At 66.7% G+C, this 111423-nt stretch carries 109 protein-coding genes, 2 tRNA genes and 1 riboswitch (1 of these 112 only partly in view); of the genes, 61 read left to right on the top strand and 50 right to left on the bottom strand.

Going from position 1 to position 111423, the window contains the following annotated elements; genetic code table 11:
- Positions 1–241 precede the first annotated feature (241 nt).
- The gene (locus CLI93_RS10410) at positions 242–1150 is read right to left on the bottom strand and encodes a sulfurtransferase (protein ID WP_095543013.1); all 909 of its coding nucleotides are present in this window, start codon (positions 1148–1150) and stop codon (positions 242–244) included.
- A gap of 265 nt (positions 1151–1415) precedes the next feature.
- Here CLI93_RS10410 and CLI93_RS10415 point away from each other — a divergent pair, with 265 nt between their 5' ends.
- The 3 genes from CLI93_RS10415 (at position 1416) to CLI93_RS10425 (ending at position 3880) form a co-directional block, all read left to right on the top strand.
- Positions 1416–2069: a sigma-70 family RNA polymerase sigma factor gene (locus CLI93_RS10415; protein WP_095543014.1), complete on the top strand. Its 654-nt coding sequence runs from the start codon at positions 1416–1418 to the stop codon at positions 2067–2069.
- Between the two features lie 45 nt (positions 2070–2114).
- On the top strand, positions 2115–3125 hold the full coding sequence (locus CLI93_RS10420; protein WP_095543015.1) for a hypothetical protein: 1011 nt from the start codon (positions 2115–2117) through the stop codon (positions 3123–3125).
- A gap of 218 nt (positions 3126–3343) precedes the next feature.
- Positions 3344–3880 carry a YbaN family protein gene (locus CLI93_RS10425; protein ID WP_238945882.1) on the top strand — a complete coding sequence of 179 codons (537 nt, stop codon included), beginning with the start codon at positions 3344–3346 and terminating at the stop codon, positions 3878–3880.
- A 211-nt stretch (positions 3881–4091) separates the two neighbouring features.
- Here CLI93_RS10425 and CLI93_RS10430 read toward each other — a convergent pair whose 3' ends face one another.
- Entirely contained in the window at positions 4092–4463 is a 372-nt protein-coding gene (locus CLI93_RS10430) for a TraR/DksA family transcriptional regulator (RefSeq protein WP_095543016.1), read from the bottom strand.
- A gap of 261 nt (positions 4464–4724) precedes the next feature.
- Here CLI93_RS10430 and CLI93_RS10435 point away from each other — a divergent pair, with 261 nt between their 5' ends.
- From CLI93_RS10435 to CLI93_RS10445, 3 genes are all read left to right on the top strand, one after another.
- Positions 4725–5213: a cupin domain-containing protein gene (locus CLI93_RS10435; RefSeq protein ID WP_095543017.1), complete on the top strand. Its 489-nt coding sequence runs from the start codon at positions 4725–4727 to the stop codon at positions 5211–5213.
- Positions 5214–5413: 200 nt separating this feature from the next.
- Entirely contained in the window at positions 5414–5743 is a 330-nt protein-coding gene (fdxA, locus tag CLI93_RS10440) for a ferredoxin FdxA (protein WP_095540624.1), read from the top strand.
- 41 nt (positions 5744–5784) lie between these two features.
- Positions 5785–6864: an NAD(P)/FAD-dependent oxidoreductase gene (locus CLI93_RS10445; protein ID WP_238946629.1), complete on the top strand. Its 1080-nt coding sequence runs from the start codon at positions 5785–5787 to the stop codon at positions 6862–6864.
- Positions 6865–6978: 114 nt separating this feature from the next.
- Here CLI93_RS10445 and CLI93_RS10450 read toward each other — a convergent pair whose 3' ends face one another.
- The 7 genes from CLI93_RS10450 to CLI93_RS10480 form a co-directional block, all read right to left on the bottom strand.
- Positions 6979–7218 carry a hypothetical protein gene (locus CLI93_RS10450; RefSeq protein WP_095543019.1) on the bottom strand — a complete coding sequence of 80 codons (240 nt, stop codon included), beginning with the start codon at positions 7216–7218 and terminating at the stop codon, positions 6979–6981.
- Positions 7215–7823 carry a sigma-70 family RNA polymerase sigma factor gene (locus CLI93_RS10455; RefSeq protein WP_095543020.1) on the bottom strand — a complete coding sequence of 203 codons (609 nt, stop codon included), beginning with the start codon at positions 7821–7823 and terminating at the stop codon, positions 7215–7217. Before CLI93_RS10455 ends, CLI93_RS10450 begins: the two co-directional genes overlap by 4 nt.
- A 72-nt stretch (positions 7824–7895) precedes the next feature.
- Positions 7896–8432 (bottom strand): DoxX family protein, encoded by a 537-nt coding sequence (locus tag CLI93_RS10460; protein WP_095543021.1) that lies wholly within the window; start codon positions 8430–8432, stop codon positions 7896–7898.
- Entirely contained in the window at positions 8395–8727 is a 333-nt protein-coding gene (locus tag CLI93_RS10465) for an HvfC/BufC family peptide modification chaperone (protein WP_095543022.1), read from the bottom strand. Before CLI93_RS10465 ends, CLI93_RS10460 begins: the two co-directional genes overlap by 38 nt.
- Positions 8724–9605: an MbnB/TglH/ChrH family RiPP precursor modification enzyme gene (locus CLI93_RS10470; protein ID WP_095543023.1), complete on the bottom strand. Its 882-nt coding sequence runs from the start codon at positions 9603–9605 to the stop codon at positions 8724–8726. The genes CLI93_RS10465 and CLI93_RS10470 overlap by 4 nt, the downstream gene beginning before the upstream one ends.
- A gap of 49 nt (positions 9606–9654) precedes the next feature.
- Positions 9655–10065, bottom strand: a complete 411-nt coding sequence (locus CLI93_RS10475; protein WP_143326433.1) for a hypothetical protein — start codon at positions 10063–10065, stop codon at positions 9655–9657.
- 67 nt (positions 10066–10132) lie between these two features.
- On the bottom strand, positions 10133–10825 hold the full coding sequence (locus CLI93_RS10480; RefSeq protein WP_238945883.1) for an HD domain-containing protein: 693 nt from the start codon (positions 10823–10825) through the stop codon (positions 10133–10135).
- Between the two features lie 346 nt (positions 10826–11171).
- Between CLI93_RS10480 and CLI93_RS10485 the strand changes: the two genes are divergently transcribed.
- Entirely contained in the window at positions 11172–12371 is a 1200-nt protein-coding gene (locus tag CLI93_RS10485; protein WP_095543025.1) for a porin, read from the top strand.
- Positions 12372–12600: 229 nt separating this feature from the next.
- Complete coding sequence (locus tag CLI93_RS10490) at positions 12601–13620, top strand: PTS sugar transporter subunit IIC (RefSeq protein ID WP_095543026.1); 1020 nt, start codon at positions 12601–12603, stop codon at positions 13618–13620.
- A gap of 34 nt (positions 13621–13654) precedes the next feature.
- Here CLI93_RS10490 and CLI93_RS10495 read toward each other — a convergent pair whose 3' ends face one another.
- A complete protein-coding gene (locus CLI93_RS10495) occupies positions 13655–14248 on the bottom strand; it encodes an IMPACT family protein (protein WP_095543064.1) in 594 nt (197 codons plus the stop codon).
- 124 nt (positions 14249–14372) lie between these two features.
- On the opposite strand from CLI93_RS10495, the gene cobT reads away from it, so the two are divergent.
- From cobT to CLI93_RS10510, 3 genes are read left to right on the top strand one after another with little or no spacing between them, the layout of a single operon-like run.
- Entirely contained in the window at positions 14373–15440 is a 1068-nt protein-coding gene (gene cobT / locus CLI93_RS10500; protein WP_095543027.1) for a nicotinate-nucleotide--dimethylbenzimidazole phosphoribosyltransferase, read from the top strand.
- A gap of 16 nt (positions 15441–15456) precedes the next feature.
- The gene (locus CLI93_RS10505; protein WP_338066622.1) at positions 15457–16389 is read left to right on the top strand and encodes an adenosylcobinamide-GDP ribazoletransferase; all 933 of its coding nucleotides are present in this window, start codon (positions 15457–15459) and stop codon (positions 16387–16389) included.
- Positions 16386–17000: a histidine phosphatase family protein gene (locus tag CLI93_RS10510; RefSeq protein WP_095543028.1), complete on the top strand. Its 615-nt coding sequence runs from the start codon at positions 16386–16388 to the stop codon at positions 16998–17000. The genes CLI93_RS10505 and CLI93_RS10510 overlap by 4 nt, the downstream gene beginning before the upstream one ends.
- 126 nt (positions 17001–17126) lie before the next feature.
- Here the strand turns inward: CLI93_RS10510 and CLI93_RS10515 are convergent.
- A tRNA-Asn gene (locus CLI93_RS10515) sits at positions 17127–17202 on the bottom strand.
- Between the two features lie 69 nt (positions 17203–17271).
- Positions 17272–17347 (bottom strand) — tRNA-Asn (locus CLI93_RS10520).
- Positions 17348–17521: 174 nt separating this feature from the next.
- On the opposite strand from CLI93_RS10520, the gene CLI93_RS10525 reads away from it, so the two are divergent.
- The 5 genes from CLI93_RS10525 to CLI93_RS10545 all read left to right on the top strand — a co-directional run bounded on the left by CLI93_RS10525 (position 17522) and on the right by CLI93_RS10545 (position 24016).
- Positions 17522–19522, top strand: coding sequence for a DUF294 nucleotidyltransferase-like domain-containing protein (locus CLI93_RS10525; RefSeq protein WP_095543029.1), 2001 nt, complete (start codon positions 17522–17524; stop codon positions 19520–19522).
- An 8-nt stretch (positions 19523–19530) separates the two neighbouring features.
- Positions 19531–20355, top strand: a complete 825-nt coding sequence (locus CLI93_RS10530) for a 3'-5' exonuclease (RefSeq protein ID WP_172424319.1) — start codon at positions 19531–19533, stop codon at positions 20353–20355.
- A gap of 206 nt (positions 20356–20561) precedes the next feature.
- On the top strand, positions 20562–21512 hold the full coding sequence (gene hemC, locus CLI93_RS10535) for a hydroxymethylbilane synthase (RefSeq protein WP_095543066.1): 951 nt from the start codon (positions 20562–20564) through the stop codon (positions 21510–21512).
- A 67-nt stretch (positions 21513–21579) separates the two neighbouring features.
- Positions 21580–21713, top strand: a riboswitch (TPP riboswitch).
- A gap of 111 nt (positions 21714–21824) precedes the next feature.
- Positions 21825–23714: a phosphomethylpyrimidine synthase ThiC gene (gene thiC / locus CLI93_RS10540; protein WP_095543031.1), complete on the top strand. Its 1890-nt coding sequence runs from the start codon at positions 21825–21827 to the stop codon at positions 23712–23714.
- Positions 23715–23764: 50 nt separating this feature from the next.
- Positions 23765–24016, top strand: a complete 252-nt coding sequence (locus tag CLI93_RS10545) for a hypothetical protein (RefSeq protein ID WP_095543032.1) — start codon at positions 23765–23767, stop codon at positions 24014–24016.
- A 386-nt stretch (positions 24017–24402) separates the two neighbouring features.
- Here the strand turns inward: CLI93_RS10545 and CLI93_RS15560 are convergent, their stop codons facing one another.
- Positions 24403–24867, bottom strand: a complete 465-nt coding sequence (locus tag CLI93_RS15560; RefSeq protein WP_172424317.1) for a hypothetical protein — start codon at positions 24865–24867, stop codon at positions 24403–24405.
- Between the two features lie 14 nt (positions 24868–24881).
- On the opposite strand from CLI93_RS15560, the gene CLI93_RS14935 reads away from it, so the two are divergent.
- Both CLI93_RS14935 and CLI93_RS10555 read left to right on the top strand, forming a co-directional pair.
- Positions 24882–26387 carry a hypothetical protein gene (locus CLI93_RS14935; protein ID WP_172424318.1) on the top strand — a complete coding sequence of 502 codons (1506 nt, stop codon included), beginning with the start codon at positions 24882–24884 and terminating at the stop codon, positions 26385–26387.
- Between the two features lie 64 nt (positions 26388–26451).
- Positions 26452–26946 (top strand): hypothetical protein, encoded by a 495-nt coding sequence (locus tag CLI93_RS10555; protein ID WP_143326435.1) that lies wholly within the window; start codon positions 26452–26454, stop codon positions 26944–26946.
- Positions 26947–27089: 143 nt separating this feature from the next.
- On the opposite strand, the gene CLI93_RS10560 is transcribed toward CLI93_RS10555, so the two are convergent.
- Positions 27090–27407 (bottom strand): hypothetical protein, encoded by a 318-nt coding sequence (locus tag CLI93_RS10560; RefSeq protein ID WP_095995876.1) that lies wholly within the window; start codon positions 27405–27407, stop codon positions 27090–27092.
- A gap of 135 nt (positions 27408–27542) precedes the next feature.
- On the opposite strand from CLI93_RS10560, the gene CLI93_RS10565 reads away from it, so the two are divergent.
- Positions 27543–28718 (top strand): trypsin-like peptidase domain-containing protein, encoded by a 1176-nt coding sequence (locus CLI93_RS10565; RefSeq protein ID WP_095543035.1) that lies wholly within the window; start codon positions 27543–27545, stop codon positions 28716–28718.
- A gap of 61 nt (positions 28719–28779) precedes the next feature.
- On the opposite strand, the gene tatC is transcribed toward CLI93_RS10565, so the two are convergent.
- The 6 genes from tatC to CLI93_RS10595 all read right to left on the bottom strand — a co-directional run bounded on the left by tatC (position 28780) and on the right by CLI93_RS10595 (position 32723).
- Positions 28780–29559 carry a twin-arginine translocase subunit TatC gene (gene tatC / locus CLI93_RS10570; RefSeq protein ID WP_095543036.1) on the bottom strand — a complete coding sequence of 260 codons (780 nt, stop codon included), beginning with the start codon at positions 29557–29559 and terminating at the stop codon, positions 28780–28782.
- 70 nt (positions 29560–29629) lie between these two features.
- Positions 29630–30208 carry a Sec-independent protein translocase protein TatB gene (tatB, locus tag CLI93_RS10575; RefSeq protein ID WP_095543037.1) on the bottom strand — a complete coding sequence of 193 codons (579 nt, stop codon included), beginning with the start codon at positions 30206–30208 and terminating at the stop codon, positions 29630–29632.
- Between the two features lie 104 nt (positions 30209–30312).
- Positions 30313–30564: a Sec-independent protein translocase subunit TatA gene (gene tatA, locus CLI93_RS10580; protein ID WP_095540479.1), complete on the bottom strand. Its 252-nt coding sequence runs from the start codon at positions 30562–30564 to the stop codon at positions 30313–30315.
- Positions 30565–30812: 248 nt separating this feature from the next.
- Positions 30813–31193 (bottom strand): histidine triad nucleotide-binding protein, encoded by a 381-nt coding sequence (locus tag CLI93_RS10585; RefSeq protein ID WP_095543038.1) that lies wholly within the window; start codon positions 31191–31193, stop codon positions 30813–30815.
- A 41-nt stretch (positions 31194–31234) separates the two neighbouring features.
- Positions 31235–32278, bottom strand: coding sequence for a patatin-like phospholipase family protein (locus CLI93_RS10590; RefSeq protein ID WP_095543039.1), 1044 nt, complete (start codon positions 32276–32278; stop codon positions 31235–31237).
- A 31-nt stretch (positions 32279–32309) separates the two neighbouring features.
- Entirely contained in the window at positions 32310–32723 is a 414-nt protein-coding gene (locus CLI93_RS10595) for a DUF4870 family protein (RefSeq protein ID WP_095543040.1), read from the bottom strand.
- Positions 32724–32952: 229 nt separating this feature from the next.
- Here CLI93_RS10595 and ribBA point away from each other — a divergent pair, with 229 nt between their 5' ends.
- The 9 genes from ribBA (at position 32953) to argA (ending at position 43304) form a co-directional block, all read left to right on the top strand.
- Positions 32953–34074: a bifunctional 3,4-dihydroxy-2-butanone-4-phosphate synthase/GTP cyclohydrolase II gene (gene ribBA, locus CLI93_RS10600; protein ID WP_095543041.1), complete on the top strand. Its 1122-nt coding sequence runs from the start codon at positions 32953–32955 to the stop codon at positions 34072–34074.
- Between the two features lie 3 nt (positions 34075–34077).
- On the top strand, positions 34078–34560 hold the full coding sequence (ribH, locus tag CLI93_RS10605; RefSeq protein ID WP_095543042.1) for a 6,7-dimethyl-8-ribityllumazine synthase: 483 nt from the start codon (positions 34078–34080) through the stop codon (positions 34558–34560).
- A complete protein-coding gene (gene nusB, locus CLI93_RS10610; RefSeq protein ID WP_095543043.1) occupies positions 34557–35027 on the top strand; it encodes a transcription antitermination factor NusB in 471 nt (156 codons plus the stop codon). Before ribH ends, nusB begins: the two co-directional genes overlap by 4 nt.
- A gap of 98 nt (positions 35028–35125) precedes the next feature.
- Complete coding sequence (locus CLI93_RS10615; RefSeq protein WP_095543044.1) at positions 35126–36025, top strand: DMT family transporter; 900 nt, start codon at positions 35126–35128, stop codon at positions 36023–36025.
- Between the two features lie 484 nt (positions 36026–36509).
- Complete coding sequence (locus tag CLI93_RS10620) at positions 36510–36743, top strand: hypothetical protein (protein WP_143326436.1); 234 nt, start codon at positions 36510–36512, stop codon at positions 36741–36743.
- A gap of 69 nt (positions 36744–36812) precedes the next feature.
- Entirely contained in the window at positions 36813–37820 is a 1008-nt protein-coding gene (locus tag CLI93_RS10625; RefSeq protein WP_338066623.1) for an ATP-binding protein, read from the top strand.
- 107 nt (positions 37821–37927) lie between these two features.
- Positions 37928–39130, top strand: a complete 1203-nt coding sequence (locus CLI93_RS10630; RefSeq protein ID WP_172425734.1) for an ATP-dependent metallopeptidase FtsH/Yme1/Tma family protein — start codon at positions 37928–37930, stop codon at positions 39128–39130.
- 211 nt (positions 39131–39341) lie between these two features.
- A complete protein-coding gene (locus tag CLI93_RS10635) occupies positions 39342–41312 on the top strand; it encodes a tetratricopeptide repeat protein (RefSeq protein WP_095543047.1) in 1971 nt (656 codons plus the stop codon).
- Between the two features lie 645 nt (positions 41313–41957).
- Positions 41958–43304 carry an amino-acid N-acetyltransferase gene (argA, locus tag CLI93_RS10640; RefSeq protein ID WP_095543048.1) on the top strand — a complete coding sequence of 449 codons (1347 nt, stop codon included), beginning with the start codon at positions 41958–41960 and terminating at the stop codon, positions 43302–43304.
- A gap of 96 nt (positions 43305–43400) precedes the next feature.
- Here the strand turns inward: argA and CLI93_RS10645 are convergent, their stop codons facing one another.
- On the bottom strand, positions 43401–44468 hold the full coding sequence (locus CLI93_RS10645; RefSeq protein ID WP_095543049.1) for a quinone-dependent dihydroorotate dehydrogenase: 1068 nt from the start codon (positions 44466–44468) through the stop codon (positions 43401–43403).
- Positions 44469–44624: 156 nt separating this feature from the next.
- On the opposite strand from CLI93_RS10645, the gene rpiA reads away from it, so the two are divergent.
- From rpiA to CLI93_RS10685, 8 genes are all read left to right on the top strand, one after another.
- A complete protein-coding gene (gene rpiA, locus CLI93_RS10650) occupies positions 44625–45302 on the top strand; it encodes a ribose-5-phosphate isomerase RpiA (RefSeq protein ID WP_095543050.1) in 678 nt (225 codons plus the stop codon).
- A 127-nt stretch (positions 45303–45429) separates the two neighbouring features.
- A protein-coding gene (prfB, locus tag CLI93_RS10655; protein WP_124856204.1) for a peptide chain release factor 2 occupies positions 45430–46534 on the top strand; the annotation gives its coding sequence in 2 pieces (ribosomal slippage) (positions 45430–45510 and positions 45512–46534; 1104 coding nt in all).
- A 130-nt stretch (positions 46535–46664) separates the two neighbouring features.
- A complete protein-coding gene (locus CLI93_RS10660) occupies positions 46665–47258 on the top strand; it encodes a YqgE/AlgH family protein (RefSeq protein ID WP_095543051.1) in 594 nt (197 codons plus the stop codon).
- An 89-nt stretch (positions 47259–47347) separates the two neighbouring features.
- On the top strand, positions 47348–47782 hold the full coding sequence (gene ruvX / locus CLI93_RS10665) for a Holliday junction resolvase RuvX (protein WP_095540464.1): 435 nt from the start codon (positions 47348–47350) through the stop codon (positions 47780–47782).
- Complete coding sequence (gene pyrR, locus CLI93_RS10670) at positions 47779–48312, top strand: bifunctional pyr operon transcriptional regulator/uracil phosphoribosyltransferase PyrR (RefSeq protein WP_095540463.1); 534 nt, start codon at positions 47779–47781, stop codon at positions 48310–48312. The genes ruvX and pyrR overlap by 4 nt, the downstream gene beginning before the upstream one ends.
- 4 nt (positions 48313–48316) lie before the next feature.
- Positions 48317–49279, top strand: a complete 963-nt coding sequence (locus CLI93_RS10675) for an aspartate carbamoyltransferase catalytic subunit (RefSeq protein WP_095540462.1) — start codon at positions 48317–48319, stop codon at positions 49277–49279.
- A 30-nt stretch (positions 49280–49309) separates the two neighbouring features.
- Positions 49310–50641, top strand: a complete 1332-nt coding sequence (locus CLI93_RS10680) for a dihydroorotase (RefSeq protein WP_095543052.1) — start codon at positions 49310–49312, stop codon at positions 50639–50641.
- A gap of 234 nt (positions 50642–50875) precedes the next feature.
- Positions 50876–51577 (top strand): YIP1 family protein, encoded by a 702-nt coding sequence (locus CLI93_RS10685; protein ID WP_095543053.1) that lies wholly within the window; start codon positions 50876–50878, stop codon positions 51575–51577.
- An 83-nt stretch (positions 51578–51660) separates the two neighbouring features.
- Here CLI93_RS10685 and CLI93_RS10690 read toward each other — a convergent pair whose 3' ends face one another.
- Complete coding sequence (locus tag CLI93_RS10690; RefSeq protein WP_420823121.1) at positions 51661–52875, bottom strand: DSD1 family PLP-dependent enzyme; 1215 nt, start codon at positions 52873–52875, stop codon at positions 51661–51663.
- 138 nt (positions 52876–53013) lie between these two features.
- Here CLI93_RS10690 and trkA point away from each other — a divergent pair, with 138 nt between their 5' ends.
- The 8 genes from trkA (at position 53014) to CLI93_RS10730 (ending at position 62621) form a co-directional block, all read left to right on the top strand.
- The gene (gene trkA, locus CLI93_RS10695; RefSeq protein ID WP_095543068.1) at positions 53014–54588 is read left to right on the top strand and encodes a Trk system potassium transporter TrkA; all 1575 of its coding nucleotides are present in this window, start codon (positions 53014–53016) and stop codon (positions 54586–54588) included.
- An 89-nt stretch (positions 54589–54677) separates the two neighbouring features.
- Complete coding sequence (locus CLI93_RS10700; RefSeq protein WP_095543054.1) at positions 54678–56144, top strand: TrkH family potassium uptake protein; 1467 nt, start codon at positions 54678–54680, stop codon at positions 56142–56144.
- A 208-nt stretch (positions 56145–56352) separates the two neighbouring features.
- Complete coding sequence (locus tag CLI93_RS10705; protein ID WP_095543055.1) at positions 56353–58197, top strand: acyl-CoA dehydrogenase; 1845 nt, start codon at positions 56353–56355, stop codon at positions 58195–58197.
- Positions 58198–58241: 44 nt separating this feature from the next.
- Positions 58242–59036 (top strand): SDR family oxidoreductase, encoded by a 795-nt coding sequence (locus tag CLI93_RS10710; RefSeq protein WP_095543056.1) that lies wholly within the window; start codon positions 58242–58244, stop codon positions 59034–59036.
- A gap of 27 nt (positions 59037–59063) precedes the next feature.
- Positions 59064–59579, top strand: coding sequence for a PaaI family thioesterase (locus tag CLI93_RS10715; protein WP_095995878.1), 516 nt, complete (start codon positions 59064–59066; stop codon positions 59577–59579).
- A gap of 58 nt (positions 59580–59637) precedes the next feature.
- Positions 59638–60657 (top strand): NADP-dependent oxidoreductase, encoded by a 1020-nt coding sequence (locus CLI93_RS10720; protein ID WP_095543058.1) that lies wholly within the window; start codon positions 59638–59640, stop codon positions 60655–60657.
- Between the two features lie 43 nt (positions 60658–60700).
- Complete coding sequence (locus CLI93_RS10725; protein WP_095995879.1) at positions 60701–61615, top strand: SDR family oxidoreductase; 915 nt, start codon at positions 60701–60703, stop codon at positions 61613–61615.
- Between the two features lie 103 nt (positions 61616–61718).
- Positions 61719–62621, top strand: a complete 903-nt coding sequence (locus CLI93_RS10730; protein WP_095543060.1) for a DMT family transporter — start codon at positions 61719–61721, stop codon at positions 62619–62621.
- A gap of 60 nt (positions 62622–62681) precedes the next feature.
- On the opposite strand, the gene ppc is transcribed toward CLI93_RS10730, so the two are convergent.
- The 3 genes from ppc to CLI93_RS10745 form a co-directional block, all read right to left on the bottom strand.
- On the bottom strand, positions 62682–65615 hold the full coding sequence (gene ppc / locus CLI93_RS10735; RefSeq protein WP_095995896.1) for a phosphoenolpyruvate carboxylase: 2934 nt from the start codon (positions 65613–65615) through the stop codon (positions 62682–62684).
- An 88-nt stretch (positions 65616–65703) separates the two neighbouring features.
- On the bottom strand, positions 65704–66474 hold the full coding sequence (locus CLI93_RS10740; protein WP_095543542.1) for an amino acid ABC transporter permease: 771 nt from the start codon (positions 66472–66474) through the stop codon (positions 65704–65706).
- Between the two features lie 516 nt (positions 66475–66990).
- Entirely contained in the window at positions 66991–67731 is a 741-nt protein-coding gene (locus CLI93_RS10745) for a basic amino acid ABC transporter substrate-binding protein (RefSeq protein WP_095543543.1), read from the bottom strand.
- Positions 67732–67991: 260 nt separating this feature from the next.
- Between CLI93_RS10745 and CLI93_RS10750 the strand changes: the two genes are divergently transcribed.
- Complete coding sequence (locus CLI93_RS10750; RefSeq protein WP_095543530.1) at positions 67992–70286, top strand: heavy metal translocating P-type ATPase; 2295 nt, start codon at positions 67992–67994, stop codon at positions 70284–70286.
- 62 nt (positions 70287–70348) lie between these two features.
- On the opposite strand, the gene CLI93_RS10755 is transcribed toward CLI93_RS10750, so the two are convergent.
- The 3 genes from CLI93_RS10755 to CLI93_RS10765 all read right to left on the bottom strand — a co-directional run bounded on the left by CLI93_RS10755 (position 70349) and on the right by CLI93_RS10765 (position 73056).
- The gene (locus tag CLI93_RS10755) at positions 70349–70948 is read right to left on the bottom strand and encodes a flavin reductase family protein (protein WP_095539674.1); all 600 of its coding nucleotides are present in this window, start codon (positions 70946–70948) and stop codon (positions 70349–70351) included.
- A 74-nt stretch (positions 70949–71022) separates the two neighbouring features.
- Positions 71023–72333 (bottom strand): tryptophan--tRNA ligase, encoded by a 1311-nt coding sequence (locus CLI93_RS10760; protein WP_095995880.1) that lies wholly within the window; start codon positions 72331–72333, stop codon positions 71023–71025.
- Positions 72334–72378: 45 nt separating this feature from the next.
- Positions 72379–73056, bottom strand: coding sequence for a site-2 protease family protein (locus CLI93_RS10765; RefSeq protein ID WP_238944969.1), 678 nt, complete (start codon positions 73054–73056; stop codon positions 72379–72381).
- Between the two features lie 270 nt (positions 73057–73326).
- On the opposite strand from CLI93_RS10765, the gene efp reads away from it, so the two are divergent.
- The 7 genes from efp (at position 73327) to CLI93_RS10800 (ending at position 79192) form a co-directional block, all read left to right on the top strand.
- Entirely contained in the window at positions 73327–73881 is a 555-nt protein-coding gene (gene efp / locus CLI93_RS10770) for an elongation factor P (protein ID WP_095539444.1), read from the top strand.
- 40 nt (positions 73882–73921) lie between these two features.
- A complete protein-coding gene (locus CLI93_RS14945) occupies positions 73922–74107 on the top strand; it encodes a hypothetical protein (RefSeq protein WP_143326470.1) in 186 nt (61 codons plus the stop codon).
- A gap of 135 nt (positions 74108–74242) precedes the next feature.
- Positions 74243–75586, top strand: coding sequence for an NADP-specific glutamate dehydrogenase (gene gdhA / locus CLI93_RS10780; RefSeq protein WP_095543532.1), 1344 nt, complete (start codon positions 74243–74245; stop codon positions 75584–75586).
- A gap of 52 nt (positions 75587–75638) precedes the next feature.
- A complete protein-coding gene (miaA, locus tag CLI93_RS10785; protein ID WP_095543533.1) occupies positions 75639–76646 on the top strand; it encodes a tRNA (adenosine(37)-N6)-dimethylallyltransferase MiaA in 1008 nt (335 codons plus the stop codon).
- Between the two features lie 138 nt (positions 76647–76784).
- The gene (locus CLI93_RS10790) at positions 76785–77564 is read left to right on the top strand and encodes an amino acid ABC transporter substrate-binding protein (RefSeq protein ID WP_238944970.1); all 780 of its coding nucleotides are present in this window, start codon (positions 76785–76787) and stop codon (positions 77562–77564) included.
- A 211-nt stretch (positions 77565–77775) separates the two neighbouring features.
- Entirely contained in the window at positions 77776–78420 is a 645-nt protein-coding gene (locus CLI93_RS10795; RefSeq protein ID WP_095543535.1) for an amino acid ABC transporter permease, read from the top strand.
- Between the two features lie 16 nt (positions 78421–78436).
- Positions 78437–79192 (top strand): amino acid ABC transporter ATP-binding protein, encoded by a 756-nt coding sequence (locus CLI93_RS10800; protein ID WP_095543536.1) that lies wholly within the window; start codon positions 78437–78439, stop codon positions 79190–79192.
- 232 nt (positions 79193–79424) lie between these two features.
- On the opposite strand, the gene CLI93_RS10805 is transcribed toward CLI93_RS10800, so the two are convergent.
- The 3 genes from CLI93_RS10805 to mtrR form a co-directional block, all read right to left on the bottom strand.
- Positions 79425–80354, bottom strand: coding sequence for a M48 family metallopeptidase (locus tag CLI93_RS10805; RefSeq protein ID WP_095543537.1), 930 nt, complete (start codon positions 80352–80354; stop codon positions 79425–79427).
- Complete coding sequence (locus CLI93_RS10810) at positions 80329–81096, bottom strand: lysophospholipid acyltransferase family protein (protein WP_095543545.1); 768 nt, start codon at positions 81094–81096, stop codon at positions 80329–80331. The genes CLI93_RS10805 and CLI93_RS10810 overlap by 26 nt, the downstream gene beginning before the upstream one ends.
- A 152-nt stretch (positions 81097–81248) precedes the next feature.
- Positions 81249–81890 (bottom strand): multidrug efflux system transcriptional repressor MtrR, encoded by a 642-nt coding sequence (mtrR, locus tag CLI93_RS10815; protein WP_095543538.1) that lies wholly within the window; start codon positions 81888–81890, stop codon positions 81249–81251.
- A gap of 396 nt (positions 81891–82286) precedes the next feature.
- Here mtrR and CLI93_RS10820 point away from each other — a divergent pair, with 396 nt between their 5' ends.
- The 3 genes from CLI93_RS10820 to CLI93_RS10830 are packed head-to-tail and all read left to right on the top strand — an operon-like array spanning position 82287 to position 88318.
- Positions 82287–83579: an efflux RND transporter periplasmic adaptor subunit gene (locus tag CLI93_RS10820; RefSeq protein ID WP_095543539.1), complete on the top strand. Its 1293-nt coding sequence runs from the start codon at positions 82287–82289 to the stop codon at positions 83577–83579.
- A 38-nt stretch (positions 83580–83617) separates the two neighbouring features.
- The gene (locus tag CLI93_RS10825) at positions 83618–86842 is read left to right on the top strand and encodes an efflux RND transporter permease subunit (RefSeq protein WP_095543540.1); all 3225 of its coding nucleotides are present in this window, start codon (positions 83618–83620) and stop codon (positions 86840–86842) included.
- A gap of 18 nt (positions 86843–86860) precedes the next feature.
- On the top strand, positions 86861–88318 hold the full coding sequence (locus CLI93_RS10830; protein WP_095543541.1) for an efflux transporter outer membrane subunit: 1458 nt from the start codon (positions 86861–86863) through the stop codon (positions 88316–88318).
- Positions 88319–88769: 451 nt separating this feature from the next.
- Here the strand turns inward: CLI93_RS10830 and CLI93_RS10835 are convergent, their stop codons facing one another.
- The 9 genes from CLI93_RS10835 to CLI93_RS10875 all read right to left on the bottom strand — a co-directional run bounded on the left by CLI93_RS10835 (position 88770) and on the right by CLI93_RS10875 (position 96887).
- A complete protein-coding gene (locus CLI93_RS10835) occupies positions 88770–89969 on the bottom strand; it encodes a pseudouridine synthase (protein ID WP_095995882.1) in 1200 nt (399 codons plus the stop codon).
- An 86-nt stretch (positions 89970–90055) separates the two neighbouring features.
- Positions 90056–90940, bottom strand: coding sequence for an SMC-Scp complex subunit ScpB (gene scpB / locus CLI93_RS10840; RefSeq protein WP_095542618.1), 885 nt, complete (start codon positions 90938–90940; stop codon positions 90056–90058).
- Positions 90941–91003: 63 nt separating this feature from the next.
- Positions 91004–92053 (bottom strand): RluA family pseudouridine synthase, encoded by a 1050-nt coding sequence (locus CLI93_RS10845; RefSeq protein ID WP_095542617.1) that lies wholly within the window; start codon positions 92051–92053, stop codon positions 91004–91006.
- A gap of 69 nt (positions 92054–92122) precedes the next feature.
- Positions 92123–93007: a peptidoglycan DD-metalloendopeptidase family protein gene (locus CLI93_RS10850; RefSeq protein ID WP_095542627.1), complete on the bottom strand. Its 885-nt coding sequence runs from the start codon at positions 93005–93007 to the stop codon at positions 92123–92125.
- Positions 93008–93193: 186 nt separating this feature from the next.
- Positions 93194–94033 carry a protein-L-isoaspartate(D-aspartate) O-methyltransferase gene (locus CLI93_RS10855; RefSeq protein ID WP_095542616.1) on the bottom strand — a complete coding sequence of 280 codons (840 nt, stop codon included), beginning with the start codon at positions 94031–94033 and terminating at the stop codon, positions 93194–93196.
- A complete protein-coding gene (gene surE, locus CLI93_RS10860; protein WP_095542626.1) occupies positions 94033–94827 on the bottom strand; it encodes a 5'/3'-nucleotidase SurE in 795 nt (264 codons plus the stop codon). Before surE ends, CLI93_RS10855 begins: the two co-directional genes overlap by 1 nt.
- 77 nt (positions 94828–94904) lie before the next feature.
- Positions 94905–95540, bottom strand: a complete 636-nt coding sequence (locus CLI93_RS10865) for a hypothetical protein (protein ID WP_143327006.1) — start codon at positions 95538–95540, stop codon at positions 94905–94907.
- Positions 95540–96142, bottom strand: coding sequence for a ClpXP protease specificity-enhancing factor (locus CLI93_RS10870; protein WP_095542614.1), 603 nt, complete (start codon positions 96140–96142; stop codon positions 95540–95542). Before CLI93_RS10870 ends, CLI93_RS10865 begins: the two co-directional genes overlap by 1 nt.
- A 145-nt stretch (positions 96143–96287) precedes the next feature.
- Positions 96288–96887, bottom strand: coding sequence for a glutathione S-transferase N-terminal domain-containing protein (locus CLI93_RS10875; RefSeq protein WP_095539459.1), 600 nt, complete (start codon positions 96885–96887; stop codon positions 96288–96290).
- A gap of 533 nt (positions 96888–97420) precedes the next feature.
- Here CLI93_RS10875 and mscL point away from each other — a divergent pair.
- Entirely contained in the window at positions 97421–97840 is a 420-nt protein-coding gene (gene mscL / locus CLI93_RS10880) for a large conductance mechanosensitive channel protein MscL (RefSeq protein ID WP_095542613.1), read from the top strand.
- 97 nt (positions 97841–97937) lie between these two features.
- Here the strand turns inward: mscL and CLI93_RS10885 are convergent, their stop codons facing one another.
- Entirely contained in the window at positions 97938–98690 is a 753-nt protein-coding gene (locus CLI93_RS10885) for a Nif3-like dinuclear metal center hexameric protein (RefSeq protein ID WP_095995883.1), read from the bottom strand.
- 258 nt (positions 98691–98948) lie between these two features.
- Between CLI93_RS10885 and CLI93_RS10890 the strand changes: the two genes are divergently transcribed.
- Positions 98949–100280, top strand: a complete 1332-nt coding sequence (locus CLI93_RS10890; protein WP_095995897.1) for an O-acetylhomoserine aminocarboxypropyltransferase/cysteine synthase family protein — start codon at positions 98949–98951, stop codon at positions 100278–100280.
- A 151-nt stretch (positions 100281–100431) separates the two neighbouring features.
- Complete coding sequence (locus CLI93_RS10895; RefSeq protein ID WP_095995884.1) at positions 100432–102417, top strand: hypothetical protein; 1986 nt, start codon at positions 100432–100434, stop codon at positions 102415–102417.
- A 75-nt stretch (positions 102418–102492) separates the two neighbouring features.
- Here CLI93_RS10895 and CLI93_RS10900 read toward each other — a convergent pair whose 3' ends face one another.
- On the bottom strand, positions 102493–103314 hold the full coding sequence (locus CLI93_RS10900; protein ID WP_238945827.1) for an HD domain-containing protein: 822 nt from the start codon (positions 103312–103314) through the stop codon (positions 102493–102495).
- A gap of 11 nt (positions 103315–103325) precedes the next feature.
- Between CLI93_RS10900 and CLI93_RS10905 the strand changes: the two genes are divergently transcribed.
- Positions 103326–103982, top strand: coding sequence for a TetR/AcrR family transcriptional regulator (locus CLI93_RS10905; RefSeq protein WP_095542608.1), 657 nt, complete (start codon positions 103326–103328; stop codon positions 103980–103982).
- 48 nt (positions 103983–104030) lie between these two features.
- Here CLI93_RS10905 and CLI93_RS10910 read toward each other — a convergent pair whose 3' ends face one another.
- From CLI93_RS10910 to CLI93_RS10935, 6 genes are all read right to left on the bottom strand, one after another.
- Complete coding sequence (locus CLI93_RS10910) at positions 104031–105089, bottom strand: serine hydrolase domain-containing protein (RefSeq protein ID WP_095542607.1); 1059 nt, start codon at positions 105087–105089, stop codon at positions 104031–104033.
- Positions 105090–105161: 72 nt separating this feature from the next.
- A complete protein-coding gene (locus tag CLI93_RS10915) occupies positions 105162–105590 on the bottom strand; it encodes a type II toxin-antitoxin system VapC family toxin (RefSeq protein ID WP_095542606.1) in 429 nt (142 codons plus the stop codon).
- A complete protein-coding gene (locus CLI93_RS10920) occupies positions 105587–105994 on the bottom strand; it encodes a ribbon-helix-helix domain-containing protein (RefSeq protein ID WP_143326416.1) in 408 nt (135 codons plus the stop codon). Before CLI93_RS10920 ends, CLI93_RS10915 begins: the two co-directional genes overlap by 4 nt.
- A gap of 89 nt (positions 105995–106083) precedes the next feature.
- A complete protein-coding gene (locus CLI93_RS10925; protein WP_095542625.1) occupies positions 106084–107382 on the bottom strand; it encodes an acetyl-CoA hydrolase/transferase family protein in 1299 nt (432 codons plus the stop codon).
- Between the two features lie 92 nt (positions 107383–107474).
- Positions 107475–107876, bottom strand: coding sequence for an RnfH family protein (locus CLI93_RS10930; protein WP_238945826.1), 402 nt, complete (start codon positions 107874–107876; stop codon positions 107475–107477).
- A gap of 27 nt (positions 107877–107903) precedes the next feature.
- Positions 107904–108362, bottom strand: coding sequence for a type II toxin-antitoxin system RatA family toxin (locus tag CLI93_RS10935; RefSeq protein WP_095542624.1), 459 nt, complete (start codon positions 108360–108362; stop codon positions 107904–107906).
- Between the two features lie 179 nt (positions 108363–108541).
- On the opposite strand from CLI93_RS10935, the gene smpB reads away from it, so the two are divergent.
- Both smpB and CLI93_RS10945 read left to right on the top strand, forming a co-directional pair.
- Complete coding sequence (smpB, locus tag CLI93_RS10940; RefSeq protein WP_095542603.1) at positions 108542–109021, top strand: SsrA-binding protein SmpB; 480 nt, start codon at positions 108542–108544, stop codon at positions 109019–109021.
- A gap of 32 nt (positions 109022–109053) precedes the next feature.
- Positions 109054–109740 carry a hypothetical protein gene (locus tag CLI93_RS10945; protein ID WP_095542602.1) on the top strand — a complete coding sequence of 229 codons (687 nt, stop codon included), beginning with the start codon at positions 109054–109056 and terminating at the stop codon, positions 109738–109740.
- Between the two features lie 28 nt (positions 109741–109768).
- On the opposite strand, the gene CLI93_RS10950 is transcribed toward CLI93_RS10945, so the two are convergent.
- Together CLI93_RS10950 and exaC are read right to left on the bottom strand one after the other, a co-directional pair.
- Positions 109769–110311 (bottom strand): pyridoxamine 5'-phosphate oxidase family protein, encoded by a 543-nt coding sequence (locus tag CLI93_RS10950; RefSeq protein ID WP_095995885.1) that lies wholly within the window; start codon positions 110309–110311, stop codon positions 109769–109771.
- 145 nt (positions 110312–110456) lie between these two features.
- Positions 110457–111423: the 3' portion of an acetaldehyde dehydrogenase ExaC gene (gene exaC, locus CLI93_RS10955; RefSeq protein ID WP_095995886.1), read on the bottom strand. The gene runs 560 nt beyond the window's last position; the window shows 967 of its 1527 coding nt (coding positions 561–1527); its start codon lies off the right edge, out of view; it ends in the stop codon at positions 110457–110459.

A 111423-nucleotide genomic window follows, 5' to 3' on the forward strand; every position in this document is an offset into this window, starting at 1 on the left:
AACCAGGCTTTCGAGGAAACTCCACATTGTAGCAGAAATTTTGAGTCAGTCAACTAACCTCAACAGCATCTGCCACCGCAACCACCCAATAGAGCAGCTGCAATCAAGCGAAGGCGTGACTATAACACAACTTTTTCGATCGGCGCAAGCTGCACGATAAAAAAGCTGCGCGCCCCGCATGGCTTGAAGGTTGGCAAGGCTTGGGGTAGCTCTGCATGAGTCGCCATGCTCTCGGCAGACTCTATGTCACGCCTTGCTTGTTCAGGGCAGTGCCGTAGGCAGCCACAGGCCTACTGGGATCACTGACCCATTCGCTCCAGCTTCCAGCGTACAGGCTGCTGCCTGTCAGGCCAGCAATTTCCATTGCCAGCATGTTGACAGCGGCGGACACGCCGCTGCCGCACTGGTGCACCAACTGCGTTGCAGGCCGCCCCTGGAGTAGCGTTTCAAATTCATGCTTGAGCTGCGACGCAGACTTGAATCTGCCGTCGGGCATCAGGTTCTGCATGAAGGGGCGATTCAGTGCACCAGGGATGTGCCCGGCGACTGGGTCCAGCGGCTCAACATCGCCGCGAAACCGCTCTTCTGCGCGGGCATCGAGAAGAATTTGCCCACCCTCCCCCAATGCCTGTAGCACCTGCTGGGCTGAGCGCAGCATTCCTGTCTGCAGTTTCACATCGAGTGGCTCAGCCTCGGATGGGCTCAGCTCCTGCGCCAATGCATGGTCTGACGCGGCAAGCGGCAAGCCTGCGGCCTGCCATGCAGCCAGGCCGCCATCAAGCACCCGCACATTGCCGCAACCGATCCAGCGCAGCATCCACCACAGCCTTGCCGCCATCATGGCCACACCTTGGTCATAAACCACCACCTGACTTGCACTGCCAACGCCAGTACGCGCCAGTGTGGCAGCAAAATCCTCTGGCGAGGGCAAGGGATGGCGGCCGTTGCTGCCAGTCAACGGCGCCGACAAGTCGCTGTCCAGAGATAGGTATATGGCGCCTGACAGATGTTCATGCTGATAGGCTGCATAGCCCCATTCAGGTTGAACCAGGTCAAAGCGACAATCAATCAGCACCAGGCGCCCAGGGGGCTGGGGCTGGGCCAGCAGCGCGCTCAGCTCCGAAACATCGATGAGGTGGCTTTGCGACATGAAAACTCCTGCAAGTCATCGCGTGAACAATGCGTATTGTGCGTGACGCTCACCGAGCAAGGCCTCTTTGATTGCATGCGCTGGCCATCACTTTGCAGCACGCTGCCACGTTGGCGGGTGCGTGGGCGCGTGTTCAAAGCGCATAAACTGCAGAAATTGAGCTTAGAGCGTGTTATGCACTTTGCATCCCCCGCGCTGGCCTGCCAGCTCAATGCCCGCGCACTCCCCGCAGATTCCGATTCGCTTATCAACCATTGTTTTGCGCATGCGTTCTTCCCATCCAGATTCGGACGAGGCCTTGATGCTGGCTTATGCGGCAGGCCATTCGAAAAGCTTCGACGCCTTGTACAGCCGCCACGAAGCGGGCATGCTGCGCTTTATTGCCCGCACCTTGGGCAGGGCGCAAGAGACGCACGTGGAAGAGGTCTTTCAAGAGACTTGGCTGCGCATCATCAGCGGGCGCAACAGCTTTCGCCCGCAAGGGGCGCAGTGGCGCACTTGGGCGTTTGCCATCGCACACCACACGGCTATGGATCATCTGCGTCGCATCCAGCGTCAACCGGCCACCGTGGCTTCGCTGCAGGCACAGGAAGAAGCGGCTTCCCAAGCCAGCGAGGCTGAAACGATCTGCGCCCTGCCCATTCACCCCCATGCCGCGCAACCTGCCAGCCAAATTCCCACCGATGAACAGGTCTTTTGGCGCGCTGCAGGTCAACAGTTGCTGCGCTGCCTTGAAGAGCTGCCGCCCGAGCAGCGCGCCGCTTTCTTACTCAAGCACGAAGAAGATTGCTCCCTGCAAGAGCTGGCAGTCCACCTGGGCATAGGCTTCGAGGCTCTGCGCAGCCGCTTGCGCTACAGCCTGCAAAAGCTGCGCCAATGCATGGGCAGTTATTTGAGTGCCTTGCACAGCCAGTCATGAGTGCCTTTGCCCCCCACATCGCTGCCGTGCGCAAGAGGAAATCCCGTGACTGAATCACCACTACCTGGGCGCGCCGATGAGCGCGCCGATACCCCTCAGGCACAAGAGCCATCCGATGCCGAGCTCCAGGCGTTCTGGAAGCAAGCCCTGGCATCGGCCCCGGCGGCGGGCCTGGCGCCCGGGCGCCTCGCTGCCTTGCGCCAACGCATTCTGGCCGATGCCGCACATGCCTTGATCACACACGCCTTGACCGCACCCGGACATGTGCAGCCTGCTGCATCCCCATCGGCATGGCTGCGGCTGCGCCGTGCCGTGCAGGGCCTGCTCCACCCCCTAGGGCGCCAGCCCCAATGGGCCGCTGGCCTGGCCTCGGTGTGTATGGCCTGTCTGGTGTTGATGATTTGGTACGGGCGCTGGCCCGAAGCAGCCTTGGAGGACCGCCACCCTGCGCGCCAGGCGCCAGCGCCCGACAGCGCCGCCAAGCCTGCACGGGTGGCCAGCCAGCCCGCAGCACGCCCTCCGCAAGCGCCGCCACAGCCCGAGGCCCTGCCTGCCCCGGCCTACGCCCCTGCTCCCCCGGCATCGACTGCGACCCTGCAGTCCGAGGCCGCCATGGCTGCGCAGCAGGCACAGAGCGACGCCATTGCAATCCACACGCAGCCGCATCGGCAGCGCAACTCTTTCAGCGCTTCGCAAACAGCCGCAGCATTGGCACAGCCGCTGGCGCAAGCCACCCATTGGCGCTGGGCTGGCGCCAGCGGGCAAGATCAGGCTGTAGCCATACCGCTTTCAGAAAACGTGCGCACTGCCTTGCAGCAGATACTGCCCGGCGCACAACAGCCCGCCGCCCCTACCGCTGCGCCGCAACAGGCCCAGCGCATATTGCTGTTGCATGAAAGACAGGTTCTGCTGCAGATCTGGGTCGCCCCTGGGCACATGCAATGGCAACCCACCAGCGCCGAGGGGCTGAGCTGGCTCGTCCAGCCCAGCGCCGATGCCTACAATCGGCTCATGCGTGCCTTAGCCACCGATGCGTCGCAGCCAAAGCCACAGTAAGCGCCTGTCCTCAAACCCGCCGTCAATCGCGCCGTCCCCAAGTCCCAATGGGCTGCTGGGCGCAACGCAACACCGCAAAACCTCCCTGGGGGATGAGCGCGGCGTGAGGCCCCCAGGCAATACCATGAACGCGCCGACCTGCTGAAACACCTGCTGGGCAGCGGCCAAGGTTTGCCCGTCTGCAAGATGGCACACTTTCGGCCGCCCAGAGCACCATCATGACCACCGAGCGAAGCGACCCCCCCGGCGTCCTGCCTGCCGATACCGCCCCAACGCCAGCCTGCGCAGGCAAGGCTTGCGCCACCCAAGTCGGCCCGGACGAAACAGCAGCGCCGCCGGGCACCCCATCACCGGCCCCCAAGCCCATGCGCCCGCTGGCGCCGATCGCGCGGGCGCTGCTGTACTTGCTGGCCATGTGCTCGCTGTTGCTGGGCATCATCGGAGCATTCACGCCCGGCATGCCGACGACGGTGTTCATCCTCATTTCGGCCTGGGCCGCAGCTCGCAGCTCGCCGCGCCTGCATCAGTGGCTGCGCATGCACCGCATGTTCGGCCCCATGCTGCGCAACTGGGAGGACGGCGGCTACGTGCATCGCCGCGCCAAGCGCGCCGCCAGCCTGACCATGCTGGCCAGCGCACTGCTGATGCTGCTCGTGGGCGTACCCATGGGCGTGTTCTGGCTCGCCTCGGGCTGCATGGCGGCAGTGGCCGCTTGGCTGTGGCTGCGCCCAGAGCCCCCCGAAGACCGCCAGTGATGGCACAGCCGTGGCTGCGGGCCATGCCAAAGCCTTGCAGCGCTGCAGCCCCCGAAGCCGCAGATGCGTGCGGCGCTGCAATTCGTGCAGCCCTTCCTGTGCAATCAGGAAAACGACTGCGCCACCACGCAGCCTTCCTCAAAGGCTACAGCGGTGGCGCAATCTCCCGGCGGGCTCCGTCAGCACAAAGGCTGCGCGCCCTTTGAGCCAATCAATGCGCGTGCTCTTCAGCCTCCTGCTTGCAGTTGATGCACAGCGTCGATTCGGGCCGTGCCAGCAAACGCTGCTCGGAGATGGACTGACCGCATTGCGCGCACTGGCCGTATTCGCCGGCATCGATGCGTGCCAGCGCACGGCCGATGGAGGCGTGCTCGGCCTGATCGCGCGCCAGCTCAGCCTGGCGCACTTCCTTGGCCTCCAGGCGCTGGGCAGCATCACCAGGCTCTTCGGGGCTGTTTTGCGCGTCCTGCTCAATTTCTGCGCGAGCGGCGCTGATTTCACGTTCAAGCTCCTCCTGGCGCTGCAGCAGCTTGGCCTTGATGGCCTGCCAGCGCTGGGAGTCTTGGGGGGCGGGATGTGTCATGTTCAATTCCTTTTTGATGGGTCAAAACCAATGGCGCGGATGATGCATGAAACCGCGCGGCGCTGGGCAATGTCCTACGAATGGCATCGGATGCCGTAGGGCCGCCGCCTCGGGGCACGCACTTTGCATGGCCTGCCCCATTGCAGACGGCGTGCCCGCACCAAGACACCGAACAGGCTCTAAGATGCAGGGCATCGCACAATCAGCTGCCTGCGGCTGACGCTGCGGTCTTTTTTCATCCCCGCCCTCACGGAGTCATACATGAGCCAAAAACCCGTCGTTCAAGACATCGGCCCTCAACCCAACGCCTTCGATCTTGAAAACGCCACCAAGGACAACAGCAACTACCGCACAGTCGTCTGGAGCGGCAAGTACCTGCAGGTCACGCTGATGTCCATCGAGCCAGGCCAGTCCATCGGCCTGGAGGCCCACCCCGATACCGACCAGTTCCTGCGCCTGGATGCCGGCCAGGGCAAGTGCAAGATGGGCCCGTCCAAGGACAACCTGAATTTCGAGCAGGACGTGGAAGACGGCTGGTGCATTCTCGTGCCCGCTGGCATGTGGCACGACGTCATCAACACTGGCGACAGCCCGATGCGCCTGTACGCCATCTACGCGCCGGTGCACCACGCCGCTGGCAAAGTCCACGCCACTTTCGAAGAATCCGAACACGATGAGGACAGCGGCAATGACGAGCCGCCCAGCTGGTCGGTGCAACCGCCCAGCACCCAGGCGGACAAGCACGCCTGATTCTTGACACTTGGCACAGCACTTGTGCCCGCCAAGCCGCCACATGGTCGCCGCCATGTGGCGGCTTTTGCATCACACGCTCTACACCCGCCAGGCGCCGAGCCCATCCTCATGCCAGTGACTTTGCTGCGGCGATAGAATCGCCCCCCTGAAAATCCCCCACGAACTTTGCTTTTTTGCTTTTTCCTGCGGCCAGCGCCATGACCCACGTCGTCACCGAAAACTGTATTAAGTGCAAGTACACCGATTGCGTGGATGTGTGCCCGGTCGACTGTTTCAAGGAAGGCCCGAACTTTCTGATCATCGACCCTGAGGAGTGCATCGACTGCGCCGTGTGCGTGCCCGAATGCCCGGCAGAGGCCATCTTCGCCGAAGAAGACGTGCCAGCCGATCAGCAGGAGTTCATCCAGATCAACGCCGAGCTGTGCGCCAGCGAGAACTACAAGACCATCACCAAGCGCAAGGCCGCCTTGGAGGACGCTGACGAATGGAACGGCCAGAGCGACAAGCTGCAATACCTGGTGCGCTGAGGCCCGCGCCGCCGCCAGCAGCCCCAGATGATGGCGGGCCGGTGTGCGATGCCGTGGTCGTCGGCGCTGGGCCAGCCGGCCTGTACCAACTGTTCCAGCTGGGCCTGCAAGGGCTGCGCTGCCATGCCGTCGAGGCCCTGCCCCAGCCTGGCGGCCAGTGCGCCCAGCTCTACCCGCAAAAGCCCATTTACGACATTCCGGCGCTGCAACAAGTCAGCGGCGCGGAGCTGAGCGAGCGCCTATGGCAGCAGCTCTCGCCCTTTGCCATCGACTGGCATTGGGGGCAAACCGTCACCGCCATCGAGCCGCATGCGCCCCCCACTGCAGACAGCAGCGCGCCGCTGTGGTGCGTGCGTACCGACGCTGGCGAGCAGATCCTCACCCGTGCCGTTGTGTTGGCCTTGGGGGTAGGCGCCTTCGCGCCCCGCAGCCTGCGCCTGGAAGGGCTGGAAGCCCTGCTGGCCCAAGGAGAGCAGGTGTTTTTGCAAACCCGTGATGGCTCTGCCACCGTGGCAGGCCGGCATGTGGTGCTGCATGGCGGCGGCGAGGATGCCGTGCGCAAAGCCTTGCAGCTGGCCGCCCTGCCAGCTGCGCAGGCCCCAAGCCGGCTGACGCTGCTGCACCGGCGTGACGTGTTCACTGCCGAGGCCGACGAGTTGCAGCAGCTGCGCGCGCTGCAGGCGCAAGGCTGCATCCACATCGCCACTGGCCAGCTGCAGGCATTGACGCTGGCCGAAGCCCCCGGCGCGGCCCCCAGGCTGCAGGCCCTGCAGCTGCTCAATGCACAGGGCCAACGCGAAGAGCTGGCCTTGGATGTTTTGTTGCTCTACCAGGGCATCGCCCCCAAGCTGGGGGCAGCGCTGGAGTGGGACGTAGGCTGGGATGCCAAGCACATCCGCGTCGATCCAGCCACGATGCGCAGCTGCCGCGCCGGCATTTACGCCATTGGCGACATCGCCAGCTACCCCGGCAAGCGCAAGCTCATCGCCTGCAGTTTTCACGAGGCCACGCTGGCGGCCTTTGCCATTGCCGAACAGCACCACCAGCAGGCCCTGCCCACGCCCTACACCACCACCAGCAAGCAGCTGCTGGCTCGCCTGGGGCGGCTGGATGCGGCATAGCGCGCGATTGCACCAACGAAAGCGCCGCGCACACTGTGCGCCAAGGGCGCGCACGGCACGGGGCACGGCGGCGCCAACGGCTGGGGCTTGAAGCAGGATTTCGGGGCCAGGCGCTTACTTCTGCGGCGGCTGTGCTGCCGGCCCAGGGGGCTCGGGCGAGTCGGGTAAATCGGGCGTCTGCAACGCCTGGCGGTAAGCGCCCAGGATGTCGTCCAGCGCCGCATCGTTGCGCGCGAAATCCCGGCAGTGGCGACACACCAGCCGATGCAAAGCGGCCTGCGCCCGCTCGCTGGCCGGGGCATCTTCGCCCAGCTGGCCCGAGGTGAGCTTGAAGATGTACTGCGCGCATTTCATGGCTGGCGGCCCTCTTGTGGTTGTTCGAACCAGTGCTGGCTCAGGCACAGCTGCAATTGCTTGCGAGCACGGCTCATACACTGCCAGTAATCGCTCTTGCTCAGCCCCAGGGTGTCGCACACCTCGGCGGCATCGCATTCGAGCAGCTCTTTCATGCTGAACACGCGGGCAATCTTGGGCGGCAGGCGGTGCACGCAGGCGTCGACCACGGCCAGAAATTGCTGATTTTGCAGCTGGCCCTCTGGGCTGCTCCACAGAGCCGGCGCTACACCATCGTGCCAATGGTCGCGCGCATCGAACAGCGCCTGGTCCAAATCGTCTTCCTCGAAAGCATCCTGATAGGCCACCTCGGGCCGATACTTGGCGCGCAGGCGATCGGTAATCTTGTGCTTGAGGATGCCAAACAGATAATGCCGCGCGTCGCCTTGCGTGAGCGTGGCGGGCTTCGCGCCCAGCAGGGCGAGCAAGGCGTCCTGCACCGCGTCCTCGGCTTCTTCAGGCGGCTGCAGATGCAGCAGCGCAAAGCGCAGCATGGGCTGGCGCCAAGTCTGCGCCAGGGCCTGCACGTCCAGCGCCGCAGGGTTTGAAGGGGAAGGAGCAGTCATAGGGCGGGCATGATAGTCGGCGCGGTCAACACCCTACTGCGCGGCTACGCGACACTACCTGAGCTGCACCGACTATGCGCTGCGGCAATGGCGGCGCAGCAGCAGCCGATCCAGCGCCCAGCGCCCGCCGCCCTGGGTGAGCACGGCAAACAGCATCAGGCCCAGCATCAGCGGCACCTTGAAGCCCTGGCCCTCGTCGGTGTCGATCTGGTTCCAGCCGGCCCAGCCCAGGTCGAAGTGAACGGTGTAGACGGCCACCCAGGTGATGTAGAGCAGGCCCAACGCGGCCAGGCGGCTGCCCAGGCCCAGCGCCAGGGCCGCGCCCAGCAGCAGCTCGCCCCAGCCAGCGGCCAGCCAGTTGAAGTCGGCGCTCAGCAGGCTGTTGGGAAAGGGAAAGTCCAGCCCGGCAAACCATTCGGGCGCACCGCCGCTGCCTTGCAGCTTGGTCAGCCCGGCGCGGATGAATTCCTGCCCGGCCCACAGGCGCAGGCCCAGCAGGCCCGCGTCTTGCAGCAGGCGGCGCAGGCCGCCGAGCACGGCGCAGCTGCGGCCCGCCAGGCAGGCCGGGGCATCACTGGCTGGCGCGGGCGAGAAAGTCGTTGAATGCATCGTTGAGGTCTTCATAGAAATTCGATTGCCAGCGCGAGTCGCGCACGAAGGCTTCGATCAGGGTGCGCCAGTCGCCCTCGCCCAGCTGCTCGCGCAGCGCGGGGTGGTGGGCTTCGATCATCTGGCTGGCGCCCAGATAGACGAGGTAGCGGTACACGCGCAGGCCCGCTTCGGTGTAGCCGGGCGGCACGTCGTCCGTGCGGCCGCGCACGTAGTCGTAGAAGGCAGCGGTGCTGGCTTCGGTCTGGTTTTGTTGGGCCTGGGGCGGCGGCAGCGGCAAGGCGGCGGCGTTCATGCCAGCTCCTTGGCGCGGCGGCGGGCGGGGGCGTTGCGGGCCGTGCTGGGCGCAACGGCGGGGGCAGAAGCCACAGGATCTGCAGAGGCCACAGGGGTCGCAGGCAGCGGCTGGCGCAGGCTGGCCAGCTCGCGGTTGAGCGTAGCGGCGTCAGGAATATCGTTGTCCCACTCCAGCAGGATGGGCAGGCCGTGGGCGGCGTGCAGCGCGCGCGCCTTGCGCGCGGTGTGCGGCTCCACGGGCTGGCTGTGCGTGTCCACATGCATGCCAAAGCGTTCGTCGAACTCGTGCCCGGCCACGTGCATGTAGCTCACGCGCGAGAGGTCCACCTGCGCCACGTAGGCGTCCAGGTCGGGGCCACCGTGGTTCTTGCGGTTGACGTCGATGTTGTTCAGATCGAGCAGGATGCGGCAGTCGGCGCGGCACACCACTTCCATCAGAAATTCCGGCTCGCTCATCTCGCCCACGTTGGTGTACCAACTGCTGTTTTCGATGGCCATGCGCTGGCCCAGCAGGTCTTGCACGCGGCTGATGCGCTCGGCCACGCGCCTCGCCTCGCCCAGCGTGAAGGGGATGGGAAACAGGTCGTAGAGCTGGTGCGCATCGCCGCTGGCGGCCAGGTGGTCCGAATAGCGGTCGGTGCCCAGCTCGGCCAGCAGGTCGCGCACGCCACGCACGAAGTCGGCAGAAATTTCCGAAGTGCCGCCCAGATTGAGCGACACGCCATGCAAAAACACGGGCCGGCCCAGCGCCAGCAATTGGTGCAGCGGCTCGCGCGAGCGGCGCAGCCAGTTCTCCGGCGCCACTTCAAAGAAGTCGGCGTCCAGGGCGGCGATGTCCCAATCGCGCATTTCGCGCCGGTAGCCCAGTCCAATCATGGTGATTCCTGCCTGTGTGACTTGCGTGCGTGGTGATGCGATGCGGCGATTACTTCTTGGAGCAGGCCGCTTCTTTCTTGGAGCAAGCCGCTTCCTTTTTCGAGCAAGCCGCTTCCTTGCCTTCCTTCTTGGAGCAAGCTGCTTCTTTCTTGGAGCAGGCTGCTTCCTTGCCCTCTTCCTTCTTCGCGCAGGCTGCATCCTTGGCGGGGGCCGAGCTTTCCTTCTTGCCGCAGGTGCCAGCGCCGCACTTTTGCTCGGCAGGGGTCGTTGCAGCACAAGCCGAGAGGGCGATCAGGGAAGCAGCCAGGGCAGCGATGTTTTTGATTTGGCTCATGGGTTTCTCCATCAAAAAGTTAAAAACATGCGGCAAACACACCGCACACCTGCCATGTCGGGCCAGGCGGAAAAACCTGACACGGGCGGCGAAAAAAATTTGAAATTTTTTTTGGAACCTGTTCAAAGTCTCGGCGCAAGTGGGCAACAAGTGGTTTGGGGTGGGGCCGTGATCGAGCCCATGGCCGGGGTTGTTACCCGGCCTCGACTCCGTCCAACTCGGCCAAGGACTGTGCCAGATTGGCGCGGGCGCGCGTCTCCAGCCGCGCTTGGAACCAGGACGTGCCATAAATGGCCGCGCGCTGGGCGAAGCCTTGCAGCACGGCGCGGCGGCCCTGGCGGTACTGCGCCTCGGGCACCCAGCCGTATTCCTGCCGCACCTGCCGTTGGTACTGCGCAAAGCGCGCCGGCGCAGCGCCGAGGATGGCCAGGTCAATGTCCACCACCAGCTGCGCATCGCCTGGCGCGGGCTGCGCGGTGTGGCAGGTGGCCATGATCAGCGCCTGAACTTGCTCGGCCATCGCCGCCGGAGCGCCCGCCGCCTGCAAGGCCTGCATTGCCCATTGCGCACTGCGCCGCTCGTTGTCTTTGGCCTGGGGGTCGTACACCGCGTCGTGAAACCACAGGGCCAGCGCCACCAGCGCCGGGCGGTCTGCCAGGTGTTGCACCTGCTGCCAGTGCCACAGGCATTCGTGCAAGTGCTGCAAACCGTGGTAGTGGCGCTGCGGCTGGCCATAGGCGGCCAGCAACTGGGGCAGCAAGTCGGCCTCGGGCTGCAAGCCCAGCCCCGCCCAGCTTTGCTGCCAAAGGGCTTGCCATGGCCCAGGCCCAGTCTGCTGTAGCCATGGCTCTTGGCCTGGGGGGATGGATGTCGATGGGGATGGCATGCTGCGCTCTCTCATCCAAACTGTGCGTGAAGGCTGTGCACGGGAAGTCGCCTGGGCGTCACATCCCGCGCCTGACGGCACCGTGAATTGGGGAAAACCAGAGGAGCCCAATATCGGCATTCGCAGCCGATCTCGCCCAAAATAACTGCCGCTTGGCGCCGCCGTTGTACCACCACCAGCGGCGCGCCGCACACCAGTGCAGCTTGCCCAGTCCTGCTGCCAGCGGTCCATGAGGGTGATGTGCTGCCCCCTGGGCCGCTGAATGTTTCGACCACCATCGCGGTGGCCGGCCCATGCGCACCGCCTGCGCAGCGCCAGGCCGCCCCAGCCCCTAAGGAGACACCCCATGAGCACTTCTCGCCGCCCGCGCCACGCTCTGCGCATCACCGCCCTGGCCGCCGGCCTGCTGGGCCTTGGCAGCCTGCTGCCGGCCCATGCCCAATCGAGCGTGCAGCTCTACGGCATCATCGATGCTGCTGTGCGCTACACCACCAACGAAGGCCCGGCTGGCGATCACAAGCAGTCGCAGACCAAGATGATCGGCGGCGGCATGTCGCAAAGCCGCCTGGGCATCAACGTCACCGAGCAGCTGGGCGATGGCTTCAAAGTGTTGGCCAATCTGGAGCAGCGCATTGACAGCACCAGCGGCAACATTGTCGGCGCAGGCTACCAGCAGGCCTGGGTCGGCCTGCAGCACAAGCGCTTTGGCCGCCTGACAGCCGGGCGCCAGTACAACGCCCTGTTCGATCTGTACACCAGCACTTTTGCCTCCTATCCATACTCGCCCTACATGGAGGCCTTCAAGCCCGAGATTGGCATGTCGCTGGGCGCGCGCAACAACGAGCTGCTCAAATACCTGGCCGAGTTCGGCAAGGTGCGCGTGAGCCTTCAGGCCACGCTCGACGGCGAAGGCAGCACCAGCGTGCCCGGTGTGCCCGGCACCTACTCCACCGGTGGCAAATCGCGCGGCGGCTACGTGCGCTATGCCGATGGCGGCCTGGCCATCGGCGCTGGCTACATGGAGCGCAGCTTCGGCAGCAGCGGCAAGAAGATCAAGGCCTATGCCGTGGGCGGCTCCTACCGCACCGGCCCCTGGTATCTGAATGCAGCCTACGCGCAGAACAAGCACAACCTCGACGGCCAGGCCAACTGCGGCGCCAACATCCAGTGCAACGTTGACTACGCCACGCTCAGCTCGCTGTGGACTGGCACCAGCAACGGCGGCTTCAGCGGCCCAGCCTTCACCGTGGCCAACAAGCGCCAGATGATCACTGCCGGCGTGGGCTATCAGATCACGCCGCAGCTGAATTGGGGCACGCACTACTGGTATGCCAAGCAGTCCGGGCGCAGTGCAGTGGCCGACGGCACGGCACACTTTCTCTCCACCGTGCTGGACTACGCCTTCTCCAAGCGCACCGACGCCTACATCGGGCTCGATCACATCAAGATCAGCAGCGACCACGCCTCGCTCACCGACAGCCGCGGCGCCGTCAATGGCGCCAAGAGCCGCACCGGCTTGACCGTCGGCATCCGCCATCGCTTCTGAGGCAGGCCCCAACACGGCCGTGCACCACAGGGCGCCAGCTGGCGCCCTTTTTCATGCTCGCGCTGAACCCGCAAGAGCAGCCTCGCAGTCCGTGCCTGCAAATTGGGGCAGGTTACAGCCCACCACCCGCCCCAATCCACAGCATTCGCGCCAAGCCCAATTAATACTCAAATTGAGTATTACAATCTCGCAAATTTTCCACCCACTGCCCTGCACACAGCACCTGGCCATGTCACTCAAGTCCTTTCTCCAGTCCCGCAACATCGAGTTCTCGCTGCGCCGCTATGGCATCGAGGCGCTCAACTACATGACCCTGGGCCTGTTCGGCTCGCTGATCATCGGGCTGATCCTCAAGACCGTGGGCGGCTGGACAGGCCAGCCCTGGCTGATCGAGGCCGGCACCATGGCCCAGCAAAGCATGGGCGCGGCCATTGGCGTGGCTGTGGCCTATGGGCTGCAAGGCCCGCCCATCGTCGTCTTTGCCAGCGCCGCCATCGGCGCATTGGGGGCCAAGCTCGGCGGGCCGGTGGGCTGCTTCGTGGCCGTGGCTGCCGCCACCGAGGCCAGCAAACTGGTGAGCAAGACCACCCCCATCGACATCATCGTCACCCCGGCCACAGCGCTGGCTGTGGGCTTTCTGACGGCCAAAGGCCTGGCGCCCTTCATCGGCAACGTGCTGGAGGTCACCGGCAACACCATCCAGTGGGCTATGACGCTGCAACCCCTGCTGATGAGCATCATCCTGGCCGTGGTCATGGGCATGATCCTCACAGGCCCCACCTCCAGCGCCGCGCTGGCCATCTCGCTGAACCTGGGCGGCCTGGCAGGCGGCGCAGCCACAGTCGGCTGCGCTGCGCAAATGATCGGTTTTGCCGCCATGAGCTACCGCGAAAACGGCGTCTCCGGCCTGCTCAGCCAGGGCCTGGGCACCAGCATGCTGCAACTGCCCAACATCGTGCGCAACCCGCGCATCTGGATCCCGCCCATCCTCAGCGCCGCCATCCTCGGGCCTGTGGCCACGCTGGGCTTTGGCATGCAGAACATCCCCACCGGCTCAGGCATGGGCACCAGCGGCTTCGTCGGCCAGGTCGGCACCCTGGCCGCCATGGGCGAGAGCGGTCAAGTCTGGCTGTCCATCGCCTTGCTGCACTTCATCCTGCCGGCCGCGCTGGCCCTGCTGTTTGCCAGCGTGCTGCGCCGCTGGGGCTGGATCCGGCCGGGCGATTTGAAAATCGATCCGCGGATGTAAAAAGCTGCGCAAGGCAGCCGATGGCTGGGGCTTACTACCGCTGCGCATCCAACCACTGCACCGCCCCCTGCGTGGCATCGGCAATGGCCTGGCGCAGATCCTGGGCCTGATTTTCCTGCACCTGGGCGGTGATGGTGACGCGCTCGCCGTGCGCCACTTCCAACTGCTGCACGCCGTGCTGGGCCAGCAGGTGGCGCAACAGGCCTTCCTGTGGGTAGTTCACACTGAAAGCCAGTGTGGCCAGGGCTTGCAGCGGTACGCGCTCGGCCTGCAGCAGGGCCTGGGCCACGGCATCGGTGTAGGCGCGCACCAGGCCGCCAGCGCCCAGCTTGACGCCGCCAAAGTAGCGCACCACGGTGGCCAGCACGCCTTCGAGCTGCTGGTGACGCAGCACTTCCAGCATGGGGCGGCCGGCTGTGCCGCTGGGCTCGCCATCATCCACCGCCGCCGATTGCCCGCCGGCCATCAGCGCCCAACAAACGTGGCGCGCGCCAGGATGCTGCTGCCACAGCTGCGCCACGATGCTCTGCGCCTGGGCGCGGTCGGCCACGGGCTGCACGCAGCCGATGAAGCGGCTTTTCTTGATCAAAAGTTCGCTGTGTACTGGATGTTTGAGCGTCTGGCGCATGCAGAAGATCGGCACTTGCGCCCTGGCACGGCATGAGCGCATTGAAAAGAAATTTTGCAATTAGGATAGCGCACCTGGCCTTGCCCAGGCCCGTGTTGGCCCTGGGCCCTTCCATTGGACCACCATGCATTCTTCCACCCCTTCCGATTTGACCGCCTGCGTTGCAGCCATTGCCGATTTGCACGATGCGCAGCTTGCCAGCCAGCTGCAAACCGTGCTGGACAACAAGACCAAGCCGCTGGGCTCGCTGGGCCGATTGGAGGCCCTGGCCCACCAGATCGGCATGCTGCAAGGCAGCACCACGCCCGTGCTGCGCCAGCCCCATGCACTGATCTTCGCTGGCGATCACGGCCTGGCGCAGCAGGGCGTCTCGGCCTTCCCGCAGGAGGTCACCTGGCAGATGGTGGCCAATATGCTCAGCGGCGGCGCGGCCATCAGCGTGCTCACGCGCCAGCATGGCATCGCGCTGAAGCTGGTGGACTGTGGCGTGGCCCGGCTGTTGCCGCCCCACCCGGATCTGCTCGATTACAAGGTAGCCCCCGGCACAGCCGATGCCAGCGAGCACCCAGCCATGAGCGCCGAGCAATGCCAGGCAGCCATCGCCGCCGGGCGGCGCGCCGTGCAGGCCGTGCCTGGCAACGCCATCCTGTTGGGCGAGATGGGCATTGGCAACACCTCGTCTGCCGCCCTGCTGCTGGCGCGGCTGAGCGGCCAGCCCATCGAGGCCTGCGCCGGTGCAGGCAGCGGCGTGCATGGCGCTGCCATGGCGCACAAGCTCAACGTGCTGCAGCGCACGCTGCAACGCCATGCCGATGCCCAAAGCCCCTTACAGGCGCTCAGCGCCCTGGGCGGGCTGGAGATTGCCGGCATGGTCGGCGCCGTATTGCAAGCCGCGCAGGAGCAGCGCCTGATCGTGGTGGACGGCTTCGTGACCAGCGCCGCCGTGCTGGTGGCGGCGCGGCTGGCGCCGCACGTGTTGCAGCGCTGTGTGTTCTCGCACCGCTCGCATGAGCAAGGCCATCGCCTGATGCTCGAAGAACTGGGGGCCACCCCCTTGCTGCAGCTGGACATGCGCCTGGGCGAGGGCTCGGGCGCGGCGTTGGCTTGGCCGCTGCTGGAGTCGGCCTGCCGCATCCTGCGCGACATGGCCAGCTTCGATTCGGCACAGGTCTCGGGCCAGCTGCCGGGCTGAGTCCAAGCAGCGCCACATGCCACATCAGCCACACCAGCCCCGCGCGCAGCCCAGCGACCACGTCCGGCAGCCCCTATTGCAAGGGCTGCGCCACTTCCTGCTGGCGTTGCAGTATTTCACGCGCATTCCGGTCACAGGCGCGCTGGCGCGCTGGGTTGGCTATCACCCACAGATGCTGCGCCATGCGCTGGGCCACCTGCCTGGCATCGGCCTGCTCATCGGCTTGTTGAGCGCTGCCGTCATGCTGCTGGCGCTGACCCTGCTGCCCAGCCTGCAACAGGCCCCGGCGCTGGCCTGGGTGGCCGCGCTGCTCTCCACCGTGGCCAGCCTGTGGCTGACCGGGGCCTTCCATGAGGACGGCCTGGCCGACCTGGCCGATGGCCTGGGCGGCGGCAGCGACCGCGAGCGCATCCTGCTCATCATGAAGGACTCGCGCATTGGCTCCTTTGCCGCCGTCACGCTGATCGTGGCGCTGCTGCTGAAAACCGCGCTGCTGGCCGCATTGCTGCAACTGGGCCCTGCGCTGCTGGCCGCCAGCGCCCTGCCCGCCGCGCACGTGTGCTCGCGGCTGATGCCGCTGCTGCTCACAGCCTGGCTGCCGCACGTGGGCGACAGCGCGCAATCCAAATCCAAGCCCATTGCCACGGGCCTGCAGGCCAGCGCGCTGCGCACGGCGCTGCTCTGGCTGGCTGTGAGCGCCCTGGCCGTGGGCGCGCTACTGCACAGCGGGCCTGTGGCCGCGCCGGCCAGCGCCTGGTTGTGGGCGGGCCTGGGCGCCTTGCTCTGCGGCGGCCTGGTCGGCTGGCGCCTGCGCGTGCGCCTGGGCGGTTTTACCGGCGATGGCCTGGGCGCCGCCCAGCAAGTGGGCGAGCTGGGCTTTTACCTGGCGCTGCTGATGGCCCTGGCCCCGCACAGCGCAGCCCTTGTGGCCAGCGCCGCCAGCGCATGAGCGCCAGCGCGCCACCGCCGGCCGCGCCGCTGTGGCTGGCGCGCCACCCCCGCGTGCAACTGCCCGAGCCCCTTTGTTATGGCGCCAGCGAGGTGCCCTTGGAGCCGGCACACCTGGCGCAATCGGCCCTGGCGCTGGCGGCGTTGCTGCCCACAGGCTGCCAGCTGCTGACCTCCGAGCGCCAGCGCACCCAGGCCCTGGCGCAGGCCTTGTGCGCACTGCGCCCCGACCTGCCCGCCTGGCAGGTCGAGCCACTGCTCAATGAAATGGATTTCGGCTGCTGGGAACAACAACCCTGGCGCAGCATCCCTCGCGCCTCCATTGACGCCTGGACGCAGGACTTCGCGCAGCACCGCTTCGGCGGCAGGGAGTGCGTGGCCGACGTGCTGGCGCGCGCCCAGGCGCTGCGCCTGCGCTGGGCCCACACGCCTTCGCCCACGGCGCAACTGTGGATCACCCATGCCGGGCTGTTCAATGCCTGGGCCTATCTGCAGCGCGCCTGCGTGCCCTGTACGCCTCAAGCGCCCATCCCCATGCCCCAGGCCGCGCAATGGCCGGCCACGCGCATCGGCTTTGGCCAGTGGCTGCAGGCCCAGGCGCTGGGCTGGTAGCGTCCGCTTGTCACGTCGGGGGGGCACGTCGGGGAACAACGCAAAAAGCACAGGCAAAAGAAAAGGCGCGATTTGCATCGCGCCTTGTTCTGTGCCTGCGGGCATGGCCTGTTGGCCTGTCTTATTTGGCTCCCCGACCTGGGCTCGAACCAGGGACCTGCGGATTAACAGTCCGTCGCTCTACCGACTGAGCTATCGGGGAAAACTGGTGCGCAGCTGCCGCTGCCTATTGTTGTGCGCCAACGGGCACGCCAACTGCGCTTGGAATCGGTGGCTCCCCGACCTGGGCTCGAACCAGGGACCTGCGGATTAACAGTCCGTCGCTCTACCGACTGAGCTATCGGGGAATAAGCGCGAGATTATATAGCGAAAAAACCGCACCAAAAAAACGTCGCACAGTCCAAAGCCGCAAGTCTGCGGGTTCATCTCTATCGACAAGCCCGCCCAGCGGCCCGAAAGTGCCCGCCAGCACTGCCCAGCACGCCCGGCCTGCTGGGCAGGCCCACGCAGAGGAATTTGGCATGACAGAGTCTCCCCCCGCCACAGACGCGGCCGCTGGCCAGCGCGCCGTGGCGCAGAACGTGCAGGCGCTGGCGGCGTTCCTGCAGCAGCACGCGCCCTTTGACGCCATGGAGCCAGCCCATGTGCTGCATTTGCTGCAGCACAGCGCGCTGGTTTTTTTCGCTGCGGGCCAGCAAATCCTGGGCCCCGAGGCGCCGCGCGTGGCGCATTGGTACATCGTGCGCCAGGGCCATGTGGTGGGCCAGCGCGCCGAGCTGGCCCAGCCCGCCGCACCGGCGCAGCAGCAGGAGCCCGACACCCCGGTGCAGCTGCTACCCGGCGACGCCTTTCCGTTTGCCGCCATTCTGGGCGAGCGCCCCACGCGCCGCCGCTATACCGCCGCCGAGGACAGCTTCTGCCTACAGCTGCCGGTGGCGCAGTTCGTGCAATTGCTGGAGATCTCGCCCGTGTTCCGGCAGTTTGCGCTGCGCGGCGTCAGCGGGCTGCTGGCGCGCGTGGGCCAGCACATGCAGCTGGGCGCGCTGCAAACCCTGCACGAGGCCGATGCGCTCAACACTCCGCTGCGCAGCCTGGTCACGCGCGCGCCGCTGACCTGCAGCCCAGCCACCAGCGTGCGCAAAGCCGTCGGCCTGATGCACGGCCAGCGCACCAGCAGTATTGCCATCACCGACGCCGATCTGCACCTGCAGGGCATCTTCACGTTGCGCGACCTGCGCGCGCTGGTCATCGCCTCGGACGCCGACCTGGATGCGCCCATCGGCCAGGTCATGACCGCCGCGCCCATGTCCCTGCACCCGGACGACAGCGCTTTTGACGCCACCATGCTGATGGCGCGCCACCACTTCGGCCACCTGTGCCTGGTCGAAGACGGTGTGCTGCGCGGCGTGATCTCCGAGCGCGACCTGTTCGCGCTGCAGCGCGTCGATCTGGTGCACCTGGCGCGCGCCATTCGCAGCGCTGCCTCGGTGCCTGAACTGGCCACGCTGCGCGCCGACATCGGCCGCCTGGTGGCCAACATGCTGGCGCATGGAGCCAGCGCGGAGCAGGTGCTGCGCATCGTCACCCAGCTCAACGACCACAGCGTCGAGCGCGTCATCGAGCTGATGCTGGCCGAGCATGGCGACCCTGGCTTGCCCTTTGCCTGGCTGGCCTTTGGCAGCGAGGCGCGCGGCGAGCAAACCCTGCTGAGCGACCAGGACAACGGCCTGTTGTTCCTGGCCGACGAGCCGGCCCAGGCGCAACAGGCCCAGGCCCGGCTGCTGCCGCTGGCCAAGGCCATCAACCAGGCGCTGGACGCCTGCGGCCTGCACTGGTGCCCGGGCGAGATCATGGCCAGCAACCCGGCGCTGTGCCTGGCCGACTTCCAGTGGCGCGATTTCTTCGACCGCATGCTGCTGCAGGCCCAGCCGCAGGACGTGCTCAACGCCACCATCTTCTTCGACATGCGGCTGGCCTGGGCCTCGCCCAGCGCCCATGCGCGGCTGGAGCAGGCCGTGCAGCAGCTGCGCGCCTACAGCCTGGAGCGCTTCCAGCAGGAAAGCGCTTTCCAGCGCCTCATGGCCAGCTTCGCGCTGCAGCGCACGCCGCCGGCCATCGGCGGTGCGCAGGGCCTCAAGCACCGCCTGATCCAAGCCCTGGGCGCTGCCCAGGGCGGCACCACGCTGGACATCAAAAAGCAGGCCCTGGCCATCTGCGTCGATGCCGTGCGCATCCTGGCGCTGGCCCAGGGCTGCAGCGCGGCCTCCACCGTACAGCGGCTGCGCTGGCTGGGCGAGCGCGGCCATTTGCGCCCAGAGCGCGTCAAGACCTATGAGGACGCCTTCAACTTCCTGCAGCAGCTGCGCCTGCGCCACCACCAGCGCCAGCAGCAACAAGGCCAGCCGCTGGACAACCTGATCGCGCTGCAGCAGTGCAATACGCTGGAGCTGCGCGTGCTGCGCGCCGCGCTGGCCGAGGCCAGCCGCCTGCAAGACGCGCTGCGCCTGAACTACCGCCTATGAGCTCTTCCATGTGGCAAACCCTGCGCCAATGGCTGGGCGCGCGCCAGGCCGCGCCGCTGCCCCCTCTGCCACCACCGCAGCGCCATGAACTGCAGCAGCGCCTGGCCCAGCTGCAGCCCTTCGCCCAGCCCGGCGCGCAGCCGCTGGCCACGCAGGCGCTGGTGGTATTCGATCTGGAAACCACCGGGCTGGACCGCCAGCGCGACAGCGTGCTGTCCATCGGCGCGGTGCGCATCCAGGCCTGCGGCGCCCAGCCCGGCATCGCCCTGGGCCACAGCTTTGCGCGCGTGCTCAAGGTGCCAGTGCCCATCAGCCCGCTGGGCCAGCTGTTTCACGGCCTGACCCAGGACGACCTGAGCCAGGGCCAGGATCCGCGCCTGGCCCTGCTGGAGCTGCTCGAATGGGGCCAGGACGCGCTGTGGCTGGCCTGGCACGCCTGGTTCGACCAGGCCATGCTGCACCGCGCCGCGCAGCAATGGCTGGGCAAGCACGCACCCAGCAGCCGCACAGGCAAGATGCTGCTGCCCCTGCCTGGCGTGTGCGATCTGGCGCAACTGTTGCCAGCCCTGCTCGGCCCCTGCCCAACGGCGCTGCAAGCCGATATGCCGAACAAGACGCCTGTCATCTCCGGCGATCACGACCTGGACGCCTGGCTGCAAGCCCTGGGCCTGGCGCACAGCGCCCGCCACGACGCCGTGGCCGACGCCATGGCCACGGCCGAGCTGGCCCTGATCGCCCTGGCCCATGCCCAGGCCCAAGGGCTGCAGACCTGGGGCCAGCTGGCCAGCCTGGCCTCGCAACGAGAACGCGAGCGACAGCAGCCGGGGTTTTGAGCGCCCGTTCATACGCTTGCCCCGCTGGCGCGCCGCGCAGCTTGCGTCTGTCTGCATCGCCCTGCCCTGCCTTGCCCTGCCCTGCCTTCTGGGCGCGCTACCATTGCCGCCGCCCGCGCCCTGAGCGCCTGTTCAAAGTGAGCCTGTTCAAAGCGCCACTGCAACGCACGGCACGGGCTTTCGATGGCCACGCACTCACTCCCCTCATGAACGCTTCCACCCGCCCCCCCGCCACCTGCGTCATTGCCACGCGCGAAAGCCGCCTGGCCCTCTGGCAGGCCCAACATATCCAGCAACGCCTGCAGGCCCAGGGGCTGCAGGCCACGCTGCTGGGCATGACCACCCGCGGCGATCAGATCCTCGACCGCAGCCTGAGCAAGGTCGGCGGCAAAGGTCTGTTCGTCAAGGAGCTGGAAGCCGCGCTGGTCGATGGCCGCGCGCACCTGGCCGTGCACTCGCTCAAAGATGTGCCCATGGAACTGCCCGCAGGCTTCGCACTGGCCTGCGTGCCCGAGCGAGGCAATCCGCACGATGCCTTTGTCTCCAACCACTACGCGCGGCTGGAAGACCTGCCCGAAGGCGCCGTGGTCGGCACCTCCAGCCTGCGCCGCCAGGTGCTGCTGCAGCACCTGCGCCCGGATCTGCGCATCGAGCCTTTGCGCGGTAACCTGGACACGCGTCTGCGCAAGCTCGACGAAGGCCAGTTCAGCGCCATCGTACTGGCCGCCGCCGGGCTGGAACGCCTGCAACTGGCCGGGCGCATCCGCATGCAGTTCACGCCCGAACAAATGCTGCCCGCTGCAGGCCAGGGCGCGCTGGGCATCGAAGTGCTGGCCACCCAGCCGCACACGCCCCAGGCCCAGCAGTTGCAGACCGCCTTGCAGGCCTTGTCGCACCTGCCCACTTGGCTGGCCACAGCCGCCGAGCGCGCCGTCAGCCGCGCCCTGGGCGGCAGCTGCTCCGTGCCGCTGGCGGCCCATGCTGTTTGGGCCGAGGCGCCAGACACGCTGTGGCTGCGCGCGGCCTGGGGCGACCCACAAGGCCAGCGCCCCCTGGTGCAGGTGCAGGCCAGCGCAGCCATTGCCACGCTGGCCCAGGCCCAGGCGCTGGGCGAGCAGGTGGCGCAGCTGCTGCGCCAGGCCGGGGCCCAGGTTTAAGAGCCTGCCTCTCAACTGCTGCGGGATTGACCGGAGGCCCGGGCGGCAGCGCCGGCGGTATGATGCGCGCCGCACTCCGGGGTGCGCGCCTTGGGAGTCGGCTCTGAACACCGGCCCCAAAGGCGCGCTGAGATGGCCCAGGCCGAACCCGTCAACTTGATCCGGTTAGTACCGGCGTAAGGATGAGCTGGCAGCCGCCAATGCGGCCCATGCAGCCCAGGCCCTTGGAACACAGCTTCCTGGGCCTGGCGACCGCAGTGGGCCGGGCCTCCGGGGTGAAAAAGCGACTTTCCCCCCTGATTGCGAGGCCCCATGAACGCACCTGAAAAACTTTCTTCCCTCAAGCAACTGCTGGCGCTCACGCGCGAGCCGCTGCCCGCCTCCAGCAAAGCCTATCTGCAAGGCTCGCGCGCGGACATCCGCGTGCCCGTGCGCGACATCCAGCTCACCAACGGCGCGCAGGCCAGCGTGTACGACACCAGCGGCCCCTACACCGACCCGCAGGCTCAGATCGACGTGCGCCGTGGCCTGCCCGCGCTGCGCCAGGCATGGATTGAGGAGCGCGGCGACACCGAAACCTACGCCGGCCGCCTGGCCCACATCCTGGACGACGGCGGTAAGCACGAGGGGCGCGATGCCGAGCGCATCGCCCAACTGCGGCAGGAAGCGGCCGGGCTGCAACGCCAGCCGCGCCGCGCCAAGGCTGGCCGCAACGTCACGCAAATGCACTACGCACGCCAAGGCATCATCACGCCCGAGATGGAATACATCGCCCTGCGCGAGAACGGCCGCATGGAGTGGCTGCGCGAGCACTTGGGCGATGCTGCGCGCGAGGCGCGCCGCCGGGGCAACCCGATGGGTGCGGTGATCCCCGATGTCATCACGCCCGAGTTCGTGCGCGACGAAGTGGCGCGCGGGCGCGCCATCATCCCGGCCAACATCAACCACCCGGAAATCGAGCCAATGATCATCGGCCGCAACTTCCGCGTGAAGATCAACGCCAACATCGGCAACTCGGCCGTGACCAGCAGCATCGAGGAGGAGGTGGAAAAGCTCGTCTGGTCCATCCGCTGGGGCGGCGACACGGTGATGGATCTGTCCACCGGCAAGAACATCCACACCACGCGCGACTGGATCATCCGCAACAGCCCCGTGCCCATCGGCACCGTGCCCATCTACCAGGCGCTGGAAAAAGTGGGTGGCATCGCCGAAGACCTGACCTGGGAAATCTTCCGCGACACGCTGATCGAGCAGGCCGAGCAGGGCGTGGACTACTTCACCATCCACGCCGGCGTGCGCCTGCCCTTCATCCACCTCACGGCCAATCGGGTGACGGGCATCGTCAGCCGCGGCGGCTCCATCATGGCCAAGTGGTGCATCGCGCATCACAAGGAGAGCTTCCTCTACACCCACTTCGAGGAAATCTGCGAAATCATGAAGGCGTATGACGTGAGCTTCAGCCTGGGCGACGGCCTGCGCCCCGGCTGCGCGTCCGATGCCAACGACGAAGCCCAGTTCGCCGAGCTGCGCACCCTGGGCGAGCTGACGCAAATCGCCTGGAAGCACGACGTGCAAACCATGATCGAAGGCCCCGGCCACGTGCCCATGCACATGATCCAGGAGAACATGACCGAGCAGCTCAAACACTGCCACGAAGCGCCGTTCTACACCCTGGGCCCGCTGACCATCGACATCGCCCCCGGCTACGACCACATCGCCTCGGCAATAGGCGCGGCCATGATCGGCTGGATGGGCACGGCCATGCTGTGCTACGTCACGCCCAAGGAGCACCTGGGCCTGCCCGACCGCGATGATGTGAAGCAAGGCATCATCGCCTACAAGATCGCCGCCCACGCCGCCGACGTGGCCAAGGGCCACCCCAGCGCCCGCGCGCGCGACGACGCGATCAGCAGGGCCCGCTTTGAATTCCGCTGGGAAGACCAATTCAACCTGGGGCTGGATCCCGACACCGCACGCGACTTCCACGACGAAACCCTGCCCAAGGACAGCAGCAAGACCGCGCACTTCTGCAGCATGTGCGGCCCCAAGTTCTGCTCCATGAAGATCACGCAGGAAGTGCGCGACTTCGCCGCCGCCAAGGGCTTGAGCGAAGCCGAAGCCTTGAAAGCCGGCATGGATGAAAAGTCCAGGGAATTCGCCGCCGGCGGTGGGGAGGTCTATATCCCGATCCAGAAGGCTTGAGCGGGTCTTGGTCGGGCCTTGATCGAACCTACTGACAAAGCCGCACCCGCATGGTCATCCTCACGACCACCCGACAGGGCTTTGAATCGCTGCGCGCCCTGTTCGACACCGGAGCGCATCCGGTGTGGGTCGGCGCCAGTGTGCTCACGGCGGGCGAAATCCAGACCTGGCGCGCGCGGGGGCTGGATTTGACCGTGTTCGGTCACGACATCGACCCGCGCCACCCCAGCCAACAGGCCGCCGCGCTGGACACCGTGGCCGAGCACCACCCTGGCGAAGTGGTCTGGGTTAATGCCCGGTGAATGACAGCGCCCATCACGCAACAAGCCAGAAAAGCTCAACTTGCCAAGGCGAAACCTTGCCTCTGCACACGGCGTGCCGCCCAGGGCCGTGCAGGCAAGGTCAGTGCCGTGGCGTCAGAGCCTGTTCAAAGTCTCGGCGCGAGCGGGCAAAAAGTGGCTTGGGATGGGCTGCAAGGCGCAAAACGCAGCCATGGCTGGGTCTATGGCGAGGCTTTGCGGGCGCAGTAGACCGCCCCAATCCACTGTCTTGCCAGCCGTGCAGAGACTTTGAACAGGTTCTCTCAGAGTAATCCCCAGGTGGATTGCGCCCCGCCAGCGCTGACAATGCGCGTTTTCGGCTGGAGGCCGTTTTTTGATCTTTGAGGGAGTGACCATGCATACACCGCCTATTGCACCACTGGGCGAGCCCCAGGCAAGCCAAGCATCCGCCCGCCAAGCACCCTGGCACGCCAGCCACCGGCGCTTGCATGCCCTGGCGGCGCTGTTCGCCTCTGCGGCGATGACGGCTTGTGGCGGTGGTGGGGGCGATGAGCCAGCGCCGACGCCCACTCCGGCTCCTGCGCCGAGCCCAGCGCCGGTGCCAACTCCAGGGCCAACGCCAACCCCTGCTCCTGCTCCTGCGCCAACCCCTGCCCCGACACCAGCGCCCACTCCGGCGCCAGCGCCGACGCCACCTGCACCGGCTCCAGCACCAACGCCGGCTCCAGCTCCAGCTCCAGCTCCAGCTCCAGCTCCAGCGCCAACGCCCGCTCCAGCTCCAGCTCCAGCGCCAACACCCGCTCCGGCACCAACGCCCGCACCAGCACCAGCACCAACGCCCGCTCCGGCACCAACGCCTGCGGCCAACCCATGGCGCGCCAGCCAGATGTATGCCCCGGGCGAGGTCCTGGGCGATAACCTGCGGGCGCGCCCCGTGCGGCCTGGCGGGATCGGCGTGGCGGTGGACAACGACAACAACGCCCTGATGCTGGCAGTCAAGCCGCTGCCGCTGCGCGGCCAGACGCCCGTTGCAGGCGAGGCGCAATCGTCCATCCACATCGTGCGCGGCAAGGTGGATGCAACAGGCCAGGTCAGCTGGGGGCCAGCGCAAATACTGGGCAGCAGCACCCTGCCCACGCACGAAGTGCACATTCACGAGCGCGCCGCCTATACCCGCGTGGCCATGTCGCCCGCCAATGGCCATGCCGCCGTGGCCTGGGCCAGCAGCGATGTGTGCAGCGCCACGGCCTACGACAAGGCGCCCAACCGGTGCTACTACCTGTACCTGTCGCAATACGACCCCGCCACCAGCACCTGGAGCGCGCCGCAGGTGGTGACCGACCTGCCGCTCAAGGCCGATATCCGGGCCGCCTACTTGACCGACCCCGTGCAGCTGCGCGTGGACAACGCCGGCAACGTGGCCATCATGCACACCTACTGGATGCAGCGCCGCGGCACCCCGCCCCTGATTGACCCCACCGTGGCGCACACCGCCGTGAGCTGGCGTCTGGCGAGCGCACCCGTCTGGCGGCGCCACATCTTTGCCGAGCACAGCAGAGAGACCTTCAACGTGCGCGCCAGCTTTGATCTGGACAACAACGGCAACATGGTCTGGGCCGGCACCGTGCCGCGCGACAGCAAGCACAGTCAGGTCGTAGTGGCGCGCGGCACGCTCAGCGCAGGCTTTGGAGTGGCGCAGCGCATCGACACGGCGGGCCCCTCCGCCAGCGCCCTCCTGGGCCGCGTGCGCGTGCACCGCGGCCTGGCGGCGGTGGACTGGGCGCAGTCCGTCTCGGACGGCCCGGTGTACCGCTTCGACCGCCACCTGGCCGTCTCCCCCGCCGCTGGCCAGCCCTGGCAGGCCAGTCAGGTCCGGCAGCAAATCCATGGCAAAACCGACTCCGACATCCGCAGCAGCTTCCACCGCGACGCCCTCTACCTGCTGGGCATCACCAACGCGGGCGAAGTGCTGGCCTACGACTTCATTCGGTACGCCCTGGAGCCCAGCCAGACCTGCGGCGTGTACGTGCGCACACCCGACGGCGCCATCAACCGCAAGGATCTGCCACAGCCGCTGTGCAGCGCCACGCGGCTGTCCAGCCTCGACCGCCGCACCATCAACCGACGCGGCGACGTGCTGTACCTGGGCGAAGACGGCTTGTGGCGCCACTACACCGCCGCCACCCACAGCCTCGTCAGCAGCGGCGACCGGGCGCTGACCGGCAGCCACAACCTGCTGGCCCCCACGCTGGTGCATGACGTGCAGGTGGCGCTGAACAACAACGGCGGCGCAGCCGCCATCTACTGGACGCTCTACAGCGAGCTGCCCACCGACGCCAATGACCAGGGTGCGGAAAACGGCCAGCGCAACCTCTGGGGCTTCATCCGTTGAGAATCTCGGCGCCGAGCCTCCGCGTTGGGCGGCAGAGGGTAAGAAGCGAAGAAGTGAGAACGCCATGAGCGTCCTTGGCACGCTGCTTCAGCGATGGCACTGGCTGCCGAGTCGGGCGCGTCGCTTCGTCGTGGCGAACTTCGTATGTGGTCTGGTCATTGCCGTCGGCTACAGCATCTTTCCACTGCGCCCTGATTGCACGGGATGCGCGTTGATACCCGCTGATGAAGGGTGGCGGCGTGGCCTGACCTGGCCTTATATCGGCGGTGGCGTGCTGCTGATGTGGATTGCCCTTGCCGTGCTGTGGGGCTGGACCTGCTTGCGCTGGGCCGTGCTGTTTTGGTATCCCGTGTTTTTTGGGCTGGCCTATCAAAACGGCGTATGGCGAGGCGCGTGGTCAAGCGGGCCCGCGGATTGGATGATGTTGGCGTTCATCAGCGTCATCCTCTTGGCCGCGGTGTTCAAGCCCGTTCGAGATTTCCCAGATACACCTGACTCATCCACGCACGCCCGGCGAAGAAACAAACCTGCAAGCGACAGCGATAGCGCCGAACCGTAAACATCTGCGGTGCCGATTACCCCCGAACGCAGCGATCCGGCTTGGCAAGCAAGGCAGCAGGCTCCCATCCGTATCCACAATACCCCGCCCCCGGCACAGAAAGCCTGAACAGGATGGCATGGCTCGCCTTGGCGCTGCGGCGCTCACTGGCGCTGCAGCCCCTGGCCGCAGGGGCCTGGCTCCACGGCCAGGACGCGGCCTTGCGGCACGCAGACCCAGCAGGCATTGCTGTAAGTCTGCCGGTAGCGGCGCCCGTTGTGTTCGATGCTGGCGCAAACGGGGGCGTACTGCTCGGTGCAGGCGTGTGCGCAAGGCCCCTGGATGGGGTGTTGCGGCGATGCGAGCGGCGCATCCGCCACCGCAGCGGCAGCAGCTGGGGGCGAAGCGCCCGGCCCTGGGCTGCCGCAGGCGGCCACGGCCAAGCCAAGGGCCAGCAAACAGGGATGCCATGAACGAAACATGCGGCGCTCCTTTCTCAAAGCCTGTTCAAAACTACCGGGGGCTTTGCCTGCCATGGGCCGGCGGCGCTGTGGATCGCGCTATGCTGCGGCCTGTTTTCAGGCCCGCCCCACAGGCATTGCATCCATTGTCCTCCCATGCGTCGCTACTGGCTTTTCTTCTCGCAAACCGTCACGGTCATGCTGGCCGGGTATTTCATTGTTGCCACGCTCAGACCACAGTGGCTGGCCGATGCGCCGGCCACTGCGCCGGCGGCCATTCAGGGCACGCGGGTTCCACCCGCGCCCAGCGGGGCATTGGGGCAGGCGCCTGCCCCTAGCCCAGCCCCAGCAGGCAGCCTGCGCCAGGCGGCCGAGCGCGCCGCGCCTTCGGTAGTCAGCATCGATACCCTCACCACGGTGCGCCACCCCTACGCCAACGATCCGTTCTTTCGGTACTTTTTCGGCGAAGTGCCCAACAGCTCGCGCAGCGGGCTGGGCAGCGGCGTGATCGTCAGCGCCGATGGCCATTTGCTCACCAATCACCACGTGGTCGAAGGGGCAGACACGATTTCCGTCACGCTGCACGATGGCCGCGAGTTCAGCGCCAAGGTCATCGGCAGCGATCCCGACTCCGACCTAGCGGTGCTCAAGATTCAGGCCAGCGGCCTGCCCGCCATCCGCATGGGTGACGTCAACGCCATGGCCATTGGCGATACGGTGCTGGCCATTGGCAATCCGTTTGGCGTGGGGCAAACCGTCACCAGCGGCATCATCAGCGCCCTGGGCCGCAACCACCTGGGGCTGAACATCTTCGAGAATTTCATCCAGACCGACGCGGCCATCAACCCCGGCAACTCCGGCGGGGCGCTGGTCAACACCGCTGGCGAGCTGGTGGGCATCAACACAGTGATCTTCTCCAAGTCCGGTGGCAACATGGGCATTGGCTTTGCCATCCCGACCGATTCGGCGCAGTTCGTGCTCGACAGCGTGCTGCGCGACGGGCGCGTGGTGCGCGGCTGGCTGGGCCTGGTGTCCGACCCGCTGACACCGGAGCTGGCCCAGGCCACGGGCGCGCGCAGCACCAGTGGCGTCATCGTCACGGGTGTGTTGCAGCACAGTCCTGCCGCACAAGCGGGCATCCGCCCGGGCGATGTCATCACCGCCGTGGGCGATCAGCCAGTGCACGGCGTGCCGCAGCTGCTGGCCAGCGTGGCCATGCTCCAGCCCCAGGTGCCCACGCACCTGACGGTCGAGCGCGGCGGGCAGTCGCAGCGCATCAGCGTCACCCCCAGCGAGCGCCCGGCCACCACGCGCCAGCAGCGCCGCCGCTGAACGCTGCTCAAGCGCATGCGCGCGTGCAGCGATGGGGCATAAGGGGGCTTAGCCGCCTGACTCAGCCCGGCTCGTCGCCCGCATCCGCGCTGGGTCGCGCGAACCAGCGCGAGGCCCAGATACCGACCTCATAGAGCAAACACATGGGCACGGCCAGGGTGATCTGCGACAGCACATCCGGCGGCGTGACGATGGCGGCGATGACGAAGGCCAGCACTGCGAAGTAGCCCCGGAAGGAGCGCAGCTTGTCCACGGTCACCAGCTCAAAGCGCACCAGCAGCAAAACGACGATGGGCACCTGAAAGGCCAGCGCAAAGGCGATGTACAGCGAGAGGATGACGCTGACGTAGGAGGCCACGTCGGGCGTGGCAGCCACGCTTTCGGGCGAGAAGCGCTGGATGAAGCCAAACATCTTGTCCAGCACGAACAGCTGCACGAAAGCAATGCCCACATAAGCCAGCACGCTGCCCATCAGAATCAGCGGCAGCGCAAAGCGCTTTTCATGGCTGTAAAGGCCGGGGGCCACAAATGCCCAGACCTGATAGACCAGCCAGGGCAGGGTCAGCAGCACGGCCGTCATGAACAGCACCTTCAGCGGCACCAGAAACGGCGTCAGCACCCCCACGGCGATGAGCTTGGCATCGGGCGGCATGTGCGCCCGAATGGGCATGGCGATCAAGTCGATCAGCGCGCTGGGGCCAGGCCAGGCCATCAGCACGGCAATGGCGCCCGCCAAGCCCAGGATGCAGTAGATCAGGCGGTTGCGCAGCTCCATCAAGTGCTGGACAAAGGGCTGCTCGGTGCCTGCGAGTTCGTCGTGGTCGTGGGATGGGGAAGCCATGGGGGAAGAGACGCCGCCGCAGCATGGCCATGGCGCATGGCCTGCGGGCGGCTCTGTCGGTCAGGGGAAACTAGGGCCTGTGCACACTGTGGGAGGATTTGCCGCCACCGGCCTGACCCGCCGAGCCGGCATGGCCGCGCGCGGCGTTGGAGCGCAGGCGGCGGCGCACCTGTTGGCGCGCCTTGTACCACTGCGGCACAGCCTGGCGGCGCAAGCGCCAATTCTTGCGCGCCACGGGCGCCGAAACAGGCGCCACAGCCGTGACGAAAGCGCGTTTGCTGGCATCCTCCAGCCCATCGTCGGGCGCTGGCATGGCGGCATCGCTCTGCTGCATCGAGCCCTCCTCCCAGGATTGCAGATCGTGCAAGTCCTGCGAGATGGTGTCGACTTCTTTCTGGAAGTCGCTGGCGTGCGTACGCACCGAGTGCTCCAGATCGCGTGCAGCCTCTTCGACACTGGTTTTGACCTTGCGCAGCTCATCAAGCTCCATGGCCTGGTTGACCTCGCGCTTGACCTCGTTGACGTAGCGCTGCGCCTTGCCCAGCAAGGCGCCCACTGTACGAGCCACGCGCGGCAGGCGCTCAGGCCCGATCACGATCAGCGCGACCACGCCGATCATCACCATTTTGGAAATACCCAGATCAAACATGCTGTGCCGTCATGGTCGCCGCCGCAGGTCCACACAAGGCAGCGCCCTGGGGCCTCAAGGCTCAGGGCGCGCGCATGAGCATGACTATGCGGCAGGCCGGTGCTTCAGCTCTTTTCCTTGGCCGAGACCTCGATGGTCTCGCGGGCCACCGGATGTTGGCTCTGGTCCTGCACCTGCTGGGCGCCAGCGACCGTGCCATTGGCCGGCGCATCCTGCCCGCCTTCACGCATGCCTTCCTTGAAGCCCTTGACGGCCCCGCCCAGGTCACTGCCGATGTTGCGCAGCTTCTTGGTGCCAAAGACCAGCACCACCACCAGCAACACCACCAGCCAATGCCAAATGGAAAAACTGCCCATGTCGTTTCCTTTCATTCATGAGGTTCATGCGTGCACGGCAGGCTGCGCTTGCTGCGCCTGCCGCCGCTGTGCCGTGGTCACTGCATTGCCCTCGCCACGGCATTGCCGGCCATTGTATGCCGCCATGCCAGGGCCATTGCCGCCACGGGGCATGCATCGCCATGCGGCCTTGTGTGCACAGAGCTCCGAACTCTGCGGCTCGGCCCTGAGCCAAGCCCGCCGGCCTTGCCTGAGCCTGTTCAAGGCGCTTACTTGCGCCAGGGGCGAGCCCCCCCCATGACGTGCACGTGCAGGTGATGCACTTCCTGCCCGCCCTCCTCGCCAGTGTTGATGACCACGCGGAAGCCCCCCTGCGGATAAGGATTGCAGCCGCGCTGCAAGGCCAGCTCTGGCGCCTTGGCCAGTATCTTGCCCAGCAGCGGGGCATCAGCCGGGCTGGCGTGGGCCAGCGATGGCAGGTGGCGCTTGGGGATGATGAGAAAGTGCACCGGCGCGGCCGGGTTGATGTCGTCGAAGGCGACGAGGTCTTCGTCCTCGTACAGCTTCTTCGCAGGGATTTGCCCGGCCGCGATCTTGCAGAAGATGCAGTCCGGCGCGTGGCTCTGGTGGGCATCGGGGGAGGAAGTCATGGGCGCGATTCTGATGGAGTGATGAGTAACCTAGAGCGTGTTCACAAAGTGGCGCGCACGCCAACATCGGCATAGTGCGTTTGCAGCCACTGCTGAGCGGCCGTTCGGCCCAGGGAGAACAAGTCTTGCAGAAAGCGGATGTCGGCACGCAGCTTGCTGTCACTGCCAAAGGGCTCGAGCAGCGAGCCGCCATCAATGCGGTGCATGCGCATGGCCTTGTAGCGGCCAGGCTCAAGTCGGCCTTCTTCCAGCAGGCGTCGCACAAACTCAATGGCGCGCAGCTCAGCCAGCAGGCTGGCATTGAAGGTAACCTCGTTAACGCGCTCTTGAATCTCAGTCATGGTGCGCGGCACGGCGTTGGTTTCGATGGGGTTGATTTGCACCAGCAGCACGTCGTCGGCCTGGGCATGGTAGATCAGCGGGTAAATGGCCGGGTTGCCCGAATAGCCGCCATCCCAGTAATGCTCACCATCGATTTCTACAGCGTTGAACAACTGCGGCAAACAGGCCGAGGCCATCAGCGCATCCAGGCTGACTTGCTCGCCTTCAAACACCTTGCTGCGCCCGGTGCGCACATTGGTTGCGCCAATGAACAAATGCGGCACCAGGCCCTGGCCCTGGTAGCGCCGGATGGCCTCGAAATCAATCAGCCGACGCAGCAGCGTGCGCAGCGGGTTGATGTCCATCGGATTGGTCTGCGCTGGCGAGAGGGGCGGCACCATCAGCGGCTTGAGCCAGGGCATCCACTGCGCGGCCATGCTCGAGGGCGAGGCATTGAGAAACACCCCCATCGTGCCCACGGCTTCCCAGAAAGTGCGCAGCGTCTGACGCGCCAGCTCGCAGCCGCGCGCATGGGCCTCGCGGGCATCGGTCAGGCCCAGCTCGGCGGCCTGGGCAAAGCCTGCGGCCAGCACAGTGGCATTCATGGCCCCGGCGCTGGTGCCGCTGATGCCGTCGAAGCGGCAATTGCCCGCTTCCAGCAACGCATCGAGCACGCCCCAGGTAAAAGCCCCGTGCGAGCCTCCACCCTGCAAGGCCAGGTTGAACACTTTGATGGATCGGTCTTTTTTGGGCACAGGCGTCATGGCGCAGCGTCCGTGAAAAATTAGCCTGCACTCAGGCAGTGGTAATGGCCCGGTTCTGGTTCATGGCCACCATGCCGCGCACGATGCGCACCAAAAACCACAGCGAGATGAAGAACCACGCCACCAAGCCCGGGATGTAGAGCAGCAGGAACAGCGGCCAAGTCAGCACATACCAAAATAGCGACCAGCCCACGCTGCGGATGCGCCACTCGAAGTGGCTTTGCTGCCAGCTGCCCCTGGCATCCGGGCTCTTGACCACATCCAGAATCAGCGCCAGCAGCAGCAACAGCAGGCTGGGCTGCAGCCCCGGCAGCACGGCGCAAATGGCCACCACCAGGTGCATGCCATAGCTGATCCAGCCCAACAGCTTGAGATCACTGAGCTCCTTGGCGTCCAGCTGGCGCGCCTGCACCTCGATCACTTCATTGTCATTGGCGTTCTGCATGCCCGGCTCCTGAAAACAAAACGCAAGGCGCTCTCTACGCCTCGCGGCTGGCTATTGTGCCGCATCCCGGCCGCCGCGCCTGCTGCCGATACAATCGAGGGCTTTTTTCCGCCCTCCCTGGGCAAGGCTTGCACAATTGCAGCAGCCAAAGCGTGCGCTGCGGCTTGTGCAGGCCTTGCCTTAGCCGCAGCGCCTCTACGCAGCGGCGCCAGCCAGCCGTTCTTTTGCCATGCCCAGTGCCGCCCCTGCCCCCATTTCCCCCATCGAGGACATCATCGCCGACATCCGCGCCGGCAAGATGGTGGTGCTGATCGACGAGGAAGACCGCGAAAACGAAGGCGACCTGGTGCTGGCCGCCGAGCACGTCAGCGCTGAGGCCATCAACTTCATGGCCCGCCATGCGCGCGGCCTGGTGTGCCTGACGCTCACGCGCGAGCGCTGCGCGTTGCTGAACCTGCCGCCCATGGCCAAGCGCAATGGCACGCAGTTCGACACTGCCTTCACCGTCTCGATCGAGGCGGCCGAGGGCGTGACCACCGGCATCTCCGCTGCCGACCGCGCCCGCACCATCGCCGTGGCCGTGGCGCCCAATGCCCAGGCCAGTGATCTGGTGCAACCCGGCCACATCTTCCCGGTGCAAGCCGTTGACGGCGGCGTGCTGGTGCGCGCTGGCCACACCGAGGCTGGTTGTGATCTGGCGCGGCTGGCCGGCTTGATGCCCGCCAGCGTGATCTGCGAAATCATGAAGGACGACGGCACCATGGCGCGCCTGCCCGACCTGCAAGTCTTTGCCGCCGAGCACGGACTGAAGATCGGCACCATCGCGGACCTGATCCAATACCGCAGCAGCAACGAATCGCTGATCGAGCGTGTCAGCTCGCGACCGCTGGTGACGCACTGGGGCGAATTCACCGTCCACGCCTACCAAGACCGGCTGGATCGCGCGCTGCACCTGGCGCTGGTCAAGGGCAGCTGGGATGAGCAGGAGGAAATCGCCGTGCGCGTGCACGAGCCGCTGTCCGTGCTGGATGTGCTCGACGCCCAGCGCGGCCTGCACTCCTGGAGCCTGGACGCCAGCCTGCGCTACATCCAGGCGCAGGGCAAGGGCGCGATGGTTTTGCTCAACTGTGGCGAAAGCGGCGCGCAGCTGCTCGATCAGCTCGAAGGCCGCGCCCAACCCAGCCACGCCCCGGCGCGCGGCCGCATGGACTTGCGCACCTACGGCATCGGCGCGCAAATCCTGCGCCACCTGGGCGTGGGCCGCATGCGCCTGATGGGCCAGCCACGGCGCCTGCCCAGCATCGCCGCAGGCTACAAACTCGAAATCACCGGATTCATCAACAAGGACTGACCCATGCTCGGTGCCAACAAAGGCCAAGGCGCTGCCCCATTGCTCGACGGCAGCCAACTGCGCATTGCCATCGTGCAGGCGCGCTTCAACGAAGACATTACCCAGGCGCTGTTCGACGCCGCCCATGCCGAGCTGCTCGCGCTGGGCGTGGCGGCTGAGGACATCACGCACCTGCGCGTGCCAGGCGCGCTGGAAGTGCCGGTGGCGCTGCAAGCCCTGGCCGAGACAGATGGCTACGACGCCATGATCGCGCTGGGCTGCATCATCCGCGGCGAAACCTACCATTTCGAGCTCGTGGCCAATGAATCGGGCGCCGGCGTCACGCGCGTGGGCCTGGATTACGGCATCCCCATCGCCAACGCCATCCTGACCGTGGAGAACATGGCCCAGGCCGTGGCGCGACAAACGGAAAAAGGCGTGGATGCCGCACGCACCGCCGTCGAAATGGCCAACCTGATCGGCCTGGTCGCCATGGGGGACGAATGAACCCCTCCGCCCAGCCCCCCACCCCCAGCAGCAAGAAAAGCGCCCGTAGCCGCGCGCGCGAATTCGCACTGCAGGCCCTGTACCAGCGCCTGGTGGGCAAGAACGAAGCGCGCGACATCGACCAGTTCACACGCGGCCTCAGCGGTTTTCACAAAGCCGACTCGGCGCTGTACGATGCCCTGCTCTACGGCTGCACCGAGCAGGCCGCGGCGCTGGACGCCACCATCACCCCAGTGCTGGATCGCCCACTGAGCGAGCTATCGCCCATTGAGCACGCCATCATGTGGATGGGTGTTTACGAATTCCAGCACGCGCCGGACGTGCCCTGGAAAGTTGTCATCAACGAATATGTGGAGCTGGCCAAGGCCTTTGGCGGCACCGACGGGCATAAATACGTCAACGCCGTGCTGCACGCGCTGGCCGCCCAGCTGCGCCCGTTGGAGCTGGGCCAGCAGCCCAATCGCTGAGGGCTTGCCCCTCCAACCCCGAAATGGGCTGAAAAAGCAACGGCCTGCGGAGATTGTGAACAAGCTCCCCAAAAAGCGCAGGCCGCGCCAGCTGCCCCATGCCACACACTCCCCCGCCACCCGATGCCCGGCCTGCTTGGTTTTCGCGCCAGGAGCTGGCGCTGATCCTCATCACCATGGTCTGGGGCACGACCTTCGTCGTCGTGCATGCGGCCATGCGCCACAGTGGGCCGATGTTCTTCGTCGGCCTGCGCTTCGTCACCGCCGCGCTGCTGGGCGCTCTGGTCTTCTGGCGCGCCATGCGCGGCCTGACGCGCCAAGAGCTGCTCGCTGGCAGCGCCATCGGTAGCAGCATCTTCGTCGGCTACGGCCTGCAAACCTATGGTCTGCAAACCATCAGCAGCAGCCAGTCGGCCTTCATCACTGCCATGTACGTGCCACTGGTGCCGCTGCTGCAATGGCTGGTGCTGCGCCGCCCGCCCCACGCCATGAGCCTGCTGGGCGTGGCCTTTGCCTTCACAGGTCTGGTGCTGCTGGCCGGGCCGGAGGCCGGCCTGGGCCTGCAAATGGAAGTGGGCGAGTGGGCCACCCTGGTGGGCGCGCTGGGCATTGCGGGCGAAGTCATCCTGATTGGCTTTTTTGCCGGCAAGGTGGACGTGCGGCGCGTGACCGTAGTGCAGCTGCTGGTAGCAGGGCTGCTGGCCTGGCTGGCCATGCCATTGGCTGGCGAGGCCGTGCCGGTCTTCTCCTGGGTCTGGCTGCTGGCGGCCGTGGGCATGGCCTGCTCCAGCATCGTCATCCAGCTGGTCATGAACTGGGCGCAAAAAACCGTCTCGCCCACGCGCGCCACGCTGATTTACGCGGGCGAGCCCGTCTGGGGCGGCGTGGCCGGCCGCATCGCTGGCGACCGCCTACCGCCGCTGGCCATTGCCGGCGCGGTGCTGATCGTCATCGGCGTGCTCGTCAGCGAATGGCGCCCGCGCCGGCGGCGGCCGTAGAGCGTGTCGTGCCCCTTGCACTCTCGCCAGGGGTGAAATCACTCGTTATAGGGGGCGTTGAGATTGGGCTTGCGAAGCAGCTTTTCGAGGCAAAAGCCGCAGATGCAAGAAGAAAACGCGCTCAAGACCTGAACACCTTGCAAGCGTTTTCAACACGGCAGTTGCGGTTTTTTGACCGGAAGCACCGCTGCAACCGCCAGTCTCAACGCTCCCTCCCCCCGCTGCGGCGCAAAAGCAACAACCGCCCAGCCTCTCCCGGCCCCTCAGCGCCAGCGGCCCTTGCCCTACTCCCGCAGGGCTTGGCACAATGCGCGCCTTCTTGGCCCCCGCTCCCCCTTCCATCCACAAGAGCTGTCCCCATGCTCTGTTCATCCTTTCACTGACTTGTGCGCTCCACACCGCCCTGGCTGGATGCGCACTGCCGCACCCAGCCCGGGGCAAACCCTGGCCGGCCTGCCAGGGTTTTGACTTTTTGGAGCAGCACATGCGTGCCAAACCCGCTGCGGGCGCCGCCCGCGCCCGAACATCCCGCCCGCCACAGCGCCCCCTGCCTGCAACCAGCCTGCCGGTGCGCAACCCCTACGCCCGGGCTCTGGCTGCCAAGGCCAGCACAGGCGCTGGCGGCAAGCACATGCGCAGCCAGGGCGCACAGCGCCGGGCCGAGCGCATGGCCTTGCAGCGCAGCATCCGCACACGCGACTGGGCCAGCGCCGAGTGACGGCCTCGCCCCAAAGACCAGACTTTCCGGCCAGGTGGCGACAGCCCGCTGGCCTGCCCCTTCACGCCCATGACATCACAGACCCAGCCACCCAAAGGCAAAGACACCGGCAGCGCGGCTGAACAACCCGCGCCACCGACCAAGCACCCCGCCAGCGCGGCGCGGGCAGGCACAACGGCCCTACCCGCCGCAGGCGACGCCGAACACCAGCAGCTGATGCAGCGCCTGATGGCGCGCAGCCACGCATTGCAACAGATCGCCCAGCAGCTCAAGCAGGAGCTGTTCGGCATTGACGCCATCATCGACCGCGTGATCGACACCATCCGCGCCTGGTACGTCATGCCCGAGTTGATCCAGCGCCCGGTGATCGTCTGCCTGTGGGGGTTGACCGGCACCGGCAAAACCCAGCTCACGCGCTCGCTGGCGCGCAAGCTGGGCTTTTACGATCGCTTCGTGGAGGTGCAGATGGACGGCTTCTCCCACGGCACCAGCAGCTGGCATGGCGCAGGCAGCATCTCGCGCATTTTGGAGAGTTCGGGCATCGACGAGGGCGAACCGGGCATTCTGGTGCTGGACGAATTCCAGCGCTACCGCACCCTCAACGAGCAGCGCCAGGAAGTCGAAGTGCAGCGCTACCAGGATGTCTGGGCCTTGCTCTCGGACGGGCGCCTGCCGCCCTCGGTCTCCTTCCTGGGAGAGCTGGAATCGACCCTGGCCGAAGCGCGTTACGACGAGCAGCAACGCAGCCCTGGCGAGCGCCGCGCTCTGACCAAGAAGCCGCTGCGCGTGAGCGCCTACGAGGCCCAGTCGCTCAAGCGTGCGCTCAAACTCAAGGAGCCGTTGCTGGAGATCATGGCCTGGTCTCCCGAGCGCGTTGAGCAGGAGCTGGCGCGCGTGCGCGGCAGCGAACAAAGCTGGGAGACGGACTCAGGGCCTGTTCACCCTGTGCAAGGAGATCGCGTTGGGGCCTGCAGGAGCCGAGCGCAAGGCGGCAACCGCAGCAAGGCTGGATGCCTTGCGAGGATTGCCAACGCTGTGGGCGGCCCCTGCAGGCCCCAACCCTTCGGGAAGGCATGAAAAACCGCCCTGCTCGGCGTTGCCCGTCTTGGGCGTATCGACATACGCCCTGCAACGGGCGCCTTGATCGGAGCGATTTTTCATGTCTTCGCGACTCCTTGCACAGGGTGAACAGGCCCTACGGCCGCCTGCTGATCTTCGTCTGCGGCAACCTGGACGAGATGTACGAATCGCTGGCGCGGCGCGTGGAGGACTGCGACACCGACGCCGACGTGTTTCACAGCCACAGCCTGCGACTCTCGCTCATCGACGTCAAACGCGCCCTGGCGCGGCGCTTCAAGCCCGAGCAGGTCGCGCGCCTGGGCAATCAGCATCTGATCTACCCCTCGCTCAACCGCGCCGCCTACACGCGCATCATCGACGAGCACTGCGCACAGTACACAGAGCAAATGCAGCACAGCACCGGGCTGCGCTTTGTGATCACGCCTGAAGTGCGCCGCGAGATTTACGCCAATGGCGTCTTCCCCGCTCAGGGCACGCGGCCGCTGTTCTCCACCCTGCATGCCGTGCTGGGCACACCGCTGGTCAATGCCGCCGTCTGGGCCCTTGGTCTGGGTGCGCCAGCGGGCAGCACCGTCGAAGTGCGGCTGGGCGCAGACGGCCAGAGCCTGTGCGCACACGCGATGGGCCAGCAACTGCACTGCCCCGTGGCCTTCGAAGTGCGCACGCTGCGCCAGCGCACACTGACCGACTTTCGCGCCCTGCTGGCCGTGCACGAGGCCGGTCATGGCCTGGTGCATGCGCTGCTGTTTGGCAGCGCGCCGCAGGAAATCCGCATCAACGTCGCCAGCTTTGAGGGCGGCTACGCCATGTTCAGCGACCTGCAATCGTGGTCGCGCAGCAACTGGCTTGATCGCATCGCTGTTTGCCTGGCCGGGCGCGCAGCTGAAACCGTGGTCTTCGGCGCCGATGCCTGCTCCAGCGGCGCTGAGCAAGACATCCAGCACGCCACCGAATACGCCAGCCGCTTCGTGCGATTCCTCGGCTACGGCGAGCGCCTGGCGCGCACCGATGTGACCAGCGAAACGAACGAGCACCTCAACACCGACGTGCAACCCAGCAACCTGGCCATTGAAGCCATCCTGCAGGCGCAGATGGAGCGCAGCACGGCGCTCATCGCCGCGCACAGCCAGCAACTGCTGGCCCTGGTGGATGAGCTCATGCGCCACGGCGAGCTTGGCCGCCAACGACTGGCCGAACTGCTGGGCGTGCCCATGGCGCCACAGGACCCGATGGTGCTGACCGACTACGCCCAGCGACTGCAAACCTTTGCTCAGCGCGACCTGGCGCACAACACGCCCAGCTCTTGAGGCGGCACAGGCAAGGCCTGCGCACACCACCGCGCCGTGCTCCCCCTGTGTCGGATTCAGGCAGACCCTCCATGGCGGCGCAGCAACAGCGCCAGGCTGCCAGATCGGGCGCAAACCCAGGCTGGCCTTATGATGCGCCTCGCAGTCATCCCAGCCTCTGGCGCCTGCGCCAAGGCTGCAATACAAGGCAAGAGCCCAAGGAGTGAGGAACATGGTCAGCACTTTCGTGCCACCGCCAATCGCGGCCGTCGACGCCGAGCAGCACGCCCTGCTGGAGCGCAAGCTGCACGCCGTCGAGGCCCTGTGCGCCCAGGCGCCGCAGAACGCCGAGCTGCACTGGCAACGCGCCTGCCTGCTGGAGCAGCTGGGCCGACTCGATGCACTGCGCGACGCGCTGCAGGCCACGCTCAAGCACCGGCCCGACCATGTGCAGGCAGCGCTGCTGCAAGTGCGCGTTGGTCAGCGCGGCGACCGGCTGGACATCGACGCCAGCGCCTTGGACCCCACCGAGGCCGCAGCCCTGCAAGAGCGCCAGCAAGAACTCGACCGCCACGTGGCGCGCCGCAACGAGGCGCTGCTGCGCCGCCTGCGCGCACTGGAGCCCGACAACACCGACGTGCTAGCGCTGCTGGCCCAAACCCTGACGCAGCAGCCCTCGCCGCCAGCGGAAAAGCTGCGCGAGGCCCAGCTGCTGCTCGACCGCGCCATTGACCTCGCGCCTGGGCGCATCGACCTGCTCAAGCAGCGCGCGCACCGCCTGCGCCAGCAGGCCTTGCTCGATCCGGCACAGGCCGCGCAACTGCCGCCCGAGCAAGTGGTGCGCACCTCGCACGGGCACTACTATGAGCGCGCGGGCCTGGAGCACGCCTGCGCCGACTGGCAGCGCTGCCTGGCGCTGAGCGCGCAGCCCAGCATCACCACCCGCGTGGGCATGTGCCTGCACGAGCTGGGCCATTTCGAGCAAGCCGTGGCCGCTTACGACCGCGTACTGGCCCGGATGGACCCCCGCCACCCTGGCTACGCCCACGTGCAAAGGCTGCGCCGCCGCTCACAAGAAGGCGGCTGCGGCGGCAGCAGTGACGCCTGCTCCTGCGAGGGTATGAGCACGGCTCTGGCCGACAGCCTGGACGAAGGACCGCACAGCCAAGCTCAACAGGCCCGCCCCGCCCCGGTGGCGGCTCAGGCCAACGCTGCCCAGGCTGAGCTGACGCAGAACGCCAATGCAGCGCACCATGCCAGTACAGCCGACGCGGCCAGTGCGACCATCGCCCCGGCGCAGCCCCAGCCAGACGCCCCCACGCCCCAGCAAGCGATCGTGCAGCATGTCCAACTGCCCACGGAAAAGGAAAAAAAGCGCCGCGGCAGCCGCAAACGCAGCGAAGCTGCACCCGCCAACCAAAGCGCGGCCAGCACCGAGGCCGGCGATGCCCGCACGCAGCAGGCCATCTCCATCGCCCAGCTGTTCCTCAACGAGGCCTACAAGGACGCCTCCGGCCTGCGCGCCGTACAGCCCGGCGACTATCCGGCCGGGCAGCGCCGCCTCATCGACAAGATCAGCGCGGGCCTGAGCGCCACAGGCTTGCGCCACCTGGCCGATGCCGAAGCCAGCGGCCTGTCCAAGCTGCTCGGCCAGCCAACCTTGGTACGCATCTACACCGATGCGCGCGGTGAAACCGGCGTGGCCACCTTCGTCATCAGGCCCCAATGGCCGGGCCTGCTGGGCTTTGCACTGCGTGCCTTGCGCGGGCAATGGAAAGCCCAGGCCATGCTCAGTTGTGAAACCCTGCTCGAATCGGGCAGCGTCATCATCACGCAGTGGGACAGCCCTTCGCCCTTCCAGTACGAGCCGCCGCTCTATCTGGAACGCCTGCCCGCCCGCACCCCAGTGCACAAAGTGCTGCAGCGCCACCAGCAAAAGATTGCCGCACACATGCTGATGCACCCGGAAGACGCCATCGTTTGCGCCCAGGATCTGGCCACCGTCGAGGCCCGTTGGCATCGCAGCCAGCACATCCGCCGCGCCCAGCGCAAGGCCGTGGGCTACGCAACGCAGGCTGAGCTCAAGCAGCTACTGGGCCCCAAGCATTACTTGTCCATGGCCGCCAGCGTGCGCCTGCAACTGCAGCGTCTGGCGCGCGATTATGAGGCCGGCTGGGACAGTGCACCGCAGACCCAGCTGTAAGAGCCTGTTCAAAATCTCGGCGCGAGTGGGCAAGAAGCGGTTTGGGGTGGGCTGCAAGGCGCAAAACGCAGCCATAGCTGCTGGGGCTATGGCGAGGCTTTGCAACGCAGCAGAGCGCCAAAATCCGCTCTCTTGACCGCCGTGCAAAGATTTTGAACAGGCTCTAAGAAGAGCCCCTGCCCTTGCAGGCCCAATCCAGGCCTTGGGAAGACGGCTCACATTGCTGCACCATGGAGAGCATCCACAGCGCGAGGGTGCGGAAACTGCACCACAATGGCGGCCCACTGATTTGTTAGAGCGTGTTATGCGCTTTTCGCCCCCCGCGAGAGCGCCCCGGCGCGTGCAGTGCAAGGCGCCGTTTGCGCCGCAGCCTGACGGGCTGCAAGGAAACGGCAACGCCGCAATGCGCATGCCGGGGCGCTCTCCCTTCGGGCTGGCCCAAAAACCACGCACTCGCCGCGTTGGCACGCTTGCCAAGGCAGTCAGCCTTGGCGGCGCGCGCCGCCTTGCGATTACACGGTTTTTGGGCCAGCGCGAGGGGTGCAAAGTGCATAACACGCTCTAGAGCATCTCATGCGCTTTGCGCCTGCCACGCAAAGCGCATGACAACCCCTGGCGCCGCCATCACCTGCTGTTCGTAGCCCCATGTCCAACGTCTTCAACTTCACCTTTGTTCCCTGGTTCCGCTCGGTCGCGCCCTACATCCACAAGTTCCGGCACCAGACCTTCGTCGTCGGCATCTGCGGCGAGGCCATCGCCGCGGGCAAGCTGCAGAACCTGGTGCAGGATCTGGCGCTGGTGCACAGCATGGGGGTGAAGATCGTGCTGGTGCATGGCTTTCGCCCGCAGGTCAACGAGCAGCTGCTGGCCAAGGGCCACCAGCCGCAGTACTACAAGGGCCATCGCATCACCGATCCGGTGACGCTGGACTGCGCGCAGGAGGCCGCCGGGCAGCTGCGCTTTGAGATCGAGGCCTGCTTCAGCCAAGGCCTGCCCAATACGCCGATGGCCGGCTCCAAGGTGCGCGTGATCTCGGGCAACTTCATCACTGCGCGGCCCATGGGCATTCTGGACGGGGTGGATTTTCAGCACACGGGCAAGGTGCGCAAGGTCGACGCCGACGGCATCCGCCACGCGCTGGAGATGGACTCCATCGTGCTGCTCTCGCCGTTTGGCTCCTCGCCCACGGGCGAGGCCTTCAACCTGGGCATGGAGGAGGTGGCCAGCTCCATCGCCATTGCGCTCAAGGCCGACAAGCTGCTGTACGTCTGCGAGCTGCCAGGCATCCGCCAGCAGCCCGACCAGCCGCCTGCCGAGGCCAACCCCATCGTCACCGAAATGACGCTGGCCGATGCGCGCGCGCTGCTGCAGCGCTCGCCACAGGCCGAGCAGCCCACGGATACGGGCTTTTACCTCAGCTACTGCATCAAGGCCTGCGAAGGCGGCGTGGAACGCAGCCACATCATCCCTTATGCGGTCGATGGCTCGATGCTGTTGGAAATCTACGTGCACGACGGCATTGGCACCATGGTGGTGGACGAGCGCCTGGAGGAAGTGCGCCAGGCCACAGCCGACGACGTGGCCGGCATCCTGCAGCTGATCGAACCATTCGAGAACGACGGCACGCTGGTCAAGCGCAGCCGCACCGACATCGAGCGCGACATCAACAACTACACCATCGTCGAGCACGACGGCGTGATCTTCGGCTGCGCGGCGCTCTACCCTTACCCCGAGGAGCGCACCGGCGAAATGGCCTCGGTCACCGTCTCACCGCACGCCCAGGGCCAGGGCGATGGCGAGAAGCTGCTCAAGCGCATCGAGCAGCGCGCCCGTGCGCAAGGCCTCAAAAGCATCTTTGTGCTGACCACGCGCACCATGCACTGGTTCATCAAGCGCGGCTTCGAAACCGTGGATCCGGACTGGCTGCCGCAGGCGCGCAAGGAAAAGTACAACTGGAGTCGCAAAAGCCGCGTGCTGGTCAAGCATTTGTGATGCGGCAAGCGGCGCGGAGAACAAGCCGCCGCTGCGCCTGCGGGCCGCAGACATGCGGCCTTGGGCTTTGCGCAGGCAACCCCGTCAGGACGCTGGCTAGGGCTGGCGGGCGTGGTAATCCTTGATGGCCTGTGCCACCTGCGGCACCAGCGCCGGGCCCTGGTAGATCAGGCCGCTGTAGATCTGCACCAAGTCGGCTCCGGCCTTGACTTTTTCCAGGGCGTCCTCGGCGTCCATGATGCCGCCTACGCCAATGATGGGCACCTGCGGGCCCAGCGCCTGGCGCAGCTGGCCAATCACCGCCGTGCTGGCCTGGCGCACCGGCGCGCCGCTGACGCCGCCGACCTCGCTGCCGTGGGTGAAGGCTTGCACCTCATCGTGGTTGACGGTGGTGTTGGTGGCGATCAACCCATCGACCTGGTGGCGCTGCACAATGGCGGCGATCAGGGCCACCTGCTCCTCGCTCAAATCCGGCGCGATCTTCAGGAACATTGGCTTGTGCGGCTGCGACTGCTTGAGCTGCTCGCGCCGCTCGGTCAGCGCGTGCAGCAGCGCATCGAGCGAGGCGTTGGACTGCAGATCGCGCAGATTCTTGGTATTGGGCGAGCTGATGTTGATGGTGACGTAGTCCGCATGGGGGTAAACCGCCTCCAGACAGGCCAGGTAATCATCGGCCGCACGCTCAATCGGCGTGGCCGCGTTCTTGCCGATGTTCAGCCCCAGACGCAGCGCCGGCTGGCCTTCAGGTTGCACCTGGCGACGCACCACCGAGCGCTGCACGTTGCGCAGGAACGCCTCCAGCCCCTGGTTGTTGAAGCCCATGCGATTGATGATGGCGCCGGCTTCGCGCACGCGGAACATGCGCGGCTTGGAATTGCCCTTTTGCCCCAGCGGCGTGACGGTGCCGACCTCGACAAAGCCAAAGCCCATGGCCGCCAGGCCATCGATGCAGCGGGCATTCTTGTCCAGCCCGGCTGCCAGCCCCACTCGATTGGGGAACTCCAGGCCGGCAACAGTGACCGGGTCAAGCACGGTCTTCTGGGCATATAAGCGCCGCAGCAGCGGGCGCGACTGGGTTTTCTTGATCCAGTCCAGGGCAAAGTCATGGGCCTTTTCTGCATCCAGCGCAAACAGAAAAGGCCGAATCAGCGGGTACAAATCCATGCCGGCGAGTGTAAATGAAGGCAGGGCCCACTTTGCCGCTGGGCTCGTACAGGACATCCCCAGGAAAAGGCCGCAAGGCGGCCTGCGAAAAGTAATAATGCGCCCCCGCGCACGGCCGGGCAGGCTGGCGCTTTTTGCAGCAAACCCGCACACCCCATGGATCAAGACACCCTCAAGGCCCGCGTGGCCCAGGCCGCGCTGGATTACGTGCCCGCGCACGGCATCCTCGGCGTCGGCACCGGCTCGACCGTCAACCACTTCATTGCTGCGCTGGCGCAGGCAGCCATCCCCTTGCGGGGCGCAGTCTCCAGCTCCGAGGCCAGCACTGCACTGCTGCGCCAGGCGGGCATCCCCGTGCTCGAAGCCAGCGCCGTCGAGCGCCTGCAGTGCTACATCGACGGCGCCGACGAGATCGACCCGCAAGGCTGCATGATCAAGGGCGGCGGCGCGGCGCTCACGCGCGAGAAAATCGTCGCCGATCTGGCCGAGCGCTTCATCTGCATTGCCGATGCCAGCAAGCAAGTGCCGGTGCTGGGGCGCTTTCCGCTGCCGGTCGAAGTCGTGCCCATGGCCAGCGCCCAGCTGGCGCGCCGCTTTACCCCACTGGGCGGCCAGGCCAGCCTGCGCCTGCGCGCGGACGGCCAGCCGCTGGTGACCGACAACGGCATGCACATCCTGGACGTGCGCGGCCTGCAAATCCACCAGCCACTGGCGCTGGAGCAGGAAATCTCGGCCTGGCCGGGCGTGGTCACCGTCGGCATCTTCGCGCGCCACAAGGCCAGCATTTGCCTGCTGGGCAGCGCCGACGGCGTGCAGACGCTGCGCTTTGACTAGAGCGTGTTATGCACGACAAGGCCCATGGCCGCACCCGTGCGAAAATCCCCCCCCCCCCTTTTTGCGTGGCAGGCTTGGCCAGCCCGCCTGCCCGCGCCGTCTTTTTGAATGAGAGAGAGCAAGCACCATGGAAGCAGAACGCATCAACCAAATCAAGGCCAGCCTGGAAGACCTGAGCGCGCGCACCCAGGACTTACGGAGGTATCTTTGACTTCGATGCCAAGTTTGAACGTCTGAGGACGGTCAACGCCGGCCTGGAAGACCCGGCCGTCTGGAACGACCCGAAAAAGGCCCAGGAGCTGGGCAAGGAGAAAAAGCTGCTCGACGGCGTGGTGCTCACGCTCGAGCGCCTGACGCAGGAGCTGAGCGACAACAGCGAGCTGTTCGACATGGCCCGCGAGGAAGGCGATGACGCCAGCCTGGAGGCCATAGAGGCGCTGGTCGAAGAGCTGCGCCCGGACGTTGAAGAGCTGGAGTTCCGCCGCATGTTCAGCCAGGAGGCCGACCCGCTGAACTGCTTCATCGACATCCAGGCCGGCGCCGGCGGCACCGAGGCCTGCGACTGGGCCAGCATGTTGCTGCGCCAGTACCTCAAGTACGCCGAGCGCAAGGGCTTCAAGACCAGCATGGAGGACGAAACCCCAGGCGACGTGGCCGGCATCAAAGGCGCGACCATCAAGGTCGAGGGCGAGTACGCCTACGGCCTGCTGCGCACCGAAAGCGGCGTGCACCGGCTGGTGCGCAAGTCGCCATTCGACTCCTCGGGCGGGCGCCACACCAGCTTTGCCTCGATCTTCGTCTACCCGGAAATCGACGACTCCATCGAGATCGAGATCAACCCGGCCGACGTGCGCGTGGACACCTACCGCGCCAGCGGCGCCGGTGGCCAGCACATCAACAAGACCGACTCGGCCGTGCGCCTGACGCACATCCCCACCGGCATCGTCGTGCAATCGCAGGACAGCCGCAGCCAGCACAGCAACCGCGACATGGCCTGGCAGCGCCTGCGCTCCAAGCTCTACGACTTCGAGATGCGCAAGCGCCTGGAAGACCAGCAAAAGCTCGAAGACAGCAAGACCGACGTGGGCTGGGGCCACCAGATCCGCAGCTACGTGCTGGACAACAGCCGCATCAAGGACCTGCGCACCGGCGTGGAAATCTCCAACACGCAAAAAGTGCTCGACGGCGACCTGGACGCCTTCATCGAAGCCTCGCTCAAGCAAGGCGTGTAAAGCGCCGGCCGTGCGGGCATCCTGCCCCGGCTGCGCCCCATCTTTTCGGTTGTGTTTTTGGGGCGTTTTGGGGCATTTCCGGGGTGCGCGCACTCCGGAAGACGGCTGAACAGACCATAAAATCAAGTCCATGTCTTCCCCTCCTGCCATGGATTTGACCGGCCACTTCCTCATCGCCATGCCTGGCCTTGAGGATGAGCTGTTCGGCGGCAGCGTGGTGTATGTCTGTGAGCACAACGACAAGGGCGCGCTGGGGCTGATCGTCAACAAAACCACGGACATCAGCGTGCGCCACCTGTTCTCGCGCCTGGAGCTGGCGCTGGCGCGCGATGACCTGGCCGACATGCCGGTGCTGCTCGGCGGCCCACTGCACCAGGATCGCGGCTTCGTGCTGCACGACGCCGCCCCCGGCGCCCAGGGGCAGGATGCCTGGCCCTATGCCTCCACCCTGCCGGTGGGCGATGGCCTGGCCATGACCTCCTCGCGCGATGTGATGGATGCGCTCAGCCAAGGCGGCGGCCCGCGCAAGGCGCTGCTGGCACTGGGCTGCGCCTCGTGGGACGAGGGCCAGCTCGAAAGCGAGCTGGCCGCCAACGCCTGGCTGACCGTCAAGGCCGATCGGCAACTGCTGTTCGAGCTCGCGCCGCAGCAGCGCTATGCCAGGGCCTTCGAGCTGCTGGGCATCGACCCGCAGCGCATCGTGCCCATGGTGGGCCATGCCTGAAGGTTTTGATGGCTTGCTCAAAGCTCTAACGCGCTCTGCGCAACGCCCCCGGCGACATGCTAGGCCTTGCACATCGCGCTGACCGGCCCATGGAATCGCTGCCCCCCAATTACCCCGCCCCGGCCGGCCAGGCCGCACTGCAAACCTTTCTGGCCTTTGACTACGGCACCCGGCGCACCGGCGTGGCCGTGGGCACGCGCCTGCTGGGCACGGCCCGGCCGCTGACGGCGCTGCAGGCGCAGGGCAAGGCCGTCTTTGCGCTGGTCGAGCCGCTGCTGGCCCAGTGGCAGCCCGATGCGCTGGTCGTTGGCCTGCCTTTTCATCCCGATGGCGCGCCCCATGCCAACACCGAGCTGGCGCGCCGCTTCATGCGCGGGCTGCACGGGCGCTTTGGCCTGCCGGTGTTCGGCGTCGATGAGCGCTACAGCACCACCGAGGCGCTGTCGCAAGGCGCCGATCAGGCCCATGTCGACGCCGTATCTGCCGCTATCATCCTGACCCAATTTCTGAGGAACCTGGAATGAACCACACCGCATCGCCAGGGCTGCTGGCCCTGGATGCCGAAAGCCTGTATGCCGACCTGCGCCAGGGGGTGCGGGCGCTGCTGGAGCCGCAGACGCGGCTGGCGGGCATCACCTCCGGCGGCGTCTGGCTGCTCGAGCGCCTGATCGACGACTTGCAGCTGCGCCAGGGCCTGAACAGCCTGTCCTCGGCGCTGCACCGCGACGACTTTGCCCAGCGCGGCATGGCCAGCGCCGCCTCCAGCGCCCAGACTGCGCTGGATTTCGACGTCAACGGCGCCGACATCCTGGTGCTCGACGACGTGCTCTACACCGGCCGCACCATCCGCGCCGTGCTCAATGAGCTGTTCGACTATGGCCGCCCGGCGCGCGTGCGCCTGGCGGTGCTGGTCGATCGCGGCGGGCGCCAGCTGCCCATCGAGGCCACCTACGCCGCCGCGCGTCTGTCGCTGCCGGCCAGCCAGAAGCTGGCGCTGGCGCGCCAGGACGCGCAGGGCCAGCGGCGCCTGCACTTTGCGATTGAGGAGGTCTGAGGCCATGCGTGCGTCCCGCAACCCGCAACTGAACCAGCACGGCGAGCTCATCCACCTGCTCTCCACCGAGGGCCTGCCGCGCGAGATCCTCACGCACATCCTCGACACGGCCAGCAACTTCGTCTCCGTCAGCGACCGCGAGGTCAAGAAGGTGCCGCTGCTGCGCGGCAAGAGCGTCTTCAACCTGTTCTTCGAGAACAGCACGCGCACGCGCACCACCTTCGACATTGCCGCCAAGCGGCTCTCGGCCGACGTGTTCACGCTGGACATTGGCCGCTCCTCCACCGCCAAGGGCGAGACCTTGCTGGACACCATCGCCAACCTCTCGGCCATGGCCGCGGACATCTTCGTGGTGCGCCACAGCGAATCGGGCGCGCCCTACCTCATCGCCCAGCACGTGGCGCCGCACGTGCACGTGGTCAACGCCGGCGATGGCCGCCATGCCCACCCCACGCAGGGCCTGCTGGACATGTACACCATCCGCCACTACAAGAAGGACTTCAGCCAGCTGTCGGTGGCCATCGTGGGCGACGTGCTGCACTCGCGCGTGGCGCGCTCGGACATCCACGCGCTGACCACGCTGGGCTGCCCGGACGTGCGCGTGGTCGGCCCGCGCACGCTGGTGCCCGAGCACTTCTCGGCCATGGGCGCGCGCGTCTTTCACCGCCTCGAAGACGGCATCCGCGATGCCGACGTGGTCATCATGCTGCGCCTGCAAAACGAGCGCATGAGCGGCGCGCTGCTGCCCAGCAGCCAAGAGTATTTCAAGAACTTCGGCCTGACGCCGGCCAAGCTGCGCCTGGCCAAGCCCGACGCCATCGTCATGCACCCCGGCCCGATCAACCGCGGCGTGGAGATCGACTCCGACGTTGCCGATGGCGCGCACAGCGTGATCCTGCCGCAGGTGAGCTTCGGCATCGCCGTGCGCATGGCCGTCATGTCCATCGTCGCCGGCAACGAAGCCTGATCCCCCCTTCAGACCCTTGTCATTGCACGCATGAAAACACTCATCCAAGGCGGCCGCCTGCTGGACCCGGCCAGCGGGCTGGATGCCACCGGCGACATCGCCATTGCCTCCGGGCGCATCGTCGCCATCGGCCAGGCGCCGGCCGAGTTCCAGCCCGAGCGCCGCATCGACGCCAGCGGCCTGTGGGTTCTGCCCGGGCTGGTCGATCTGTGCGCGCGCATGCGCGAGCCGGGCTTCGAGCACGCCGGCATGCTCGAATCGGAAATGCACGCGGCCGTGGCCGGCGGCGTGAGCAGCCTGGTCTGCCCGCCCGACACCGACCCGGTGCTCGATGAATCCGGCCTGGTCGAAATGCTCAAGCTGCGCGCGGGCAACCTGCGCCAGGCGCGGCTGTTCCCGCTGGGCGCGCTCACGCGCGGCCTGCATGGCGAGGTGTTGACCGAGATGTCGCACCTGACCCAGGCCGGCTGCGTCGGCTTCGGCCAGGCCGAGGCGCCGCTGAAAAACAACCTGGTGCTGCAGCGCGCGCTGCAGTACGCCGCCACCTTCGGCTACACCGTCTGGCTGCGCCCGCAGGACGCGGCGCTGGGCGGCGGCGTGGCCGCCAGCGGCCCGCTGGCGCAGCGCATGGGCCTGTCGGGCGTGCCCGTGGCCGCCGAGACCATTGCCCTGCACACTCTGTTCGAGCTGCTGCGCAGCACCCCCTGCCGCGTGCACCTGTGTCGTCTCAGCAGCGCCCAGGGCGTGGCGCTGGTGCGCCAGGCCAAGGCCGAGGGCCTGCCCGTGAGCTGCGACATCAGCATCAACTCCCTGCTGCTGACAGATGCCGACATCGGCTTCTTCGACAGCAATGCGCGTTTGCAGCCGCCGCTGCGCCAGCAGCGCGACCGCGACGCGCTGGCCCAGGCGCTGGCCGATGGCACCATCGACGCGCTGGTCTCCGACCACACGCCCGTGGCCGATGACGCCAAGGAAATGCCCTTTGCCGAAGCCGAGCCCGGCGCCACCGGCCTGGAGCTGCTGCTGCCGCTGACCCAGCATTGGGCCCAGCAGCAAGGCGTGCCCCTGCTGACGGCGCTCTCGCGCGTGAGCAGCGCCAGCGCCCAGGTGCTGGGCGATGCGCTGGGCACACTGCAGGCCAGCGTTGGCAAGCTGGTGGTCGGCGGCGTGGCCGACCTCTGCCTTTACGATCCGAAAGCGCCCTGGCGCGTCACGCCCCAGGCGCTGCACAGCCAGGGCAAACACACGCCTTTTCTTGGCGAGACTCTGCCCGGCCAGGTGCGCTGCACCATCGTGGCCGGCGACATTGCCTTCGAGCGCCGCGCAGCCAGCGCCGCATCGCCCCTGGCCCAATCAAGCTAGGGCTTGTTGAGATTGAGTATTGCGGCGGTGTTTTCGGTCAACAATCCACAGCTGCAGCGTTGAAAATGCTTGCAAGGTGTTCAACCTTGCGCACGTTTTCGCCTTGCATCTGCGGCTTTTGCCTCGAAAAACCGCTTCGCAAACCCAATCTCAACAACCTCCAGCCCCGCACAAAACTCCAGCACCCGGCGCGGGCCGCTGCTCTTGAGCCTCCCGCGCCCGGCCCACGCCCCGATGTCCCAGACCTCCCCTGCCCCACTTTTCAGCCTGCAACGCATGGCGCAACTGGCCCTGTACGTCATCGTGCGTCCGGCCGAGTATTTCCGCACCATGCCGCGCCAAGGCCCGCTGGCCGAGCCCATGCTGTTCGTGATGGTGATGGCCATTGCCGCAGCGCTGCTGGCCTCGCTGCCCCTGCTGTTGCTGCACGGACAGGCGCCTGCCTTGCTGGACATTCTGGTGCTCACGCCAGGGCTGAGCCTGGGGGCCGTGTTCATCGCTTCGGCCATCGTCATGCTGCTGTGGAAAGCCCTGGGCTCGCCGCACGGCTACCAGGTGGCCTTTCGCTGCGTGGCCGCCACCATGGCGCTGGCCCCGGTGACGGCGCTGCTGGCCTTTGTTCCTTACGTGGGCGCAGTGCTCAACATCGCCTGGACCATGTACCTGTGGACCATCGCCAGCGTCGAAGTGCATGGCATCTCCCAGCGCAAGGCCGCCGTGGCCTTTACGCTGCTGGGCCTGCTGATGGCCGGCGGCATCTGGCAAATGCAAAGCATGCAGGCCCAGATACTGGCCGAGCGGCTGGAGCCGCTGGGCATCACGCTGGAGCAGTTCGAGGCCATGAGCCCGCAGGAGCAAAACCGCGTGCTGCAGCAAATCCTGCAGGTCCCGCCGGGCGGCGCAGGCGGAGCAACCAGCGGCCCTGCGGCGCAATAAGCCGCCTGGCCTGGCCTGGCCCGGCTTGGCCTGGGCGTTGCGGCGCTGCCTGCCGCAGGCGGCCGCAACAACTGCAGCGGCCTCTACCACAGCGCGCCGCGCGCGTCGATGGGGATGATCTCCTGCACCACGCCGTGCTCCAGCCCGCCCCGGATGCCGACGAAGGCATCGTGCAGATTCACGGTCGGATCGCAATGGCCGGGCACCAGCCACAGCGTTTGCCCCAACGCCGGCACCGGGGCGTGCAGCGCGCCGTGCAGCACGCGCGGCGCCACGATGCCGTGTTCATCGCCGCCATTGCGGAACTCATACAACGGCGGCAGGCCCTGGTTCCAGACCATGGGCAGGCCCGAGTCAATGGCATGGCTTTTGTGGCCGGCATCGACCACGGCGTGCGTGGCGCAGCTGGAGAGCACCTGGGTCTTGATGAACAAGGCATGCTCGAAATGCGTGGGCCCCGGCAGCGGCGATTGCGGCACCGGCTGCACGCGCGCGTAGTGCGCATCCATGCACAGGAAGGAGCCCGGCTGCAACTCGGTGTACAGGCCACTGGCAGCCTCCAGCGCGAAGGTGCCCGTGCCCGCACCCGTCACGGCCAAGTCGGCAAAGCCAGCCGCATGCAGCTGCTCCAAGGTTTGGCGCACCAGCGCATAGGCGGCCTGCATGGCAGCGGCGCGCTGGCTGCCATCCTCGATGTGCTGGGCGCCGCCTTGGTAGGCGTGCAGCCCGGCCAGGCGCAGCTGGCGCTGGCGGACGATGTTCTGCGCCAGCGCCACCGCCGGCGCGCCCGGCGCCACGCCAGCGCGGTGCTGGCCGATGTCAATCTCAATGAACACCTCCACGGCCTGCGGCACGCCTGCGCCCTGCAGCGCCTGGGCCAGCGCGGCCACGCCCTGGGCACTGTCCACAGCCAGGGCCAGCCGCCCGCCCTGTTGCTGCAAATGGCGCGCCAAGGCCGCCACACGCTGCAGCTTTTGCGGCGCCAGCACCTGATTGCTGATGTAGATGTCGCGCACTCCGCCAGCGGCCAGGGCCTGTGCCTCAGCCACCTTTTGCACACAGCAGCCGCTGGCGCCAGCGGCCACCAGGCGCTGGGCGATGCGCGCGCTTTTGTGCAGCTTGGCATGGGGCCGCCATTGCACACCATGGGCGGCGGCAAACTCGGCCATGCGCTGGATGTTGCGCTCCATCGCGTCCAGATCCAGCACCAGCGTGGGCGTATCCAGCTCGGTCAGCGGCATGCCTGGCGCCACGCCAACGGCACCATCAAAGCCCTGTTCATGCATGCTTGTTGTCATCCGTCTTCCTCGATCTTTTGCCTGGCGTCCCTCTTGCAGCAAAGCAGCGCACGCGCTGGCAAACAGTATGATGCCGCCCAATGCCACCAGCAACGCGCCGGGCGCCTGAGGCAATGCCCAGCGCCCGCGATTATTGCCATGAAAATCATCATTCTCGGCGCAGGCAGAATCGGCCAGGCCGTGGCCGACAGCCTGGTGCTCGAACGCAACGACATCACCGTCATCGATACCAACCGCGCCTTGCTGCAGGAGCTGGAGTCGCGCTACGACCTGCGCGGCGTGGTGGGTGACGGCATCGACCCCTCGGTGCTGGCCGAGGCCGGCGCCGACGACACGGACCTGCTCATCGCCTGCGCCTCGGCCGACGAGACCAACCTGGCCTGCTGCAAGATCGCGCACATGGTGTTTCGCATTCCTGTGCGCATTGCCCGCGTGCGCTCCAACGCCTGGGCCGAGGGCTCGGCCATGCTGGGGCCGGAGGGTTTTGCCGTGGACCAGTGCCTGCGACCGGAGGATTCGCTCACCCGCTATCTGAGCAAGCTGGTGGAGTTCCCACAGGCCATGCAGGTGCGCGAGTTCGCTGGCGGGCGGGCTGTGCTCACTGCTGCGCGCGCGCGCGCAGCGGCGCCCATGTGCAGCCGCACCATCGCCGAGATCCGTGCACTGCACCCGGAGGTGCCCATGCGCGTGGTGGCCATCTACCGGCGTTTTGCCGATCAGCCCGACCGTTTCGTGCCCAGCGAGGGCAACACCCGCATCGAGCCCGACGACGAGGTGTTCGTGCTGACCACGCGCGAGCGCGCAGCCGAGGTGCTGACGCTACTGACCAAGCCCGTCGAGGCGCCCACGGCCACCGTGCGCCGCATCATGATCGTCGATGGCGGCGTGGTGGCGCAAAAGCTGGCCCTGCAGCTGACGCAGCAGCGCAAGGGCTACTACCGCATCAAGGTCGTCGAAAGCCAGCGCGAGGCCAGCATGGAGCTCTCGGCCAAACTGCCCGAAGACGTGCTGGTGTTCCACGCCGAGGCCACCGATGAGGACTTTCTCGACCAAGAGAACATCGAAGAGGTCGATCTGCTGCTGGCGCTGTCGGACGACGACGAGCGCAACATCATGACCAGCCTGCTGGCCAAGCGCATGGGCGCCAAGCGCGTGCTGGCGCTGATCAACCAGCGCAGCTATGCCGACCTGATGCACGGCACACAGATCGACATCGCCCTGACCCCGGCACAGGCCATGCTTGGTGATTTGCTGACCTACGTGCGCCATGGCGACGTGCAGGCCGTGCACAGCCTGCGCCGCGGCGTGGCAGAGGCGCTGGAGATCGTCGCGCGCGGCGACAAGAAGACCTCCCAGGTCGTGGGCCGCACCGTGGGCGAGCTGCGCCTGCCGCGCGACGTGCACATCGGCCTGATCGTGCGCGGCCTGGAGCCGCCTGTGCTGGCCCAGCGCAGCCCTGCCGCGCCGCAGCCAGAGGCCGAGCGCGACACGTCCGCGCGCAGCGCGCCCGAGCACGAGGCTGCCGCCATGCAGGCTGACGCCGCCGCCGAGCCGCCCGAACCCGAAGCGCTTGCCCCGCGCCTGCCCGAGGTGATCTTCCCGCACCGCGACACGGTGATCGAATCGGGCGACCACTTCGTTTTCTTCCTGCCGCACAAGCGGCTGGTGCGCGAAGTGGAAAAAGCCTTCAGCGTCAAACCCACCTTCTTCTGAGCCCTCTCTCGCATGACTGCCCACACAATGCGCGCCATGCGCTGGCCTGCGCCGCAGCGCCCGGCCACCGATGAGCAAGCCTTTTTGCCATGAGCGACTACCTGCCCGTACTGCGTGTGCTGTGTGGCCTGCTGCTGCTGTTTTCGGCCTGTCTGGCCGTGCCGCTGGCCACCTCGCTGCTGATGCACGAACCCCTGTGGCTGGACTACGCCCTGCCCGCGCTGGCTGGCATGGTGCTGGGCGCCGTGGGCTTTTACCGCCTGCGCCGCTGCCGCCAGGAACTGCAGCCGCGCGATGGCGTGCTGCTGGTGGGTGCCGTCTGGGGCCTGCTGCCGCTGCTGGGCAGCGTGCCCATCTGGCTGGTCACGCGCCAGGTTGGCCAGCCGCTGAGCTTTGCCCAGGCCTACTTCGAGGCCGTCTCCGGCCTGACCACCACCGGCGCCACCGTGCTGGCCGGGCTGGAGTATCTGCCGCTGTCGCTCAACATCTGGCGCTGCTTCATGCAGTGGCTGGGCGGCATGGGCATTCTGATTCTGGCCGTGGCCGTGCTGCCCATGCTGGGCGTGGGCGGCAGCCAGGTGTTCAAGTCCGAAGTGGCCGGCCCGCTCAAGGACACCAAGCTCACGCCGCGCATCACGCAAACGGCCAAGGGGCTGTGGTCGGTCTATCTGGGCTTGTCGGTGCTGTGCTTTTGCGCCTACTGGGCCGGCGGCATGCCGCCAGTGGATGCGCTGCTGCACTGCTTCACCACCGTCAGCCTGGGCGGCCTGTCTTCATACGACAACAGCTTCGGGCACTTCAACTCGCCCGTGCTGGAGGGCATCGCCATTGCCATCATGCTGGTGGCCAGCTGCAACTTCGCGCTGTACTTCGTGGCCCTGCGCCGCCGCAGCCTGACTGGCTTTTGGCGCGAGGCCGAAGTGCGCGCCACGTTGGCCACGCTGCTCATCGGCGGGCTGGTCATCAGCCTGTTCCTGTGGTCGCGCAACGTCTATGAACTCGGCGACGCCGTGCGCTTTGGCATGTTCAACACCATCTCGCTGGCGACCACCACCGGCTATGCCACCACGGACTACCTGCGCTGGCCCGCCTTTGCGCCGCTGGCCATGCTGCTGCTGTCCTCGGTGGCCTCCAGCGCCGGTTCCACCGGCGGCGGCATCAAGATGATCCGCGCGCTGATCCTGGTGCAGCAAGCCAGGCGCGAGCTCACCCGCCTGGTGCATCCGCGCGTGGTCAACCCGGTACGCCTGGGCCAAAGCCCGGTGGACAACAAGATCATCTTCTCCGTGCTGGCCTTCATCCTGTTCTACATCATGGCCATTCTGGTGCTCAGCCTGGCGCTGGTCATCACCGACATGGATCTGGTGACGGCCTTCTCGGCCGTGCTGGCCAGCATCAACTGCGCCGGCCCGGCGCTGGGCAGCGTCGGCCCGGCCTCCAACTTCGGCGGCTTGAGCGACTTCCAGCTCTGCGTCTGCAGCCTGGGCATGCTGCTGGGCCGACTGGAGATCCTCAGCCTGATGGTGCTGCTGCTGCCCTCGTTCTGGCGCCGTTGATCGCCGGCCCAGGGCCTGCCTGCTCAGCCTCACCCACGCGCCGAGGTTGCATAAGTGACTGGAGCGGCCAGGCCCACGCGGTAGGATGCGCGGCATTTTTTGGGGCCTGTTCACGCTCTGTGCTTGAGGATTTTTGAGGACAGCCCCTTCAAGAAGCGCTACGGCCAAGCCGCAGCGATTGCCGCATCCCCTACGCAATTTGCACATCATGAGCCTGCGCGACACCCTGGACTTTCTGCTCTACGACTGGATCGACGTTCAATCCCTGAACCAGCGCCCGCGCCATGCCGATCACTCGCGCGAGACCTATGACGCCGTGCTGCAGACCTGCGAGCGCATTGCGCGCGAGAAATACGCGCCTTTCAACCGGCTGGTCGATACCGAGGAGCCGCACTTCGACGGCGAAAAAGTCATCCTGCCGCGCGCCACCTACGAGGCGCGCCAGGCCTATGCCGAATCGGGCATGCTCAGCGCCGCGCAGGATTACGACATCGGCGGCATGCAGCTGCCCTTCGTGGTCGAGTCGGCGGCCAACACTTTTTTTGCCAAGGCCTCGATCAGCATCGGCTCGAACATGCTCACCAGCGGCAACGCCAATTTGCTGATGGCGCACGGCAGCGCCATGCAGCAGCGGGTGTTCGCGCACAACGAGTTCAACGGCCGCTTCACCGGCACCATGTGCCTGTCCGAGCCGCAGGCCGGCTCCTCGCTGAGCGACGTGGCCACGCGCGCCGTGCCCGATGGCGCGGATTTCGAGGCCGACCCGCTGGGCCCGCGCTACCGCCTCAGCGGCAACAAGATGTGGATTTCCTCGGGCGATCACGAGCTGGCCGAGAACATCGTGCACCTGGTGCTGGCCAAGGTGCCAGGCCCGGACGGCAAGCTGGTGCCCGGCGTCAAGGGCATCTCGCTGTTCATCGTGCCCAAGCACCTGGTGGATAGCGACGGCCAGTGCACCGGCGAGCGCAACGACGTGGCGCTGGCCGGGCTGAACCACAAGCTCGGCTGGCGCGGCACCACCAATACCTTGCTCAATTTCGGCGAGGGCAAATACCCGGTGCGCGGCAGCGCCGGGGCCATTGGCTACCGCGTCGGCGCCGTGGGCGATGGCCTGCGCTGCATGTTCCACATGATGAACGAGGCGCGCATTGCCATCGGCATGGCCGCCACCATGCTGGGCTATGCCGGCTACGAGGCCAGCCTGGAATACGCCAAGGCCCGCCCGCAGGGCCGGCCGCTGGGCGCAGCCGGCAAGGATGCGGCCAGCCCGCAGGTGCCCATCATCGAGCACGCCGACGTGCGCCGCATGCTGCTGGCGCAAAAGGCCTATTGCGAAGGCGCGCTGGCGCTGAACCTGATGGCCGCGCGGCTGGTGGACGAGCAACACACCGGCGCGCCCGAAAGCGCCGCGCAGGCGCGGCTGTTGCTGGAGGTGCTGACCCCGATCGCCAAGAGCTGGCCCAGCGAATGGTGCCTGGAGGCCAACTCTCTGGCCATCCAGATCCACGGCGGCTATGGCTACACGCGCGACTTCCCCGTCGAGCAGTACTGGCGCGACAACCGCCTGAACATGATCCACGAGGGCACGCACGGCATCCAGGCCAACGACCTGCTCGGGCGCAAGGTGCGCATGGAAGGCGGCGCCGGGCTGGCGCTGCTGGGCCAACGCATTGAAGCCACAGCCGCCGCCGCCCAGGGCCACGAGGCGCTGGCGCCGCTGGCCGCGCAGCTGCGCGCGGCCTGGCAGCAGGTGCTGGACACCACCGAGGCCGCCTGGCAATGGGCGCAGCGCACCGGCGATGCCAGGCGCACGCTGGCCAACGCCGTGCCCTACATGCAGGGCTTTGGCCACACCGTGCTGGCCTGGGTCTGGCTGGACCTGGCGCTGGCCACGCTGCGCGCCGATGCGGCCCTGCACAGCCCAGCCGCGCAGGGCCGCGTGGCCTGCGCGCGCTACTTCTTCGCTTACGAGCTGCCCAAGATCGGCGCCTGGCTGGGCGTGGCCGCCGCCGGCGACATGACCTGCGCCGAGCTGGACGCCGCCGCGTTCTGAACCACGCCAGCGTCCGCCGAATATCACCCCAAGGAGACCCCGACATGACCCGCACCATCCAACAACTGTTCGACCTCAGCGGCAAGACCGCGCTCGTCACCGGCGGCTCGCGCGGCCTGGGCCTGCAAATGGCCCAGGCGCTGGGCGAGGCTGGCGCCAAGGTGCTCATCAGCTCGCGCAAGGCCGCCGACCTGGAAGAAGCCGCCGCCGCGCTGCGCGCCCAGGGCATCGATGCGCAGTGGCTGGCCGCCGATGCTTCCAACCCCGAAGACCTGGGCCGCCTGGCCGCCCACGCCCAGCAGCAGCTGGGCCAGGTGGACATCCTGGTCAACAACGCCGGCGCCACCTGGGGCGCGCCCGCGCAGGAGCACCCGCTCGAAGCCTGGGACAAGGTCATGAACCTGAACGTGCGCGGCTACTTCCTGCTCAGCCAGCTCATCGCGCGCCAGAGCATGATCGCGCGGCGCAGCGGCAGCATCATCAATGTTGCCTCCATCGCCGGCCTGGGCGGCAACCCGGCGCAGATGACCACCATTGCCTACAACACCTCCAAGGGCGCGGTCATCAACTTCACGCGCGCGCTGGCCACCGAATGGGGCGGCCTGGGCATTCGCGTCAACGCCATCTGCCCAGGCTTCTTCCCAAGCAAGATGACGGCCGGCACGCTCAAGGCCATGGGCGGGGCCGATGCCGTGGCCCGCCACGCACCGCTGCAGCGTCTGGGCGACGACGAAGACCTCAAGGGCATCACACTGCTGTTTGCCTCCGACGCGGGCAAGCACATCACCGGCCAGCTGATGGCCGTGGACGGCGGCGTCAGCGCACAGATCGGCGCTTGAGAGCCACACACGCAAAAGGCCATCCCCATGAGCACCGCATACGACCTGGCCCACGCCAGCCCTGCCCAACAGGGCGCGGCCCAGAAGGCGCTGGACAAGCTGGGCTTTACCGTGCCCTTCATCGAGCACCTGGGCATCGAGTTCCTCAGCTACGGCGAAGGCGCCTCGCACCTGCGCATCGCGCCGCTGCCCGAGCACATGAACGCCTACGGCATGGCGCACGGCGGCGTGGTCATGACGCTGCTGGACGTGACCATGGCCTTTGCCGCGCTGGAGCCCGATCGCCCCGGCCTGGGCGCCATCACGGTGGAGATGAAAAGCACCTTTTTGCGCCCCTCCACCGGCGTGCTCACGGCGCGCGGCCGGTTGATCCATCGCACCCGCACGCTGGTGTTCCTGGAGGCCACCGTCTTCAACGGCGATGGCCAGCCCAGCGCCCAGGCCAGCGGCACCTTCGTGCTGAAGGAGCGCCCTGCCACCGAACCGAGCCCAAACGCTGGCGGCGCAGACCACGCCAGCAATCCCAGTGCCACCAGCGGCTGAAGCCGTGCGGCACTGCCTTTTCTGATCCCCCCATTCCATACCGCAAGGAGACCCCGCCATGCCAAGCAACCGCCAAATTCTGCTGGACAACCGCCCCCAGGGCGAGGCCACGGCCAGCAACTTCAAGCTGGTGACCAGCCAAACCCCTGAGCTGCAAGACGGCCAGGTGCTGGTGCGCCACCACTACCTGAGCCTGGATCCATACATGCGCGGGCGCATGAACGACTCCAAAAGCTACGCGGCCTCGCAGCCGCTGGGCGAAGTGATGATCGGCGGCACCGTCGGCGAGATCGTGCAAAGCCGCAGCGACAAGTACGCCGAGGGCGATCTGGTCGTGGGCATGGGCGGCTGGCAGGAGTACAGCGTCGTCGATGCCAGCCAGAGCGGCATGCTGCGCAAGGTGCCGGCCGGGCCGGTGCCGCTGTCCGCTTACTTGGGCGCAGTGGGCATGCCCGGCGTGACGGCCTACTACGGCCTGGTGCACATCATCGACCCCAAGCCCGGCCAGACCGTGACCGTCACCGCCGCCTCCGGCGCCGTGGGCAGCGCCTACGCCGCGCTGGCCAAGGCGCGCGGCTGCCGCGTCGTGGGCATTGCCGGCGGGCCCGATAAATGCCGCTATGCCGAGCAGGAACTGGGCTTTGACGTCTGCATCGACTACCGCGCCCACAACCAGGACGTGCGCTCGCTGGCCAAGGCCCTCAAGGACGCCTGCCCCGACGGCATCGACGGCCACTTCGAAAACGTCGGCGGCTGGATCCTCGACGCCGTGATGCTGCGCACCAACGCCTTCGCGCGCATTGCGCTGTGCGGCATGATCGCCGGCTACGATGGCCAGCCACTGCCCATGCTCAACCCCGCGCTGATCCTGGTCAACCGCATGCGCGTCGAAGGCTTCATCGTCAGCGAGCACATGCACGTCTGGCCCGCCGCCCTCAAGGAGCTTGGCGAGCTGGTGGCCAGCGGCAAACTGCGCCCGCGCGAATCCATCGCCCAAGGCATCGAGGCCGCCCCGGAAGCCTTCCTGGGCATGCTGCGCGGCAAGAACTTCGGCAAGCAGCTGGTCAAGCTGATCTGAGCGCGCTCCCCAAGCCGCTACGCACGTAAAAAGGAGGACCGCCATGATCCGCGACTTCGATGGCAAGACCGCCGTGCTCACCGGCGCAGGCTCGGGCTTCGGGCTGGAATGCGCGCGCATTGCCGCCGCGCGCGGCATGCACCTGGTGCTGGTGGACGTGCAGCAGGACGCGCTGGCGCGCGCCGCCGCCGAGCTGCAACCGCAGCTGGCCGCGCGCGGCCGCCAACTGCTGGCCCAACGCGTGGACGTCAGCGACGCCGCCGCCATGCAGGCCCTGGCCCAGCAGGTGCAGCAGGCGCTGGGCGCGCCGCACTTCGTGTTCAACAACGCCGGCGTCTCCGCCGCCGGCCTGGTGTGGGAGAACACGCCCCAGGAATGGGCCTGGGTCATGGGCGTGAACCTGATGGGCGTGGTGCACGGCGTACACAGCTTCACCCCCATGATGCTGCAGGCCGCACGCCAGGATCCAGCCTGGCGGGGCCACATCGTCAACACCGCCAGCATGGCTGGCCTGCTCACGCCGCCCAACATGGGGCTGTACAACGTCAGCAAGCACGCCGTCGTGGCCCTGACCGAAACGCTCTACCAGGACCTGCGCCTGGTCACCGAGCAAATCGGCGCCAGCGTGCTGTGCCCCTACTTCGTGCCCACCGGCATCGCCGACAGTGGCCGCAACCGCCCACAGGCGCTGGCCGGGCAAGCGCTGACTGCCAGCCAGCGCGTGGGCGAAGCCATGGGCAAAAAGGCCGTGCAATCGGGCAAGGTCAGCGCCGCCGACGTGGCGCACATGGTCTTTGACGCCATCGCCCAGGATCGCTTCTACATCTACAGCCATCCCCAGGCCCTGGGCCCGGTGCAGACCCGGCTCGAAGACATCATGCAGCAGCGCAATCCCAGCGACCCCTTTGCCCACAAGCCTGAAGTGGGCGAGCAGCTGCGCCAGCAGCTGCGGCAGTGAAAGCCTGCTCCAATCTCGGCGCAAGCGGGCCTGAAAGCCTGTGCCCACGGCTGCCGCCCACCGGGCGGCAGCGCCGCTACCTCACGCCCACACGAGACACGCCATGCCTGCCTTCGCCCTCACGCCCGCCACCGCTGCCCTGCTGACCATCCCGCCGCTGCTGTGGGCCGGCAATGCCGTGGCCGGGCGCATGCTGGCGCCGCTGGTGCCGCCCATCACGCTGAACCTGCTGCGCTGGGTGCTGGTGGCGCTGCTGCTGTTGCCGCTGGGCTGGCGGCTGTGGTCATTGCGACATCAGGCGCTGGCCAGCCTGCGGCCGCTGTTGCTGATGGGGCTGCTGGGCATTGGCTGCTACAACGCCTTGCAGTACATGGCGCTGCGCAGCTCCAGCCCCATCAACATCACGCTGGTGGCCGCCAGCTCGCCCATCTGGATGATGCTGGTGGGCGCGCTGTTCTTTGCCGAGCGCCCCAGCTGGCGCCAGGGCCTGGCCACGTTGTTCTCGCTGGCGGGCGTGCTGCTGGTGCTCACGCGCGGCAGCTGGCAGCAGCTGGCGGCGCTGTCGCTGGTGCCCGGCGATTTGCTGATGCTGCTGGCCGCGCTGTGCTGGGCGGGCTACAGCTGGCTGCTGCTGCGCGCCCCAGTGGCCTCTGCATTGCGCAGCGACTGGGCGGCTTTTTTGCTGGTGCAGGTGCTGCTGGGCATCGGCTGGTGCGCGCTGGCCGCCGGGTTGGAATGGAGCAGCGGCGCGCAACCCATCCGCTGGGGCCTACCGTTGGCCGCAGGGCTGCTGTTCATCGCCCTGGGGCCGGGGTTGATTGCTTACCGCTGCTGGGGCATGGGCGTGCAGCGCGCCGGGCCGACGCTGGCGGCGCTGTTCTCCAACCTCACGCCGCTGTTTGCCGCGCTGATGTCGGCCCTGCTGCTGGGCGAGGCGCCCCAGCCCTACCACGCCGCCGCGTTTGCGCTGATCGTCACCGGCATCGTGATCTCGGCGCGGCGCTGACAGCGCCTGTCAGGGCCGGGCGCACCCCTTGCCCTGGATGCGTCGTGCAGATCGTCGCCGTCAACCCGTGTTGCGCAGCGCGGCGGCGATGCCGTTGATGCTGATGTGGATGGCCGTTTGCACGCGCTCGTCGGCCCCGCCGGCGCGCCAGCGTTCGAGCAGTTCGACCTGGATGTGGTGCAGCGGGTCAATGTAGGGGAAGCGGTGGCGGATGGAGCGCGCCAAGCCAGGGTTGCCCGCCAGCCGCTGGCGCTGGCCGGTCAGCAGCTCCAGCGCGGCCACGGTGCGCTGCCATTCGGCGCTGATCTGGGCAAACACCGCCTGCGCCAGCGCGGCGTCGGGCACCAGGCGGCTGTAGCGCTCGGCCAGCACCAGATCGCTCTTGGCCAGCACCATGTCCATGTTCGAGAGCAGGGTCTGCAGGAAGGGCCACTGGCTGGCCATCTCTTGCAGCAGGGCCTGGCGTTGGGCGGGCGTGGCCAGCGGCGGCAGGGGCTGGCCGCCGGCCGCCGCAGCCGGCTGGGCCTGGCCTTCTACAAAAGCCTGCACGGCGCTGCCAAAGCCATACCAGCCCGGCAGCGTCAGGCGGCTTTGGCCCCAGCCAAAGCTCCAGGGAATGGCGCGCAAATCCTGCAGGCGCTGGCCGGGCTTGCGCGAGGCCGGGCGCGAGCCGATGTGCAGCTCGGCGATTTCGCGCACCGGCGTGGCGTTGAAGAAGTAGCGCGCGAAGTCGGGCGTCTCGAACACCAGCGCGCGATAGGCGCGCATGCTGGCTTCGGACAGCGCCTGCGCCACGGCCAGATAGTGCGCAGGCACAGGCTGGCGTTGCGGCAGCAGCGTGGCCTCCAGGGTGGCGGCCACCAGGGTTTCCAGGTTGCGGCGGCCAATTTCGGCGTTGGCGTATTTGGAGGCGATGACCTCGCCCTGCTCGGTCAGGCGGATCTGGCCGCGCACGGTGCCCGGCGGCTGCGCCAGGATGGCGTCGTAGCTGGGGCCGCCGCCGCGCCCGACGGCGCCGCCGCGGCCGTGGAACATGCGCAGCCGGATTTGCCCGCCATGGCGCTCGCCAATGTCGGCAAAGCACTGCACCAATGCAGTGCCAGCCATGTACAGCTCCCAGTGGCTGGTGAAGATGCCGCCGTCCTTGTTGCTGTCGGAGTAGCCCAGCATGATGTCCTGCTCACCGCCCGAGCGCAGCATCATGGGCGCAATGCCGGGGCAGTCGTAGTAGCCCTGCATGATGGCCGGGGCCTGGCGCAAATCGGCAATGGTCTCGAACAGCGGCACGACGATCAGGCTGGCCTGCGCCTGCTCGCTCAGGCGGCCTTGCACCAGGCCGGCTTCCTTGAGCAGCAGCAGGGCTTCGAGCAGGTCGCTGACGCTCTCGGTGTGGCTGATGATGCAGTGGCCAATGGCCTGCGGGCCGTAGGCCTGCAGCATCTCGCGTGCGGTGTCGAAGATTTCCAGCTCGCTGCGCGCCAGGGGCGAGTAGGCGTGCTCGGGCACGCGCAGCGAGCGCGGCTCATCCAGCAGTTGCAGCAACAGCGCCTGGCGCTGGGCTTCGTCCAGCGCACCGTAGTCGGGCGCCAGCCGCGCCACGCGCAGCAGCTCGGTCAGCACGGCCTCGTGCTGGTCGGAGCTTTGGCGCAAATCCAGCGTGCTCAGGCAAAAGCCGAATACGTCCACCTTGCGCATCAGCGGCAGCAGGCGCTCGGGCATCAGGGCCTGGCCATGGTGGGCGTGCAGCGAGTCGGCAATCACCTGCAAGTCGGCCAGCAGCTCGCCCGCATGCGCGTAGGCCGGGCGCGGCATTTGCATGGGCCGGGGCGCGGGCAGTGGCGCGCTGCCAGGCCCGGCATCGCCCAGTTGCGCCAGGGTGGCGGCCAGGCGCGCATAGATGCCGCTGAGGGCGCGGCGGTAGGGCTCATCAGCGCGGTGCGGGCTGTCGTCGCCCGAGGCGTCCGCCAGGGCCTGCAAGGCGGCGCTGACAGGCACGCGCCGCTCGGACATGGACAGCTCCGCGCCCAGCGCATGCACCTGGGCCAGGTAGTGGCGCAGCGCCACGCCGCTTTGGCGCGCCAGCGCGTAGCGCAGCGTGTGCGCGGTGACGTTGGGGTTGCCGTCGCGGTCGCCGCCAATCCATTGGCCCATGCGGAAAAAGCTCGGCAACGCAAGGCGCGGCGATGCGGGCTGGCCAGGCAGCAGCAGGGCCTGCAACTGGGCGTACAGCTGCGGGATTTCCTCCAGAAAGGTGGCCTCGTAATAGCTCAGCGCGTTGTCGATCTCGTCGTGCACCGTCAGGCGTGAGTAACGGTTCAACCGCGTTTGCCACAGCTGGGTGATGCGCGCGCGCAGCGCCGCTTCGTTGGCCGCCAGCCGCGCTGGCAGGCGCGCGTCGGGCTGGCCCAGCGCCGCGTCGCGCTGCGCCTGCTGCTGCAGGCGGCCGCGCTCGGCCAGCAGCTGGGCGATGCGCTTTTCCGTATCCAGAATGCTTTTGCGCTGTACTTCGGTAGGGTGGGCGGTGAGCACCGGCGAGACATAGGCCTGTGCCAGCGTCGCCAGCACCTGCGGCGCATCGACGCCGGCCGCGCGCAGCCGCGCCAGCGCATCGGCCAGGCTGCCGCGCGGATGCTCGCCGCGGCGCTCGTGCACCTCGCGCCGACGCAGGAAGTGCTGGTCCTCGGCCAGGTTGGCCAGGTGGCTGAAGTAGGTGAAGGCGCGCGCCACCGTGACGGTGTCGTCGTTGCTCAGGCTTTGCAACAGCGGCTGCAGGCCGCTGCTGGCCTGGCCTGCCTCAGCCTGGCTCGCCCGGCGGTCGGCCACGGCCAGCTGGCGGATGCGCTCGATCATCTCGAAGGCGGCATCGCCATCCTGCTCGCGGATCACCTCGCCCAGCAAACGCCCGAGCAGGCGGATGTCCTCGCGCAGCGGCTGCTCCTTGTCCTGCTCGTGCGTGTGCTGCAGGGCTGCGTCTGTGGGCTCTTTGGTGTGCATGGCGCTCAATCTCCCAGTCGAAAAGCAAAGTGCATATGGTAGGGCCCGGCTGGCAAACCGCGCGTCACACACTCCGGCGCGCTGTGCGCTATGCGTCAGCGCGCGCCAGGTGCCGCTCCAGCCTGCGCAGCCCCAGGGTGAGCAAGAAGGTCATCAGCCAATAGGCCAGGGCGATGGCCAGATAAGGCTCCCAATAGCGGCTGTAGGCGCCGGCCACGGTGCGCGCGGCGTAGGCCATCTCGGCCAGGCCGATGGCCGAGACCAGCGAGGTGTCCTTGAGCAAGGCAATCATGTTGTTGCCCAGCGGCGGCAGCATGCGTCTGAAGGCCTGCGGCAGCACGATGTAGCGCATGCTTTGGGCGGGCGTCATGCCCAACGACAGCGCAGCCTGGCGCTGGCCGCGCGAGATCGACTGGATGCCGGCGCGAAACACTTCGGAGATGTAGGCGCCGGAGTTCAGCGTCAGCGCCACCACGCCCGAGAGCAGCGCGCCGTAGTCCTGCTTGAGCTGGCGCGCCAGCTCGCCGCTGACCAGCAGGCCGTCCTGCGGATGGATGAACACCGGCATCACGGCAAAGTGCATCAGCATGATTTGCACGAACAGCGGCGTGCCGCGAAAAAAGCTGACGTAGGCGGTGGACGGCCAGCGCAACAGATAGCGGCACAGGCCGCGCCAGGGCGCATGGCGCGCCTGGGCCAGCCTGGCCAGCGCCAGCAGCAGGCCCAGCATGCAGCCCATGAGCACGCATGCCAGCGTCATGCCCACGGTGATCAGGGCGCCGTGCCAGAACAGGGATTGGTATTCGACCAGGATGTCGGCGCGGAACCAGCCGAACCAGGCCGTGGCGTTGTCATTCATGGCGGATGGGGCCCGGCGAGCCTGTGGCGGCCGGACGGCAAGCAAGATTGGTTGTTTTTGGTAGGTGCGGCGCAGGCCGAAAAACAGGCACCAGCCCAAGGCCGAGCGCAGCGATGGCCCGGGCAAAGCCCCCTTCTGCCAGCGCCTGTGACGGTGGCCTGACAGGGCGGGCAGGCCCACACACAGTGGGCCTGCTTCGTTCATCAAATTTCGCTGCGGCTGTTTGAGCGCAGCGGCAAAGCCGCGCAGCGAGTTTCCGCAGCATCCGCCCTGGCAGGCCATCGGCACAGGTCGCCCCGGCGCGCAGCGCCGGGGTCGCGGGCAGTGGGGTCGCCTTCTTTTGCCTCCTTTTCTTGGCGAGACAAGAAAAGGAGGTGCGCCGCCGGGCGCACATCCCGGCCTCTGCACTCAACACCGGCGCAGGCGGCAGCTACTGGGTGCCCCTGCGCAGGTTGGCGCTGCACGGCCGCAGCGCGAAACTGGCAGAGCGGCGGCTCACGCCCCGCCCTCACGGCATCACTGCGCAACGTAATCCTTGTCGAACCACTTCTTGTAGAGGCGGTTGTAAGTGCCATCGGCGCGGATGGCGGCCAGGCCGGCGTCGATCTTGGCGCGCAATTCGTCATCGCCCTTGCGCACCACGATGCCGAAATACTCTTGGGGGAAGTTGGGGTCGTCCACCGTCTTCAGCCCTGGCGTCTGCGACACGCGGTAGGCGATCACGCCGTTGTCGCCAATGGCCGCATCCACGCCGCCAGCGGCCAGCTCGGCAATGATCAGTGGCGTGCTCTCGAAGCGGCGCACGTTCGGGCTGGTCTTGCCCAGCTCGCGGCTGGCCACGTCGTCGCCAGTGGAGCCGCTGACCACCGCCACCTTCTTGCCGGCGATGTCCTTGAGCGAGGCGATGGCGCTGTCCTGCGGCACGGCAATGAGCTGCTTGGCATCGAAGTACGGGGCCGAGAAATCGAAGCTTTGCTTGCGCTTGTCGTTGATGGTCACGCCAGAGATCACCAAATCCACATCGCCGTTGTTGAGCGCGGCAAAGATGCTGGAAAACGGCGTGTTGACCAGGCGGACCTTGAGCTGCTGCTGCTGCGCAATGGCGTTGATAATGTCGATGTCGAAGCCGACGATTTGCTTTTCCTTGTTCTCAAAGGCAAACGGCGCGTAGGTCGCGCTGGAGCCCACCACCAGCTGGCGGGTCTGCTCGGCCTGGGCCGGCGCCTGAGCAGCAAACAGTGCCGAGACAGTGAACATCAGTGCAGTGAAAGTACGTTGAAAGCGCATGATCTGTAAGCTTTGTTTGACAAATAAAGAGGGCGGCGAGTATGACACGAAGCAGGCCTTGCAACCGCGACCTGGCCGCCCTTGCGCAAGTTGCGCGAAGGCCTGCGTGCCCAGCGCATCGCGCGCCCATGCGGATTCGTACAGCCCTCCCCTTGAGCAAGATGGGCAAGTTCTGCGGCCTACACTTGCGCCTACCTTGAGAATCTGACCCAAGCCTTTACTTTGTTGCCATGAAGCCTGCCAGCACTGCCCCTTCGGCCCATGATGCCGCCCCCACCGCCACCATCGAACTGGCCGTCAGCGGCATGAGCTGCGCGGCCTGTGTCGGGCGCGTCGAGCGTGCGCTGGGCGCCGTGCCCGGTGTGGAGCAAGCCTCGGTCAACCTGGCCACGCAACGCGCCACGGTGCGCGGCGCCGCCAGTGGCCAGGCGCTGCTGGCGGCCATCGAGCGGGCCGGCTATGCCGCGCGGCAATTGGACGGCCCGGCCGGGCTGGAGGATGCGCAGGCCCAGGCCGAGCAGGAGGCCGAGCGTGCGCAGCTGCAGCGCGACTGGCTGCTGGCCACGCTGCTGGCACTGCCAGTGTTCGTGCTGGAGATGGGCGCGCACATGGTGCCGGGCATGCACCACTGGATTGCGCAGCACATCGGCGAGCGCAACAGCTGGCTGCTGCAATGCGTGCTGACTACGCTGGTGCTGCTGGGGCCGGGGCGGCGCTTTTACCGCCAGGGCATCCCGGCGCTGCTGCGCGGCGCGCCGGACATGAACTCCCTGGTGGCCGTGGGCACGCTGGCGGCCTATGGCTATTCGCTGGTGGCCACCTTTGCGCCACACTGGCTGCCACAGGGCGCGAGCCATGTGTATTTCGAGGCGGCGGCGGTGATCGTGGCGCTGATTCTGCTGGGGCGGCTGCTGGAGGCGCGCGCCAAGGGCCGCACCTCGGCGGCGATTGCGCGACTGCTGCGCCTGCAGGCCAAGACGGCGCGCGTGCGCCGTGGCGAGCAATTCGTCGATCTGCCCATTGACCAGGTGCTCGCTGGCGACGTACTGCAGGTGCACCCGGGCGAGCGCATTCCGGTCGATGGTCAATTGCTCGAAGGCCAAAGCTTTGTGGATGAGTCGATGATCTCGGGCGAGCCGGTGCCCGTGGCCAAAACGCCAGGCCAGCAGCTGGTGGGCGGCACCGTCAACCAAACAGGCGCCTTCACCATGCAGGCCACGGCCGTGGGCGAAGCCACGGTGCTGGCGCAGATCATCCGCATGGTGCAGCAAGCCCAGGCGGCCAAGCTGCCCATCCAGGCGCTGGTGGACAAGGTGACGCTGTGGTTCGTGCCGGTCATCATGCTGATCGCAGCGCTGACCTTTGGGGCCTGGCTGCTGCTGGGCCCGGCCCCGGCGCTGACGCTGGCGCTGGTCAATGCCGTGGCCGTGCTCATCATCGCCTGCCCCTGCGCCATGGGCCTGGCCACGCCCACTTCCATCATGGTCGGCACCGGTCGGGGGGCGGAGCTGGGCATCCTCTACCGCAAGGGCCAGGCGCTGCAGGCCTTGCACGAGGTGCGGGTGGTGGCGCTGGACAAGACCGGCACCCTGACTGAGGGGCGCCCCACGCTCACCGATCTGGAAACCACTGGCGGCTTCACGCCCGAGCAGGTGCTGGCCCATGTGGCGGCGGTCGAGGCGCGCTCGGAGCACCCGATTGCGCGCGCCATCGTGCAAGCGGCCGAGCAACAGGCGCTGACGCTGCCAGCGGTGCAGGCCTTCGAATCCGTCACCGGGCTGGGCGTGCGCGCCGAGGTGGACGGGCAGCGCGTGGAGATCGGCGCCGACCGCTTCATGCAGCAGCTCGGGCTGGACTGCGGCGTGTTTGCCGCCACCGCCCAGCGCCTGGGCAGCGAGGGCAAGACGCCGCTGTACGCCGCGCTCGGCGGACGCCTGGCGGCCATCATCGCCGTGGCCGATGCCATCAAGCCCAGCACGCCTGCGGCCATCGCCGCGCTGCACGCACAAGGGCTGAAGGTGGCCATGATCACCGGCGACAACGCCCGCACCGCCCAGGCCATCGCCCAGCGCCTGGGCATCGATGAGGTGGTGGCCGAGGTGCTGCCAGGCGGCAAGGTGCAGGCCGTGCAGGCGCTGCGCGCCGCGCACGGCCCGGTGGCCTTCGTCGGCGACGGCATCAACGACGCCCCGGCGCTGGCCGAGGCGCACGTGGGCCTGGCCATCGGCACCGGCACGGACGTGGCCATCGAATCGGCCGACGTGGTGCTGATCTCGGGCAATCTGCAGGCCGTGCCCAACGCCATCGCGCTCTCGCGCGCGACCATGCGCAACATCGGCCAGAACCTGTTCTGGGCCTTTGCCTACAACACTGCGCTGATCCCAGTGGCCGCTGGCCTGCTTTACCCGCTATGGGGCGTGCTGCTCTCGCCGGTGTTCGCCGCCGGCGCCATGGCCTTGTCCAGCCTGTTCGTGCTGGGCAATGCGCTGCGCCTGCGGCGCTTTGCGCCGCCGCTGGCCGCTTAGAGCGTGTATGCACTTTGCGCGAATCGCAGCGCACGCCGCGCTTCGCGCAGGCCTTTGTTGACTCACGATTTCTTGTTCGTCTGCCGGCTGTGCGCTGCAGCCGGCGCGGGCAGCGTGCCCTGGTGCAGGATGCCACGGTGGTAGAGCAGCGGCGCCAGGGCCTGTGGGCACTGGGCCGGGTCGGCGCCGGGCAGCTCGCGCGGCCAGGCGCCACGGTAGCCCACGCGCTCGACCTGGCCGATGAAGATGGTGTGGTCGCCCGCCAGGTGCTGGGCGTGGCGGCGGCATTCGAACCAGGCCAGCGCACCAGGCAACAGCGGCACGCCGCTGGCAGCGCGGACGGTTTGCAGGTTGCGAAAGCGATCCAGGCCCGGCGTGGCAAAGCGCTGCGCCAGCAGCAGCTGGTCGGCAGCCAGCACGTTGATGGCAAAGTGCTGACAGTGCAAAAAGTCCTGCAGGTGGCTGGAGGCGTTGAGCAAACTCCACAGCACCAGCGGCGGCTCCAGCGACACCGAGGCAAAGGAGCTGACCGTCAGGCCCGCAGGCTGGCCCTGGGCGTCCAGCGTGGTGACGATGGTCACGCCGCTGGCGAAGCTGCCCAGCGCATCACGGAAATGGCGGGTGCTGAAATGGCTTTGCAGGTGCTCGGCGCTGTCGGGCATGGTCAGGGGCGCTCCCAAAGACGGCGGGGGGGGAAGTCAAAAAACGTGGTGCGAGCAGGCCGCATCGCCGCAGGTTAGCCCTGCTGCTGCGCCTGCACCAGCGCCTGCAGCGCCTGATCGAGCGCCTCGTCGCGCGTGAAGGGTTGCAGCTGCGCGGCCAGCGCATCCAGCGCGGCGGCCCCTTGGCGCTTGAGTTGCTGCACGGCCTGGCCGGCCTCGCGCCCGCTGGCGTAGGCCAGGCTTTGCAGCAGCGGCGCGCCGCGGGCGGTGGTGAGCTTGAAGTAGAACTGGCCGTCGGCTTCGCGGTATTGCTTGATCTGCGGCGGGGCTTCGGCCGCGGCGGCATCCGGCGCGGCGGGCCGGGCCAGCGGCTGGCGCAGGTCGCACAGGCCCACGGCGCGCTTGAGCTCGGCCAGATAGGGCGCGGCCTCGGCGCGGGCTTTTTCGGCGCCGCGCTGCAAGATGGCCTCGATGCGCGCCGGGTCGGCCATCAGGGCATCGAACTGCGCGCGCATCGGGGCAATCTCGGCGTCGATCAGCTCAAAGAGTTGCTGCTTGGCCTCGCCCCAGGCAATGCCCTGGGCGAAGGCTTGGCGCATGGCCTCGGTTTGCTCGGCGCTGGCAAAGGCCTGGTAGATCTGGAAGATGGCCGAGCCTTCGGTTTCCTTGGGCTCGCCCGGCGCGCGCGAGTCGGTGGCAATGCCCATGATGAGCTTGCGCAGCTGCTCGCGCGGCGTGAACAGGGCGATGGTGTTGCCGTAGCTCTTGCTCATCTTGCGCCCGTCCAGGCCGGGCAGCGTGGCCACATGCTCGTCCACCAGCGCCTCTGGCGGCACCAACAGCTCCTGCCCGTGGCCGTAGATGTGGTTGAAGCTGGCGGCCATGTCGCGCGCCATCTCGATGTGCTGCACCTGGTCGCGCCCCACGGGCACCTTGTGCGCCTTGAACATCATGATGTCGGCGGCCATCAGCACCGGATACATGAACAGCCCGGCGGTGACGTCGGCGTCGGGGTCGGCGCCCGTCTCGGCATTCTTGTCCACCGCGGCCTTGTAGGCATGGGCGCGGTTGAGCAGGCCCTTGCCGGTGACGCAGGTCAGCAGCCAGGTCAGCTGCGGGATTTCGGGGATGTCGCTCTGGCGGTAGAAGGTCACCTGCTCGGGGTCCAGCCCGCAGGCGATCCAGGTGGCAGCGATCTCCAGCGTCGATTGCTGGGTCTGCACCGGGTTTTGCGACTTGATCAGGCTGTGCAGGTCGGCCAGGAAGAAGAAATGCTCGGCGCCGGGCTGGGCCTGCGAGCGCACCGAGGGCCGAATGGCGCCTGCGTAATTGCCCAGGTGCGGGATGCCCGAGGGGGTGATGCCGGTGAGGAAACGGGTGGTCATGGATGGCAAGCGAAAAAGAGTGAGCGGCAGCAGGCAGCGCCCGCATCATGGCAGCGGCAGCCCCAGCCATTGCAGCGGCTGCAGCAGCACCTGCAGCCCGGCTTCAAGCAGCGGGTAGAGCCAGTAGCGATCGAGCAGGTTCAGCCACAACAGGCCCAGCACGATGAAAAAGCCCAGCGGCTCCAGCCGCGCCAGGTAGTGGGCCGGGCGCGCGGGCAGCAGGCCCACGGCAATACGCCCGCCATCGAGCGGCGGCAGCGGGAACAGATTCAGCGCCGCCAGCACCAGGTTGACCATGATGCCGGCCCAGGCCATGCGGGCGAAGAAGGGCTCGTACAGGCCCTGCTGGCCCAGCCACAGCAGCACAGCCAGCAGCAGCGTCCACAGCACGGCCTGCAGCAAGTTGGACAGTGGCCCAGCCAGCGCCACCCAGACCATGTCGTAGCGCGGGTTGCGCAGCTTGCGCGTGTTCACCGGCACTGGCTTGGCGTAGCCGAACATCAGCGCGCCCTGCGAGGCGAACAACAGCAGCAAGGGCAGCAGCACCGTGCCAAAGGGGTCGATGTGCTTGAAGGGGTTGAGCGTGACGCGCCCGAGCAAGGCCGCCGTGGGATCGCCCAGGCGCCGCGCCACATAGGCGTGCGCGGCCTCATGGATGGTGATGGCCAACAGCACCGGCAGCGCCATCACCGCTGCATTTTGGATGAAGGAGGAGAAATTCACGGCGCGCGATTCTCGCAGAAGATGCGCGCTATTGCCTGCTGCAGGGCGGTAAGCAGGCCTTGCCGTGGACTGGCGTTTTTTCTGCCCGTGCTGGGGATTGGGATAAAATCCGCCTTCGGCCCTGTGTGGGCCTGTCCATTGGTCGTGGCGATTTTTTCTATCAGTTGCGCGGGCTGCGGGCTTTGATCTCGCAGCTTTTTTTTGCACTGCAGCACCCATGGCAGGCCCCTGCCAAGCAGGATTCTTTGATCCAGACAACGCTTATCTTTTATGAAAATCGCACAAGAAATCCGCGCCGGCAACGTCATCATGCATGGCAAGGATCCGATGATCGTCCTCAAGACCGAATACGCACGCGGCGGGCGCGGCGCGGCAACGGTGCGCATGAAGCTCAAGGCGCTGCTGTCGAACATGGGCACCGAGGTGGTGTTCAAGGCCGACGACAAGATCGACAACGTCATCCTCGACAAGAAGGAGTGCACCTACTCCTACTTTGCCGACCCGATGTACGTGTGGATGGACAGCGAATACAACCAGTACGAGGTCGAGGCCGCCAACATGGGCGACGCCCTGAACTACCTGGAAGACGGCATGAGCGCCGAAGTGGTGTTCTACGACGGCAAGGCCATTTCGGTGGAACTGCCCACCAGCGTGGAGCGCGAGGTCACCTGGACCGAGCCGGGCGTCAAGGGCGACACCTCGGGCAAGGTACTCAAGCCTTCGAAAATTGCCACGGGCTTTGAAGTGGCCGTGCCGCTGTTCGTCAACCAGGGCGATCGCATCGAGATCGACACGCGCACCGGCGAGTACCGCAAGCGCGTCTGATTTACCCCCCCTGTCGCGTGGTGCACGGCACAGGCTGGCCATGCACCTGCTTGAAATCCTTGCTGGCCGATGGATCGAGGCCCTGGCGCTGATCGCCGCCGGTGGCCCAGGTGTGCGTGTGCGCGAATCCCCCCACGACGGGGCTTCGCACCACAGCGGCAAATTGCGTGGAGATGGCGTCATACAGCCCAAAGGCCGTGCGCGCGACACTCGCCAAGCAACCTGAGAACCCCTTGTTCTGAGACGTTGCCCCTGGGGCCTGCCCTGTGCGTGTCCGGTATCTGCCCCTGGCATGGGCAATGCAGCAGCGGCAGGCGCAAGCGGCATTTCGTTTGATTCTTTTTTTCAGGACCTCCCTACCATGTCTGATCTGTCCCTCCAGCAATTTCTCGACCACATTGCCCAGCGCAACCCCGGCCAGCCCGAATTCCAACAAGCGGCCACTGAAGTGTTCGAGAGCCTCTGGCCCTTCATCAGCAAGCACCCGCAATACGCCGAACACAATCTGCTGGAGCGCCTGGCAGAACCAGAGCGCATCATCATGTTCCGCGTCTGCTGGGTGGACGACGCGGGCAAGGTGCAAGTCAACCGCGGCTACCGCATCCAGCACAGCATGGCCATCGGCCCCTACAAGGGCGGCCTGCGCTTTCACCCCTCGGTCAACCTCTCGGTGCTGAAATTCCTGGCCTTTGAACAAACCTTCAAAAACGCGCTGACCACCCTGCCCATGGGCGGCGGCAAGGGCGGCTCGGACTTCGACCCCAAGGGCAAGAGCAATGGCGAAATCATGCGTTTCTGCCAGGCCTTTGCCGCCGAGCTGTACCGCCACGTCGGCGCCGACACCGATGTGCCTGCGGGCGACATCGGCGTGGGCGGGCGTGAGATCGGCTACATCGCCGGTTACATCAAAAAGCTCACCAACCGCGCCGACTGCGTGCTCACCGGCAAGCCGCTGAACCTGGGCGGCTCGCTGATCCGCCCCGAGGCCACCGGCTACGGCACTGTGTACTTTGCCGAAGCCATGCTCAATGAGGCGCGCAACTCCTTCCAGGGCATGAAAGTGGCCGTCTCCGGCTCGGGCAACGTGGCGCAATACGCCATCGAAAAAGCCATGGCGTTGGGCGCCACCGTCGTCACCTGCTCGGACTCCAACGGCACCGTCTATGACCCCGCAGGCTTCTCGCCCGAGAAGCTCGCCATCCTGATGGACATCAAGAACGTGCAATACGGCCGCGTCAAGGACTACGCCGCCAAGGTCGGCGCCGAGTACATCGAAGGCAAGCGCCCCTGGCACATTCCGGCCGAGGTCGCCCTGCCCTGCGCTACGCAGAACGAACTGGACGAGAACGACGCCAAGACGCTGATTGCCAACGGCGTGGTCTGCGTGGCCGAAGGCGCCAACATGCCCTGCACCATCGAAGCGGCCAAGGCGTTTGAAGCCGCAGGCGTGCTGTTCGCGCCCGGCAAAGCCAGCAACGCCGGCGGCGTGGCCACCTCCGGCCTGGAGATGAGCCAGAACGCCATGCGCCTGGCCTGGACGCGCCAGGAAGTGGATCAGCGCCTGTTCGGCATCATGCAAAGCATCCACCAGGCTTGCCTGGAGTACGGCCGCCGCGCCGACGGCAAGGTCAGCTACATCGACGGCGCCAACATCGCCGGCTTCGTCAAAGTGGCCGACGCCATGCTGGCCCAGGGCGTGGTCTGAGCCCGCTCTGCCACGGCGCAGCGCGCTGTGGCACAACAGGAGCCCCATACCGATGGCGGACATCCAGCACAACGGCCTGCTCGACAGGCCGTTTTTCATTCTCACCGGGCCCACGGCCAGCGGCAAATCCGCTCTGGCCCTGGCCCTGGCGCAAGCGCTTGCGCCTACGCAGCAGCTGGAGATCGTTAGCGTCGATTCGGCGCTGGTCTATCAGGGCATGGACATCGGCACGGCCAAACCTACGCGGGCCGAGCGTGCCCAGGTGCCGCACCATCTGATCGACATCCGCGCGCCGCAGCACAGCTACAGCGTGGCCGAGTTCCTGAGCGATTGCCAGCATTGCATCGACCAAATCCTGGCGCGCGGCGCCTTCCCGCTGCTGGTGGGCGGCACGCTGATGTATTTGCAAGCCCTGCTGCACGGTCTGGACGCACTGCCCCCGGCCGATGCCGCCGTGCGCGCCGAGCTGGAAGCGCGCGCGCAGCGCCAGGGCTGGCCGGCGCTGCATGCCTGGCTGGCCCAGGTCGATCCGGCCACGGCCGCGCGCCTGGCGCCGCGCGATGCCCAGCGCATCCAGCGCGCGCTGGAGGTCTGGCAGCTCACCGGCCAGCCGCTGTCGCAGCTGCAGCAGCGCGCCCGGCAGGCGCAGCCTGGCCTGGCGGACTGGATTGCGCAACGCATGCTGTCGGTAGAGCCTGCCGAGCGCGCCTGGCTGCACCAGCGCGTGGCGCAGCGCTTTGCGCAGATGCTGCAGGATGGCTTTCTGGACGAGGTGCGCGCGTTGCGCGCCAACCCGCTGCTGCATGCGCAGCTGCCATCCATGCGCGCCGTGGGCTATCGCCAGGCCTGGCAGATGCTCGATGGTCAACTGCCGGCAGATGCCTGGGTCGCGCAGGCCGAAGCCGCCACCCGCCAACTGGCCAAGCGGCAAATGACCTGGCTGCGCAGCATGCCCAGCCGCCAGGTGCTGCACAGCGACCAGCTCACCGCCGAGCAAATGCTGCAACAGGCCCTGCCTCGCCTGCAGCACGCCATCGCCAGCGCCGCCGATTTGCCATGATGGGGCCCGGTTTGGTTGAAATCACCGCCAACACAGGTGACAATCGCGCTCTTGCGCGCGGCGGCCGCACTGCTGACGCGCTGTTTTTGTGTCTTTTGGACTTTTTCTTTCATTGCCTTGGGTACTTCGATGTTGAACCTGAAAAAACTTTTGCTCGCCCCCGTTGTTGCTTCTTTGCTGGTGGCCCATGGCCATGCCGCTGCTGAAACCGCCAAGGCCGAGGCCAACGCAGGCACCATCGTCGTGGGCCTGGACGACAACTTCCCGCCCATGGGCTTTCGCGATGAGAAGAACGAGATCGTCGGCTTCGACATCGACATGGCCCGCGAAGTGGCCAAGCGCATGAACGTCAAGGCCGAGTTCCGCCCCATCGACTGGGGCGCCAAGGAGGCCGAGCTCAACAGCAAGCGCGTGGACGTGCTGTGGAACGGCCTGACCATCACCGAGGAGCGCAAGAAGCACATCGGCTTTACCGCCCCCTACATGGAAAACCACCAGATCATCGTCGTGGGCGCCAAGTCCGACATCACCAACAAGGCCGGCCTGGCCGGCAAGGTGGTGGGCGCGCAGGAAGGCAGCAGCGCCGTCGAGGCCATCAACAAGGAAGCGGACGTGGCCAAGAGCTTCAAGCAGCTCAAGACCTTTGCCGACAACATCACCGCGCTGATGGACCTGGGCACAGGCCGCCTCGATGCCGTGGTGGTCGATGAGGTCGTGGGTCGCTACTACGTGGCCAAGCGCGCCAATGATTTCCGCGTGCTGGAGGACAACTTCGGCACCGAGGACTACGGCGTGGGCATGCGCAAGGACGACGCCGAGCTGCTGCAGAAAGTCGACGCCACGCTGGCCGAGATGAAGAAGGACGGCACGGCACAGAAGATCTCCGAGAAGTGGTTCGGCGCCAACGTCATCAAGTAAGCCGCGCGGGCAGCGGCGGGCACACGTTTGATACTCGCCCGCTGCCGCAAACCCACCGCTTTTCGCGCCTTGCGCCGCCTGTGGCGGCACGGCGCGAAAAGCGGCTTCTTTTTGGGCCTTGCTGGCATCGCAGCAGGCCCATTGCCGTACCCGGGTGCGGCCCAGCGGCCCCAGCGGCCTTGCGCGCCGACATTCCTCTTGCCCCTTTGTCATGAACTACGTCCTCTCGATGCTGCCGGCCCTGTGGGATGGCCTGCAAGTGACACTGACGCTGTTTGCCATCACGCTGTCACTGGCCATCCCGCTGGGACTGCTGCTGGCGCTGGCGCGTGTCTCACGCCTGGGGCCGTTGAGCGCATTGGTCAACGGCTACATCTGGCTGATGCGCGGCACGCCGCTGCTGCTGCAAATTTTCTTCATCTACTTTGCACTGCCGGGCATGGGCATCACCCTGCCGGACTTTCCCACCGCCGTCGTTGCCTTCGTGCTGAACTACGCGGCCTATTTCGCTGAAATCTTTCGCTCGGGCATCCAATCGGTGGATCGCGGCCAGTACGAGGGCGCCAAGGTGCTGGGGCTGAACTACACCCAAACCATGCGCCGCATCGTGCTGCCGCAGATGGTGCGCCACATCCTGCCGCCGATGAGCAACGAGACCATCACCCTGGTCAAGGACACCTCGCTGATCTACGTGCTGGCGCTCAACGATCTGCTGCGCGCGGCGCGCCTGATCGTGCAGCGTGACTTCAACACCACCGCCTTCGTGGTGGCCGCCATCTTCTATCTGCTGATGACCTTGGTGCTGACCTGGCTGTTCCAGCGCCTGGAGCGACACTATGCCCGCTACGACCAGTAAGCCCCAGCCCCAAACCATGATCCGCGCCCAAGGCCTGGGCAAATCATTTGGTGCGCACCGCGTGCTCGACGGCGTTTCGCTGGATCTGGCGCAGGGCGAGGTGGTGGCCGTCATTGGCCCCTCGGGCTCGGGCAAGAGCACATTTTTGCGCTGTCTGAACCACCTTGAAACCATCGACGCGGGCAGCATCCACATCGAGGGCGAGGCCCTGGCCGAGACCGATGCCGCCACTGGCCAGGTGCGCTATGCGCCCGATGCGCAGCTGCGCCGCATTTGCCGCAAGATGGGCATGGTGTTCCAGAGCTTCAATCTGTTTCCGCACATGACGGTGCTGGAAAACATCATCGAGGCGCCGGTGACGGTCAAAGGCCTGGCGCGCGATGCGGCCATCGCCCAGGCCGAGGCGCTGCTGACCAAGGTGGGCCTGCTGGCCAAGCGCGACAACTACCCCGGCCGGCTCTCGGGCGGGCAAAAGCAGCGCGTGGCCATCGCCCGCGCGCTGGCCATGGAGCCGCAGATCATGCTGTTCGATGAGCCCACCTCTGCGCTGGACCCAGAGCTCACCGTCGAAGTGCTGCGCACCATGCGCGCCCTGGCCCAGGAGCACATGACCATGCTGGTGGTGACGCACGAAATGGGCTTTGCGCGTGAAGTGGCTGGCCGCGTGGTGTTCATGGACCAGGGCCAGATCCTGGAAAACGCCCCCTCGGCGCAGTTCTTCGCCAACCCGCAGCACGAGCGCAGCCGGGCCTTTTTGTGCCAGATGCTGTAGAAGAGCCTGCTGCAAGCCTCGGCACGGCGGGCCATCAAGCGGATTTGGGCGGTCTGCGGCGTTGCAAACGCCTTGCCATAGCCCCCGCTATGGCTGCGTTTATGGCTGTGCTGTGCGCCTTGCCGCCCATCCCCAACCGCTTGCTGCCCGCTCGCGCCAAGGCTTGCAACAGGCTCTCGCCTTTGGCCACGCCCCTCTCAGGCTACTTGCCTCCCCCCAAGATTGGCCGCCTTCAGGCCTGCACCTCCCAAGGCTCAAAGCGCAGTTGCCGCAATTGGGCGCGGTGCTGGGCATAGTCGGGCTGGATGCGCTCGACCCAGGCCCAGAAGCGCGGGCCGTGGTTCATCTCGTGCAGGTGCGCCAGCTCGTGCACCAGCACGTAATCGAACAGCTGCGGCGCGCACTGCGCCAGCCGCCAATGCAGGCGGATGTCCCCGCTGGCGCTGGCGCTGCCCCAGCGGGTCTGGGCGTTGGTCAGCGCCAGGCGGCGGGGGCTCACCCCCATCAGTGGCGCGAAATGCGCGCAGCGCTGCTGCAATTGCGCCATGGCCTGCGCGCGCAGCCAGTGCTGGGCCGCCTGGGCGATGGCGCTGGCGCTGGCATCACGGCGCAGCGGCAGGTGCAACAGCTGCCCGGCCTGGCAGGCCTCATCGCCCTCTTGCCTGGCATGGCCCAACCAGGCCGCGCGCCCGGCAATGCGCGCGCCACTGGCCAATGCCACGGGCTGGGCCAGGGGTTGCAGCAGCGCGCGCCGCCCGGCCAGGCCCAGGGCAATGCGCAGCAGCTGGCCTTGCCAGACCAGGCCACAGCCCTCGGCCCAGACCGCCGCTGCGCCAGCGCCCGGAGGGCCGTCTTGCCCCATCTTCTGCAAGGCCTGCCATTGGCCGATGAGCCAGCGCGCCCGCCCTTGCAGGATGGCTTCGAGCTGTGCCACCCCCAGCCAGTGCGGCGCGCGCACCTGCAGGCCCTGTGCGCTCACGCGCATGCCCACGCTGCGCCGCTGGGCCCCCTGCCAGTGGTAGGCCACGTACAGCGCCTGGCCGCCATGCTGCAGCACGACGTGGCGATTGGCCTGCGGGTGCCGCCACAGCGCGCTGGCCGCGCCTGTGGGCTGTTGTGACTGAGGCAGCGCCAGCTCAGCCTGCTGCATCGGACGCGCCATGCCCAGTCAGAGCCTGGTCTTGGGCCGGATAGGCCTGCGGATCGATGCGGCGCATCTCAGCCTCGATCCATTGCTCCACCTCGGCCATGACCTGTGGCGCGCTCTTGCCCTCGGTGCTGATGGGCGGGCCGATGGACACATCCACCGTACCGGGGTATTTGACGATGGCGCGCGGCGCCCAGCAACGCGCCGAGGCCACGGCCACCGGCACCACCAGCGCGCCCGTATCCACCGCCAGCCGCGCGCCGCTGGCCTTGTAATCGCCAGCCTGACCGCGCGGCACGCGCGTGCCTTCGGGGAACATGATGACCCAGTTGCCCAGCGCCATGACCCGCTGTCCCTGGGCCAGCACCTTGCGGAAGGCGCGGATGCCCTGCTCGCGGTCGATGTGCACCATGTCCATGCGGCCAATGCCCCAGCCGAAGAAGGGGATGGCCAGCAATTCCTTCTTGAAGACGTAGGACAGCACGACGTGGCGCAGCACCAGCGGCAGCAAAAAGGTTTCGTAGGTGGATTGGTGCTTGGCCAACACCACAACCTTGGGCATCTGCCCTTGTTGGGCCTTGTCATAGGCTGGCAAATGTTCCATGCCTCGCACACGGTGGCGAATGCCCAGCAGCCAGCGGGCGCTGCGCACACACACATCCAGCCAGGCCACGCCAATGCGGTAAATGGGCTCGCCACGCACGAAAAGCGCAACCACCAGCAGCACCAAGGCATAGGGCACCATGGTGGCGCCCATCAGCAGCAGATGCAGCCAGGAGCGCAGCGCCGCCCAGGCATAGGCCAGGCCGCGCGGGCGCGACGGCAACAAGGGGGGGTGTGCGTTTGGGGGGGGCAAGGGGGCAGGCATGCGGAAATGGGGCGAGGTTGGGGGGGCGAGGCTGAACCTGTTCAGCCGGTCTGGGTGGTTTGCAGAAACGGGGTGTGCTGCAGTGCGTGCAGCGCCGCATCCACGATGCGCGGGGCAGTGCGCCCCAGGTCGAGCTGCTCGGGCCGGATCAGCCAAAGCTCGATCAGGCCAAACACCACCGACTTGAGATACACCGCCGCCAGCGCAATGTCCAGCGCCTGCGGCAAGCGCTGCTGTTGCACGCACAGGCGCAATGCGCTGTGGATTTGTTCGCGCCACATGTCCTGATAGCGATCCATCACGCCCAAAATGGCGGCATTGTCCTCGGTGTGCTCACACTTGAGGTAGAGAATGCGGCAGAACTTATGGTGCTGCGCATTGTGCTCAATGCGCTCGAAGTTGTTCAGCAGCGCCTGGCGCAGGCTTTGCAGCATGTCCGGCGCCTGGTTGCGGATGTCCTCTGCCAAGCTGTGGCTGAGGTCTTCAAAAATGTGCTGGAACAGCGCATCGAACAAGTCCTCCTTGTTCTTGAAGTGCCAGTACAGCGCGCCACGCGTCACGCCGGCGCATTGCGCAATTTCATTGAGCGAGGCGCGCGAGACGCCGCGTTGGTCGAACACGTCCAGCGCGGCGCGCATCAGCTGGTCGCGGGTTTCCTGGGCCTGGGCTTTGGTTCTGCGCATGTAGAGAGTTTCAAAACGCGGGGGTTCTGCAGCGGCCCTTGCAGGCCGTGCTGCAAGGGCTCTTGGCTGCTGCGAGGCGGGATTATAAATTCATGAATGTATGTATATTTTTGGCAAAGCCGTATCGAACGATTTAAACATCCATTCATGCATGTATATAATTCGCCTTGCCCGATCGGAGCCTGCTCGCGCCTGGCCTGAAAACCTGCTCAAAATCTCGGCGCGAGCGGGCAAACCGTGGCTTTGAATGGGCTGTCGCAAGGCGCAACGCCGCAGGGCGCCCCAATCCGCTATCTTGACTGACGACACGCAGCGGCTTGGAGCACAGGCTCTGAACACACAGGCTCTGCCCCAGCCCCGCCACATCGCACATCCCCACAAGAACAGGACTTCCACATGGCGATTTCTCTGACACCGTTTCATGCCACCGTGCGGCGCACATGCTGGCTGGCGCTGGCCGCCGCCAGTACTTTGGGCCTGAGCGCCTGCAGCGATAGCCAGGCCAACGAAACGCCCGCACAGCAACAAGCGCAGCAGGCCCCATTGCCCGAGGTGCGCGTGGTGACGGTGCGTGCGCAATCGGTGGGCACCCACACCGATTTGCCCGGTCGCCTGGCTGCGCATCGCGTGGCCGATGTGCGGCCGCGCGTGGGCGGCATCATCCAAAAGCGCCTGTTCAAAGAGGGCAGCTACGTCAAGGCCGGGCAAGCGCTGTACCAGCTCGATGACGCGCCCTACGTGGCGGCGCTGGAGAGCGCCCGCGCGCAACTGGCTTCGGCCCAGGCGACGCTGGCCAAGGCCAAGGCCGATTTGCTGCGCTACAAGCCGCTGGTGGCGGCCAATGCCATCAGCCAGCAGGAGTACGACTCAGCCGTGGCCACGCAGCGCTCGGCCGAGGCCAGCGTGAAGGCGGCCCATGCGGCGATCAAGTCGGCGCAGATCAATGTGAACTATTCGCGCATCACGGCGCCGATTTCGGGCTACATCGGTCAGTCCTACGTCTCCGAAGGGGCGCTGGTGACGGCCGGTGACGCCAACAAGCTGGCCACCATCCAGCAAACCCACCCGATGTACGTGAACGTGACGCAGTCGGCCAACGAGGTGATGCAGCTCAAGCAGGACGTTGCCGATGGCAAGCGTCAGTTGGTCGATGGGGCGATGCAGGTGAGCATCAAGTTTGAAAACGGCAAGGAGTACCCGCACAAGGGCCGCTTGCTGTTTGCCGATTTGACTGTCAATGAATCGACCGGCCAGGTAACGCTGCGCGCGGAAATCCCCAACCCCGACAACGTGCTGCTGCCCGGCCTGTACGTGCGCGTGGGCCTGCCCCAGGGCGACATCGGCAATGCCTTCCTGGTGCCGCAGCAGGCCATCACGCGCGGCAAGCAGGATGTGGCGCTGATCGTCGATGAGCAAGGCCAAATGCAGCCGCGCATGGTGACGGTGGGCGGCCAGCAGGGCGCGTATTGGATCGTCACCGGCGGCCTGCAGGATGGGGACAAGGTGATCGTCGATGGCACCATGATTGCGGGCATGAGCGGCGCCAAGCAGGTGCAAACGCGCGAGTGGACGCCCCCCGGCGCAGCAGCGCCCGCAGCGCCCGCAGCGGGCGCTGCCCCTGGCAGCAACTCAGGCGCCGCCCCGGCTGGCGCAGACGCAGCGGCCAAGCCCGGCAGCGCCGCGCAGTAAACAGGCCATACCGCCCCCGTTCAGAACCAGGAGCTTGCATGGCCCAGTTTTTCATCAATCGGCCCATTTTTGCGTGGGTCATTTCGATTTTCATCGTCATTGCGGGCGTGATCGGCATCCGCAATCTGCCGGTGTCGCAATACCCGGCCGTGGGCGCGCCCACCATCACCTTGTCGGCCGCCTATCCTGGCGCTTCGGCCCAGGTGATGGAGGACAGCGTGCTGGCCGTGATCGAGCGCAACATGAACGGCCTGGAAGGGCTGGATTACATGAGCACCAGCGCCACGGCGGACGGCACGGGCTCGGTCAGCCTGACCTTCACGCCCGAGACCGACGAAGACCTGGCGCAGGTGAGCGTGCAGAACAAGCTCTCCGAAGTCACGGCTTTGCTGCCCGCCACCGTGCAGCAAAACGGCGTGCGGGTGAACAAGTCGCGCTCGAACTTCCTGATGGTGCTGATGATGTCCTCGCAAACCATGGGCAGCGAGGAGGTCTCCGACTACATCGAGCGCAACATCAAGCCCGCCATCCAGCGCATCGACGGCGTGGGCGAGGCGCGGCTGTTTGGCTCCGAGCGGGCCATGCGCGTCTGGGTCGATCCGGCCAAGCTGCAAAACTACAACCTCTCGTTTGCCAACGTGACGGCGGCCATCGGCGCGCAGAACGCGCAGATCTCCGCTGGCGCCATTGGCGAGCAGCCCGTGGCCCAGGGCCAGACCATCACGGCCACCGTGGCCGTGGACGGGCAGTTGCGCACGCCCGAGCAGTTCGGCAACATCATGCTGCGCTCCACCACGGGCGGGGCCAATGTGTATTTGAAGGACGTGGCGCGCATCGAGCTGGGCAGCCAGAGTTATGGATCTTCCACCACCCTCAACGGCCAATCGGCCGTGGGCATGGCGGTGATGCTCTCCAACAGCGGCAATGCCATGGCCACGGCCCAGGCAGTGCGTGCGAAGATGGAGGAGCTGCAAAAGTTCTTCCCCGCTGATCTGCAATGGTCGGCCCCGTATGACACCTCCACCTTCGTCAAGCTCTCCATCGAGGCGGTGGTCAAGACCTTGCTCGAAGCCATCGTGCTGGTGTTCATCGTGATGTTCATCTTCCTGCAGAACATCCGCTACACGCTGATTCCCACCATCGTCGTGCCCATCTCGCTGATGGGGGCGTTTGCGGGCATCTGGTATCTGGGCCTGTCCATCAACGTGCTGACCATGTTTGCCATGGTGCTGGTGATCGGCATCGTGGTGGACGACGCCATCGTGGTGGTGGAAAACGTCGAGCGCATCATGAGCGAGGAGGGGCTGCCGCCCCTGCAGGCCACGCGCAAGGCCATGGGCCAGATCTCCGGCGCGGTGATCGGCATCACGGCGGTGCTGATCTCGGTGTTCGTGCCGCTGGCCATGTTCAGCGGCGCCACGGGCAACATCTACCGCCAGTTCGCACTGACCATGGCGCTGGCCATTGCCTTCTCGGCCTTTCTGGCGCTGTCGCTCACGCCCGCGCTGGCGGCCACCTTGCTCAAGCCCGTGGCCAAGGGCCACCACATGGAAAAGCGCGGCTTTTTCGGCTGGTTCAACCGCAACTTCAGCAAGCTCAACCGCGGCTATGAAGGCGTGGTGGCGCGGCTGCTGCGCCGCTCGGCCAGCCTGATGGTGGTGTATTTGGCGCTGGCCGCTGGCGCGGCGTGGATGTTCACGCGCCTGCCCACCTCCTTCCTGCCCGAGGAAGACCAAGGCTCGCTGATGATGATCGTGCAACTGCCCTCGGGCGCGACCAAGGAGCGCACCGACGCCACGCTGGCCGTGGCCAGTCAGATCGCCAACCAGCTGCCGGAAGTGCAAAACTTTGTGGGCGTCTCCGGCTTCAGCTTCGCTGGCGCGGCGCAGAACATGGGCATGGGCTTTCTGACCCTGACCGACTGGCAGCAGCGCACCGCGCCCGGCAGCGACGCTGCCTCGGTGGCGGGCAAGTTCACCGGCGCGCTGATGGGCAGCGTCAGCGATGGCTTTGCGCTGGTCATCAACCCGCCGGCCATCTTCGAGCTGGGCAACAGCTCGGGCTTTGAGATGTACCTGCAAGACCGCAGCAACGCCGGCCACGAGGCCCTGCTGGCCAAGCGCAATGAGCTGCTGGGCAAACTGCGCCAGAACCCCATGTTCGACCCCAGCCAAACGCGCGCCTCCGGCCTGGAGGACGCGCCGCAGGTGAAGATCGAGATCAACCGCGAGGCCGCTGCCGCGCAGGGCATCGACTTCGCCAGCATCCGCAGCGTGCTGGCCACGGCGCTGGGCTCGTCCTACGTCAACGACTTTCCCAACAACGGCCGCTTGCAGCGCGTCATCGTGCAGGCCGAAGCCACGGCGCGCATGCAACCCGAGGACATCCTGGCGCTGACCGTGCCCAACAGCGCCGGCCAGGCCGTGCCGCTGGCCACCATCGCCAGCGCCAGTTGGCAAAAGGGCATGCAGCAAAGCGTGCGCTTCAACGGCTATCCGGCCATGAAGCTCGAAGGCGCGGCCCGGCCTGGCTCGGGCTATTCCTCGGGCGATTTGATGGCCGAGGTGCAACGCCTGGTGGACGAAATGCCCGGCTTCAGCCTGGAGTGGGCCGGCCAATCGCGCGAGGAGGCCAAGGGCAGCACGCAAACCATGCTGCTGTACGGCTTTGCCATCCTGGCCGTGTTCCTGGCGCTGGCCGCTTTGTATGAGAGCTGGTCCATCCCGCTGGCGGTGATCCTGGTGGTGCCGCTGGGCTTTCTGGGCGTGGTGCTGGGCGCGCTGGGGCGCAACTGGTTCAATGCCCAGCTCTTCGGCCTGCCCCCAACCTACCTCAACGACATTTACTTCCAGGTCGGCCTGATCACGGTCATTGGCCTGTCGGCCAAAAATGCCATCCTCATCATCGAGTTCGCCAAAGACTTGCAGCAAGCCGGCCGCAGCGCGCTGGAGGCTGCACTGGAAGCCGCGCACCTGCGCTTCAGGCCCATTTTGATGACCTCGCTGGCCTTCATCCTGGGCGTGGTGCCGCTGTATCTGGCCAGCGGCGCCAGCGCCGCCAGCCAGCGCGCCATCGGCACGCCCGTGCTGTGGGGCATGTTGGTGGGCACCTTGCTGTCGGTGTTCTTCGTGCCGATGTTCTATGTCGTCGTGCGCAAGCTCTTCAAGGGCGGCAAGCCATGCACCGGCACGGATGGGGGCGAGGCCGCGGCCGTGGTGGCCGATGCCACCGCCACACAGCACACGCCCCATGCCGCCGCCTGATCAAGAGGAGAATGCCCCATGAACCCGAACCGCCCTGCCCCGCCCTGCCCCCCGCGCCCCCGGCAGCGCCGCCTGCTGCGCCCAGCTCTGGCGACATTGGCCGCAGCCGCGCTGTCTGCCTGCGCCATGATCCCCGCCTATGAGCAGCCTGCTGTGAGCGTGCCTCAGCACTTTGCCTACGACACGCCAGCGCCGCAGGATCAACCCGCCATCCAGGCCGCATCGCTGGGCTGGAAAGACTACTTTGCCGATGCGCGCCTGCACCGATTGATCGAGCTGGCCTTGGCGCGCAACACCGATCTGCGCCGCGCCGCGCTCAATGCCGAGGCCGTGCGCCAGCAGTACATGATTGCGCGCGCCGACCAACTGCCGGCCCTGGGCGCCAGCGCCGGCGGCTCGCGCGCGCGCATGGCCCAAGACCTCAGCCCCAGTGGCGCGGCCTACGTGGCCTCGTCCTACAGCGTGGGCCTGGGCATCACGGCCTACGAAATCGACCTGTTCGGCAAACTGCGCAGCGCCAGCGAAGCGGCGCTGCAGGCCTATCTGGGCAGCGCCGCCAGCCGCGATAGCGCCCATCTGGCGCTGGTGGCCGCCGTGGCCAAGGCCTACTTCAACGAGCGCTATGCCCAGCAGGCCATGGCGCTGGCCCAAAGCGTGCTCACCACGCGCGAGCAAACCTACGAGCTCACGCAGCTCAAGCATCGCTCAGGCGTGGTCTCCGCACTGGATCTGCGCCAGCAAGAGGCGCTGATCGAATCGGCCAAGGCCGACTACGCTGGCGCCGTGCAGGCACGCCAGCAGGCGCTCAACGCCCTGGCCATGCTCATCAACCAACCGCTGCCCGAGGACTTGCCCGAAGGCCTGCCGCTGGCGCAGCAGTTCAAGATCGAGCGCCTGCCCGCTGGGCTGAGCTCCGAAGTGCTGCTGAACCGGCCCGACATCCGCGCCGCCGAATTCGCCCTGAAGCAGGCCAATGCCCAGATCGGCGCAGCGCGCGCGGCCTTCTTCCCCAGCATCCGCCTGACCAGCAGCGTAGGCACCGGCTCCAACGAGCTGAGCGGCCTGTTCGGCGGCGGCAACCACACCTGGAGCTTTGCGCCGGCGATCACACTGCCCATCTTCAACTGGGGCAGCCTGCAAGCCAACCTCGATGCCGCCAAAGTGCGTCAGCAGGCCCAGATCGTGAACTACGAAGCCGCCGTGCAAGCGGCCTTTCGTGACGTGGCCAACGCCCTGGTGGCGCGCGAACAGCTCCAGCAGCGCCACGCCGCCAACACCCGCCAAAGCCAGGCCTACGAGCAGGCCCTGCAATTGGTGCGCCTGCGCTACCAGCACGGCGTGGCCAGCGCGCTGGACCTGCTCGACGCCGAGCGCAGCAGCTACGCCGCCAACATGGCGCTGCTGGCCAACCAACTCACACAGCTGGAGAACCTGGCCGATCTCTACAAGGCCCTGGGCGGCGGACTCAAGCCTTGAGTCGTTGTCCACGACCTTGGCGCGAGTGGGCTGGATCTGAGAGCCTGTTCAAAGTCTCGGCACGAGCGGGCAAGAAGCGGTTTGGGGTGGGCTGCAAGGCGCAAAACGCAGCCATAGCCCCCGCTATGGCCAGGCCTTGCAACGCCGCAGGCCGCCCAAATCCGCTCTCTTGGCCGCCGTGCAGAGACTTTGAACAGGCTCTGAAAAGGGCCGCGCAAAGCGGCGGCCCGGGGGAGACGGCCTACCCCTGTGCGCAGCAGCGAAGCGAAGGGGTCGCAGGCAGCAAGGCCTTTTTCTTTGGTCACTTTCTTTGTTCAAAAAAGAAAGTGACTGCGCCGCTGGGCGCTCATTCCAGCCTCGGCCCCCACAATGGCCACAAGCGGCAGCCACCGCACGCCATCTTCATGGCGCTCGCACTGGGCAGCAGCCCCGCCTGCATGAACGCAAACGCTCAACGCCCCCGGCGGCCCGGGCCGCGGCCTGCCGCGCCTGGCCGGCCTTTGCCGCCACGGCGCCCAACCATCGCCCCCAGCCCATCGGCGCCGATGTAGCCCTGCGCGGATTTGGGCTTGCCGCGCGGCGCGGTCTGTGGCGCGCGCGCACTGCCAGCGCCCCGGCTGCGCGGCGCCGCTGGGCCTGAGGGCTTGTTGCGGCCGCGGCTGCGGTCGGGCGGGGCACTGCGGCCTGCGCCGCGCTGGCCCGGTGCGCTGGCCTGCGGCCGGGGCATGTCGGCCTCCTCCATCAGGCGCGCCACGTCGCGCTCGGGCAACTCCAGCCACATGCCGCGGCGCAGGCCGCGCATCAGCACCACGCTGCCATAGCGCACGCGGATCAGGCGGCTGACGGCATGGCCGACGGCCTCCATCATGCGGCGCACTTCTCGGTTGCGGCCTTCGCTGATGGTGACCTTGTACCACTGGTTGACACCTTCGCCGCCGCCGTCCTGGATGCTGCCGAAGGCGGCATGGCCGTCCTCGAGCATCACGCCGTCGAGCAGCTGCTGGCGCTCGCTGTCGCTCAAAGCGCCCAGGATGCGCACGGCGTACTCGCGCTCCAGCCCGTAGCGCGGGTGCATGAGCCGGTTGGCCAAGTCGCCCGAGTTGGTCAACAGCAGCAGGCCTTCGGTGTTCAGATCCAGCCGGCCCACGGCCTGCCACTTGCCATGCGCCAGGTGTGGCAGCTTGCGGAATACGGTCGGGCGGTTTTGCGGGTCTTCGCGCGTGACCATTTCCCCGGCCACCTTGTGGTAGGCCAGCACCCGCACTGCGGGCGGGGCCACGCGCAGGCGCAGGGGCTTGCCGTTGATCTTGATCTGGTCGCCATGCTGCACACGCTGGCCAACATGCGCGGGCTGGTCATTGACGGTGATACGCCCCTGGGCGATCAGCGCCTCCATCTCCAGGCGCGAGCCTACGCCGGCCTGCGCCAGCAGCTTGTGCAGCTTGGGCTGCTGGGCATCGGGCTGCAGCACGCGCTTGTGCGCCTGGCGCTGCCCGGTGGCGACGGGGCTGGCTGGCGCGGCCTCAGGCGCTGCGCCCTGGCGCGGGCTGCGGCGTGGGCGGGGCGCGGGGGTGGAGGGCGCTGGCGGCCCGCCCCGGCCTGTGCCGGGCTTGCGGCTTGCTGCATTGCGGGAAGGTTTCTTGGCTTGCATGGTGGTGCTTTCGCTGGGCTGGGCGCCCTGCCCTATTCGAGGGCTGGGCCGTGGAATTCTGGGGTTTGCCCGCAGGGGCTTGGCGCTCACGAAGACTGTGGTCGTTGAGGCAACTCCGGAGGCCCCGATTGCTCGGCGGGCGCAATGGCGGTCATGCCGTCAATCACATCATCGGCATCGGCCTGCTGCGCATCGGGCAAGCCCTCAGTCTGTAGCGACGATGGCTCCTGATGCAAGTCCTGGGGCGGCTGCTCGGCTGGCGCTGGCGGCTCGGCTTCAGCAGTGGCTGCTGGCGCTTTTTCCAATGCCGCGTCAATCGGCGCTTCGTCTGTGTCTTTGGTTGTTTCCTGGGTTGAAAGCGCTGCGGACTCAGCTGCACTGCTTTCGCCACTGCCAGCTGGCGCAGTGGCAGGGCCCAGGCCCAGCTGCTGCAACGTGGCTTCGCTGACGGCATCGATTTCGGGCAGGTCGCGCAGCGAGGCCAGGCCCAGGTCATCCAGGAACTGGCCGGTGGTGGCAAACAGCGCCGGGCGACCGACGGATTCGCGGTGACCGATGACTTCGATCCAGCCGCGTTCCTCCAGCTGCTTGATGATCTGGCTGTTGACGGCCACGCCGCGGATTTCCTCGATGTCGCCGCGCGTGACGGGCTGGCGGTAGGCAATCACCGCCAGGATTTCCATCGCCGCACGCGAGTAGCGTGGCGTGCGCTCAGGCTCGAGCCGGGCCAGAAACGGCAGCACATTCGCGCGGCTTTGGAAGCGCCAGCCACTGGCGACCTGCACCAGCTCCAGCCCACGGTGCGCCCAGTCGATTTGCAGCTGCTCAAGCCAGGCCTGGATTTGCGCTGCGTCCGGCGGCTCCTCGAACAAGGCCTGCAGGCTGGGCATGGCCATCGGTGCCGGGGCGCACAGCAAGGCCGCCTCCAGTACGGAGATCGGATCGACAGGACGGGCTGGCACAGAGTTCATGAATCACAGCAAATAGGGAGAAAGGCGCAGGCCAGGGCGCAACGCGCCGGCCTCTGCCGCGCATCAGCGATTGTCGGCGAACTGGCCAACGCCAGGCAGCTCAGCTTCAACGACCTCTGGCCAGGGCAGTTGCAGGGCCTGCAGCAGCTGCTGCATATCCTGCGGCGGCGCGGCGCAAAAGCGCAGCGGCTGGCCATGCAGCGGATGCGCCAAGGCCAGCTGCCAAGCGTGCAGGGCTTGCCTGGCAATGGCCGGGTGAGCCTGACCACCATAAGTGGCATCGCCCACCAAAGGCCAGCCCAGATGCTTGGCATGCACGCGGATCTGGTGCGTGCGGCCAGTGTGCAGGGCGCAGTGCAGCAGCGCAAAACCGCCCTGCCGCGCCAGCAGGCGTATGTCGGTCTGCGCTGGCTTGCCAGGGTGGCGCTGCAGATCGACCACCGCCATGCGCAAGCGCTGCTGCGGGTCGCGCCCGATGGGCGCATCGACGCGCAGCGCCTGTCCGGCCTCGGGCCAGGCGCAGGCGCCTGGGCCAGCATGGGCCACGGCCAGGTAACGGCGCGCCACGGCGCGCTGTGCAATCTGCGCCACCAACGCCGTGGCCGCTGGCAGGCTTTTGGCCACGACCATCAGGCCGCTGGTGTCCTTGTCCAGACGGTGCACGATGCCCGCGCGCGGCAGCGTTGCAAACACCGGGGCATGGGCCAACAGGCCATTGAGCAAGGTGCCGCGCCAGTGGCCTGCGGCCGGGTGCACGACCAGCCCGGCCGGTTTGTTGAGCACCAGCAGCGCCTGGTCTTCGTAAACGATGTCCAGCGCCATGGGCTCGGGCACGAAGGCCTGGCTTTGTTCCGTGGGCTGCAGCTCCACGCGCAGGCATTGGCCCACGGCCACTTTCTGTGCAGGCTTGATGGCCGCCGCGCCATCCAGCCAGACCTGGCCGCTGCGGATGAGTTGCTGCAAATGGCTGCGGGAGAACTCCGGCGCCAGCTCCAGCAGCGCCTTGTCCAGCCGCGCGCCATGCAGCGCTGCGGCCACGGGCTGCTCGCGCAGCTCGCCGCTCAGATCAAATTCGGGCTGCGCCGCGCCCTGCAAGGATTCCAGATCGCTCATACCAAGGCGCGAAATGCCGTGCCCCCCGACCGCCGATCGGGCAGGGGCACGGCATCAGGCAGGCAAGCCTCAGCGCTTGGGCAGATAGCCTGCAGGGTTGACGGGCTTGCCCTGACGGCGCACTTCGAAGTGCAGCTTGACGCGATCGGCATCGGTATTGCCCATTTCAGCAATCTTCTGCCCACGCGAAACGCGCTGGTCTTCCTTGACCAGCAGCACGCGGTTGTGCGCATACGCCGTCAGGTACTCGTCGTTGTGCTTGAGGATGATGAGGTTGCCGTAGCCGCGCAGGCCCGCGCCAGCGTAGACCACATGGCCATCGGCTGCTGCAACGACGGGATCGCCGGCTTTGCCGCCGATGTCGTAGCCCTTGTTGGTGGTCTCGTTGAAACCCGCCAGCAGCGGGCCGTTGGCCGGCCAGGCCAGTTGAATGCCGCCTGCCGGGGCCGCCGGCGGTGTGCCGGCCGTCACGGTGGGGATGGGGGTATTGCTGCGCACAGCCGGGGGCTCGGAGGCCGAGCCTGCCGGCGGGATGGGGCGCACTTCCACGCCACCGCCGCTGGGCGCGCCAGTAGCGCCGCCAGCCACTGCAACCGGGGCCACGGCCGATCCGCCGGCATTGCCCGCGCCCGCCGCTGGCGGCACGGCGCCCGGCGGCACCACGCGCAGCACCTGGCCGACTTCGATCACATCGGCATTGGCCAGTTGATTCCAGGCGGCAATGTCCTTCCAGCTCTGGCCAGTCTCCAAGCCGATGCGGATCAGGGTATCGCCAGGCTTGACGGTGTAGTGGCCCGGCGGGGCAGGCACGATGGGCGCCACGCTGCCCACTTCCCCCACGCCAGCGCGGTCTTCGACGGGCGCCTGATTGAGCGAGACGCTGGAACAGCCAGCCACCAGCAAACAGGCAGCGATTGCGCTGCCTGCACCAAACCATGGTTTTTGCAATTGCATCATCGAATCTTCCCTAAGGATGTTCTGCACGGATCCAGCAGCTGCGTGCGCTGCGGATCAGGATGGGATGCCAGGCGCTAACCCCAGCGACACCAGAGAGTATCGCGAGGATTTGCGGGCTCTGCAGACTGCCCGAGCCGCAGTGCGCACAGCGCTGCGATTTGTGCAAAGCATCCCCAGCCCGTGTTATGAAACGCCGGATTTTAATGGAACGAAGTGTACGGCCTCCAGGGCCTGCTGCCGCACGCCGGCTGGTGTTTTGTCCAGCACCATCAGCACTTGTGCCCCGCCTTGAGCCACAGTGGGGGCGATGATGCGCCCCCCCATGGCCAGCTGCTCGACCCAGGCCTGCGGGATGGCATCGCCGCCTGCTGCGGAGACGATGGCCGCATACGGCGCGCCGCTGGCATAACCGGCCATGCCGTCGCCAAAGAGCAGGTGCAGATTGGCCACGCGCATGGGCCGCAGATTGTGGCGGGCCCGCTCGTGCAGGCCACGCAGGCGCTCAATGGAATAGACCTCTGAAGCGATTTGGCTGAGCACGGCCGCTTGGTAGCCGCAGCCAGTGCCTATCTCCAGCACACGCCCTGCAATGCGATCGCCTCCAGATGCCGTGGACAGCAGCAGCGAGAGCATCCGCGCCACGACCGAGGGCTTGGAGATGGTCTGCCCAAAGCCGATCGGCAGGCTGTTCTCGTCGTAGGCCTTGCCGCCCAACGCGGAGTCGATGAAGGCATGGCGCGGCACCTGGCGCATGGCCTCAAGCACCTGCGGGTGCATGCCTGGCAGCGTCGCCAGGCGCTTGACCATGCGCTCGCGCGCGCCCTGCTGGCTGGAGGCGTCGGCCGCCGCTGCAGGTTGGGGTTGACGCCAGCCGGCCGCTGACGTGGTCAGCGCAGGCTGCGCCATGCTGCTGCGCACGGAAGCAGCGGCCGGCCGGCCCAGCGCGCCGGGCGCGGCCACGCGCGCTGGCGATGCTGCGGGCGCTGGCAGCACCTGGGCCGGAAAGCGGGCTTTCTTCTGCATCACACCCCCATCTGCTGCCAGGCTGCGGCGCCAAAACCCGGCACATTCAGCCGACCCTGCCACGCCTGCAGCTGCGCGTGGTCGCTCAAATCCACCTGCAGCGGCGTAACGGCCACATGGCCCTGGGCCGTGGCGTGGAAGTCCGTGCCCTCGCTGGCGTCGCTGGCTGCGCCGGAGGCGCCGATCCAGTACATGGTCTCGCCACGCGGGTTCTGCTGGCGGATCACGCGCTCGGCCGCATGGCGCCGCCCCAACCGGCACCAGCGCAAGGGCCCCAAGGAATTCAGCGGCAGATTGGGGATGTTGACGTTGAGCAGCCAAGGCATCTGGCCGATGAGCTGCTGCTGGCGCAGTTGCGCCACCAACAGAGCAGCCGCCTGGGCGGCGCTTTCCAGATGGGCCCAGCCCTTGTCCACCTGCGACAGTGCAATGGCTGGAATACCGAACAGATAACCCTCCATCGCCGCGCCCACAGTGCCCGAGTAGATGGTGTCGTCGCCCATGTTGGCGCCGTTGTTGATGCCGGAGACCACCAGATCAGGCCGGTAATCGAGCAGGCCCGTCAAGGCAATGTGTACGCAATCGGCCGGTGTGCCATTGACGTAACGAAAACCCATCGGCGCATCATGAACGTAAAGCGGCGCATTCAGCGTCAAGGCATTGGATTTGGCACTGTTGTTGTGCTCGGGCGCCACGACATCGACGCGCACATCGGGCAGAGCGCTCAAGGCCTCGTGCAGCGCCACGATGCCCGGGGCCAGATAGCCATCGTCATTGCAAAGCAGAATTTTCAGCATGCGCAAAGGGGATCAAAAAAGAGCCGGCACACAGGCGGGCGGCAACAGGGCAACGGCACCTGGCAGGGCAAGGCTCAAGGCTCCAGCAGACTCTCGAGCTGCTCATCCCAGAACACCGTATGCACCTGCCACTGCGCCTGCGGCTTGTAAAAGGTGCAGGCCACGCGCAGGCCGTGGTGCTGCAGCTTGAGCAAATACAGGTGCTGCACCACGCTTTTGCCGCCCAGGCGGCTGCGCACCCATTCGTGGCCCAGGATCTTGCCGCCGCCGGCCAGCAGCTGACGAAACTGCCCTTCTGTCTCGGCCGCCAGCTGCGCCAGCTCGCGTTCGGGCAGCGGCCAGTGCGGCGCCAGCAACTCAAAGGCGGCAGCAATCTGCATCTGCGCCATGCGCTGCAGCGCCGCATCGCACAGCACGCGCGTGTGCTGCAACTTATCCAGACGCTGGGGCGGCGCGGCAGCAGCGGATGCGGCCTGCGACTTGTCCGTCCGGGCTGTTGCCGCTGCGTTCTGAGCGGGCTGCTGCGGCGAGAGCGGCACCTCCATCAACGGCACCACGCTGTCGCCGGGCAGCAGCGGCGCTTCATTGGATGCAGCTGCGCCCTCCGGCTGCGCCCAGGCCAGCGCACTGGCGGCTGCGCCGGCGGCAAACAGCAGCGCCCCAAGCTTGCTGCGGCGCGTTGGCCGCGCCATGCGGACTGCCCGGGGCATCATTTGATGCGCCGCAGTGCCGGGCGCTTGCCGGCCGGGCCGGGGGCGCTGGGCGGGGGCGGCTCGTCATCGTCAGGCCCATGTTCGCCGCTGGTGGGCGGCGCAGACTGTGCTGGCGACGGCACGGCGCGCAGCACCGGGCGCGGCGCAGCCGCTGGCGGGGTGGCTGCCTGCTGGGGCTGCTGGGGCTGCTGGGCAGCGGGTGCGTCATCGGCCACGGCATCGCATTGGCCCTGGCCCAGCTCTGGGCCGCTGGATGTCAGCACGGTATCGGGCACGGCAAACGCCATTCCCTGGCCGTTTTCCCGCGCATAAATGGCCATGACGCGGTGCACCGGCACGAGGATGTGGCGCAGCACGCCGCCAAAGCGCGCCTGGAATTCAATGTAGTCGTTGCCCAGCTGCAGCTTGGAGGTGGCGTCGTAGCTGATGTTGAGCACGATCTCTCCATTGCGCACGAACTCGGGCGGCACGCGCACCGAGCCATCGACCTTGACGGCCAGAAAGGGCGTCAGCCCGTTGTCGGTGCACCATTCGTGCAGCGCGCGTAGCAGATAGGGCTGCGTCGAAGGCAGGGGAGTATCGTCGTCAGAAGAGCTCATGGCGGCAGCAACCAGTCGACCAGTGGGCATGGTGCCGCTGGCCGATACAGCGGCGGGAGAAGGCCTGGCGCGCAGCGATGTTTTCACGCACAACGCAGCAGGCAAAAAGGCAATGCGCCTCAGGGCAAGACCAAAGACTGCGCTTTCAGCGGCGCATGACCTTTTCCGAAGGCGTCAAGGCCTCGATATAGGCCGGGCGGGAGAACAGGCGCTCGGCGTACTTGAGCAACGGCGCAGCATTGCGGCTGAGCTCAATGCCATAGTGCTCCAGACGCCACAGCAGCGGGGCAATGGCCACGTCCAGCATCGAGAAGTTCTCGCCCAGCATGTATTTGTTCTTGAGGAAGTTGGGCGCCAGCTGCGTCAGGCGATCGCGGATGTGGGCGCGCGCCTTGTCCTTGGCCTTGGCATCGCCAGACTCCAGCGTGCTCACGTGCACGAAAAGCTCTTTCTCGAAATTGAGCAGGAACAGACGCACGCGGGCCCGGTCCACAGGGTCGCCCGGCATCAGCTGCGGATGCGGGAAGCGCTCGTCAATGTACTCATTGATGATGTTGGACTCATACAGGATCAGCTCGCGCTCGACCAGAATCGGCACCTGCCCGTAGGGGTTCATCACACCGATGTCGTCGGGCTTGTTGAACAAGTCCACGTCGCGGATTTCGAAGTCCATGCCCTTTTCAAACAGGACAAAGCGGCAGCGGTGGGAGAACGGGCAGGTGGTGCCCGAATACAAGACCATCATTGGTGGGAATTCCTCAAAAAAATCAGCGCCGAGCCAGGGGCTGAGCCGCTGCGCATGCACACCCGCTTGCCCTGCTGCAGCAAGCCACGCAGCGCCCCCCCAGGGCAACGCGGCATCATACAAAATTCATGCTGGCGATTTCAAGCCGGGGCCGGCACTACAGCGGAGGCGGCAGCAAGCGCAAGGCCGTTCAGTGCCTCCGCGTCGCAGGGCGTTTTTTGTAACAGTGCGCTTCAGCACCCACACCGCCCAGCCCTGAGCCAGGCAGCGCCCCGCCGTCCAACCCAAACCCTGCTGCCTGCAGTCAAGTCCCGTCTTTGCGGCAGAAAATCTTCTCATTTGCAGCCATCACAGGCAAAAACGCTTCGCTTGCGGCCTTGTCAGAAACCAGGCCCGTAGCGCAATGGCCCAGCGCAATTGGCTGCCGCCTGCTCAAAGGCGGCTGAACAAGCTGTTTCCATTCTCATGCAACCATCGCCAAAACGCCGCACAACAATGGCGCCCATCATCATCATTAAAGAGAGGATATTTGCATGAGCTTCTTCAAGGAATTTCGCGAATTTGCCATCAAAGGCAATGTCATTGACCTGGCCGTGGGCGTCATCATCGGCGGTGCATTCGGCAAGATCGTCGACTCCATCGTTGGCGATTTGATCATGCCTGTTGTCGGTTTGGCATTTGGCAAGCTGGATTTCTCCAACCTGTTCATCACCCTCGGCGAAGTTCCCCCCGGGACAGCTCCCTCGCTCGAAGCCTACCGCGCCGCTGGCGTGCCCGTGCTGGCCTACGGCAACTTCATCACCATTGCGCTGAACTTCCTGATCCTGGCCTTCATCATTTTCCTGATGATCAAGCAGATCAACCGCCTCAAGCGCAGCGCCCCGCCAGAGCCCGCAGCCACCCCCGAAGACATCGTGCTGCTGCGCGAAATCCGCGACAGCCTGCGCCGCTGATCCCCAGGGCCAAGCCGGCACAACAAAAAAAGCGCTCTGCCAAGAGCGCTTTTTTCATGCCCTGGAGCAATGCGCCCACAGGGCAGAGCGCAGGGCCTTACGCCGGGTTGTCGATTTCGATGAACTCATGCTCCAAGCCCAGCTGGCCGGCAATGTGGCCTGCCAGCGCCGGCATTCCATAACGCTCGGTGGCGTGATGGCCTGCAGCAATGAAGCTCACGCCGCATTCGCGGGCCAGGTGGGCCTGAGGTTCGGAGATCTCGCCAGTGACGAAGGCATCGACCCCCGCATCAATGGCTTTTTGGAAATAGCCTTGCGCACCGCCCGTGCACCAGGCCAGGGTGCGGATGCTACGCCCCGCGTCGATGCAAATGGGCGTGCGGCCCAGCCTGTGCTGCAACTGATCGGCCAGGGCCTGGCCATTGGCATAGGGCGTGGCCAGGTCTGCACAAAACACCAGCGATTTCTCGCGCAGCGGCGCGCCCGCTCCCCAGCCCATGTGCAAACCCAACTGGGCGTTGTTGCCCCACTCTGGGTGGGCGTCGAGCGGCAGATGGTAGGCCAGCACATTGATGTCGTGCGCCAGCAAGCGCTGCAGGCGCTGCTTCATCCAGCCGGTGACCGTGCCGTCCATGCCGCGCCAGAACAGGCCATGGTGCACGACGATGGCATCGGCGCCAGCGGCGATGGCCGCATCGATGAAAGCCGCGCTGGCCGTCACGCCGCTGACGATCTTGCCAATTTGCGGCTTTCCCTCGACCTGCAGGCCATTGGGGCCATAGTCGTCGAAGGCATCGGGGTCGAGAACCTGGGCAAAGGCATCGAGCAGGCGGTCGCGGGAAACAGTCATGGGGCGCTTTCAATCGTTCAAGCAATAAACAGCACACAGCGCGGGCAGCAACGCACGCTGCCAGGCCGCGCAAGGCGCGCCAATCTACCACCGCTGACCGCAGCCGCTGGTGCCAGCGACACAAACACACAGCAATGGTGCGCACATATGCTCATGCCGCATTGTTATTTGTTGCCCTGCAGCAAAGCGGCTAAGCTGCGCGGCGCCCTGCCAGAGCCGAAAGGTCTGGCCCAGCCACCAAACTCCAAGGAACTCACCATGCCCGAAAGCCACATACCATCCGAAACGCAGGCCACATCCGCCGAGCGCGCCGCCCACTGGAAGCTGCAAACCATTGCCGTGCACGGCGGCTACACGCCCGATCCCAGCACCAAATCGGTGGCAGTGCCCATCTATCAGACTGTGGCCTATGCCTTTGACAACGCGCAGCATGGCGCGGATCTGTTCGACTTGAAGGTGCAGGGCAACATCTACACGCGCATCATGAACCCGACCACCGATGTGCTGGAAAAGCGCCTGGCAGCGCTCGAAGGCGGCGTCGGCGCGCTGGCGCTGGCCTCGGGACAGGCGGCCATCACCTATGCCATCCAGACCATTGCCGAGGCCGGCGACAACATCGTCTCGGCCAGCGCGCTGTATGGCGGCACCTACAACCTGCTGGCCCACACCCTGCCACAGCTGGGCATTGGCACGCGCTTTGGCGATACGGCCGATCTGCGCAGCTTCGAGGGCCTGTTCGACGCGCGCACCAAAGCCTTGTACGTCGAATCCATCGGCAACCCACTGGGCAATGTCACCGACATCGCCGCGCTGGCCGAGCTCGCACACCGCCACGGCGTGCCCTTGATCGTTGACAACACCGTGGCCACGCCCTATCTGCTGCGCCCCTTCGAACACGGCGCCGACATCGTCGTGCACTCGCTGACCAAATACCTGGGCGGCCATGGCACCAGCCTCGGCGGGGCCATCATCGACTCCGGGCGCTTTCCCTGGGCCGAGCACAAGGAGCGCTTCAAGCGCCTGAACGAGCCGGATGTGAGCTACCACGGCGTGACCTACACCGAGGCGCTGGGCCCGGCAGCCTACATCGGCCGCGCGCGCGTCGTGCCGCTGCGCAACATGGGCGCCGCGCTCTCGCCATTCAACGCCTTTTTGATCCTGCAAGGCATCGAGACCCTGGGCCTGCGCATGGAGCGCATCTGCAGCAACACGCTGGCCGTGGCGCAATACCTGCAGCAGCACCCCAAGGTGCAATGGGTCGGCTATGCCGGCCTGCCCGGCCACCCCGACCACGCGCTTGCGCAGAAGTACCTGGGCGGTCAAGCCTCTGGCGTGATGACCTTTGGCGTGCGCGGCGGCCGCGCAGCGGGCGAGCGGTTTCTTGACGCACTGCAGCTGTTCACGCGCCTGGTCAACATCGGCGACACCAAATCGCTGGCCACCCACCCGGCCAGCACCACGCACCGCCAGCTCTCGGCCCAGGAGCTGGCCCAAACCGGCGTCAAGGAAGAAACCGTGCGCCTGTGCATCGGCATCGAGCACATCGACGACCTGATCGCCGATCTGGAGCAGGCGCTGCAGGCCGTTTGATGGCCCGCCGCAGGGCGCCCTCCCCAAGCGCCCTGCCTAAACACCGTGCTCTGCGCCTTGCACGGCGCAGGCGCCGCGCCACTGCGACTTGTCATCGCAGGCAATGGCCGGCGGCTTGGGGCAGCCCCATCCTGCGGCATGATGCGCGCCTATGCCCGAAACCGCCCGCCCTTGCCCCCCGCTGCTGCGCACCCTGTTGATTGCCATGGCCCTGGCGGCCTTTGCCACGGTGCTGCTGCGCACGGCCTGGATTTCCGACGACGCGGCTATCACGCTGCGCACCGTGCTCAACACCATCCATGGCTGGGGGCCGCGCTTCAACCTGGATGAGCGCGTGCAGGCCTATACGCATCCGCTGTGGTTTCTGGCCCTGAGCGCGCTGAGCCTGCTGTGGCGCGGCGATGTGTTTGCCGCCAGCCATGCGCTGTCCATCGGCGTGTCGCTGGCTACGCTGGCGGCCTTGTTGTGGGCCTTGGCGCCACGTGTGCCGCAGCTGCTGCTGGCGACGCTGGCAGTGCTGTTGTCGCAGGCCTTCATCGATTTCTCGACCTCTGGGCTGGAAAACCCGCTGGCGCATGCGCTGGTACTGCTGGCCTATGGCTGCGCTGCCCATGCGCTGCGCTTGGGCGTTGGCAGCGGCTCGCTGCGACCCGCCCCCTTGGTCGCATGCGCAGGCTTCTTCATCGCCTGCGGCCTGGCCTATCTGACCCGCCCGGACTTGGCCGTGCTGCTGGCGCCGCTGGCGCTGTGGCTGTCCTGGCAGCTGCGCACACAACCCAAGACCTTGCTGGCCGCCTGGGCCTTGGGCGCATTGCCCGTGCTGGCCTGGACAGCGTTCTCCCTGTACTACTACGGCTGGCCGTTTCCCAACACGGCCTACGCCAAGCTGGGCACTGGCATTGCCTGGGATGAGCGCGTAGCGCAAGGGCTGCGCTACCTGGCACACAGCGCCCGCACCGATCCGCTGACGCTGCTGGTCATCGCCCTGGGGCTGGTTGTCGGCCTTCGCGCCCGCACAGGCGCTCCAGCGCGCGCACTGGCCTTGGGCATCGCGCTGTACCTGGCCTACGTGGTGTCGATCGGTGGCGACTTCATGGCCGGGCGCTTTCTGACCGTGCCCTTCTTCGCAGCATTGATCGTGCTGCTGGCCAGCACCGCACACGCAGGCGACACGCCACAGCATCTCGCCTGGACATTTGCAGGCGCTGCCCTGCTGCTGGCCCTGGGCCTGGGCGTGCCGCACACGCCCACGGTGTTGAGCGGCGCCAGCTACCACGCGCCTGAGATCGGCCCAAGCGGCATCGCCAACGAGCGCGGCCACTACTACCGCGACACCGGCTGGCTGCGCGACCAGCTGCGCGCGCCCGAAGCCTCAGCCTGGCGCGCCAGCGGCCAGCGGCAGGTCTATGCCATCTGCGGCGGCCTGGGCTTTACCTCCATCCACCAAGGCCCGCACGCGCACTTGATTGACACCTGCGCGCTGGCCGATCCGCTGCTGGCCCGGCTGCCGGCCAAGGCCAGCACGCCATGGCGCATCGGGCATTTCTACCGCGTGCTGCCGGCCAACTACATCGCCAGCATCCGCCAGGATCAGAACCTGCTCATCGACCCAGCCCTGCACAGCGCCTACGACACGCTGCGCACACTCACGCGCGCGCCGCTGAACGACCCACAGCGCCTGCGCCAGATCGTGCGGGCCAATCTGTTCGGGCTGGACATGGGCGACGCCAGCGCCTACCGCCAGGGCCTGCTTCCCACCAGCAGCAGCGTGCACCGCGTGGCGCTGGGCGCGCTGCAGGCGCGCTTCGACCTCGGCAAGCCCTTCTACACCCAGCACTACCAAATCTTCGAGCACGCGCTGGAGATCGAACTGCCCCGCCCCATGGCGCTGGATCAGCTGGAGCTCTCGCTCGACCCGGGCGATGCATACCACGTCAGCGCCTGGGTCGATGGCCAGTGGCAGGCCATCGGCCACGTGCCCCCGGCAGCGTCCGTGGTCATGACCAACCACGTACTGCCAATGCCGCATGGCCCCATCACCACTGAGCGGCTGCGCATCACCGGCAGCAGCGGCGATGGGCTGTACGTGCTGGGCCACGCCATTGCCAGCCTGCACGACCAGGCGCTGACCCCATGATGAAAAGTCCGCAGTACTCAAGCCACGCGCTGCGGTAACACAAAGCCGGCCAATGCCTATGCGCTGGCCATCACATCACTGCCCATCAACACCTTCCCATTGCTGAAAAGGATCGCGTGGCGCCTTGCGACCGCCCAGGCGGACCATCCAATCGGCGCGCGAGCCTGGTAAATGCTGCGCGGTCTCGAATTGCAAGGCCTGCATCACACCGTGCCGGGGATATTTGCGCAACAGCGCTGCCACATCGGCAGAAGCCAGGCGCCGACGAGAGAAGCCAAAAAGATCGCACACCGCGCCCCTGGCCAGCAAGTGGGCCACAGCGCCATGACGACGCCGGCTGACCCAGGCATTCAGGTGCAGTGCAATCGCCTCGCCCACCTGCTCAATGATGGCTTGGTCATGCCCACGCTCATGCAAATGGCAACACACGCGTTGCGCACCACTGGCTGCAAAGCAGCATTGCGCCAGCGGCGGCGCATGGCCATCAGTGAGCCCCAAATCGTGCAGGATGGCGGCGGCGAAAAGCAACGAGGCATCGTGCGCAGTGTCTTCCTGCTCGGCCAGCAACCTAGCGAAGTAATAGGTTCTCCAACTGTGCGCCAGCAAGGCTGGCTCATGCGTTGCCACAGCCAGTGCCAGACAATCGTCCACCAATGCGCTTTGCGGGGGAGCCAAGGTTTGCAGCTCAATACTGCGTACACTGCCGCGCAACCAATCAAAGCGCACGACATCCACAATTTCTCTTATCTGCAGCCAAGCCATATTGGCCAGCAAGCGCACAGGCTGTACGCCACTGAGCCTGCCATTGCCCATTTCAGCCCACGCCAGGCTACCCATTGCAGGATGCTTTCCCATGTCCCACCTTAATTTTGTACCAACCAGTACAGAATAATTCAAACAACATTTATATGCAAGACAGTACAAAAAAAATCCTGCGCAGGGGAAGACCACCTTCTTATGACCGAGAAGCTGCGTTGCAGGCCATCGCCGGAGTCTTCCTGCAACACGGCTACCACGGCACATCACTGGATGACATCGCAAGCGCCACGGGCATGCAGCGCCCCAGCCTGTTTGGCGCTTTCGGCCACAAGCCTGCGATGTATCTTCTTGCCCTGGACTGGTATGTCCAAAAAATGCTGTTCATGACCGAGCAGGCATTGCATCACCCACAGCCACTGAACACTTGCCTGCAAGGTCTGCTGCAACGCGTGATCGATACCTACCACAGCGGCACAGCGCCAGGCTGCCTGCTGCTGTGCACGGCTCCTGCCGTGGCCGCGCACATGCCAGAGGTGGCCGCCTTGCTGGCAAGCACATTGCAGAACATGCAGCGGCAATTTCATGACCGCCTGTTGCAGGCGCAGACCGAGCGCGAATTCACCAGCGACAACATTGAGGCTACAGCTTGGCTGCTGGTCGCTCTGGTGCAGTCCTGCGCCACGCAAGCGCGCATCGGTCAGACCCGAGCCGCTTTGATGGACTCCAGTCATGCCGCATTGACGCAGCTACTGAGCAGCGGCCTCGATGGAGCGCCGGGCAGGGAAAAAAGGCGCCGGCAAGATTGAGCACGCTGCCTCATCAGGCACAGGTGCGCACCTGCCAGATGGCCTGGATCAACAGCGCCTGCTGGCCTGCTGAGAAATGCGCAGCGCCAGCCGCAGCGCGGCGCCGGGCGCAGACAGTTGGTTGACAGTGCCTGCGATGGCGATTTGGCGCTGCGGGCAGTACAGCGCCAGCGCGCCGGACAGGCCCAGATGCCCGAGCAGCGGCGGGGCGCGGCGCAGCGGGTCGAGCAGCCAGGGCAGCTTCAGCCGTTGCAGGCCGACGCCCGCCTGCATGGGGAAAAACATTGACAGCGGGCGAAACACTTGCAGCTCGCGCAGGCCGCTGGCGGGAAACAACTCGCCACCGAAGAAGGCCCGCACGAAGCGCAGCAGCTCGGGCGCGGTGGACACCATGCCGCCATCGGCGCGGAAGGAGGCCATCGCCAGCGGCCGGTGCAGTGGCCGGGCGTGGTCGTAGATGTCGCGTGGTGTACGGTCGGCAGGGTCTTGGTAGAGGTAGGTGCGCCTCAGCCCCAGCGGCGCGCAAATGTGCTGCGCATAGCAGCGCGCCAGGGGCTGGCCCATCAGCTGCTCGATCAACAGGCCCAGCAGCTGGTAGTGGCTGTCGGAATAGCGCGCCCGCCCGGTGGCGCCAGCTGGGCGGGCGGGCCCGATCTGGCGGCTGCGCGCCAGTGCCTCGGCGGCGCTCCAGCCAAAGTCCGGGCCGCGCCGCAGCTGGCGCAGCCAGCGCTGTCCGTGGGCATCGGCGTCTGCGAAGTAGTCGGGCAGCCCGGCGGTGTGGGCCAGCAGCTGGCGCGGCGTGAGCGTTGCGGGCAGGCCTTGCAGCAGGGCCGCGTCCAGCTGACGCGCCAGATGCCGCGCCACCGGCTCGTCCAGCGCCAGTGCGCCCGCGCGGCGCAGCTGCATGACGAGGGCAGTGGTGAACAGCTTGGTCACGCTGGCGATGAAAAACGGCGTGTCCAGCTCCAAATCACCTGCCGCTGCGCCATGCATTTGCCCCTGCTGGCCCAGGCAGAAGGCCGCGCCGAAAATCCGGCGGCCATCGACGGTTTTGGCCAGTGTGTGGGCCAGCCAGGTTTGCAAATCCTGGGCGCCGTGTCGACTCATGCCTGGGCCTTGTCTCGCTCTTGTATGGGTGGGTCGGGCGTTTGAACGGCGGATCAAAAACCGTGCAAAAGCTCAGCCATGCGCACGCTCCAGCAGCAGGTTTTCAAACGGGTGCTGGCGTTTGAAGCGGTAGGCGCCAAAGTCGCGCTCGTCGGTGGTGAGGATGCGGCCATGGCCCAGGTGCTCGGCCAGCAGCACCAGCGAGGCATCGGCCAAATCCATAGGCAAGGCCTGGTAGCGCGCCATCAGCTGCGACAGGCGCGCGTTCTGGGCGGCGGGCCAGTGCCAGGTGGCGATGCTGCCGTCGGCCACTTCGTCCAGCAGCGCGCGGGCGGCCTCGGGGCCGATCCAGCGCATGAGCAGGTGCGTGGCCTCGGTCAGCACTGGCCAGGTGGTCACCCAGCCCTCGGCCTGCGTGCCCAGCGCCGCCACGGCGCGGCTGTGCCAGGCGTCGCGCCGGTCCACCAGCGCATAGAAAAAGCCGGTGTCGGCAATGATCATGCGCGGCCTTTTGGGGTGGTTTTCACGGTGGCTTGGGCGGCGCTTTTTACGGCGCTTTTGTCTGCCCCTGGCCCGCCCTCACCCGCTGCGGCTGGCACCGCCGGGTACGGCGGCTGGGCAGGTTCGGCCACCTGCCAGGCCGGCGCCGCGGCGGGCGGCGCGTATTTGCCGGCCCAGCCTTCGGCCAGGCGTTCCTTGTAGCGGCCAGCCACGTCGGCGCGGCCGCTGTCGCCCTGGCCGATGAACGCGCCCAAATGCCGCAGCCCGCTGCGCTGCGCGCGCACGCTGTCGTAGTAGTGCTGCACACTGGTGCGCAGCACCTCGCTCACGCCCAGGCCGGTGACTTCGACCAGATAGGCGACTTGCTGCTCGGCTTCTTCATCAAAACGGGCATTGACACGCATGGCGCACTCCTTGGTCAATGGCAAAACGGTTTGTCATGCATTGTATGACAAACCATTTGGGTTTGCGCAGGGCCTGCGTGCAGAGATCCTCAAACCATCAGCCGCATCTTGCGCGCTGCTTCGGTCAGTTCATCACGGAACTTGGGATGGGCGATGGCGATGAGCGACTTGGCGCGCTCGTGCGCCGTGCGGCCGCGCAGCTGGGCCACGCCGTATTCGGTGACCACGTAGTCGATGTCGTTCTTGCTGGTGGTCACGTGCGTGCCGGGGCTGAGCACCGGGGCAATGCGCGAGATGGTGTCGTCCTTGGCGGTGGAGGGCATCACGATGAAGGCCTTGCCGCCGCGGCTGCGGTTGGCCGCGCGCACGAAGTCGGCCTGCCCGCCCGTGCCCGAGTACACCTTGATGCCCTGCGACTCGGAGCCGCACTGGCCCAGAAAGTCGATCTGCATGGTGGCGTTGATGGCGATCAGGTTGTCGTTCTGGCCCGCCAGGTAGGGGTCGTTGGTGAAATCGACCGGGTGCATCTCCAGCGCCGGGTTGCGGTGCATGAACTGGTAGAGCTTCTTGCTGCCCAGGCCGAAGGTGGCCACCATCTTGCCCGGCAGGTAGTTCTTGCGGCGGTTGTTGACCACGCCCGCTTCCACCAGGGTCATGATGCCGTCGCCGATCATCTCGGTGTGCACGCCCAGGTCTTTCTTGTCGGTCAGCTGCATGACCACGGCGTCAGGAATGGCGCCGTAGCCGATTTGCAGCGTGGCGCCGTCGGGAATCATCTCCGCCACGTATTTGCCAATGGCCTGCTGCACCGGGCCGATGTTGGGCAGGCCCACCTCGAACACCGGGTCTTCGCTTTCCACCAGCGCCGCCACTTGCGAGATATGCACGTGGCAGTTGCCGTTGGCAAAGGGCACGTTGGGGTTGACCTCCAGCACCAAGGCGCGCGCCTTCTTGATGGCGGCCATGGTGTAGTCCGGCCCCAGGCTGAGGGAGAACCAGCCGTGTTCGTCCATGGGCGAGGCCAGGGTGAACACCACGTCGGCAGGCATCAGGCCGCGCTCGATCAGCGCCGGCATTTCGGAGAAGTACGAGGGGCGGTAATCCACCCAGCCCTCCTGCCCGCCAGGGCGTGAAGCGCCGCCAAAGAAGTAGGCCACGTGCCGCACGTGGCGCACAGTCTCGGGATCGAAATAGTCATATTTGCGCACTGGCAGAATTTGCGAGACTGTCACGCCCTCAAACTCGCGCCGTTGCGCCGACAGCGCCTGCAGCAGCTTGGGCGGTTCGGCCACGCCAGTGGGCACGACGATGGTGTCGCCGTTCTTCACCACGCGCATGGCGTCTTCGGGGCTGCAGCGTTTTTCGCGGTAGAGGGTGTCAAAGCGCATGGACAGTTCCTTTGGCTCGATGTCGAGAATGGTTCGCAAATTCAACAAAACGCGATCATGGCACAAACCATCGCCCCGATGGCCGTACCGGATCAGTAGCCGGGCTTGGATCCTTTGCGACGCTGGGCAAACAAACCCACACCCCGCGCACCCTGGCGAGCAAAGCGCTCACGCCGCGCCTGCTTCGGATCCACCAACAGCTCGCGGTAGGCTTCGATGCGGTCGCCATCGCGCAGCACCTCATCGGGCTGCGTATGGCGCCCCCAAATGCCCCAGCGCCACTGGCTCTGCAGCGCTTGCCAAGCCGCCTCGTCCAGCGAGCAGGGCCGCTGCTGCAACAGTAGCGCCACGGCCTGCGCCAGCGTCGTGCCTTGCGGCAGCTGCAGCACACGCTCTTCGATGCAGCGCGGTGCCAGGCACAGCGCGGCCTCCACCTGCAGCATGGGCGGCTCGCTCGGGTCGCTGGCAACAGCTGGCGGGCAGGGGGCGCTCATCGCGGCCTTCACTCGTGCAGCCCGCCCTTAAGCGGGCTTGCCATAGAGCTGCTCGGCGCGCTGCACAAAGGCCTGCACCAAGGTATTGGCGATCTTGTCGAACACCGGCCCGACCAGCAGGCGCAGGGCGGCAGAGTCAAAGTCGTAACTCAGCACCAAGCCAACCTTGCAAGCCTGGGATTGTTCCGCGCTTTGGCCCCCGATGGGCTGGAAAGTCCACTCGCCCTGCAGCGTGGAAAACGGCCCGCGCACCAACTGCATGCGCACCCGCTCCTGCCCCACATGCTCGTTGCGCGTGACAAACGACTGGCGCACCCGCGCAAATGCCATGCCCACCTCCGCCAGCATGCCGTGCTCGTCCTGCTCCAACACGCGGGCCTGATCGCACCAGGGCAGAAATTGCGGGTAGCTCGCCACATCGGTGACCAGCGCAAACATTTGCGCGGGGCTGAACCAGACCAGGGCGGATTTCTCGACGTGTTTCATGGGCGCTCGCCAGCGGGCCAGGCCGGGGCAGCCAGGCCGCATTTGCATACAATGGCCGGTTTCGCAGTCGGCGCTGCGCCCGGCGCGGGCAAAGCGGCGATTCTAGCGCCGCCCTACCTGCCCAAGCCACGCACGCCAGCGGTCGCGCCGCGCAGCGCCTTCGCACCCCACCCCAGTCCATGGCCAGCAAAGACAAGAAATCCCCCTCCAGCCGCATTGCCGAGAACAAACGCGCCTTCTTCAACTACTTCATCGAAGAGCGCTACGAGGCAGGGATGGTGCTGTACGGCTGGGAAGTCAAGGCACTGCGCAGCGGCAAGGCCCAACTCACCGATGCCTACGTGGTTATCCGCGATGGCGAGCTGTTCCTCATCGGCGGACAGATCAACCCGCTCAAGTCGGCCTCGACCCACGTGCGCCCCGAGCCCGACCGCACCAAGAAGCTGCTGCTGCACAAGGACGAGATCAAGCGCCTGGTGGGCAAGGTCGAGCAAAAAGGCTACACGCTGGTGCCGCTGCACCTGTACTGGAAAAATGGCCGCGTCAAATGCGAAATTGCGCTGGCCAAGGGCAAGGCCGAATACGACAAGCGCAACACCATCAAGGAGCGTGAAGGCAAGCGCGAAGTCGAGCGCGCCATGAAGTCGCGCCAGCGCTGAGCCGGCTCGCGCCATCTTCTTTGCGCCCGCCCATGCCCACAACCCTGACCCGCCAGACTGGCAACGCAGCCCCCAGCTGCCCCGCCCCGGTCGACTTCCTCAAGCGCTGTCGCCGCGCGGCGTTGGCGGCGCTGCTGCTGGCAGCGGGCATGGGCGCTGGCGCGCAAACCACCCCTGTGCGCACAAGCGCCGAGCCGGCAGGCCCCTTGCCCGCTGCGGGTTTCGTGCTCATCACGCCCAATGGGCAGACCCATGTGCACCTGTCCCGCCCGCTGGCAGCGGGAGAGCGCCTGTGGGTGCAATGGCCCGATCGCGCAGGCCAGCCCAGCTGCTGCCGGCGCCTGGCGACCGACGCGCTCCAGCCCGTGAGCACATCCGAGCAAAGCGCTGGGGGCGACAAGCCGGAACACCCCGTGGTCATGGCGCTGGATGGCAGCACGCCCGCGCACTACCGTCTGCGCGTCCCCGACGAACTCGCTGGGGACAGTTTTTTGGGCATGGCGCTGGCAGCGCCGCGCGTGCGCGCCCAAGGCGCCTACGCATTGCGCGCCGCGCCAGACATCCGCGTGCGCATGTGCGCAGGGGCCGAGGGCTTGAACCTGCTGACGCAAGCCGGCCAGCGACGCCAGGCGCTTTACCTGGGCCTGGGCTACCCGATCGAATCGCGCCACCCCTGCACGCCGCAAGACGAAGATTTCATTCGCCGCGCAAGCCAGTAAGGCTGAGCGCGTGCTGGAAAGCGCCGCCTCAGTCGGGGGCGGGCACCAGGCGCCGGATGCGCGCGCGGCAGTTGGGGTAGGCCTGCTGCACCGTCACCTCGATCAGGCGCGCGGCCGAAGGCCAGTCCTGCCAATAGTCGCCCACTTCGTCGATCACGCGCGCCGTGCCGTTGATGCGCACGCGCGTGGCGCTGGCAAAGTCGATGAACAGCATGCCGATGCGCGGGTTGGTCAGCAGGTTGCCGATGCTGTTGAAGAAGTTGTTGCCGGGGTAGTCGGGGAAGACGATGGTGCGCTCATCGGGCACGGCCAGCAGCGGCTCCGGGTCGTTCGGCGGGGCGTGCTGGCGGCCCCGATAGCTGCAATCGCAATCGCCGCGGTCATTGGCGGTGGCGATGAAGAAAAAGGGCTGGGCCTTGAGAAACGCGATCAGGCGCGGGTTGAGCCGGTCGCGCACCGAGGCGGCCAGCCCGCGCGTCAGGCGCGCCGCGCCATAGCGCTGATGGGCTTGCAGCTCGCCCGCGTGGAAGACGCCGAAGCCGGGGTCGTCATCGTGGATGGATTCGCTCATAACGGATACCTTTCCAAAAGGCTCCCAAGAAAAAACGGCGGGCAAGCTGCCCGCCGTTTCGGCGCATGCCAGCCCGCCTGGGCCGCCGCGCGGCGCGCGCCCGCGAAGCAGACGGGCATCGCGCCATCGGCCTGGGCCGCAGCGGTCAGAAGAACCCCAGCGCGTTGGCGCTGTAGCTCACCAGCAGGCACTTGGTCTGCTGGTAGTGCTTGAGCGCCATCTTGTGGTTCTCTCGCCCGATGCCCGATTGCTTGTAGCCGCCAAAGGCCGCGTGCGCCGGGTAGAGGTGGTAGCAGTTGGTCCACACCCGCCCGGCCTGGATGCCGCGGCCCATGCGGTAGGCGCGGGTGCCGCTGCGCGTCCACACCCCGGCGCCCAGGCCGAAGATGGTGTCGTTGGCAATGGCCAGGGCCTCTTCCTCGTCCTTGAAGGTGGTGACCGAGGCCACCGGGCCGAAGATTTCCTCCTGGAACACGCGCATGTCGTTCTGGCCGAACAGCATGGTCGGCTGCACGTAAAAGCCCTCGTTGATGCCCTCGCCGGGGCGGCTGCGGGCGCCGCCGGTGAGCACCTTGGCGCCTTCTTTCTGACCCACATCGAAGTAGCCCAGGATCTTGTCCATCTGCTGCTGCGAGGCCTGCGCGCCCACCATGGTGTTGGCATCGAGCGGGTGGCCCAGCTTCATCGCCTGCACGCGCTTGACAGCCTTGTCAATGAACTTCTCGTAGATCGACTCCTGCACCAGGATGCGCGAGGGGCAGGTGCAGACCTCGCCCTGGTTGAGCGCGAACATCGACAGCCCTTCCAGCGCCTTGTCCAGAAAGGCGTCGTCGTGGTCCATCACGTCGGCAAAGAAGATGTTGGGGCTTTTGCCGCCCAGCTCCACGGTGCTGGGGATGAGGTTTTCCGCCGCGCACTTGAGAATGTGCTTGCCCACCGGGGTGGAGCCGGTGAAGGCCACCTTGGCGATGCGCTTGGATGTAGCCAGCGCCTCGCCCGCCTCCTTGCCGAAGCCGTTGACCACGTTGACCACGCCCGGCGGCAGCAAGTCACCAATCAGCTCCATCAGCAGCATGATGGAAGCGGGCGTCTGCTCGGCAGGCTTGAGCACC

It is taken from the genome of Vandammella animalimorsus (genome assembly GCF_002288875.1).
Lineage (GTDB): Bacteria > Pseudomonadota > Gammaproteobacteria > Burkholderiales > Burkholderiaceae_C > Lampropedia > Lampropedia animalimorsus.

Coding starts and splice junctions, on each gene's coding strand:
- CLI93_RS10410 (WP_095543013.1), bottom strand. CDS start 1,150: ATGTCGCAAAGCCACCTCATCGATGTTTCGGAGCTGAGCGCGCTGCTG.
- CLI93_RS10415 (WP_095543014.1), top strand. CDS start 1,416: ATGCGTTCTTCCCATCCAGATTCGGACGAGGCCTTGATGCTGGCTTAT.
- CLI93_RS10425 (WP_238945882.1), top strand. CDS start 3,344: ATGACCACCGAGCGAAGCGACCCCCCCGGCGTCCTGCCTGCCGATACC.
- CLI93_RS10430 (WP_095543016.1), bottom strand. CDS start 4,463: ATGACACATCCCGCCCCCCAAGACTCCCAGCGCTGGCAGGCCATCAAG.
- CLI93_RS10435 (WP_095543017.1), top strand. CDS start 4,725: ATGAGCCAAAAACCCGTCGTTCAAGACATCGGCCCTCAACCCAACGCC.
- fdxA (WP_095540624.1), top strand. CDS start 5,414: ATGACCCACGTCGTCACCGAAAACTGTATTAAGTGCAAGTACACCGAT.
- CLI93_RS10450 (WP_095543019.1), bottom strand. CDS start 7,218: ATGAAATGCGCGCAGTACATCTTCAAGCTCACCTCGGGCCAGCTGGGC.
- CLI93_RS10455 (WP_095543020.1), bottom strand. CDS start 7,823: ATGACTGCTCCTTCCCCTTCAAACCCTGCGGCGCTGGACGTGCAGGCC.
- CLI93_RS10460 (WP_095543021.1), bottom strand. CDS start 8,432: ATGCATTCAACGACTTTCTCGCCCGCGCCAGCCAGTGATGCCCCGGCC.
- CLI93_RS10465 (WP_095543022.1), bottom strand. CDS start 8,727: ATGAACGCCGCCGCCTTGCCGCTGCCGCCGCCCCAGGCCCAACAAAAC.
- CLI93_RS10470 (WP_095543023.1), bottom strand. CDS start 9,605: ATGATTGGACTGGGCTACCGGCGCGAAATGCGCGATTGGGACATCGCC.
- CLI93_RS10480 (WP_238945883.1), bottom strand. CDS start 10,825: ATGCCATCCCCATCGACATCCATCCCCCCAGGCCAAGAGCCATGGCTA.
- CLI93_RS10485 (WP_095543025.1), top strand. CDS start 11,172: ATGAGCACTTCTCGCCGCCCGCGCCACGCTCTGCGCATCACCGCCCTG.
- CLI93_RS10490 (WP_095543026.1), top strand. CDS start 12,601: ATGTCACTCAAGTCCTTTCTCCAGTCCCGCAACATCGAGTTCTCGCTG.
- CLI93_RS10495 (WP_095543064.1), bottom strand. CDS start 14,248: ATGCGCCAGACGCTCAAACATCCAGTACACAGCGAACTTTTGATCAAG.
- cobT (WP_095543027.1), top strand. CDS start 14,373: ATGCATTCTTCCACCCCTTCCGATTTGACCGCCTGCGTTGCAGCCATT.
- CLI93_RS10505 (WP_338066622.1), top strand. CDS start 15,457: ATGCCACATCAGCCACACCAGCCCCGCGCGCAGCCCAGCGACCACGTC.
- CLI93_RS10510 (WP_095543028.1), top strand. CDS start 16,386: ATGAGCGCCAGCGCGCCACCGCCGGCCGCGCCGCTGTGGCTGGCGCGC.
- CLI93_RS10525 (WP_095543029.1), top strand. CDS start 17,522: ATGACAGAGTCTCCCCCCGCCACAGACGCGGCCGCTGGCCAGCGCGCC.
- CLI93_RS10530 (WP_172424319.1), top strand. CDS start 19,531: ATGTGGCAAACCCTGCGCCAATGGCTGGGCGCGCGCCAGGCCGCGCCG.
- hemC (WP_095543066.1), top strand. CDS start 20,562: ATGAACGCTTCCACCCGCCCCCCCGCCACCTGCGTCATTGCCACGCGC.
- thiC (WP_095543031.1), top strand. CDS start 21,825: ATGAACGCACCTGAAAAACTTTCTTCCCTCAAGCAACTGCTGGCGCTC.
- CLI93_RS10545 (WP_095543032.1), top strand. CDS start 23,765: ATGGTCATCCTCACGACCACCCGACAGGGCTTTGAATCGCTGCGCGCC.
- CLI93_RS15560 (WP_172424317.1), bottom strand. CDS start 24,867: ATGGGTTGGCCGCAGGCGTTGGTGCCGGAGCGGGCGTTGGTGCTGGTG.
- CLI93_RS14935 (WP_172424318.1), top strand. CDS start 24,882: ATGTATGCCCCGGGCGAGGTCCTGGGCGATAACCTGCGGGCGCGCCCC.
- CLI93_RS10555 (WP_143326435.1), top strand. CDS start 26,452: ATGAGCGTCCTTGGCACGCTGCTTCAGCGATGGCACTGGCTGCCGAGT.
- CLI93_RS10560 (WP_095995876.1), bottom strand. CDS start 27,407: ATGTTTCGTTCATGGCATCCCTGTTTGCTGGCCCTTGGCTTGGCCGTG.
- CLI93_RS10565 (WP_095543035.1), top strand. CDS start 27,543: ATGCGTCGCTACTGGCTTTTCTTCTCGCAAACCGTCACGGTCATGCTG.
- tatC (WP_095543036.1), bottom strand. CDS start 29,559: ATGGCTTCCCCATCCCACGACCACGACGAACTCGCAGGCACCGAGCAG.
- tatB (WP_095543037.1), bottom strand. CDS start 30,208: ATGTTTGATCTGGGTATTTCCAAAATGGTGATGATCGGCGTGGTCGCG.
- tatA (WP_095540479.1), bottom strand. CDS start 30,564: ATGGGCAGTTTTTCCATTTGGCATTGGCTGGTGGTGTTGCTGGTGGTG.
- CLI93_RS10585 (WP_095543038.1), bottom strand. CDS start 31,193: ATGACTTCCTCCCCCGATGCCCACCAGAGCCACGCGCCGGACTGCATC.
- CLI93_RS10590 (WP_095543039.1), bottom strand. CDS start 32,278: ATGACGCCTGTGCCCAAAAAAGACCGATCCATCAAAGTGTTCAACCTG.
- CLI93_RS10595 (WP_095543040.1), bottom strand. CDS start 32,723: ATGCAGAACGCCAATGACAATGAAGTGATCGAGGTGCAGGCGCGCCAG.
- ribBA (WP_095543041.1), top strand. CDS start 32,953: ATGCCCAGTGCCGCCCCTGCCCCCATTTCCCCCATCGAGGACATCATC.
- ribH (WP_095543042.1), top strand. CDS start 34,078: ATGCTCGGTGCCAACAAAGGCCAAGGCGCTGCCCCATTGCTCGACGGC.
- nusB (WP_095543043.1), top strand. CDS start 34,557: ATGAACCCCTCCGCCCAGCCCCCCACCCCCAGCAGCAAGAAAAGCGCC.
- CLI93_RS10615 (WP_095543044.1), top strand. CDS start 35,126: ATGCCACACACTCCCCCGCCACCCGATGCCCGGCCTGCTTGGTTTTCG.
- CLI93_RS10620 (WP_143326436.1), top strand. CDS start 36,510: ATGCGTGCCAAACCCGCTGCGGGCGCCGCCCGCGCCCGAACATCCCGC.
- CLI93_RS10625 (WP_338066623.1), top strand. CDS start 36,813: ATGACATCACAGACCCAGCCACCCAAAGGCAAAGACACCGGCAGCGCG.
- CLI93_RS10635 (WP_095543047.1), top strand. CDS start 39,342: ATGGTCAGCACTTTCGTGCCACCGCCAATCGCGGCCGTCGACGCCGAG.
- argA (WP_095543048.1), top strand. CDS start 41,958: ATGTCCAACGTCTTCAACTTCACCTTTGTTCCCTGGTTCCGCTCGGTC.
- CLI93_RS10645 (WP_095543049.1), bottom strand. CDS start 44,468: ATGGATTTGTACCCGCTGATTCGGCCTTTTCTGTTTGCGCTGGATGCA.
- rpiA (WP_095543050.1), top strand. CDS start 44,625: ATGGATCAAGACACCCTCAAGGCCCGCGTGGCCCAGGCCGCGCTGGAT.
- CLI93_RS10660 (WP_095543051.1), top strand. CDS start 46,665: ATGTCTTCCCCTCCTGCCATGGATTTGACCGGCCACTTCCTCATCGCC.
- ruvX (WP_095540464.1), top strand. CDS start 47,348: ATGGAATCGCTGCCCCCCAATTACCCCGCCCCGGCCGGCCAGGCCGCA.
- pyrR (WP_095540463.1), top strand. CDS start 47,779: ATGAACCACACCGCATCGCCAGGGCTGCTGGCCCTGGATGCCGAAAGC.
- CLI93_RS10675 (WP_095540462.1), top strand. CDS start 48,317: ATGCGTGCGTCCCGCAACCCGCAACTGAACCAGCACGGCGAGCTCATC.
- CLI93_RS10680 (WP_095543052.1), top strand. CDS start 49,310: ATGAAAACACTCATCCAAGGCGGCCGCCTGCTGGACCCGGCCAGCGGG.
- CLI93_RS10685 (WP_095543053.1), top strand. CDS start 50,876: ATGTCCCAGACCTCCCCTGCCCCACTTTTCAGCCTGCAACGCATGGCG.
- CLI93_RS10690 (WP_420823121.1), bottom strand. CDS start 52,875: ATGACAACAAGCATGCATGAACAGGGCTTTGATGGTGCCGTTGGCGTG.
- trkA (WP_095543068.1), top strand. CDS start 53,014: ATGAAAATCATCATTCTCGGCGCAGGCAGAATCGGCCAGGCCGTGGCC.
- CLI93_RS10700 (WP_095543054.1), top strand. CDS start 54,678: ATGAGCGACTACCTGCCCGTACTGCGTGTGCTGTGTGGCCTGCTGCTG.
- CLI93_RS10705 (WP_095543055.1), top strand. CDS start 56,353: ATGAGCCTGCGCGACACCCTGGACTTTCTGCTCTACGACTGGATCGAC.
- CLI93_RS10710 (WP_095543056.1), top strand. CDS start 58,242: ATGACCCGCACCATCCAACAACTGTTCGACCTCAGCGGCAAGACCGCG.
- CLI93_RS10715 (WP_095995878.1), top strand. CDS start 59,064: ATGAGCACCGCATACGACCTGGCCCACGCCAGCCCTGCCCAACAGGGC.
- CLI93_RS10720 (WP_095543058.1), top strand. CDS start 59,638: ATGCCAAGCAACCGCCAAATTCTGCTGGACAACCGCCCCCAGGGCGAG.
- CLI93_RS10725 (WP_095995879.1), top strand. CDS start 60,701: ATGATCCGCGACTTCGATGGCAAGACCGCCGTGCTCACCGGCGCAGGC.
- CLI93_RS10730 (WP_095543060.1), top strand. CDS start 61,719: ATGCCTGCCTTCGCCCTCACGCCCGCCACCGCTGCCCTGCTGACCATC.
- ppc (WP_095995896.1), bottom strand. CDS start 65,615: ATGCACACCAAAGAGCCCACAGACGCAGCCCTGCAGCACACGCACGAG.
- CLI93_RS10740 (WP_095543542.1), bottom strand. CDS start 66,474: ATGAATGACAACGCCACGGCCTGGTTCGGCTGGTTCCGCGCCGACATC.
- CLI93_RS10745 (WP_095543543.1), bottom strand. CDS start 67,731: ATGTTCACTGTCTCGGCACTGTTTGCTGCTCAGGCGCCGGCCCAGGCC.
- CLI93_RS10750 (WP_095543530.1), top strand. CDS start 67,992: ATGAAGCCTGCCAGCACTGCCCCTTCGGCCCATGATGCCGCCCCCACC.
- CLI93_RS10755 (WP_095539674.1), bottom strand. CDS start 70,948: ATGCCCGACAGCGCCGAGCACCTGCAAAGCCATTTCAGCACCCGCCAT.
- CLI93_RS10760 (WP_095995880.1), bottom strand. CDS start 72,333: ATGACCACCCGTTTCCTCACCGGCATCACCCCCTCGGGCATCCCGCAC.
- efp (WP_095539444.1), top strand. CDS start 73,327: ATGAAAATCGCACAAGAAATCCGCGCCGGCAACGTCATCATGCATGGC.
- CLI93_RS14945 (WP_143326470.1), top strand. CDS start 73,922: ATGCACCTGCTTGAAATCCTTGCTGGCCGATGGATCGAGGCCCTGGCG.
- gdhA (WP_095543532.1), top strand. CDS start 74,243: ATGTCTGATCTGTCCCTCCAGCAATTTCTCGACCACATTGCCCAGCGC.
- miaA (WP_095543533.1), top strand. CDS start 75,639: ATGGCGGACATCCAGCACAACGGCCTGCTCGACAGGCCGTTTTTCATT.
- CLI93_RS10795 (WP_095543535.1), top strand. CDS start 77,776: ATGAACTACGTCCTCTCGATGCTGCCGGCCCTGTGGGATGGCCTGCAA.
- CLI93_RS10800 (WP_095543536.1), top strand. CDS start 78,437: ATGATCCGCGCCCAAGGCCTGGGCAAATCATTTGGTGCGCACCGCGTG.
- CLI93_RS10805 (WP_095543537.1), bottom strand. CDS start 80,354: ATGGCGCGTCCGATGCAGCAGGCTGAGCTGGCGCTGCCTCAGTCACAA.
- CLI93_RS10810 (WP_095543545.1), bottom strand. CDS start 81,096: ATGGGCGCCACCATGGTGCCCTATGCCTTGGTGCTGCTGGTGGTTGCG.
- mtrR (WP_095543538.1), bottom strand. CDS start 81,890: ATGCGCAGAACCAAAGCCCAGGCCCAGGAAACCCGCGACCAGCTGATG.
- CLI93_RS10820 (WP_095543539.1), top strand. CDS start 82,287: ATGGCGATTTCTCTGACACCGTTTCATGCCACCGTGCGGCGCACATGC.
- CLI93_RS10825 (WP_095543540.1), top strand. CDS start 83,618: ATGGCCCAGTTTTTCATCAATCGGCCCATTTTTGCGTGGGTCATTTCG.
- CLI93_RS10830 (WP_095543541.1), top strand. CDS start 86,861: ATGAACCCGAACCGCCCTGCCCCGCCCTGCCCCCCGCGCCCCCGGCAG.
- CLI93_RS10835 (WP_095995882.1), bottom strand. CDS start 89,969: ATGCAAGCCAAGAAACCTTCCCGCAATGCAGCAAGCCGCAAGCCCGGC.
- scpB (WP_095542618.1), bottom strand. CDS start 90,940: ATGAACTCTGTGCCAGCCCGTCCTGTCGATCCGATCTCCGTACTGGAG.
- CLI93_RS10845 (WP_095542617.1), bottom strand. CDS start 92,053: ATGAGCGATCTGGAATCCTTGCAGGGCGCGGCGCAGCCCGAATTTGAT.
- CLI93_RS10850 (WP_095542627.1), bottom strand. CDS start 93,007: ATGCAATTGCAAAAACCATGGTTTGGTGCAGGCAGCGCAATCGCTGCC.
- CLI93_RS10855 (WP_095542616.1), bottom strand. CDS start 94,033: ATGCAGAAGAAAGCCCGCTTTCCGGCCCAGGTGCTGCCAGCGCCCGCA.
- CLI93_RS10865 (WP_143327006.1), bottom strand. CDS start 95,540: ATGCCCCGGGCAGTCCGCATGGCGCGGCCAACGCGCCGCAGCAAGCTT.
- CLI93_RS10870 (WP_095542614.1), bottom strand. CDS start 96,142: ATGAGCTCTTCTGACGACGATACTCCCCTGCCTTCGACGCAGCCCTAT.
- CLI93_RS10875 (WP_095539459.1), bottom strand. CDS start 96,887: ATGATGGTCTTGTATTCGGGCACCACCTGCCCGTTCTCCCACCGCTGC.
- mscL (WP_095542613.1), top strand. CDS start 97,421: ATGAGCTTCTTCAAGGAATTTCGCGAATTTGCCATCAAAGGCAATGTC.
- CLI93_RS10885 (WP_095995883.1), bottom strand. CDS start 98,690: ATGACTGTTTCCCGCGACCGCCTGCTCGATGCCTTTGCCCAGGTTCTC.
- CLI93_RS10890 (WP_095995897.1), top strand. CDS start 98,949: ATGCCCGAAAGCCACATACCATCCGAAACGCAGGCCACATCCGCCGAG.
- CLI93_RS10895 (WP_095995884.1), top strand. CDS start 100,432: ATGCCCGAAACCGCCCGCCCTTGCCCCCCGCTGCTGCGCACCCTGTTG.
- CLI93_RS10905 (WP_095542608.1), top strand. CDS start 103,326: ATGCAAGACAGTACAAAAAAAATCCTGCGCAGGGGAAGACCACCTTCT.
- CLI93_RS10910 (WP_095542607.1), bottom strand. CDS start 105,089: ATGAGTCGACACGGCGCCCAGGATTTGCAAACCTGGCTGGCCCACACA.
- CLI93_RS10915 (WP_095542606.1), bottom strand. CDS start 105,590: ATGATCATTGCCGACACCGGCTTTTTCTATGCGCTGGTGGACCGGCGC.
- CLI93_RS10920 (WP_143326416.1), bottom strand. CDS start 105,994: ATGCGTGTCAATGCCCGTTTTGATGAAGAAGCCGAGCAGCAAGTCGCC.
- CLI93_RS10925 (WP_095542625.1), bottom strand. CDS start 107,382: ATGCGCTTTGACACCCTCTACCGCGAAAAACGCTGCAGCCCCGAAGAC.
- CLI93_RS10930 (WP_238945826.1), bottom strand. CDS start 107,876: ATGAGCGCCCCCTGCCCGCCAGCTGTTGCCAGCGACCCGAGCGAGCCG.
- CLI93_RS10935 (WP_095542624.1), bottom strand. CDS start 108,362: ATGAAACACGTCGAGAAATCCGCCCTGGTCTGGTTCAGCCCCGCGCAA.
- smpB (WP_095542603.1), top strand. CDS start 108,542: ATGGCCAGCAAAGACAAGAAATCCCCCTCCAGCCGCATTGCCGAGAAC.
- CLI93_RS10945 (WP_095542602.1), top strand. CDS start 109,054: ATGCCCACAACCCTGACCCGCCAGACTGGCAACGCAGCCCCCAGCTGC.
- CLI93_RS10950 (WP_095995885.1), bottom strand. CDS start 110,311: ATGAGCGAATCCATCCACGATGACGACCCCGGCTTCGGCGTCTTCCAC.